Annotated in this window: 116 protein-coding genes, 1 tRNA gene and 1 pseudogene (2 of these 118 cut by a window edge); 33 read left to right on the forward strand and 85 right to left on the reverse strand. The window is 33.7% G+C overall.

All coding sequences use genetic code 11. The features are described 5' to 3' along the window. Positions 1–20 carry the 3' end of a lipoprotein N-acyltransferase Lnb domain-containing protein gene (locus tag ACZ098_RS01775; protein WP_487310013.1) on the forward strand. Its footprint begins 1,102 nt before the window's first position, so the window shows 20 of its 1,122 coding nt (coding positions 1,103–1,122); its start codon lies beyond the left edge, outside the window; it ends in the stop codon at positions 18–20. A 36-nt stretch (positions 21–56) separates the two neighbouring features. On the opposite strand, the gene ACZ098_RS01780 is transcribed toward ACZ098_RS01775, so the two are convergent. The 34 genes from ACZ098_RS01780 to ACZ098_RS01945 all read right to left on the reverse strand — a co-directional run bounded on the left by ACZ098_RS01780 (position 57) and on the right by ACZ098_RS01945 (position 35,652). Further along, entirely contained in the window at positions 57–1,451 is a 1,395-nt protein-coding gene (locus ACZ098_RS01780; RefSeq protein ID WP_487310014.1) for an exopolysaccharide biosynthesis polyprenyl glycosylphosphotransferase, read from the reverse strand. A 56-nt stretch (positions 1,452–1,507) separates the two neighbouring features. Continuing rightward, positions 1,508–2,518: a glycosyltransferase family 4 protein gene (locus tag ACZ098_RS01785; protein WP_487310015.1), complete on the reverse strand. Its 1,011-nt coding sequence runs from the start codon at positions 2,516–2,518 to the stop codon at positions 1,508–1,510. Next, on the reverse strand, positions 2,490–3,839 hold the full coding sequence (locus tag ACZ098_RS01790) for an O-antigen ligase family protein (RefSeq protein ID WP_487310016.1): 1,350 nt from the start codon (positions 3,837–3,839) through the stop codon (positions 2,490–2,492). Before ACZ098_RS01790 ends, ACZ098_RS01785 begins: the two co-directional genes overlap by 29 nt. Positions 3,840–3,841: 2 nt before the next feature. Next, a complete protein-coding gene (locus tag ACZ098_RS01795; RefSeq protein ID WP_487310017.1) occupies positions 3,842–4,915 on the reverse strand; it encodes a glycosyltransferase in 1,074 nt (357 codons plus the stop codon). After that, the gene (locus ACZ098_RS01800) at positions 4,912–6,030 is read right to left on the reverse strand and encodes a glycosyltransferase (protein ID WP_487310018.1); all 1,119 of its coding nucleotides are present in this window, start codon (positions 6,028–6,030) and stop codon (positions 4,912–4,914) included. Before ACZ098_RS01800 ends, ACZ098_RS01795 begins: the two co-directional genes overlap by 4 nt. Further along, positions 6,030–7,043, reverse strand: coding sequence for a glycosyltransferase family 2 protein (locus ACZ098_RS01805; RefSeq protein ID WP_487310019.1), 1,014 nt, complete (start codon positions 7,041–7,043; stop codon positions 6,030–6,032). The genes ACZ098_RS01800 and ACZ098_RS01805 overlap by 1 nt, the downstream gene beginning before the upstream one ends. Before the next feature lie 6 nt (positions 7,044–7,049). Further along, the gene (locus tag ACZ098_RS01810; RefSeq protein WP_487310020.1) at positions 7,050–7,787 is read right to left on the reverse strand and encodes a class I SAM-dependent methyltransferase; all 738 of its coding nucleotides are present in this window, start codon (positions 7,785–7,787) and stop codon (positions 7,050–7,052) included. Positions 7,788–7,798: 11 nt separating this feature from the next. Beyond that, the gene (locus tag ACZ098_RS01815; RefSeq protein ID WP_487310021.1) at positions 7,799–8,605 is read right to left on the reverse strand and encodes a class I SAM-dependent methyltransferase; all 807 of its coding nucleotides are present in this window, start codon (positions 8,603–8,605) and stop codon (positions 7,799–7,801) included. Positions 8,606–8,663: 58 nt separating this feature from the next. After that, a complete protein-coding gene (locus ACZ098_RS01820; RefSeq protein WP_487310022.1) occupies positions 8,664–9,743 on the reverse strand; it encodes a lipid II:glycine glycyltransferase FemX in 1,080 nt (359 codons plus the stop codon). Further along, entirely contained in the window at positions 9,744–11,363 is a 1,620-nt protein-coding gene (locus ACZ098_RS01825) for a hypothetical protein (RefSeq protein ID WP_487310023.1), read from the reverse strand. Next, the gene (locus ACZ098_RS01830) at positions 11,356–12,648 is read right to left on the reverse strand and encodes a hypothetical protein (RefSeq protein ID WP_487310024.1); all 1,293 of its coding nucleotides are present in this window, start codon (positions 12,646–12,648) and stop codon (positions 11,356–11,358) included. Before ACZ098_RS01830 ends, ACZ098_RS01825 begins: the two co-directional genes overlap by 8 nt. Before the next feature lie 49 nt (positions 12,649–12,697). Then, positions 12,698–13,420: a glycosyltransferase family 2 protein gene (locus ACZ098_RS01835; protein WP_487310025.1), complete on the reverse strand. Its 723-nt coding sequence runs from the start codon at positions 13,418–13,420 to the stop codon at positions 12,698–12,700. A 16-nt stretch (positions 13,421–13,436) separates the two neighbouring features. Next, positions 13,437–14,981 carry a glycosyltransferase family 2 protein gene (locus tag ACZ098_RS01840; protein ID WP_487310026.1) on the reverse strand — a complete coding sequence of 515 codons (1,545 nt, stop codon included), beginning with the start codon at positions 14,979–14,981 and terminating at the stop codon, positions 13,437–13,439. A gap of 1 nt (position 14,982) precedes the next feature. Beyond that, positions 14,983–16,119 carry a glycosyltransferase family 4 protein gene (locus ACZ098_RS01845; protein WP_487310027.1) on the reverse strand — a complete coding sequence of 379 codons (1,137 nt, stop codon included), beginning with the start codon at positions 16,117–16,119 and terminating at the stop codon, positions 14,983–14,985. After that, positions 16,116–17,204, reverse strand: coding sequence for a glycosyltransferase (locus tag ACZ098_RS01850; RefSeq protein ID WP_487310028.1), 1,089 nt, complete (start codon positions 17,202–17,204; stop codon positions 16,116–16,118). The genes ACZ098_RS01845 and ACZ098_RS01850 overlap by 4 nt, the downstream gene beginning before the upstream one ends. Further along, positions 17,195–18,586, reverse strand: coding sequence for a hypothetical protein (locus ACZ098_RS01855; RefSeq protein ID WP_487310029.1), 1,392 nt, complete (start codon positions 18,584–18,586; stop codon positions 17,195–17,197). Before ACZ098_RS01855 ends, ACZ098_RS01850 begins: the two co-directional genes overlap by 10 nt. After that, on the reverse strand, positions 18,583–19,710 hold the full coding sequence (gene neuC, locus ACZ098_RS01860) for a UDP-N-acetylglucosamine 2-epimerase (protein ID WP_487310030.1): 1,128 nt from the start codon (positions 19,708–19,710) through the stop codon (positions 18,583–18,585). Before neuC ends, ACZ098_RS01855 begins: the two co-directional genes overlap by 4 nt. Then, positions 19,711–20,700: a glycosyltransferase family protein gene (locus ACZ098_RS01865; RefSeq protein ID WP_487310031.1), complete on the reverse strand. Its 990-nt coding sequence runs from the start codon at positions 20,698–20,700 to the stop codon at positions 19,711–19,713. Between the two features lie 18 nt (positions 20,701–20,718). Then, on the reverse strand, positions 20,719–21,759 hold the full coding sequence (locus ACZ098_RS01870) for an N-acetylneuraminate synthase family protein (RefSeq protein ID WP_487310032.1): 1,041 nt from the start codon (positions 21,757–21,759) through the stop codon (positions 20,719–20,721). 15 nt (positions 21,760–21,774) lie between these two features. After that, positions 21,775–22,449 carry an acylneuraminate cytidylyltransferase family protein gene (locus ACZ098_RS01875; RefSeq protein ID WP_487310033.1) on the reverse strand — a complete coding sequence of 225 codons (675 nt, stop codon included), beginning with the start codon at positions 22,447–22,449 and terminating at the stop codon, positions 21,775–21,777. After that, positions 22,439–23,353, reverse strand: coding sequence for a glycosyltransferase family 2 protein (locus tag ACZ098_RS01880; RefSeq protein WP_487310034.1), 915 nt, complete (start codon positions 23,351–23,353; stop codon positions 22,439–22,441). The genes ACZ098_RS01875 and ACZ098_RS01880 overlap by 11 nt, the downstream gene beginning before the upstream one ends. 74 nt (positions 23,354–23,427) lie before the next feature. Then, complete coding sequence (locus ACZ098_RS01885) at positions 23,428–24,564, reverse strand: glycosyltransferase family 4 protein (protein WP_487310035.1); 1,137 nt, start codon at positions 24,562–24,564, stop codon at positions 23,428–23,430. Between the two features lie 49 nt (positions 24,565–24,613). Beyond that, positions 24,614–25,561 carry a beta-1,6-N-acetylglucosaminyltransferase gene (locus ACZ098_RS01890; RefSeq protein ID WP_487310036.1) on the reverse strand — a complete coding sequence of 316 codons (948 nt, stop codon included), beginning with the start codon at positions 25,559–25,561 and terminating at the stop codon, positions 24,614–24,616. An 11-nt stretch (positions 25,562–25,572) separates the two neighbouring features. After that, complete coding sequence (locus tag ACZ098_RS01895) at positions 25,573–26,781, reverse strand: glycosyltransferase family protein (protein ID WP_487310037.1); 1,209 nt, start codon at positions 26,779–26,781, stop codon at positions 25,573–25,575. Beyond that, positions 26,778–27,722 carry a glycosyltransferase family 2 protein gene (locus ACZ098_RS01900; protein WP_487310038.1) on the reverse strand — a complete coding sequence of 315 codons (945 nt, stop codon included), beginning with the start codon at positions 27,720–27,722 and terminating at the stop codon, positions 26,778–26,780. Before ACZ098_RS01900 ends, ACZ098_RS01895 begins: the two co-directional genes overlap by 4 nt. Next, positions 27,719–28,555 (reverse strand): glycosyltransferase family 2 protein, encoded by an 837-nt coding sequence (locus tag ACZ098_RS01905; protein ID WP_487310039.1) that lies wholly within the window; start codon positions 28,553–28,555, stop codon positions 27,719–27,721. The genes ACZ098_RS01900 and ACZ098_RS01905 overlap by 4 nt, the downstream gene beginning before the upstream one ends. Positions 28,556–28,562: 7 nt before the next feature. Further along, complete coding sequence (locus ACZ098_RS01910; RefSeq protein ID WP_487310040.1) at positions 28,563–29,462, reverse strand: glycosyltransferase family 2 protein; 900 nt, start codon at positions 29,460–29,462, stop codon at positions 28,563–28,565. Continuing rightward, positions 29,463–30,419: a beta-1,6-N-acetylglucosaminyltransferase gene (locus ACZ098_RS01915; protein WP_487310041.1), complete on the reverse strand. Its 957-nt coding sequence runs from the start codon at positions 30,417–30,419 to the stop codon at positions 29,463–29,465. Between the two features lie 41 nt (positions 30,420–30,460). Then, complete coding sequence (locus ACZ098_RS01920; protein WP_487310042.1) at positions 30,461–31,276, reverse strand: FkbM family methyltransferase; 816 nt, start codon at positions 31,274–31,276, stop codon at positions 30,461–30,463. Between the two features lie 20 nt (positions 31,277–31,296). Beyond that, the gene (locus ACZ098_RS01925; RefSeq protein WP_487310043.1) at positions 31,297–32,145 is read right to left on the reverse strand and encodes a glycosyltransferase; all 849 of its coding nucleotides are present in this window, start codon (positions 32,143–32,145) and stop codon (positions 31,297–31,299) included. Between the two features lie 6 nt (positions 32,146–32,151). Continuing rightward, a complete protein-coding gene (locus tag ACZ098_RS01930) occupies positions 32,152–32,943 on the reverse strand; it encodes an FkbM family methyltransferase (protein ID WP_487310044.1) in 792 nt (263 codons plus the stop codon). Next, positions 32,940–33,572 (reverse strand): CatB-related O-acetyltransferase, encoded by a 633-nt coding sequence (locus tag ACZ098_RS01935; protein WP_487310045.1) that lies wholly within the window; start codon positions 33,570–33,572, stop codon positions 32,940–32,942. The genes ACZ098_RS01930 and ACZ098_RS01935 overlap by 4 nt, the downstream gene beginning before the upstream one ends. Further along, positions 33,563–34,786, reverse strand: a complete 1,224-nt coding sequence (locus ACZ098_RS01940) for an ABC transporter ATP-binding protein (protein WP_487310046.1) — start codon at positions 34,784–34,786, stop codon at positions 33,563–33,565. The genes ACZ098_RS01935 and ACZ098_RS01940 overlap by 10 nt, the downstream gene beginning before the upstream one ends. Positions 34,787–34,797: 11 nt before the next feature. Beyond that, entirely contained in the window at positions 34,798–35,652 is an 855-nt protein-coding gene (locus ACZ098_RS01945; protein ID WP_487310047.1) for an ABC transporter permease, read from the reverse strand. 251 nt (positions 35,653–35,903) lie between these two features. Here ACZ098_RS01945 and ACZ098_RS01950 point away from each other — a divergent pair, with 251 nt between their 5' ends. Then, positions 35,904–36,641 (forward strand): tyrosine-protein phosphatase, encoded by a 738-nt coding sequence (locus ACZ098_RS01950; protein WP_487310048.1) that lies wholly within the window; start codon positions 35,904–35,906, stop codon positions 36,639–36,641. A gap of 408 nt (positions 36,642–37,049) precedes the next feature. Here ACZ098_RS01950 and ACZ098_RS01955 read toward each other — a convergent pair whose 3' ends face one another. From ACZ098_RS01955 to ACZ098_RS02075, 25 genes are all read right to left on the reverse strand, one after another. Continuing rightward, a complete protein-coding gene (locus tag ACZ098_RS01955; RefSeq protein ID WP_487310049.1) occupies positions 37,050–39,425 on the reverse strand; it encodes a GumC family protein in 2,376 nt (791 codons plus the stop codon). After that, positions 39,426–40,199: a polysaccharide biosynthesis/export family protein gene (locus ACZ098_RS01960; protein WP_487310050.1), complete on the reverse strand. Its 774-nt coding sequence runs from the start codon at positions 40,197–40,199 to the stop codon at positions 39,426–39,428. Between the two features lie 77 nt (positions 40,200–40,276). Beyond that, on the reverse strand, positions 40,277–42,241 hold the full coding sequence (locus ACZ098_RS01965) for a polysaccharide biosynthesis protein (protein WP_487310051.1): 1,965 nt from the start codon (positions 42,239–42,241) through the stop codon (positions 40,277–40,279). 16 nt (positions 42,242–42,257) lie between these two features. Continuing rightward, positions 42,258–43,403: a DegT/DnrJ/EryC1/StrS family aminotransferase gene (locus ACZ098_RS01970; protein ID WP_487310052.1), complete on the reverse strand. Its 1,146-nt coding sequence runs from the start codon at positions 43,401–43,403 to the stop codon at positions 42,258–42,260. 137 nt (positions 43,404–43,540) lie between these two features. Beyond that, positions 43,541–44,185 carry a hypothetical protein gene (locus tag ACZ098_RS01975; protein ID WP_487310053.1) on the reverse strand — a complete coding sequence of 215 codons (645 nt, stop codon included), beginning with the start codon at positions 44,183–44,185 and terminating at the stop codon, positions 43,541–43,543. A gap of 209 nt (positions 44,186–44,394) precedes the next feature. Further along, positions 44,395–45,033, reverse strand: coding sequence for a DUF481 domain-containing protein (locus ACZ098_RS01980; RefSeq protein ID WP_487310054.1), 639 nt, complete (start codon positions 45,031–45,033; stop codon positions 44,395–44,397). Between the two features lie 230 nt (positions 45,034–45,263). Next, positions 45,264–45,830, reverse strand: a complete 567-nt coding sequence (locus ACZ098_RS01985; RefSeq protein ID WP_487310055.1) for a sugar transferase — start codon at positions 45,828–45,830, stop codon at positions 45,264–45,266. An 85-nt stretch (positions 45,831–45,915) separates the two neighbouring features. Continuing rightward, positions 45,916–46,560 carry an acetyltransferase gene (locus tag ACZ098_RS01990; protein ID WP_487310056.1) on the reverse strand — a complete coding sequence of 215 codons (645 nt, stop codon included), beginning with the start codon at positions 46,558–46,560 and terminating at the stop codon, positions 45,916–45,918. Between the two features lie 6 nt (positions 46,561–46,566). Next, positions 46,567–47,175, reverse strand: coding sequence for a sugar transferase (locus tag ACZ098_RS01995; RefSeq protein WP_487310057.1), 609 nt, complete (start codon positions 47,173–47,175; stop codon positions 46,567–46,569). Then, positions 47,168–48,334: a glycosyltransferase family 4 protein gene (locus ACZ098_RS02000; RefSeq protein WP_487310058.1), complete on the reverse strand. Its 1,167-nt coding sequence runs from the start codon at positions 48,332–48,334 to the stop codon at positions 47,168–47,170. Before ACZ098_RS02000 ends, ACZ098_RS01995 begins: the two co-directional genes overlap by 8 nt. Then, entirely contained in the window at positions 48,318–49,406 is a 1,089-nt protein-coding gene (locus ACZ098_RS02005; RefSeq protein ID WP_487310059.1) for a glycosyltransferase, read from the reverse strand. The genes ACZ098_RS02000 and ACZ098_RS02005 overlap by 17 nt, the downstream gene beginning before the upstream one ends. Further along, a complete protein-coding gene (locus ACZ098_RS02010) occupies positions 49,403–50,275 on the reverse strand; it encodes a glycosyltransferase family 2 protein (RefSeq protein ID WP_487310060.1) in 873 nt (290 codons plus the stop codon). The genes ACZ098_RS02005 and ACZ098_RS02010 overlap by 4 nt, the downstream gene beginning before the upstream one ends. Beyond that, a complete protein-coding gene (locus ACZ098_RS02015) occupies positions 50,275–51,285 on the reverse strand; it encodes an EpsG family protein (RefSeq protein ID WP_487310526.1) in 1,011 nt (336 codons plus the stop codon). Before ACZ098_RS02015 ends, ACZ098_RS02010 begins: the two co-directional genes overlap by 1 nt. 217 nt (positions 51,286–51,502) lie before the next feature. After that, positions 51,503–52,660: a glycosyltransferase gene (locus ACZ098_RS02020; protein ID WP_487310061.1), complete on the reverse strand. Its 1,158-nt coding sequence runs from the start codon at positions 52,658–52,660 to the stop codon at positions 51,503–51,505. Positions 52,661–52,662: 2 nt separating this feature from the next. Next, complete coding sequence (locus ACZ098_RS02025; protein WP_487310062.1) at positions 52,663–53,790, reverse strand: glycosyltransferase; 1,128 nt, start codon at positions 53,788–53,790, stop codon at positions 52,663–52,665. Continuing rightward, a complete protein-coding gene (locus tag ACZ098_RS02030; protein ID WP_487310063.1) occupies positions 53,791–54,339 on the reverse strand; it encodes a serine acetyltransferase in 549 nt (182 codons plus the stop codon). Further along, positions 54,329–55,327, reverse strand: a complete 999-nt coding sequence (locus ACZ098_RS02035; protein ID WP_487310064.1) for a glycosyltransferase family 2 protein — start codon at positions 55,325–55,327, stop codon at positions 54,329–54,331. The genes ACZ098_RS02030 and ACZ098_RS02035 overlap by 11 nt, the downstream gene beginning before the upstream one ends. Before the next feature lie 2 nt (positions 55,328–55,329). Next, a complete protein-coding gene (locus ACZ098_RS02040) occupies positions 55,330–57,174 on the reverse strand; it encodes a DUF6020 family protein (protein ID WP_487310065.1) in 1,845 nt (614 codons plus the stop codon). Continuing rightward, the gene (locus ACZ098_RS02045) at positions 57,167–58,117 is read right to left on the reverse strand and encodes a glycosyltransferase family 2 protein (RefSeq protein WP_487310066.1); all 951 of its coding nucleotides are present in this window, start codon (positions 58,115–58,117) and stop codon (positions 57,167–57,169) included. The genes ACZ098_RS02040 and ACZ098_RS02045 overlap by 8 nt, the downstream gene beginning before the upstream one ends. Positions 58,118–58,120: 3 nt before the next feature. Continuing rightward, the gene (locus ACZ098_RS02050) at positions 58,121–58,855 is read right to left on the reverse strand and encodes a ChbG/HpnK family deacetylase (protein WP_487310067.1); all 735 of its coding nucleotides are present in this window, start codon (positions 58,853–58,855) and stop codon (positions 58,121–58,123) included. Continuing rightward, entirely contained in the window at positions 58,855–59,406 is a 552-nt protein-coding gene (locus tag ACZ098_RS02055; RefSeq protein ID WP_487310068.1) for a hypothetical protein, read from the reverse strand. Before ACZ098_RS02055 ends, ACZ098_RS02050 begins: the two co-directional genes overlap by 1 nt. Next, positions 59,403–60,440 (reverse strand): GNAT family N-acetyltransferase, encoded by a 1,038-nt coding sequence (locus ACZ098_RS02060; RefSeq protein ID WP_487310069.1) that lies wholly within the window; start codon positions 60,438–60,440, stop codon positions 59,403–59,405. Before ACZ098_RS02060 ends, ACZ098_RS02055 begins: the two co-directional genes overlap by 4 nt. 24 nt (positions 60,441–60,464) lie before the next feature. Beyond that, positions 60,465–61,997: an MATE family efflux transporter gene (locus tag ACZ098_RS02065; RefSeq protein WP_487310070.1), complete on the reverse strand. Its 1,533-nt coding sequence runs from the start codon at positions 61,995–61,997 to the stop codon at positions 60,465–60,467. A 33-nt stretch (positions 61,998–62,030) separates the two neighbouring features. Continuing rightward, complete coding sequence (locus tag ACZ098_RS02070) at positions 62,031–62,537, reverse strand: ArsR family transcriptional regulator (RefSeq protein WP_487310071.1); 507 nt, start codon at positions 62,535–62,537, stop codon at positions 62,031–62,033. 283 nt (positions 62,538–62,820) lie between these two features. Further along, complete coding sequence (locus tag ACZ098_RS02075) at positions 62,821–63,543, reverse strand: hypothetical protein (RefSeq protein ID WP_487310072.1); 723 nt, start codon at positions 63,541–63,543, stop codon at positions 62,821–62,823. A gap of 379 nt (positions 63,544–63,922) precedes the next feature. On the opposite strand from ACZ098_RS02075, the gene ACZ098_RS02080 reads away from it, so the two are divergent. The 13 genes from ACZ098_RS02080 (at position 63,923) to ACZ098_RS02140 (ending at position 74,924) form a co-directional block, all read left to right on the forward strand. Next, positions 63,923–64,351, forward strand: coding sequence for a leucine-rich repeat domain-containing protein (locus ACZ098_RS02080; RefSeq protein WP_487310073.1), 429 nt, complete (start codon positions 63,923–63,925; stop codon positions 64,349–64,351). An 82-nt stretch (positions 64,352–64,433) separates the two neighbouring features. Beyond that, complete coding sequence (locus ACZ098_RS02085) at positions 64,434–64,940, forward strand: hypothetical protein (RefSeq protein ID WP_487310074.1); 507 nt, start codon at positions 64,434–64,436, stop codon at positions 64,938–64,940. A 216-nt stretch (positions 64,941–65,156) separates the two neighbouring features. Beyond that, positions 65,157–65,870, forward strand: coding sequence for a hypothetical protein (locus tag ACZ098_RS02090; RefSeq protein WP_487310075.1), 714 nt, complete (start codon positions 65,157–65,159; stop codon positions 65,868–65,870). A gap of 55 nt (positions 65,871–65,925) precedes the next feature. Beyond that, entirely contained in the window at positions 65,926–66,894 is a 969-nt protein-coding gene (locus tag ACZ098_RS02095; protein WP_487310076.1) for a hypothetical protein, read from the forward strand. A 13-nt stretch (positions 66,895–66,907) separates the two neighbouring features. Next, a complete protein-coding gene (locus tag ACZ098_RS02100) occupies positions 66,908–67,663 on the forward strand; it encodes a hypothetical protein (protein WP_487310077.1) in 756 nt (251 codons plus the stop codon). A gap of 109 nt (positions 67,664–67,772) precedes the next feature. Further along, complete coding sequence (locus tag ACZ098_RS02105; protein WP_487310078.1) at positions 67,773–68,567, forward strand: hypothetical protein; 795 nt, start codon at positions 67,773–67,775, stop codon at positions 68,565–68,567. A gap of 136 nt (positions 68,568–68,703) precedes the next feature. Next, the gene (locus tag ACZ098_RS02110; protein WP_487310079.1) at positions 68,704–69,018 is read left to right on the forward strand and encodes a hypothetical protein; all 315 of its coding nucleotides are present in this window, start codon (positions 68,704–68,706) and stop codon (positions 69,016–69,018) included. An 84-nt stretch (positions 69,019–69,102) separates the two neighbouring features. Beyond that, positions 69,103–70,785 (forward strand): hypothetical protein, encoded by a 1,683-nt coding sequence (locus ACZ098_RS02115; protein WP_487310080.1) that lies wholly within the window; start codon positions 69,103–69,105, stop codon positions 70,783–70,785. Between the two features lie 135 nt (positions 70,786–70,920). Further along, on the forward strand, positions 70,921–71,760 hold the full coding sequence (locus tag ACZ098_RS02120) for a DUF6929 family protein (RefSeq protein WP_487310081.1): 840 nt from the start codon (positions 70,921–70,923) through the stop codon (positions 71,758–71,760). Positions 71,761–71,917: 157 nt separating this feature from the next. Further along, positions 71,918–72,922, forward strand: a complete 1,005-nt coding sequence (locus ACZ098_RS02125) for a LamG-like jellyroll fold domain-containing protein (RefSeq protein ID WP_487310082.1) — start codon at positions 71,918–71,920, stop codon at positions 72,920–72,922. A gap of 153 nt (positions 72,923–73,075) precedes the next feature. Beyond that, on the forward strand, positions 73,076–73,576 hold the full coding sequence (locus tag ACZ098_RS02130) for an RNA polymerase sigma factor (protein WP_487310083.1): 501 nt from the start codon (positions 73,076–73,078) through the stop codon (positions 73,574–73,576). 4 nt (positions 73,577–73,580) lie between these two features. Continuing rightward, positions 73,581–74,486 carry a hypothetical protein gene (locus tag ACZ098_RS02135; RefSeq protein ID WP_487310084.1) on the forward strand — a complete coding sequence of 302 codons (906 nt, stop codon included), beginning with the start codon at positions 73,581–73,583 and terminating at the stop codon, positions 74,484–74,486. A 27-nt stretch (positions 74,487–74,513) separates the two neighbouring features. Then, entirely contained in the window at positions 74,514–74,924 is a 411-nt protein-coding gene (locus ACZ098_RS02140; RefSeq protein ID WP_487310085.1) for a hypothetical protein, read from the forward strand. Positions 74,925–75,017: 93 nt separating this feature from the next. On the opposite strand, the gene ACZ098_RS02145 is transcribed toward ACZ098_RS02140, so the two are convergent. From ACZ098_RS02145 to ACZ098_RS02225, 17 genes are all read right to left on the reverse strand, one after another. Next, positions 75,018–76,106, reverse strand: coding sequence for a sensor histidine kinase (locus ACZ098_RS02145; RefSeq protein ID WP_487310086.1), 1,089 nt, complete (start codon positions 76,104–76,106; stop codon positions 75,018–75,020). 59 nt (positions 76,107–76,165) lie between these two features. Then, on the reverse strand, positions 76,166–77,800 hold the full coding sequence (locus ACZ098_RS02150; RefSeq protein ID WP_487310087.1) for an ABC-F family ATP-binding cassette domain-containing protein: 1,635 nt from the start codon (positions 77,798–77,800) through the stop codon (positions 76,166–76,168). 76 nt (positions 77,801–77,876) lie between these two features. Further along, positions 77,877–78,398 (reverse strand): hypothetical protein, encoded by a 522-nt coding sequence (locus tag ACZ098_RS02155; RefSeq protein ID WP_487310088.1) that lies wholly within the window; start codon positions 78,396–78,398, stop codon positions 77,877–77,879. A 6-nt stretch (positions 78,399–78,404) separates the two neighbouring features. Then, positions 78,405–79,220, reverse strand: a complete 816-nt coding sequence (locus tag ACZ098_RS02160; protein WP_487310089.1) for an alpha/beta hydrolase — start codon at positions 79,218–79,220, stop codon at positions 78,405–78,407. 29 nt (positions 79,221–79,249) lie between these two features. Then, positions 79,250–79,603, reverse strand: coding sequence for a cupin domain-containing protein (locus ACZ098_RS02165; protein ID WP_487310090.1), 354 nt, complete (start codon positions 79,601–79,603; stop codon positions 79,250–79,252). Positions 79,604–79,613: 10 nt separating this feature from the next. Next, on the reverse strand, positions 79,614–79,832 hold the full coding sequence (locus tag ACZ098_RS02170; RefSeq protein ID WP_487310091.1) for a putative signal transducing protein: 219 nt from the start codon (positions 79,830–79,832) through the stop codon (positions 79,614–79,616). Between the two features lie 100 nt (positions 79,833–79,932). After that, positions 79,933–80,553: a DEAD/DEAH box helicase gene (locus ACZ098_RS02175; RefSeq protein WP_487310092.1), complete on the reverse strand. Its 621-nt coding sequence runs from the start codon at positions 80,551–80,553 to the stop codon at positions 79,933–79,935. A gap of 73 nt (positions 80,554–80,626) precedes the next feature. Further along, the gene (locus ACZ098_RS02180; protein ID WP_487310093.1) at positions 80,627–81,790 is read right to left on the reverse strand and encodes a sigma-54-dependent transcriptional regulator; all 1,164 of its coding nucleotides are present in this window, start codon (positions 81,788–81,790) and stop codon (positions 80,627–80,629) included. A 301-nt stretch (positions 81,791–82,091) separates the two neighbouring features. Then, positions 82,092–83,396: an ABC transporter permease gene (locus tag ACZ098_RS02185; RefSeq protein WP_487310094.1), complete on the reverse strand. Its 1,305-nt coding sequence runs from the start codon at positions 83,394–83,396 to the stop codon at positions 82,092–82,094. A gap of 102 nt (positions 83,397–83,498) precedes the next feature. Then, positions 83,499–84,419: an ABC transporter ATP-binding protein gene (locus ACZ098_RS02190; protein ID WP_487310095.1), complete on the reverse strand. Its 921-nt coding sequence runs from the start codon at positions 84,417–84,419 to the stop codon at positions 83,499–83,501. A gap of 164 nt (positions 84,420–84,583) precedes the next feature. Further along, positions 84,584–85,696 (reverse strand): molecular chaperone DnaJ, encoded by a 1,113-nt coding sequence (dnaJ, locus tag ACZ098_RS02195; RefSeq protein ID WP_487310096.1) that lies wholly within the window; start codon positions 85,694–85,696, stop codon positions 84,584–84,586. Between the two features lie 28 nt (positions 85,697–85,724). Beyond that, on the reverse strand, positions 85,725–86,309 hold the full coding sequence (locus tag ACZ098_RS02200; protein ID WP_487310527.1) for a nucleotide exchange factor GrpE: 585 nt from the start codon (positions 86,307–86,309) through the stop codon (positions 85,725–85,727). A gap of 373 nt (positions 86,310–86,682) precedes the next feature. Next, the gene (locus ACZ098_RS02205) at positions 86,683–87,588 is read right to left on the reverse strand and encodes a TIGR01777 family oxidoreductase (protein WP_487310097.1); all 906 of its coding nucleotides are present in this window, start codon (positions 87,586–87,588) and stop codon (positions 86,683–86,685) included. A 157-nt stretch (positions 87,589–87,745) separates the two neighbouring features. Continuing rightward, the gene (locus ACZ098_RS02210) at positions 87,746–88,480 is read right to left on the reverse strand and encodes a head GIN domain-containing protein (protein WP_487310098.1); all 735 of its coding nucleotides are present in this window, start codon (positions 88,478–88,480) and stop codon (positions 87,746–87,748) included. A 2-nt stretch (positions 88,481–88,482) separates the two neighbouring features. Then, positions 88,483–90,240 carry a PspC domain-containing protein gene (locus ACZ098_RS02215; RefSeq protein WP_487310099.1) on the reverse strand — a complete coding sequence of 586 codons (1,758 nt, stop codon included), beginning with the start codon at positions 90,238–90,240 and terminating at the stop codon, positions 88,483–88,485. Positions 90,241–90,245: 5 nt separating this feature from the next. Further along, complete coding sequence (locus tag ACZ098_RS02220) at positions 90,246–90,575, reverse strand: PadR family transcriptional regulator (protein WP_487310100.1); 330 nt, start codon at positions 90,573–90,575, stop codon at positions 90,246–90,248. A gap of 96 nt (positions 90,576–90,671) precedes the next feature. Then, the gene (locus ACZ098_RS02225; protein WP_487310101.1) at positions 90,672–91,121 is read right to left on the reverse strand and encodes a DUF4870 domain-containing protein; all 450 of its coding nucleotides are present in this window, start codon (positions 91,119–91,121) and stop codon (positions 90,672–90,674) included. 211 nt (positions 91,122–91,332) lie between these two features. On the opposite strand from ACZ098_RS02225, the gene ACZ098_RS02230 reads away from it, so the two are divergent. Together ACZ098_RS02230 and ACZ098_RS02235 are read left to right on the forward strand one after the other, a co-directional pair. Next, positions 91,333–91,785: a DUF4442 domain-containing protein gene (locus tag ACZ098_RS02230; RefSeq protein ID WP_487310102.1), complete on the forward strand. Its 453-nt coding sequence runs from the start codon at positions 91,333–91,335 to the stop codon at positions 91,783–91,785. A gap of 51 nt (positions 91,786–91,836) precedes the next feature. Beyond that, the gene (locus tag ACZ098_RS02235) at positions 91,837–92,673 is read left to right on the forward strand and encodes a GIN domain-containing protein (RefSeq protein WP_487310103.1); all 837 of its coding nucleotides are present in this window, start codon (positions 91,837–91,839) and stop codon (positions 92,671–92,673) included. 52 nt (positions 92,674–92,725) lie between these two features. Here the strand turns inward: ACZ098_RS02235 and trxB are convergent, their stop codons facing one another. Then, a complete protein-coding gene (trxB, locus tag ACZ098_RS02240) occupies positions 92,726–93,673 on the reverse strand; it encodes a thioredoxin-disulfide reductase (protein WP_487310104.1) in 948 nt (315 codons plus the stop codon). 151 nt (positions 93,674–93,824) lie between these two features. Here trxB and ACZ098_RS02245 point away from each other — a divergent pair. Continuing rightward, positions 93,825–93,899, forward strand: a tRNA-Pro gene (locus ACZ098_RS02245). A gap of 243 nt (positions 93,900–94,142) precedes the next feature. Here ACZ098_RS02245 and rho read toward each other — a convergent pair. Beyond that, positions 94,143–95,939, reverse strand: a complete 1,797-nt coding sequence (gene rho, locus ACZ098_RS02250; RefSeq protein WP_487310105.1) for a transcription termination factor Rho — start codon at positions 95,937–95,939, stop codon at positions 94,143–94,145. A gap of 193 nt (positions 95,940–96,132) precedes the next feature. On the opposite strand from rho, the gene ACZ098_RS02255 reads away from it, so the two are divergent. Beyond that, positions 96,133–96,546, forward strand: a complete 414-nt coding sequence (locus ACZ098_RS02255; protein ID WP_487310106.1) for a DUF4293 domain-containing protein — start codon at positions 96,133–96,135, stop codon at positions 96,544–96,546. Positions 96,547–96,846: 300 nt separating this feature from the next. Here ACZ098_RS02255 and ACZ098_RS02260 read toward each other — a convergent pair whose 3' ends face one another. After that, entirely contained in the window at positions 96,847–97,341 is a 495-nt protein-coding gene (locus tag ACZ098_RS02260; protein WP_487310107.1) for a metallophosphoesterase family protein, read from the reverse strand. Positions 97,342–97,632: 291 nt separating this feature from the next. Between ACZ098_RS02260 and truA the strand changes: the two genes are divergently transcribed. The 6 genes from truA to ACZ098_RS02290 all read left to right on the forward strand — a co-directional run bounded on the left by truA (position 97,633) and on the right by ACZ098_RS02290 (position 103,398). Continuing rightward, entirely contained in the window at positions 97,633–98,367 is a 735-nt protein-coding gene (truA, locus tag ACZ098_RS02265; protein ID WP_487310108.1) for a tRNA pseudouridine(38-40) synthase TruA, read from the forward strand. A 63-nt stretch (positions 98,368–98,430) separates the two neighbouring features. Next, positions 98,431–100,185, forward strand: a complete 1,755-nt coding sequence (locus ACZ098_RS02270; RefSeq protein WP_487310109.1) for an ABC transporter ATP-binding protein — start codon at positions 98,431–98,433, stop codon at positions 100,183–100,185. An 11-nt stretch (positions 100,186–100,196) separates the two neighbouring features. After that, positions 100,197–100,706 carry a hypothetical protein gene (locus ACZ098_RS02275; RefSeq protein ID WP_487310110.1) on the forward strand — a complete coding sequence of 170 codons (510 nt, stop codon included), beginning with the start codon at positions 100,197–100,199 and terminating at the stop codon, positions 100,704–100,706. A 135-nt stretch (positions 100,707–100,841) separates the two neighbouring features. After that, positions 100,842–102,230, forward strand: a complete 1,389-nt coding sequence (gene lpdA, locus ACZ098_RS02280) for a dihydrolipoyl dehydrogenase (RefSeq protein ID WP_487310111.1) — start codon at positions 100,842–100,844, stop codon at positions 102,228–102,230. 200 nt (positions 102,231–102,430) lie between these two features. Then, on the forward strand, positions 102,431–102,934 hold the full coding sequence (locus tag ACZ098_RS02285) for a pyridoxamine 5'-phosphate oxidase family protein (protein ID WP_487310112.1): 504 nt from the start codon (positions 102,431–102,433) through the stop codon (positions 102,932–102,934). 11 nt (positions 102,935–102,945) lie between these two features. Next, positions 102,946–103,398, forward strand: coding sequence for a ferritin-like domain-containing protein (locus tag ACZ098_RS02290; protein ID WP_487310113.1), 453 nt, complete (start codon positions 102,946–102,948; stop codon positions 103,396–103,398). A gap of 69 nt (positions 103,399–103,467) precedes the next feature. Here the strand turns inward: ACZ098_RS02290 and ACZ098_RS02295 are convergent, their stop codons facing one another. Further along, a complete protein-coding gene (locus ACZ098_RS02295) occupies positions 103,468–104,100 on the reverse strand; it encodes a porin family protein (RefSeq protein WP_487310114.1) in 633 nt (210 codons plus the stop codon). 70 nt (positions 104,101–104,170) lie between these two features. After that, complete coding sequence (locus ACZ098_RS02300; RefSeq protein ID WP_487310115.1) at positions 104,171–105,292, reverse strand: cysteine desulfurase family protein; 1,122 nt, start codon at positions 105,290–105,292, stop codon at positions 104,171–104,173. Between the two features lie 107 nt (positions 105,293–105,399). On the opposite strand from ACZ098_RS02300, the gene ACZ098_RS02305 reads away from it, so the two are divergent. Continuing rightward, positions 105,400–106,386, forward strand: coding sequence for a hypothetical protein (locus tag ACZ098_RS02305; RefSeq protein ID WP_487310116.1), 987 nt, complete (start codon positions 105,400–105,402; stop codon positions 106,384–106,386). A 51-nt stretch (positions 106,387–106,437) separates the two neighbouring features. Here the strand turns inward: ACZ098_RS02305 and ACZ098_RS02310 are convergent, their stop codons facing one another. Next, complete coding sequence (locus tag ACZ098_RS02310; protein ID WP_487310117.1) at positions 106,438–106,995, reverse strand: Smr/MutS family protein; 558 nt, start codon at positions 106,993–106,995, stop codon at positions 106,438–106,440. Beyond that, on the reverse strand, positions 106,982–107,164 hold the full coding sequence (locus tag ACZ098_RS02315) for a hypothetical protein (RefSeq protein ID WP_487310118.1): 183 nt from the start codon (positions 107,162–107,164) through the stop codon (positions 106,982–106,984). The genes ACZ098_RS02310 and ACZ098_RS02315 overlap by 14 nt, the downstream gene beginning before the upstream one ends. Before the next feature lie 158 nt (positions 107,165–107,322). On the opposite strand from ACZ098_RS02315, the gene ACZ098_RS02320 reads away from it, so the two are divergent. Both ACZ098_RS02320 and ACZ098_RS02325 read left to right on the forward strand, forming a co-directional pair. After that, a complete protein-coding gene (locus tag ACZ098_RS02320; RefSeq protein WP_487310528.1) occupies positions 107,323–107,538 on the forward strand; it encodes a DUF2752 domain-containing protein in 216 nt (71 codons plus the stop codon). Positions 107,539–107,561: 23 nt separating this feature from the next. After that, the gene (locus tag ACZ098_RS02325; protein ID WP_487310119.1) at positions 107,562–107,894 is read left to right on the forward strand and encodes a CCC motif membrane protein; all 333 of its coding nucleotides are present in this window, start codon (positions 107,562–107,564) and stop codon (positions 107,892–107,894) included. Positions 107,895–107,971: 77 nt separating this feature from the next. On the opposite strand, the gene ACZ098_RS02330 is transcribed toward ACZ098_RS02325, so the two are convergent. Together ACZ098_RS02330 and rocD are read right to left on the reverse strand one after the other, a co-directional pair. Continuing rightward, positions 107,972–108,412 (reverse strand): hypothetical protein, encoded by a 441-nt coding sequence (locus ACZ098_RS02330; protein WP_487310120.1) that lies wholly within the window; start codon positions 108,410–108,412, stop codon positions 107,972–107,974. A gap of 12 nt (positions 108,413–108,424) precedes the next feature. Beyond that, on the reverse strand, positions 108,425–109,705 hold the full coding sequence (gene rocD / locus ACZ098_RS02335; protein WP_487310121.1) for an ornithine--oxo-acid transaminase: 1,281 nt from the start codon (positions 109,703–109,705) through the stop codon (positions 108,425–108,427). A 205-nt stretch (positions 109,706–109,910) separates the two neighbouring features. On the opposite strand from rocD, the gene ACZ098_RS02340 reads away from it, so the two are divergent. From ACZ098_RS02340 to ACZ098_RS02360, 5 genes and pseudogenes are all read left to right on the forward strand, one after another. Continuing rightward, positions 109,911–110,576, forward strand: coding sequence for a hypothetical protein (locus ACZ098_RS02340; protein WP_487310122.1), 666 nt, complete (start codon positions 109,911–109,913; stop codon positions 110,574–110,576). After that, complete coding sequence (locus ACZ098_RS02345; protein ID WP_487310123.1) at positions 110,576–111,259, forward strand: TIGR02117 family protein; 684 nt, start codon at positions 110,576–110,578, stop codon at positions 111,257–111,259. Before ACZ098_RS02340 ends, ACZ098_RS02345 begins: the two co-directional genes overlap by 1 nt. A gap of 139 nt (positions 111,260–111,398) precedes the next feature. Then, positions 111,399–113,258, forward strand: coding sequence for a DNA topoisomerase IV subunit B (locus ACZ098_RS02350; protein ID WP_487310124.1), 1,860 nt, complete (start codon positions 111,399–111,401; stop codon positions 113,256–113,258). Between the two features lie 156 nt (positions 113,259–113,414). Then, a pseudogene (locus ACZ098_RS02355) lies at positions 113,415–113,789 on the forward strand (GxxExxY protein). Positions 113,790–113,847: 58 nt separating this feature from the next. Beyond that, a protein-coding gene (locus tag ACZ098_RS02360; protein WP_487310125.1) for a DNA gyrase/topoisomerase IV subunit A crosses the window boundary here: on the forward strand, positions 113,848–115,343 show its 5' portion. Its footprint extends 1,243 nt past the window's final position; 1,496 of the gene's 2,739 nt are visible here — the first part of the coding sequence; the start codon lies at positions 113,848–113,850; its stop codon lies beyond the right edge, outside the window.

Consider the following 115,343-nt stretch of genomic DNA (forward strand, 5'->3'; position numbering starts at 1 on the left):
AAATTGAAGCTACTAAATAAACTTTAGTAATTCGGTAAATCATAACCAGATTTTTTTTATTGACCTCGATAAAAAACAACTGTACTGATAGTTTTTACAATGATATTGATGTCTAAAAACAAACTACGATGTTTGATATAATACAAATCATATTGTAGTTTAACCAAACTGTCTTCTATAGAATCGCCATACGGATAATTTACTTGTGCCCAACCAGTCAATCCAGGCTTTATTACATGCCTAGTTTCATAAAAAGGCATTACATCGGCTATTTCCTTAACAAATATTGGCCGTTCAGGTCGCGGACCAATAATAGACATGTCGCCTTTCAGAATATTTAAAAACTGAGGAAACTCATCCAAACGTGTTTTTCGTAAAAATTTACCAAACTTGGTTATTCTACTATCACCTGTTTTACTAAAAACAGCTCCATTGGATTCGGCATTTCGAATCATGGTACGGTATTTATAAATCTGAAATAACTTGCCATTTTTACCAACTCGTTCTTGTACATAAAAAAGTGGACCACGGTTACCAACAGCATTTCCAAGCAATAAAAATGGTAAAAAAAACAAACCTACAAACAATCCAAATAATGATAATACTATTTCTAAAATTCTAGTAAACAATAAATACAAATGGTTTTGATTACTTCGGTTGAACGGAAAAAACCTATAAAAATCTCTAGACACATATTGTACTGGAATGCGTTGCGTTATCTCTTCATAAAGTTGCGTATATTCTCTAATGATAAAACCATTTTCGAGCAGATGAATGAGTTGGTTGTACAATATAACGGTTATACCTTCTGTTTTTTGTGTTGCAACAACAATTTCTGAAATAGATCTTTTACTTACAAATTGGGTCAATTGTTCAATTTTAATTTGTTCAATTGGAGCAAAGTTGAATCCAAAACTACTATCACCATCTGAATTAACAAATCCAATAAATCGATAATGAGGATCATGTTTTTGAATATCGTTAACAAGTTCTTCAAGTTGTTCTTTGTCACATACAATAATAGCGTTTTTCACAAAACGATGTGAAGCCAAAAAAGCGACATAAAACAACCGCCAGATGAGTAATGAAAATAAAACAGTTAAGAAGAAGATAATAATCTGGAGTCTGTTTGAGGGTAAAAAAGGAGTAAAATAGGGCGTCAATAGATACACTAAAACCGTCGTAGAAGAAGTTAAAATGGTACTTTTAATAATTTGAAACTTATTACTAGCGACTTGGAGGTTGTACATTTCAAAAACAGATCCAAAAATACTGATGTATAACGCCAAGACAAGAACCCAATAATAATTGGATGTATTGAAAATAAAGTAGTTGAAATCTAAAAAATCACTAACCGACAACAAACTAACTAGAACTAAGAGAATATCAAAACTCCGCAATAGTATTTTTCGTTCCGAAATTTCAAAGTGAATCTTTTTATTACTGTTCATGGGGAATTACTGTAAAAACCGCAATTTAACGAATATTACTGTTGATTTCAAAATTATTATTTTAATAAATCAAACCACTTCAATTTTACCACATTCCAATCGTAAAAAGAAACTTGCGCTCTAGCTGACTTAACGATGGATGAACGTAATTTAGAATTCAAATGTAGTTCTTTGATAGCATTAACCATTCCCAAAGCATCATTATTTTTAACTAAAATTCCTGTTTTATGATTTTCAATTAAATACGGTATTCCTCCTACGTTGGTTGTAACTACTGGCAATCCTAAAGCCATAGCTTCAATTAAACTTACAGGTGTATTGTCAAAATCAGTAGTATTGATAAAGACATTGAAATTCTCGGAAAGCGCAATCCACTCTTTTTTAGACAACTTACCTTTAAAAGTTACCGAAACATTCATATCCAATGCCAATTGCTTAACTGATTCCATAAGATGCTCTTTATCTGGTCCAACCATACATAGAGTAGCGTTAGGAAACTCTTTTTTCAAATAGGACAAGACCGTAACAGCCATTTTGGGATTGTAAATTTTGGCAAACGATCGAACCCAAAGTAGTTTTGGTTCGTCAATATCGCGTTCTTGATAAGGATAATTTTTTATATCAATGGAATTGGGAATATGAAGCAAATTTTGATTAGTATAGCGACTAAATTGTTCCATTAAATAATGAGAAGGCACCGTAATTGCGTGCGCATTTTTGAATAAAATATCACAAAAAAACAAGCTTCTTTGTAATCTGTAAGGCAAATTTCCACCGTGGAGTTTAGCAACATATTTAATGTTAAAAAACCGACACAATTGACTAATTATTACGGCGTACCAAAAATTTAAAGTACTGTAAACATCAATCAAAACATAATCCACTTTTTTCCTATAATGCCATGTAGTATAAATCATATCGAGTAATCTCAATAGTTTATTTTTCTTAGAAGAAGCATAGAAAACTTCAAATCCCTCAGCTTCTAAAAAAGTACCCAAAGTTTCAATAGAGGTTGCTGTAGCACCATGTTTAGACAACTTATTCCCTATGTACAACAGTTTTTTCATCAGAAAATTTTACCTTTAAAAGTGATAAAGCATATACAAAAGAAGGTGCCGCGGTTCGCATAGCAGCATGATTGATAGTCAACAACCAAAAAAAGAGAAAACAAAACATATAAATGTGTTGCTTATTGTCTAAATAAAGTATCATGGGCGTAAAAAATAGTATTAAAAGCATGGCAATTCCTAAAGAACCATGCTCACCTAACATGCGCGTCAACTCATTATGAGAGGCAAATAAAAATCCATATTGAGTAGATCGAATCTCAGTACCTTTAGCAACTCCAACTCCGAAAAAAGGATTTGATAAAAACATTTCAAGTTCACCTTTAGCAATCTCTTCACGACCCGTCAATTGACTTTTCTTAACCCTACCCAACGCATCCTGATTAGCATATCTTTTTCCTATCAAACCGTCAGTAGTAAACTGAGTATAACCCCAAACGGAAATGCCTGCAAAAGAAACGATTCCAACCAGAACAAGTAATTTATGCTTGCCTTTAGTTTTTGAATTAACATAAATGCTAAATACTAGTAACAACAGCATCAAAAATCCTGTAATGATGCCACCACGAGAAAAAGTTAGCAAACCTCTATATGTGATGTTTAAAACGATAAACAAATTTAATAATAAAAAAAACTTGGTACGTGAAACCAACATGATTCTAGAAAAAAATATAAACATACCCAAACCTAAAGCAGTGGCTACTTGATTTGGACCGAAACCTCCAGAAGTAGCTCCATTTGAACCTGTACCTGTTAACACATCCCTTAAAACTGGTGTAAATAGTATCAAATAAATGGTAGTACTTATTATTGGCAAACCCATAACTAAAAGAAGGTTATTTAACTCTTGAATGCTAATTCGTCGATTATAACAATACAATGATGCAAAACCTAAACACAAAGGTCCCGAAACATTAAACAAGATAGTTTTTCTAATATCTAACGTTGAAGGATTTAGCGTTTGCGTACCAATAATTACTCCCGGAATTAACAATAACAAGAAAATCCAATACGGCAATGCATTTTTAGAAAAACCGCTATAATACATACCCATTCCTAGAAAAAGCATGACACCATATTTAGAAAATTCGTGATTGGGATTTCCATCCGTCATCCTCAAAAATACTTCGCTTCCAACAATATACGCGGCAGCGTAAAGAACTTCATTGTTTCTGTTTTGGGTTTTTACTACGAAATAGATACCTAAAAAAAGAATTAAATACCCATACACTTTCGACAAGCTTGGTGCTATATAAATCAAAATGCCCAAAACCACATGAACACCTATTAAAAAAAGATAGTTTTTTTCTTTTGTTTGCATACTTATAGCTGCTTCAACCAAGTTAAATAATTTGCAAGTACTGCACGCTCTGAGTGATGTTGCTGTATCGTTTCATATAAATTTTGACCAACAGAAGTACGCAAAGTAGTGTCATCAATTAACTTGGTTAAAGATAAATAAAAAGCTGTACTATCGTGCTTTGGAACAATAAAACCATTTACACCATTTTTAATAATGAGCGGAATTTCACCAACTTCAGTTACAACAACAGGTTTCTGTTTTAATCCGTACTCCAATAAAGCAACTGGTAATCCTTCTGATTGTGAAGTTAATATACAAACAGATGCTTGATCCATACAATGCTGTGTATCTTCGCAAGAACCATAAATAAAAACCGTTTCAGATAGTTCTAAATCTAAAATTGTTTTTTTAATATTTCCAGAATAAGCGTCTTCAAAATCTTTACCAACCAAATGAAAAGTCCAATCTGGATGTGACGATTTCAAAAGTCTCGCAACCTCTAAAAGTAGCAAATGATTTTTTTGAAAACGCAAGTTAGCCAAACACAAAATGCGCTTTCCAGCAACACCTTTTAAAATTGTTGTAGGCTTTTCAAATTGCGAAAAGGTGGTGAAATTCGGCAGATACAATACATCTTTACAATTCAAAGTCTTGATTGCCCAAACCTGCAATTGATAATTTACAACTACAATTCCCTTAAAAAAATAAGAAGCAATTTTTAAAACAATTGATTTTCTTGTGCTTAAAAACTCACTCAATCCGTTATGATCGTGCCAAATTATAGCGATTTTAGGGAAAACTAATTTTAATAAAAATGCTGTAAAATAGGAACTACTATGGGCTTGAATATGCGAAACACGATTAGTTTTACAATAGTTTCGCAAGCGCAAAACTGCTTTAATATCTAAAATGGATTTCTTATTCAAAAACAAATACGATACCGATGGATGCAATTGTGATTGCAACTGTCCTTCTTTTCTAGTAGCTACCAAACCTGAAAATTCAATTGCTGAGGCCAACGCATTGGCATAATTGACTGCCATTTTCTCAGCGCCACCTATAGCTAAAGAATCAATTAGTTGAAGAATTCTCATGAAAGTACTAGTTGCTTTATTTCAGAATCAAAGGTATCAATTGTAAAGCTACGAGACCAAATAACGGCGGCATTTATTTTAGAATTATACACTGATTGATTTTGTAATACTACTTCAATATTTTTTATGGTTGCTTCAAAATCATCTGATATCAAAATTCCTCTTGCACCCTTATCAAGCATATTCGGAACACAAGAAATCGGAGTTACTACAGGTAAGCATCCCCAAAACATAGCTTCAGCAACCACCTTTGGCCAACCTTCACTTTTGGAAGGTAACAATACAAAATGGCTTTCTTGATACCTTAATTTCATAGTTTCTCGATTGGAAACGCCTTTCAAATAAATAAAATCCGTCAATTTATTTATTTGAATGTAATTTAGTACAGCTTCATATTCCGCACCACTTCCATATACCGAAAGCTGAACGTTATGATTTCGAGAATGCAAAGCTTCTACAATTTTTACCGCCAACAAAGGATTCTTTCCTGATGTTAAGGAACCTACAAACAAAAACTGAATTGTTCCAGTTAGCAATTTTTCAACAACAGGTACCTTTTCATGCTCGAAATAAGTTGCTGTAAAAAAAGATTTAATATTTTTAGATTGATTTGCCCAACTTCCGTAAACTAAAACCGACATGTTCCTAGTAAGAAAAGTATTTGAAATTATTTTTTGTTGCAGTCGATACGAATACGGTTGTTTGGAATTAGGATCCCAATTTCCAGCATATTTGGCAGTCTTCTGTTTTTTGGGAAATAAAATTTGCACTATACAACCCAGCAAACCCATATTTCCAGGACAGCGCAAATGTATATGATCACTCTGCTTCATTACTTTGAAAATGGTAAAAAATAATTGAGGCAAATGAAATAAAGTTTTTAAAACAGCTTTAAAACTGGTCAATGAAAAAGCTGGAGCATTTATAAACTCTATAGAATCATGAATATAATTAGTATGAATAGCCTGTTTTTCAAAATTGCTTAACGGCGCAACAACGATAATTTTATCGACATGTTGCAGCCAAATGTTCATTTCATTAACATAAGGTGCATAAGCAAAATAGCTTCCTTTGGAAATAGCGTGCGGAACATGTGTGATGATACAAAACGTCATTACCGCTGGATTTTTGGTTTGTTAAAAATTAGGCTAAACCAACCCACAGTTCTTCCCAAACTTTCAGTAAAAGCTTCGGTGCGTTTGGTACTAGTAAAGGCATTTGAAAAACGGATTAAAGTCAATAAAAAAGAAATAGCATTCCATTTTAATCGAGACTTTAAGTTGGGATTTGGATATTTTACACGCCAAACATACCAACCATTTCGCACCACCATTTTTCCATATTGATATTGATTAGGTCGTCCAGAACTGTCATGAAAATGCTGTAATTGAGCCGAAGTAGTACAATAAAGTGACCCGATTGTAGACAATCTTAATGAAAAATCGGCATCTTCATACAGTCCATATCCTTCAAAATAAGTTGAAAAAGAATGTGAAGTAAACACACTTTTTCGAAATGAAGAAACGCCGCCCATAAGTTGTTCCACCCGATAAATAGAAGTACTTGGTGGTAAAAAACTCAAACTACGACCGTGTGAAAAACTAGGCATAAAACCCGGCGGCTGGTTGCTATCTAATCCTAATTGCTTTCGGATAATAAAACGGCTTCCATCACTGCGCTTCCAAGCATCAAAATAAAATTCGTTTTTCGAAGCTACATAATTGGTTCCAACAAACTCCCACGAGCAATCATTGGTTATGTAACCACCAACACCAAGCGCTTCAGGATGAATTGTATAGGTCGAAAGCAAATTTTCAAAATAATTGGGTTCCAAAAGTACATCATCATCCAAAAAACATACAATTTCGATTGAAGACGAAACTTTTTGGATTCCAAAATTACGCTGACGTGTCAATCCGCGATTCGACGAATCAACTTTAAAATACTGCAAATTTTGAAAAGAATTCGAATCTAAAGACGATTCGGTTGTGCTATCTGTAGAACCATCTACAATTAAAATCTCATCTGGGTACACCGTTTGTTTTTTAACCGAATCGAGTAAATTCAGTAACGGCTTGGCACGCATATACGTGCACACTATCAAACAAAATTTTGGTAATTTTTCCACTCAAACTTATTTGGTTGCAATAAAAATTAAATTATTATAGCCTTTTTTTCGGTCATACGTTTCGCCGCGCAATTTAAAATAATCTTCCAACGAATAAATTTCAATCGAAGAAAATCCGGCAAATTTCAAATCTTGTTCTAAGGTTTTTCGATCGTAATAATAACCAGGAACTTTAAAACCATTAAAGCCAGTCATACGATTGCCTACCTTATCACCTAATACAAAAGAAAATAAATTGCGTAATTTAAAATAAACCGTTTTTGGAAAAACTCCAACTTGATTGTGAACTGTGCCAATTAGGGTTCCGTATGGTTTCAAAATTTGATAGGAGTTTTTAAAAATAGCAATACGATCAGATTTCAATGGAACGTAAGTCAACATGCTATTAAGAATTGTAACCAGTTCGAAGGCGTTTTCAACTTTATTGTAATCTACTGCATTAATCACAACTGTTTCAGTTATCGAATCAATTTCCCATAATTTCAAATTATCCTTGCAGTGCGAAATCATATTTTCTGAAATATCAGATGCTACGATTTTTGTCGGTACAAAATATCTAGCAACAGCTTCCACTTCTCTACCCGATCCACATCCGAAAATTTTAACTTGCTGAACTTTACCATGCTCAACATAGCGTTTTTGGGCTTGCTCAAACATGAAAAGCTCAAACGATGAAGCTTTCTTCAAACGCTGAGTTGCAATAACGTCACCTTTTTCCCAAAAATCTTTATTTTCTATTTTCATAAATGTAGTACTTATTTTTTACGCATCAGCATGGTTAAATGCATACAACTAAACATTCTGGATAAGGAAGTTGCCGATTGTTCCCAATCGTCTTTATGCCATTTTTTTCCAATTGCTATGCGCTTTTCGTCAGACATTGGTACAAATCCCAACAAGAAAAACCATTTCGATTTGCCTAACAAACCATGACGTGCTTCAATGTTAAAAGCTTTCTGAAATTTATAGAAAGTAGTTCGCGTAAACGGCCATTCCCAAGCAGCATCCGATTGAAATGGTCGGTATAACATACGAATAAACTTAATTGGCAAACTGGTTTCTAATGGATCGTAACTGATAATGATGCCGTTGGGTGCTAATTTTTCGTTCAACTTCTGAATCAAAACGTCCAAATTGGGAAAATGATGCAAGACACCGTAAGCATAAATCACATCAAAATCGATATCAGTAAAACCATCAGATAAAAAATCAACCGATACGGCTTTAGCTGTCGGAATGTCTTTCAATCGCTCGTTCAATTTGGCAATGGCAACATCACTCAAATCCAAACCAACATATTCCTTAGCATTCTCGGCAAGATACATTGACAATGTATTACCTGCATAACAACCCAAATCCATTACTTTTTTATCGGATAAATCACCAAGCCAAACTTTATGCAAATCATAAGTTTCGTCTAGACTACCAATACTTTTTCGTAACTTTTTTAAAGTTTTTTCTCGTAAAGAAGACCACATTTTAGTAGCAAAATTCTTTTTCTTAGTATTGTAAAATTCCTTTTGCTTAAGGTTATTTTCTAATATTTGCTCTTTTGTTTTCATAATCGGCGCTACAATTTAGCGAAATTCAAAGATAATTTTTATTACAAACTTTATACAATTATCTGCCACTCTTTTTTAATTTTAATAAAAGTTGGGCAACTTGAGTTTTTCGTTTTTTCAATTTCTGTTCAACCAAAGTATACAGTTGAAAAATAAAAGGTCGTAAAACCCAATGGCGTGTGGTTACAAATTCGTACAGTTCGGTTCCAAACCCTTCTTTAAATTGAACTACACCAGCGCTTCCTCCAACAGAAATATCATAACTTTTATAACCTTGTGCAATCGAATAGTCAATAAGATAATCGTGCATAAAATGGGATACTGGTAATTTTTGATAGGCTTTTAGAACACCGCCATTAATATAAGTCAACCGATTTCCTGTTTGCATGACGTAAAGCGCACCAACCAAAGCACCATCCAAATAACAACATCCCATTTTAGCCAAATTTTTGTTGATGTATTTGGATAAAGTAGTTTGCATCGACGTGTAGCTGCGCAGTGGATAGCCTTTTTCCTTGGCATTTTGTTCAAAACACGAATAGGCTGCACGAATTTCAGCTTCTGTGGAAACAAAACGAAATGTAAAACCTTCTTTTTTGGCTTTGGCGATATTGCGTTTGGTGTTTTTACTAAAATTACTGTAAACCAATTCATAAGTTAAGCCTTCAAGCAATACCAATCGATAACCGTGTAACGGAATCACAAACTTAAACTTAGTTCCTTCATTACCTGAAAAATAGATACTATCGTCAGAAATATGAGAAAGTGAATAGTCATAAACCATCTGCTCGTTTTGAAGTAAAGGAATGCTAATTTGAAAGTAACAACAACCCATTTCTGTCGCATCTTCTTTCAATTGTTGAATAATAAAATCGGTTTGGTTTTCGAATGCTTTCTCTAAAACTGGACCACTCGGAATAATATAAAATTTAAAAAATGACAGTTTAGCAATCACAATGCCGCAACCGCCAACAATCGTATCATTTTCTATCAACAAAAATACTTTATAGTCAAATCCATATACTTCATACGATTGAATCCAATCGGACAATTGGTTGTACAAACCGCGATTAGAACGACTAAGAAATTCATCCCATCGGTCTAACCATTGCTGCTCTTTGGTAAATAGATATTTCATTTATAGTACGTTTCGATGGGCAATTGGGTTTGTGTTTTTTATGTAAATTAATCCGTCTTCTGAAACATCAAAAACCGTTTGTTGGTAGTTTTGTAAATGATGTTGCAATTCGGAAAGTGTTGGATTCCAAATTTTTTGGCTTTGAATGCCATCAGATAAATAGTCAAAAACTGGGATTACTTCAGGCCTGATTTCATTTTTTTCATTCATCATAGTTCCGGTGTGATACGGAATAGAATCAGAAAAATAAGTATGTGCGATAAAAATACCACATTCTTTAATAAGTAAATCTAGATTTTCTTTACACAGCGCTTTCTCAAAATCAATTACCTCAACGGTTTGAAACACTACAAACTCCTCATTTTCAATTGTATGTTTGAAAAATAATGGAGTGTACCGAGCTAATTTAAAAGGAAAGCTTTTATTTTTTTTCCATGAAACAAATACCTTGGCAATCGTAAAAAATAATAGTAATAGATTTTTACAAAATTGTAAGGCACTTTTAAATTGCTTTTGATAAACGATTTTTTTGAACAACAATGCAGTCGACTTGTATTTAGAAATCGTGTCATCGTCATTCAAAAAATGAAAAACAATTGTTTTGAGTAGTGCTTGAAATCGTTTCAAAACACCCAAATGTCTTGTTCCTTGAAGAAAAGCATCTAAAGTAAAATGAGTCGGGTTTAACTGATTGATAACACCTCGTGTTGCTGTTCCAGAATCAATATAATTCCACAAAATCGAAATTCCTTTGGATTGTAATAGTTGTTCATAATCGTTGGATTTCCAATTACTATTTTGAAACAAAGAAAAATTATAAGGTTGATAACCGTGATCGATCCAAACAGGAATATCAGAAAATGGAGGAACAAAATTTGTGAAATCTGCCCGACTTTCATCATCCGATTTTATGGATTGCGACAGCGAATGATAACACAATTCATGACCATCTTGTTTCCATAAATCCAACTCAAAGGATTGCCGCTCAAAAGAGGCATTGGCGTCACGTTTCGAAAAATGATTCAGAAAAAAACCTTTAGTAGTTCGGATGTTTCGTTCTTTAAAGAAAGTGCGTTGTACAGTTAAATTTGTTGCTGTATCAAAATCACAGTGATCGGTAAAACAAGCCACAGCCGAAAACGGAATTGTAGAGCGACTAAGTTCCAATCCTCCAGATTTTGCGAACAAAAGTGCTGGAAGTTCTTCAAAAGTAACATTTGAACTGGCTTGAATTACGACTTTAGCGTTGTTCACCCCAGTATATTTTGTAATAGGTTTAGAAAATTGCGGATTGAAATGCCAAAGTAATTGCTTCGGATTTCTTGAATTGACTTCCCAAATCCCTAAATTTAAATTGGCTTGCACATAAAATCCGTTGGAAAGCTTAAGTATTTTGGGAGCAAATTCATTTACCAGTTGGTTTTGATTAATATCAACCCATTGGTAATCGTGGTCGCGGATGAGTTTGATGTCGTGATCAAATGTAATTTCGAAAGAAAAAAAAGTGTCCTGAGATACTGATGAACTTGTAGCAAAGCAGAACTTAGTTCCATTTGAAATAATTGGTAAAGTTAAACTCGTAGTACGAATGCCATCAATAAAACTTAAACTTTTAATCATTCAGAAAACGATTTTTAAAAACATTAACAAACAATGCTACTTTTATAAAAGTTACATTGAAATATACAAATACAAAAAACAAAGTTAAACCATAAACTGCATTAAACCTAAGACCTGTATAGATGTACATCGACATAAAAAGTTGTCCAAAAAAAATTGCGGCAACAACCAAACTTACTTTAAACTGTGTTGTATTTTGGATTCTTTTAAATCGCAAAAATCGATAACAGACTTGAATAAAAACTAAAAGATACAAACATCTAAAAAATATGGCGGTGCGATCAATAAAAGTCTCTTTGGGCTTTTCTGGAAAAGGATTAAAATTTGAACTGATTTTCGCAGATAATATAGCCAATTTCTCTTTGAAAGTTAACTTTTCAATATAGCGTTGGGTTGCTTTTTTATACAAAGCGCTAGTCTCTAAAACATTTGGATTTTTAGACACTTCTGACGCGGCAATATATTTTAAATTCATCGATTCATCGGCCAAATCACCATCAACATTGGTGAAATTAGTACTCACTTTTTCATTCCAACCTTTAGAAAAAGTAGCACCTTGCGAGGCTGTAAGATAAAATCCTTGATTAAAAGTAAGATAATTTCGAACAGGCCAAAGCGAAACCAGACTAACAAATAGTAAAAACTGAAACATGCAAGTTTTCAAACTATTTCTGAAATTCAACAGTAAATAAGAACCAAACAATAGTACAATAAAAAAAGCTGCTACAGGATGACATAGCAATAAAACAGCAAGTAAAACTGGTATTAAATAACTTATATTTTTTGAAACATCTGTACTTATAAAAAGAACAGAAACCAGGAGTAAAAGAACTGCTGATAAACTTTCTGAAAGAAAAGTGACTGAATATTTTAAATACTGTGGTTCTAATAGCAACAGTAAAAAAAATAACAGCGTAAAAGTGGAAACCTTATTTTTTTTCTGAAATAAATAGATTGCCAATACTATAATTGCTATTTCTAATACACTCTTCAGTAGAAGTAAAACTATTGGCGACGGAGTAAGAAACATGAAAACAGAAAGTACAAATGGCCAAAACGGTGGACGCCATGTTGCCGATTGTGATGCAACAGTGGAGTTGTTATCGCTGTAAGTAGCATATTTTTCAAGATTTTCGGCGATTATATAGTAATGCGTTGCATCGCCATTATGATAAACGTTCTGAAGTGAATAGGCATCATTTCGACTTGATAAATACAAATAAAAAAACTTGATTGCTACAATTACTATGAACGCAACGTAAAAAAAATATCTAACAGACTTCATAAGATTATAGTAACTAATTAATTGTTATCACGTTAAAAAGTAAACCCTGTTACTTAATATTATACTTTAAAATGCAATACAACGCTCGAAACCCATCTTTCCAACCAATCTTTTTTCCTTCTTCAAAGGTTCTTCCATAATAGCTAATTCCAACTTCATAAATTCTTATCCTCGGAATCTTTGCTATTTTAGCAGTAACTTCTGGTTCAAAACCAAATCGTTTTTCTTTTAAGTCTATTGATTGAATTACCTCTGTTCTAAACATTTTATAACAAGTTTCCATGTCGGTAAGATTCAGATTAGTCAACATGTTACTGACAAAAGTCAAAAATTTGTTACCTATTCTATGCCAGAAAAATAAAATACGATGCGGTTTACCACCCATAAAACGACTTCCATAAACTACATCGGCAACACCATCTAGAATAGGTTTTAATAAAATATTATACTCAGTAGGATCGTATTCCAAATCAGCATCTTGTACAATCAAATAATCGCCAGTTGCTTTTTCAATTCCTGTGTGTAAAGCTGCTCCTTTACCTTTGTTAACTTCATGAGAGTAACATAATATCGTTTCGTCTTGATGCAAAGCAATATAGTCTTCTACTGTACTTAAAGTCGAATCTGTACTGCAATCATTTACAATAATAATTTCTTTTGAAATTTCGTTCAACAAAGAAACCGTACGAATTTTATCTAAGATTTTATAAATAGTAGGTCCTTCGTTATAGGCAGGAATAACAATGGATAATTTTTGCTTTTTTTCAGTCATATATTTAGTAATAATTCTAGTGTACTCTTTTCCCCAAAAGTATCAATTTTCGAGCATAAAAAACTGATTTCTTAAATTGTAAATAACGATAAGGCAATTGCACTAATCGTAAAGGCAATTGCCATCGAACACCGCGCAGTACATACATAACGAAATACTTGTGTTGGTATTCTTTAAATTGAGGCAACTCAAATTGTTTCAATAATTGGTACATGATAGTCGGACTTGGAACCGGACGAATAAACGTTACTGGCGTGTCCAATTCCCAAGGTTGAGCCTTGCGTTTTTTACCGGTAACTTTAGCTTGTAATCCCCAAAAACGATAACCACCAACCGCCGGTTTTAAATGTAAATTTGCCGAAAAAGGATTGTGTAAAACGGTGACTCCTATTTTGATTAACGACTGACCAAAATCGCTGTCTTCGCCATAACCACCGTCATAATTGATATCATTACCCACAAGCTGTCGCACATACTTGGATTGAACACACGAATTAGCATTACTAAAACTATTGGTAGCGCCAACACGCCAACGAGTGTCTTCGATGCCAGCCAATTTTTCTTGCAAATCAACCAAATCCTGCTGTTGATGATCGGCTCTTATATCTAAACCATTGCAAGCACCAGCCTTGTAGGTTTGTAATAATCGCACATGATTTTCGATAAAATCATTCGGAATTCGGACATCATCGTCACCAAAAACAATGTAATCACCGGTACATAAGTCAATAGCTTCGTTTCTGGCACGACAACTTCCTTTCGATTGTTGCCAAACAAAATGTACATTAAACGGGTAATTATTAGCGTCGTACAATACCAGATTACGATGCGATTCTGGCGTTGCATCCACAACAATTACTTGTGATACAGCATAGGTTTGAGAAACCAAATCGCGAAGCAAATTCAAAGTAAATTCCTGTCGTAACATTGTTGGAATAATATAACTTACTGTGGGTTGGCCTTCAATGGTGTTCAAGTTTCTTGGCGGAAACAAAGGCTCTTTTTCTTTGTGTTTGATAGTTCTTTTGGCAGAAAAATACGCTTTTAAAATACGTGGCTTCATAAATCCCAAGCGATACAAAACATAGTTAGCATGCGATTTTTTAAAATTTTTAAAGTAAAATGCAAACACGTCATAAACCGGAATTTTAAGATCTAATAAAGCAGTATGTTCAGGAAACAATCCTCTAACATACATCGGTACAATACCACGATAACAAAGTGAATTATAGCCATAGTCCAACGCTTTCATGACCTCGCTTTGATAACACTGATCAAATCCGCCACAAAATTCCCAAACCTTTTTACGAACTACAAAGGCCGACGGATTGAAACGCCAACTGATACATTCCGAAACACCTTCAATATCATTAATATACCAAAAAGTGGCAGACTGGTATATAATTTCAGGAAAAATATTTTTAAACCCTTGATCTAACGCACTGTGCCACAAATCACCAGCCCCAAGAGACAAAACCTCAAGCTGATCAAAATTTGGCGCGCCTACATAAAGTAAAACTTCGCCATTTAGTGTCGTATATTCTTTAAAATCTAAGGTCATATTACAAGTAATTTTTATAAAATGCTATGCTTTTGGCCGCAACCACATCAATATTAAAATGCGAAAGGATTTTTTTTCGAGCTTCGATTCCAAATTGCTTTTGCAAGCCAACATCATCCAACAAAATATTAATTTTGGATGCAAAGTTGACATGCGCGTTGGGTAACTCCAAAAATCCGTTTACGCCGTCATCAACGATTTCTGACGCCCAACCTATACTTGAGGCAACTATAGGTTTTTGCATCGCCATAGCTTCCAACCACGAAACAGGCAACGCTTCAGCAAATGTAGGAAAAACGCAGACTGTTGCTTGTTGAATCATTTTTTTTATTTCGGTATATGGTAAACTTCCAATGTAAGAAACATTCTGAAAAGCTTGTTTGTCAAATAACGGAACCATAAGATCCCAAGTAGAGTTCGATTGAGTAGCAATATCAGAAGCATCTTTTCCTACCAAAAGTAATTGCGCATGGGGATTTTTTTTAACGACTTCATTAAAAATTAAAGGCAATTCGAACAATCCTTTTTTTCTTATCAACGTGCCAAAATATAGAATAGTGGCCTTTGAAGAACCTATAGAATCGGCACAAAATTGAGTAGCATCTATAGCATTCGGAATCACCGTGAAATCCGATTGTAATTGAAAAAGTTTTTTAGTTAAAGTACCAGTATAGTTGCTAACCGCAATAAGACCATCGCATTGTTGCAGTGCTCGTTTTTCTAAAAATGTATTAGTCCATTTAACTTTACGTTGATCCAAATGGCAAAAATAGGTATCGCTACCATTCTCTCTTATAACTAACGGACAATTTGGCTTAATAAAAGAAGTAATTCCAGTCCAATCAGGTGCTTCCACCAACTCAACCAATCCTTTTGATACCAACGAATTGATTAATTTTAAAATTTTGCGTTGCGTAAAAAATAACGATAACCCTTTGACTTTAACGTTTTTTATTTGATAAAAAGCAATGTCATCTTCTTCAAAGTAAGCATCGACCGTTTGACCATAAACCAGAATAGAAACTTCGTGTCCAAGTTGCTTCAATCCTTTCGATAGATTTAAGATACTCGTACCAATACCACCTGAGATTCCAGTCTTACTATGCGGATATTCGGGAGTTAAAAAGGCAATTTTCATGACGGTAAATGTACTAATTGAAAGTGATTTTGAACCATTTTTTCTAAGGAGAATGTTGCAACTAATGAGGTATGTTGCAATCCGTTTTCAATAGTTGAAACGCCGGAAATTACTTGCGACAAAATCATTTTTAACTGTTGTAAATCATGATCTTGATAGAGAAATCCATTGACATGGTCTTGAACTAAACCCAGAACATTACCTTGATTGTTGGTAATAACAGGTAAATTAGACAATAGGCTTTCCACCACTGTGTAACAGAACGTTTCGCCGTGCGAAGTATGCAATAAATAATCGTAAGAACAATACAAATCATGCAAATTAGACACACTTCCTTTAAATTCGAAGTACGACTGCAAATCAAAATCAGCAACAGCATCTTTTAAATGCTGCTCATAATATCCTGAACCATAAATTGTAATATTAAAAGGAATAGAAAGTTCGGCTTTTAGCTGACGAACCACTTCTATAACATCTTGAACACCTTTGTCTTTTCGTAAATGACAGGCAATTACAAATTGGGTACACGAAGAAAAATCAGTTTTCTGTTTGTATTTTGCAACCTCAAGTCCGTTAAAAACAACGATAGATTTAGAGGTAATTTGCGAACCAAATTCTTGAATAAGTTGCTGTTTAGAATACTCCGAAACACCTACAAAAGTGCTGATATGTTTAGAGTACAATAAACCTTTTAAGCGCTTTAACATTCTCTTTTTAAAAGAATACCCATTAGTTGGTCGCGGATTATGGTCGACACCAATTATAATAGCGCCGCTTAACGACTTTACTTTTTTATGAAAAGGAGTGCACAGTTCTAAAAAGTGAGTTATAATATGGCTATAGTTTACAGTATTTTGTTTTAAATAAGTCAAAAAATAAGATTCCAATGAATCAGAATCAGTGGCTAAGATAGACATAGTTGCGTACCCACCATGCGAACAAGTGTTTGGAAAAAACCAATCAACAAAAATGGATTGTTCTTTGCACAAAACATCAAATTGCCAAAAAAAATAATCCATTCCACCGACACGCGAAGGCAACAACTCGTAATCACATAGAACCGCTATTCGTTGTGTTATGTCCATTGCAATAAGGTTTCAGCGATTCGTTTTCCAGTAGTTGCTAATGGTTTACTTACTTGTAATTGCAATAATTGGGTTCTGTGTTCCGAATCTAAATTGGAATTTTCTAAATATAAATTGATGGCTGAAATTAATTCACCTTCATTTCGTACAATTTTGGTGGCCTTACTATCTACAACATGTACAATATGAGCATACTTTAAAAAACGTTGATCATCGTACAATCCGTTGGCAGCATTTCCAAAAACAGTATTGATTACGGGTTTATCAAATTGAATGAAATCCAAACTCATCGTAGACAACATATTGATATTCAAATCTGAAAAAGTCAAAAGACCTCGTAAATCTTGTACATCTTCAACCGATGGAATGCGTTGCGACCAAACCTCTTGATGGTCTTGACGGGACAAATTCCACTTTGGATAATTCCATTTTATAAAGGGAAATCCTGCCACAATAGAGGCAAAACGGATAGGATCTTCAGCAGGTGAAGTTCGAACGATTAAATTTACTTTGGGTACTTTTTTATTTAAAATAGCGTCAGCGATAGTTTCAATATAAAGTTCGTCGTTTTTGCTAGTAGAAATGTCGCCACAACTAAAACAAATAGTTTTCAAATGGGTATCCAAATCAAACTTTTTAACAAAGGTTTCTTTAGTAACTTGATAACGATCTAAAACATACGGCTCAAACTGCGGCGTTCCAACAACTTCCACGGTTTCGTTCTGAACTTGAGAATAAAAATGTGTCAATTCTAACTTCATCAAATCACTCCACACCAAATAATAATCAAAGTCCGCAGCCATTCTACCTTTGGAAGCTAAATTATCCCAAGAAAAAATAAACGAAGCGGTTTTAATTTGCAATTGTTGGGCCACATAAGCCAACGGTGCAATAAAAGGCGGACGCTGGTGGGTAAAAAACAATAAATCAAATTGCTCTTCAGCCAACATATTTCGATATCCAACAGTGACAGCATTATTCTTGAAAGTAATTTGTTGCCAAGAAGTATAACGCTGAATCCACTTTTCAGAGCAAAGTACAGAAGTGATTTTGAAAATAAAACGTGTAGCATAACCTCTAGCAGTTCGAGACGTAGTCGTATTGGTGCGCAAATTGTCCTGAATACCAAAATTGCCTTTTTTGTGCAATTGTAGGTGTGCTACTTCTTTAGCTTTTCGGAAAAACCAAGTCGAAAAACGTTCTTCAAAAACGGTTAATTCCAAAACTTTAGATTGTGCAACATACCCTTCATAAACTGATGCGGGTAAACAAGACAGAATCACAACCTCATCAAAAGCTTTCTCGGCTTCTACCAAAAAATCGCTCATAATAAAGTTTCTAAACCCTACGCCATCGGTTATGACAATTCCTAGTTTTTTCATGAATTATCTTTGAATTGTTTTTGATGATTGATACTCCAAAGAGTATTATTTTCTATTACTTCTAAAAATAACGAAGAACTATTTCCTGCACCAAAATCAGTTTCAGTTTGCAGTACTTGGTGTGAATCTACGGTTTGCAACGCTTCAAAAATTGCTACTTTATCATAGCTAACATTTACGATGGCATCATGTACTGCACGATTTTGCTGTCGGGTTCCAATATTGATAACTGGAATTCCATAATAAGGTGCTTCGCGAATACCAGCACTACTATTTCCAAGGATAAACTGAGCATTTTTAAGTAAAGTTAGAAAATACTCGAAACGCAAAGACGGAAAAATTCTAAACCGCTTATTATCTTTTAATTTTGAATATTCATCAATAATAAACTGACTTCCTAAATCATTGTTGGGATATATTATAACATAATTATGACTGTCGTTTTGAAGAGCGGTAACAAAATTTTCAGCATACTTTTTCATCTCATGAGCTTCAGTGGTAACGGGATGAAAAAGTACCAGTGCAAAATCTTGGAATTCGATTTCATAATAACGTTTTGCTATTTCGATACTGGGTAAATCATTCGAAAACATAATATCAATATCAGGTGAACCTATAGTAAATATAGACGATTCTAATTCGCCCATTTGGATCAAACGGTTTGCAGCTTCTTCATTAGAAACAAAATGTACATGTGATAATTTAGAAACGCTATGACGAATCAATTCATCTACTGTTCCACTCAATTCTCCGCCTTCAATATGTGCTACCAAAATATTATTTAACGAACCTACAATAGCGCCTGCAAGCGTTTCAACGCGATCACCATGAACAAGTATCAAATCTGGATTTATGGTTTTACAAAAACTTGATAAGCCTTCTATAGTTTTGGCTAGTGTCAAATCCATTGTAGTTTCGTGGGTATGATTTTCGAAAGTATGAACGTTTTTAAAATTACAACGCTCAATTTCAATCAAAGTATAACCGTACTCTTTTTGTAAATGCATGCCAGTGACAAAAACATACACTTCAAAATCAGCATGCGCATCGGTACAAGAAATCAACGACTTTATTTTACCAAAGTCAGCGCGTGTACCAGTTAAAAAAAGTATTTTCTTACTCATCTAAGTATATAAAGTTTTGAATATTTTTTTGATGGCAATTTTCTTTATTTTAAACCAATTTACTTTAAACCGAGATTGATTTAAACTAGATATCAAATTTGAGAGCGCTACAATAGGCAAATCTACTTTACCTTCTTTATTGTGTTCTTGCAATTCATACATCCAATCTTCTGCTTTATTTCCCATATGATAGGCAAAATTATGGTAAGTTGACAAACGCATTTTACCAGACAAGTCGATTGGAGTATCAATGTAATCGTGTTCTGAATTATTCCCAACCAATGTTAGCGAAGGCGCATATGGAACATCCGAAAAAAAGATGTCTCTATCAATGGTAAGTACTTGATGCGCACTGCCAACTATAGCTTTTACACCTTTTACCGTAACAACTGGCCAAGGTAAATCGTCGGAATCTTCTAAATCCCAACCAATACTGGCACGAAATTTATTATAAGGTGCAAAATTCTCTCGAATCGTTTCATATCCAAAAGATACTTTTTGAAAAATAATTTTTTGTAAAGTCGACATAGTCCCCGAAGTCAAACCAACGCGTATCGGTAATGGCGATACCGAACCAACACCAGTAAAATTGTGAAACACTTGCTCGGCATGTTCTTGCCAACCCTTAACAAACAAAATATCGGCATCAGTTGTGGTAATCAGTCGTTCGCGAGTTCCTCGAGCAGCACCAACCAAAGCATCAATTTTACCAATATTCTGCTTATGATGCACCAAACTATCAATCTTTCCATCCAAATAGAGTTGATTTAAATACTGGACAACTAAGTCACAACACCCATTATTGACTACGGTAATGGCACAAAATTTATTTTTAGTTACCAAAACCGACTCTAAACTTAATTTAAAAACGGCAAACATATCTTGATAATAACCTTCTAAATTAGGAATAAAAACAACAGTAATCACTCGATGATGCTCTTGCAACTCAATTTTTTTATGCTGTTTTTGCGGATTCATTCCAACTCTCATAAACCTTTTATTTTTAGATTATTCAAAATCTGTAAAATCCAATTGTTCGTCGTTTTCAATGGTTCTTGTTGCTACCTTTCCCAATACATCATTGTAATGTTCTGCAAGTATTTTTCCAGTTCCTGGTCGCTTTACCCAAATATTTTCTGGAGTCAATCTTGCGCCTTTTTCTATTTTTGTAATACTGCAAACGGTGGCAAATGCAAAATCTATAGTTACTTGTTCTTCTTGAGCTGGTGCTTTAGTTCCGCCACGCATTTGCCAAATTTCAGTAGACGACACAATTAATTCTCCTGCAGCTTTTTCGTCCATACTGCATACGATATCTGGTCCTGTACGTTGCATATGATCGGTAAAATGACGCTCTAAAATACTGGCTCCAAGAGCAACAGCACCAAGACAAGCGTTATTATTTAAAGTATGATCGGACAATCCAAAAACCTTATCAGGAAAAGCTTCATGCAATTCCTTCATAGCGCCAAATCGCACCAAATGAATGGGCGTTGGATATAAATTAGTTGTATGCAATAACGCAACTGGAATATTGTGTTTATCAAAAATGGCAACCGCTTTCGCTACACTTTCAATGGTGTTCATTCCGGTACTTAAAATGACTGGCTTTCCAAACGAACAAATGTGTTCTAAAAGCGGATAATTATTACATTCGCCTGAACCAATTTTATATGCTGGTATATCAAATTTTTTCAATCTTTCGGCTGCAGCACGAGAAAAAGGCGTGGATATAAAAATCATACCATTGCTTTCTACATAGTTTTTCAATTCCAATTCTTCAGCTTCATTCAAAGAACATCGCTCCATAATTTCATAAATAGAAACATCGGCATTACCTGGAATTACTTTTTTCGCCGCACCACTCATTTCGTCTGCAACAATATGCGTTTGATGTTTTACAACCTCTACACCAGCGCGTTTTGCAGCGTCAACCATTTGCTTGGCAACAGCCAACGAACCTTCGTGATTAATACCTATTTCAGCTATAACTAATGGTGGAAAATCAGCCCCAATTTTTCTTCCTGCGATTTCTATGTATGGATTCATAAATTAAACAATGAGTTATGAATTATTAGTTTTTTGGTAGAGATATTTTGCAAAATCAAAGTCGGCTTGTGTATCAATATCAATGTTAGCAAAAATATGATTTACTAGGTAAGGAATTGCATTTTCTGTAATTATTTTATCTTTAAGTACAGCTGTAGCTTTAGTAATATACAATAATCCATTTTCAAAATACAATGGTTCCAAATCTTGACTACGTTGTCCAATTTCATAATTGAAAGGAACGAATTTATTGTTGTTAATCTTCCCTAATTTGTGATGATTTTGCGAAACGGTAAATAAACTATCAGAATTAGTTTCTATAAATTTATCAAAACAATGTTGCAATAGATTTTGTGGTCGCAACGGATTGGTTGGTTGTAACAAAACTACATTCTCAACCTCTTCTATTACAGAACGTAAAACGTGTTGCAATGCTATGACAGTTGGTTCTAAATCGCCCGAAATCGATTCCGGTCTATTGATAACCTTAGCGCCAAATTGTAAGGCAATTTCTTTAATTTTTTCATCATCGGTAGAAACATAAATTTCGTCAATAATGTCGCTATTGGCTTGCGCATATAAAATACTGTGCACCAACAATGGATAATTCCCTAATAAAAGAATATTTTTATTAGGCAATCGTTTTGAGCCGCCTCTTGCTGGAATTATGGCTATTGTTTTAGTTTTCATTTTCGGGTTTCCAATAAATTTTAGTATCGGATAGTTTCAGGTAGGCGAGATACTCTTCATTACCCAACCGGTTGCTTAGCTTGAGCAATTTAGGAAAATTCCAAACAACATCAAACAAGGCTTGTACAATTCCGAATGTAGCTTTTACATCTCCTTTTAAGGTTTTAGTTTTCAGCTGAATCCAAAGAGTATAAACCAACTTTTTAGGAATAACCGAAAACGGATAAAATAGAAAATACAAGTACCAACCCGATCGAAAACTTCTTCTAAGTCGCAACTGATAATCTTGATTGGTTTTTCTTGTTTGAACATCTACGCGATGCTGTACCAAAACCGAAGGTAAATAATGAACCTCTATATTTTTTTTAAACAACTGATAGGCTGCAAAATCTTCTTCGCCATAAAAAATAAACCAATCGGGATAATTGGGAATGGAGTTCCAAGCACTCATGTTCCCGGCATGACCACAACCTACAAATCCTTTAACACGCTGCGGCTGATCTACTGTATTGGTAGAAACAGGTGAAGTTGTACCCCAAAAAATCCTGAAACTGACTACACCACAATCGGAATGTGCTAAAAAATAGCGTTCTATTGCTTTTAATGGATTATGGGATAAAAAATGTGCATCATCATCTAAAGAAATAGCATATTTTGCAGTAGTTTTTTCTAAAAGAACATTTCTACTGAATATCAAACCTTTGGAAGTTTCGTTTCTGAAAATAATAATATTAGGAAAATGCTTTTGGACATAATCAAAAGTGCCATCGGAAGAACCATCGTCGCAAACCAGAATTTCAACCTCAGGATTTGTTAGTAATGAAGTTAACTTTCCCAACGTGAAAATCAAATCCGGCAACCTGTTCTTGGTGGTTATTAAGATGGAGAAAGTAATTTTATTCAAATTAATGACATTATTTATTAAAAAAAGATGTTTGCACTTAATTTTAAACCAGTTTTAAAATAAAAATTTAAACTTTACTTATTATTAATTACGCTTAAGTATTTATTCAAAATTACAGTTGAAGAATACGAATTTAGATATCTTTCTCTTAGATTATATGAAATTTGCTCTTGATCATTTGAGCTAAGATTTTTAAATTTATTAAACTGTTCTCTAAATGAATACGGTTCATGTAACTCAAACCAAAAATCATTTAATGTACCATCTAAACGTTCTTCCATGGCACCAACTTTCGTTGAAATCATTATTTTGCCCGCAGCCATTGCTTCAATTCCGGTTAAAGGCCCAGATTCACAATATGATGTAATCAAAACACAATCAGACATTTCATAATACGTATGAATGTTTTCGTGATTAACATGACCACAGAACTTTATAAATCTACTATTACCATATTTACTAATCAACTCTTCCTTGAGTTCACCATCACCAACAATACGTAAAATATCATTTTCTAATTTAAATTTCAAAAACAACTCAATACCTTCTTGAATACCTTTTTCTGGTGATAACCTACCCACAATTAAAAAATTGCAATTGTCAAAACTAGGTGAAATCTTTAATAAATTCACTTCATCAAAGGCGCATTGATCTATGATTGAAAACTGATGTGAACTTAAGCTTAAAGAATTTTTAATAGAGCTATGAACAAATAAATCAATATCCTTTAGATAATTATAATCCACGTAATCAATCTGTCCAGTAGTTCTAAAGATAACTTTAATATTTTTAGATTTAGCAGTGTTTAATATTTGTTCTAAATGAAATGATGAAAAAGTGGCACAAATAAATAGAATGTCAAAATCATTCAAAAAATGGTCTAAAACAACATCAATTTTTTTATAGTAATCAAAATATTTTTTTGAAAATTTATTTGAAATGTAATTACTACTTGAACCTTTAAAAGAATTCTTTATAAAACTAATCCAGGCAATGATCCTTATAAAAATATCTGAGTTATAAATTAACTTATTTAATTCAAACAACTTTATTTTATTGTCATAGTAATAAATTTGGGAAGACTTTGAACTTATGCTTGTCGTTAAAACGCTCACATCATGCTCTTTTGATAAACACATTGCAATAAAAGATGCCTCTAGCTCTCTCCCACCAATATCTGCGAAAGGTCCAACTATTAAAACTTTTTTCATTTTCAAATATAATTAAAGAATATGTTTATAATCCAAAATTCTAAATACATTATAACTGTTTATCCAACATATTCAATACAGACACATCAAAATCAGCATCAAATTTTCGAGCAAACAAATAGTTCTCGTGAGAACGTTGCTGCAAATCAGAAAAATCTGAGACTGAAAACACTACTGGGTATTTACCTTGATGCCGTTCCCAGTTTACGTACGTCAATGATTTTCTTATTTGAATGGTTTGATCTTTATCAGCCAAATTTCCGATAATAGTGTGAAAGAACATTTCATCAGGTAATAAACAATATCTAAATGAATTTATAAATCCAGGGTTTGACTTAATATAGTTGTCTACTTTTTGTAAAGTTCCATAACTCAACCCAAACCATTGTGAACCTCCATAATGTTGATCAACTAGAAATTTCTTTGGAAAAATAGTCCTAAAATAGTCTCTTAAAATAGTGGAGTTCTTTCTTTGAAAGGATAACTTTAATACACGTTTTAAATTTTTCAAATTGCAAAACAAGCTAGTTTGTAATACAGGAGGTAATAAAATAAAATCTTCTTTTGCTCTACTCAAATTTATTTTATAGTGATAAATGCGATTGCTATAATTGTGCCAGTTATTTGCCGCAGTATCCAACATAATATGATCGTACTGAGATGCATGTTCCAAGTAAGAATTTATAGAACTGCAACTTACTAGCGGGTAACATTGTCCGCTTAAAAGAATGGTGTAGGCATTTCTATCATCACTAATAATTTGATTCATACAAAGTAGCGTTGCTTCCACTATTGAAATATCACCCCAAGTACCAGGCATTCGATTTTTTATAATGTGAACTGATGGCAGCTCCGATATTTCAGTAAAAGGGCTTAAATCAGAATGTACATCAATATGAATATAAAATCGTGAATAACCGTCATCCAATCGATGAATCAACCGCAACAACTGCTTCGGTTTGCTATGAGCTAAAATGATGTAATTTTTATCAACCATAAAACATCGAACTAATTATAATTCAAAATTGAATCTAACATAATTTTAAAATTTGCTTCACTAAAATAATCCCCAAAAGGTGCTTGTTTCATATTACCGCGCAAGCAATCTTCTATCAAGTTGCGCATTTTAAGTTCAATTTCGTCTTGATTGGTAAAGGTAGCAACATATTTTTCATCTACTACTAGATTCCGTACTTCACTTCGCAACGGCGAAATACTTAAAATTGGCTTTTGTAACGAGGCTAAAAATGGAGCCTTACCCACCAAAATATTACTATGTGTAAAGCAATCTTCTAAAATAATTAATATAGAATGCTGTAAATCTTGTTCTTGCGAAGACGGCACAAAGTGTAAAGAATCTAAAATTTTGATATTGGGAACCGAAGCATACTTAGTTTTTAAACGAACATTATGACTGCCGCGCAAACGAAAAACCATTTCTGTCTGCTTTTGCAATAGCGGCTCTTTTTCAAGTAAAGCCACATAAGCATCCAATAAAACATCGGGATTGCGTCCAAACTGAATAGCTCCATGATAAGAAAGCACCACTTTATCAACTGTTTGGACTGTTGTCAAGCAAGTTGAAAAATCAAAAACCGTCGAGTCATACTGATGCGGTAACACATAAAATGGTTGGGACGAACCATATAGAAAATGTAAATCCAGTGAAAGCAAATGCGAAGGACTGATGCACAGTTTACAATTCGAAACTACAGGCAACATTTGCTTTAACTTAAAAAGTTCAAGATTAGTAAGTACCTTTTTAGAACCTGAATTCCAAAATACTGGATAAGGATCATGAAAATTAATAATTGCCTTCTTCAAAATCGGCAGACCATCTAAAGCCAAAATGGTTTCGAATTCCAATCCAGAACTTCGTACAAAAATATGATCGTAATCGTCAGGATTTTTTTGACTAATGTATTTAGAAAATTGCTTTACATAATAAGTACCGGTTAGCGAAACGTGAAACAAACGCCAATAAAGTTTATTCCACCATTCAATATAAAACGGAACTTGATAAGGAATAACATGTGTTTCGATAGCATTTACAGGCAATAATTCAAGCTGATCATCGCTAGATTGAATTTTTAAATATAAAACTTCAATAACAGCTTCGGGATAGGCACGGCGTAATTTACCAAGAAATGACCTAGAAACAATTCCTTCGCTAGTACCTGAAATTCTTAAATCCTGAACAATCACTAAAAACTTCATACCAATTTTTGTTTTTTTCTTTTTATAATCCAACTGTAAATTGCAATTCTTAAAGGTAAGACAAAATAAAACAACCTCCACTTAACACGTTCTAAAGCAGCTAACTGAAATAATTGTAAGGTTTTTTCAAACAAGTCAAAATCTTTATAATAATAAGAAAAAATTATAAAATACTTTTTCAAAGACAACGTAATTAGATTTTTATTATGCAAATGCGCAACAGCTAATAGTGTTGCTTGGGCAAATGACGCACGACGTATTGGATCATTTTTAAAAAAACGACCCGTACTAGAATTAAGGTGCTTGCGTCCGTAAAATAAAGTTTTATTGATGGATATTCCCGAATAGCCAGAAGCTACAATTCGCGCGGCCAATTCCCAATCTTCGGCATACATCAATCCAGAAGCAAAACGTATCGTGGCGAAACACTCTTTTTTCCAGAGTACTGCACAACAATTAAACTGCAAACTATCAGTAATCAATCCTTCAATATCGGCAACTGTAATCGGAAATTGTGTATAGGTAGTGGAATAATCAAACTGATAAGAAAATGTTTCGGTATGAAAAACCTCTCGGACATAACGACAGAAAAAATGCGGACTATCGTCTAACTCTTTTACACAAAGTTCTAAATTTTGAGGATGTGGAATATCGTCATCATCAAAAAAAATGATGTAATCGCCTTGAGCCAAATCCAATCCATAATTTCTACAGCTCGGTCCTTTGGCATAACTTGACGGACGTTTATGATAGGAAAATCGTACATCTAAATCCAAAATTTCCCGAACGACTTCTTGGGTAGCATCGGTACTTCCATCGTCAATAATCAGACATTCCCAAGAGGTAAAGATTTGATTTTGAATAGCACGCAACGATTCAACTATGAAATCGGCACGATTGAAAGTAGCCATGATTATAGTAACTTTAGGCTTTGCGATCATCGAAATAAAGATTTTATTTTTCGTAGAGGATACAAGAGCATACGTCCAACTCTAAAATCAACTTTATTTTGAGTCTTGATTACATTATACTTCTCAGCGGCAACACGATCCAAAAAAAACGAAACTAAAGATTCATAATGAGTTAAATATAGTGCTTTATGCTTGGTAAACAAATACATCTTATTGCTCTTATCGTGATGTTCGTAAGCATCCAAACGCATCGAAGTTTCATGTTGACGGTAGAAAAATAACGGTTCGGGAATACTATAAATTTCCCAGCCCAAACTGCAAACACTGATATAAAAATCCCAATCTTCGTAACCAGTTTTCATCTGTTCGTCATAACCACCAACGTCAAGCCAACATTGCTTTCTAAAAAAGGAAGTGCCGTTGCAAGCATTTTGAAATAAAAAATCAGACAGTATTCTTCCATTTGGTTTTATAGTAACCAATTCTTCGCTTTTATTAAAACGAACAACCCAACTGCTAACAACGCCAATTTTAGGATTAGACTTGATTACGTGCAATGCTTTTTCGATAAAAGTAGCCTCATATTTATCGTCGGCATCCAAAGTGACAATATAAATACTTGTCGCGTGTTGGATTCCGAAATTGCGAGCACTTGCCAATCCTCCATTCTCTTTATATAAATAATGAATGCGAGAATCGGCAGCACACCATTGGTTCGCTACTTCTTTTGTAGTATCAGGACTGCCATCGTCAACAATAAAACATTCCCAATCACTATGGGTTTGAGCAACAATCGAAGCCAAAGCCTCATGTAAAAAATGAGCTTGTTTGTAACACGGTATTACAACAGATACTTTTTCCAATTTATTATCACATTTTTAATTTAGTACGCAACATAGTCATTGCTTTGCGAATCATGCCTACATCCATAAATCGAACACAATAATACAATATAAACAGCCATTCTGAAAATTTTAAATTCCGATTTCTTCGTATTTCTTTACCATACTTCTTCAGCAATTCCAATCGCTGATTAGTGCTGTAAACGCCTAACCATTTAGAAATTAAATGACGATAAAATGAAATTTCAGACTTGTTTTTTAAAATCAAATTGTCTCTTTTTCCTGAGATATTTAAATCTGAAACACGAATACAAATAGTACTTTCATTGATTGTGTAAAGTGGTTTGTTGTCAGAAAAATCAAGCCAAGCTCGATCATCACTATTCCAAGCCAAAGGATAGGCTGTAAAACCATATTTTTGGTAAACTTTTCTAGAAAATACATGCTCCGACAACGAACTGCGTGAGACTTTCAAAAATTTTCTATAAAACGATTCCGATGCCGATTCCCATTCAGGATGGTAAAAAATATCCGAAACCGTTTGTCGTGATTCATATATTATTTTACTAGCAAATCGAACCAATTCAGACCGACCATAAAAAGTATCATAATGAGCGTAAAAGCTCGCGACAACGTTGGTTTCTAAATAATCATCATCGCCTAAAATCATAAGCCATTCCTCTTTATTGGATAATGCAATACACCGTTCCCATTGTTTGGTAAGCGATTGACCACCAAGATTGGAATCAAATTTGAAATAGTTAAAAGGAAACGCACCTTGGTATTTTGCTAATAACAAAGTAGGATCTTCAGGACTATTGTCATCACCAATATATACGGTAAAACGTGAGTCGGTTTGAGCAGCCAAAGACTGCAAGGTAGCTTCAAAATAGGTTAACTTATAGTAAGGAATTATTATGGCTAACACTTAATTATTTTTAGAAGTAGTTAAAGATTGTAACAAAGATAACATTTTTAGCGATGTTGTTATATTAACTTTCCGCACAAACAATTTATTTTGAGGTACTGTCATGATTTCGTCCCAATCGGCTTCTTCAAATGTAACCGGTAATGGAACCCCTTTTTTATTCCAACTTACATAAGTCAAACTATCTTTAAACTGAACGCTGCGATCCTTTTCTGAAAGCTCCTTTAAAATGGAATGAAAAAACAATTCATCAGCACAATGTGTATGCTTATGGAATTTTAAAAACTCTGGATGAATTGCAATCCACTGCATCATTTTACGAAATGTAGCATCATTCAAAGCAAACCATTGCGAGCCTCCAAAATGAGGAATCGAAGAGGTTCGCAACTTAAACAAATGCCTTATGGTGCCAAGAATACGAAAGTTATGGTGCACCAAAAGTTGCTTTCCGTAAAACTTGACAATTAATTTCAACTCAAACAGACTAGCTTGCTTAAAGGAGTTGAGTCGTACAAAGGAACCTTTCGTGTCGGCATACGTAAAACAATAAAACTGAACTCGTTTTTTACATTCTTCTGCATTCCAATACGAAGTGATGGGAAACAGCTCAATAAAATTAAAATTGGAATAGTTTGTTAAAAAGGTATTTATCGTTGCTGCACTCCGTAAAGGAAAACATTGGCCGCTTAACAAAATTACAAAACCACCGTTTGTATGATTTTGAACATATTGCAAACAATTAAGTGTGGCTTGAACCACTGAAAAATCGCCCCAACGAACAGTCACACGGTCTGAAATAAAATGAACGCAACTACTTTTTAAGTACAAAAAAGGTCCTTGATCAGTCTTTAAATCCAAGTGAATAACAAATACCGACAAACCATCGTCCAACTGCTGAATTAACAGTTCCAACTGTTTGGGGTTTTGATGCGCTAATAGTACATAATTTTTTTTCAAAAAAACGCTATTTAATAAGGGCAAAAAGACAACACATCACACTACATTAGTTTCGATTTTTGAATACCAATAGTAAGCTCACCACTTTCAATAATAAAAAAATTATGCTCTTTTAAAATAGAATATATAGTTGATCGAATGTTGTATTCATCATGTATTTCAATCGCAACAATCTCAGTGATTTTTAAGAAACTAAGGTCGTTTTCGGGCTGAAAAATAAACCGTTCTGCGCCTTCAATGTCAATTTTAAGTACCGATATATGCGACAAATTGTTCTCGGCAATAAGTTCGTTCACAGTGATACCTCTAACTTTTCCAGTTGCAGAGGCTTTAGTAGTTAAAGCCCAATCTTTTTTATCTCTAAAATCATTTTCTACATCAAACTGCATATTGGACTCATGGGCAAGGGCGTTGCAATACAATTTTACAGTTCCTTCCGATTGAATATGAGTAGCATTTTGACTATAAACTGCAAAATTATCAACGCTTGGTTCAATTCCATAAATACTACAATTCGGTAAATAATGCGCAAAATACAAGGAGGTAAAACCAACATTGGCACCAGCATCAATCAGTACATGATTTTTAGAAAAGCCTTCATTCAAAAGTAGCGTTCTGATGATGCCATGGTATTCATGATATCTAAAAATTTGATTGAAAACCATAAAGTCACTATGGTCTTTGCCGCGCATCGATAGGGTAATCCCATCTATGGTAGTCACTTCATAAAAAACATCCTTTTTCTCAAATTGTTGTATTAAAAAATGCTCATGCAAACGATTTTCAAACTCTTGTCCATCATAAAGATTAAGCGGAAAAAGGATACGATAAATTTTGCGTAGTTTTTTAAATTTCATTGAGGTGTTTGTATAGTGGCTTAGTAATCAAATGTAACTATTTTTTTAAATAATTTTAAATTTTTTATAGAAAATGGTGCTTTCAAAAACAAAGTAAACCATAAACGCAAAGCAATAAATTTGCAACGATGCTGTAAACATTTATTGATGAACCTATGAGTGTTTAACAATTCTAAATCGGCAGTTACTTCAGAATTACCAACAGCAATAGGCAAAAGTTTAGAATAGATTCGATGCAATTGATATGAATTTTGAACCCAACTTTTATTTAAAACACCCGAAGAAAAATGCTCTATTACAATTGCCTGTGTCACTACAACCGAGAAGCCGAGTTTTTTTATCTCTAAAGACAAATTGAGATCGTAGCAATGAAAACCTTGCAATTGTTTTGAGAACGATAGGCGTTTATCATTGCGTACTGCCATAAAAACACCATCAATTACAGCAACTTCAACGGTAGGGTTTTCGTCAAAACCATAGTGATGTATTTCCGCTTCTTTGTCTTGATAATGCTGAATGATGTTAGTAATTCGATCTTCTTCCTCACAATCCCACCAAGCACTCGGACTTTTAGTTTTTACTTTTGCACCAGCAACACCAATTAATCCAACAAAAGGTTGTTGCCTAAAAATGGTATCAAGAACCAAACCCCATTGAGAACTATGAAATAAAACATCATCATGAACAAAACATAAAACAGTACCTTGACTTTTTTGAATACCCAAATTATACGCTTCAAAAATTGAATAACGACTTTCTGAATTGTCAATTACTATAAGTTCATACTCGCAACCAACAGTTTGTGTAAGATTCTCTTGAAATGCAACGGACAGCGTAGGTTTTTTGGAACAAATAATTATCGAGATCATTAGAATTTAATTACGATAAGCAAACACATTAATTGCCATATCATATTTTTCACAAACTAATCGTCTATCAACAAAAGGCTTACGTCTTGAAAAAGATTCTTTTAGATGATAACGGAACCCTTGCCTTTTTAAAAGTGATAAAATTGATTCTAAATGCTGTTCATCATCATAAAAACTATGATATTCAACAAACAAATGCTCGACAAAATGCAAGGAAGTTTCACAGTCCTTAAGAACTTCATATTCAGCACCTTCAATGTCAATTTTCAAGAAAGCAATTGGAGTTGTCAAAAAGTCTTTTAGTCTAACAGTTTCAATTTTTACGGGTTCTTGATTCAAATATTCTGTGCCGATTCGACCGCCTAATCCTTCATCGGTATAAAAAGACAAAGTGGTTGCTTCCGTCCAAACTCCTTTTTCATAAATGGTCACATCTTGAATTTTTTGGTGCACCACGTTTTTTTTTAAATAAGGTAGTACAGTTACATCCGGCTCAAAAGCTAAAATTTTACTATTAGGATATAAAGTGGAAAAATATAGGACACTTAAACCCATATTAGCACCACAATCAATAATTAAAGGCGTGGTGTGTTGAGTAGAAAACTTGTAAATCTTACGTTCAAAGAGTTCGGTATACGTTTCGTAAAAAGCCAATCCGTAGTGATATTCAAACGTACGATCAAACAAAACTATCGAACCATTTTGCTTATTTTTAGTTTGCAATAATGCTCTTGTAAAAGCGGAATACCAAAAAGTATGTTTTAACCACTTAAATAGACTAACTATTGATTTTTTCATCTATAAGAATGTTTTTTTTCTTGCAGCACTTCCACATTGTTAGAACACAATATGCCTACATTTTCTTTAATTAGTTCTAAATCCCAATCCCACCATTGAAGTGCATTTAATGCTATTATGGTCTCCTCACTAAAGCGCTTTTTAATCAATTTCGCTGGATTTCCGCCCCAAATTTCGTAGGCACCTACAGCCTTCGTCACTACACTTCCCGCCGCCAAAACCGCTCCATTTCCAATGGTGACGCCCGACATTATTACAACACCACGACCAATCCAAACATCATGTCCAATTACTACAGCTCCATTCGTTGACGGATGTCCAGTAATGCCAGCCGCTTTTGGAAAATACTGAGGTAAGACATTAAACGGATATGTCGAAATCCAATCCAATCGATGATTGCCACCTAAAAAAATTGTAACATTATCAGCAATAGAACAAAACTTGCCAATTATCAAAGTAGACTGATTGTTTTCAAACAAAACTGTAGGATTACCGTAAGTATAGTCGCCTATTTGAAACTTTGAATTTATAAAAATGTCTTTTGTAAAAAAAGGCAATACTGCTTTTGGTTTAGCAAATAAACCTTTTAATTTTCGAACTTTACGCTTTAGCAAATGTACTATTTCCATTGGTGTGGGATGTATAATTTACCGATATCAAAAGATTCAAGGTGTCCAAATTCTTCGATAGTATCTAGTATTGCAAAATTACAACAAAAATCAACAACGTCGTATTGAGCGATTGCAGGATGATAAATAATGGCATTTAATTTATAATAACCTTTAGTCAGTGTACGTTTAGGTATAACCAATTCATAGTCTTTTTTTCCAAAAATCAAAGGAGTTTCACAACTAAATAATGCTTGATCTAAATTATCTAAAACACGAACTATAATAAATTTATTAGCACTAAAAGTAATGGTAGTTTCAACTTCAAAGCGAACTGAAATAGACTCCTCACAATAAAAATTACTCGTATGTGATGTAAAATAGATACGATTAAAATAAAGCTCTTTCACAACAGATCCCGATTCATAACCAGCCTCATTGAAGCTCGAATTTTGATAACGCGCTAAAACCGAGTCGACATTCCCATTAGCAACGATATTACCATGCTCCAGCAAGATTCCCTTGTTACACAAACTTTTAACTGCAGCCATATTATGACTTACAAACAAAACTGTACGTCCTTCACCTTTACTTACATCACCCATTTTGCCTAAACATTTCTTTTGAAAGTCAGCATCACCAACAGCCAATACCTCATCGACAATCAAAATTTCACTTTCTAAATGTGCTGCGACAGCAAAAGCTAAACGCACATACATTCCAGAGGAATATCGTTTAACAGGAGTATCAATATAACGCTCTACACCAGAAAAAGCAACAATTTCATCAAATTTACGTTTGATTTCATGCTTGCGCATACCCAAAATAGCACCATTCAAATAAATATTTTCTCTTCCTGTCATTTCTGGATGAAAACCTGTTCCAACTTCCAGCAAGGATGCAATACGACCTTTGGTTAAGATTCTACCGGTAGTAGGATGTGTAACTTGGCTAAGTAATTTTAATAAAGTACTTTTTCCTGCACCATTTCTTCCAATAATGCCAACCGAATCACCTCGTTGTATCTCAAAATCAATATCGCGCAAACTCCAAACATAATCACTTATACCTTTACTTGAGCGATCATTGGACTCGCCAATTTTCAAAAAAGGATCTTCCTTACCTCTTACACGATACAACCACCTCTTAAAATCATCTTTTACGGTATTGGATCCAACCATACCTAATCGGTACTGCTTCGAAACTGCTTCTGCTTTTATTACTATCTCAGACATAAACTTACCTATTAAACAGTATCCATAAAAGTGCGTTGGACCTTATTAAACACCATAATACCAAACAACATTACTACAAAAGCAAAAAAAGCAGGGTACCACAAACTCAAAAAATTAAAAGATCCAATTCCCAAAAAAGAATAACGCATGTATTCAAATAAAGGCGTTAAAGGATTAATTTGCAACAGCCATAAATATGAACTAGGAACTGTAGATAAGGGATAAATTACAGGTGTGGCATACATGAACAATTGTACTCCAAAGCCTATAAGCATCGTTAAATCTTTATATTTTGTAGTCATTGAAGAAAGTACTAAACCAAGACCTAAACCAATCAATGCCATTAAAATAATTATTATTGGAAATAACAAAACAGTTACATTCGGCGTAACCAAATTTTGTACGTAATAATACATAACAAATAAAAAAAACAAAAGTAGTTGAACGCCAAACTTCATCAAATTGGAAATTACAATTGTCAATGGCATAATTAATCGAGGAAAATAAACCTTACCAAATAAAGAAGCATTAGCATTAAAGACACTACTAACTCCAGTAAGGCAACTTGAAAAATAATTCCAAACAGTAATGCCGGCCATGTAAAAAACTAACTTTGGCGCACCGTCTGTTGACAACTGAGCGATAGTTCCAAAAATAATTGTAAAAGTAATCGTCGTTAGCAATGGTTGTAAAAAAAACCATATCGGCCCTAAAATAGTTTGCTTATAAACCGTAACAAAATCGCGTCGCACAAATAACAGTAAAAGGTCGCGGTAACGCCATACCTCTTTCAATTTAAAATCAAACCAAGAACTTTGAGGTTGAATAACCAAATCCCAATCAGAATGCTCTTCTGTAATTTTCATGTAAACAACAATAATTAATTTCTAAACTCACAACTCTTTTCCTAAACCTCTATCTCTTCATCAACCTTATATCTTTCTCTCAACCTCTTCCTCAACCTTAACCTTAACCTCAACCTTAACCTTAACCTCTTCCTCAACCTCTTCCTCCATCTCTTCCTCCATCTCTTCCTCAACAAATATACTACTTTACAATAATTTCTATAAGATTTCTTCGTTATAATTATAAATTGTTACTTTGTAAAAAAAAAGCTGTGTTCTTCTTCAAAAAAAATAAACCCGAACTTTCAAGTCTGATTCCGTCCAATTACGTTGACATTCATTCGCATCTGCTACCAGGTATTGATGACGGAGCCAAAACAATTCAAGATACAATTTATTTATTCGAAAGAATGAAGAAAATGGGATTCAGTGAAATCATTACAACTCCTCATGTGTTGGATCAAGTATGGAACAATTCTCGAGAAAAAATAGAAGATACAGCTGCCGAAACACACAAAAAGCTGCAAGAAATAGAAACCAACTTGCATTTTAAAGCCGCAGCAGAATATATGATGGACTCTAGTTTTACAACTTTGTTTGAAAACGAAAAGCTCTTGACACTTAAAGACAATTATGTGTTGGTGGAAATGTCGTATCTCAATCCTCCTATCAATTTGTACGCAATACTATTCGATTTGCAAATTAACGGATACCAGCCTGTGTTAGCACATCCAGAACGCTATGCCTTTTACCACAACGAGTTAGAAAACTACAAAAAACTCAAAAATGCTGGCTGTCTGTTTCAATTAAATTTACTAGCAACTGTTGGCTATTACGGTAAAGAAGTGGTGAAAACTACCGAATTCCTGCTGAAAAACAACTTGTATGATTTTACAGGATCCGACATACACCATAACAAACATCTAGAAAGTTTCAGTTCTAAAGTGCAAATCAACGAACCAAATCAAGTCGAGCAATTATTAGAAAAAAATCACTTCTTCAAATCATAACAACTAAAAATCACAATTTTTAATTCGTAATTTTTAATTTTAAAAGCGTTCAGCTGTTTTTTAAAAATTTTATCGAGAACTAAGATGTACAAAACAATTCGAAAAGAGAAGTAGCAAAAAACGCTTACTTGAAATCAACTAAAATTCGCAATTTTTAATTCGTAATTCGTAATTCTTAATTTTTAATTCGTAATTCTTAATTTTTAATTTTTAATTCGTAATTTTTAAACTGCGTCCAGCTGTTTTTTAAAAATTTTATTGATAACTAAAATGTACAATAGGAATCGAAAAGAGAAGTAGTAAAAAACGCTTACTTGAAATCATAACAACTAAAAATCACAATTTTTAATTTTTAATTCTTAATTCGTAATTCTTAATTCTTAATTCTTAATTCTTAATACTTAATTCTTAATTCCTCTTAAAAATCCGCTTGTACCATGGCTCAACAACAACCTGAGCGCCATAACCATAGCCGTAACCATAGCCGTAACCATAACCTTTACTACTAGAAATAGTATCGTTCAGGATCACAGACATATTAGGCAACTTCTTGTCATTATAGAACATTTCAGGAACGCGCAGCATTGCTTTTTCTAAATGGTTCGCACGCACTACATACACAAAAACATCCGCATTTTGTGCAATCAATAACGTATCGGTAACCAAACTCACTGGTGCAGTATCTACAATAATGTAATCGTAAAGACTTTTCAGTTCTACAAACATTTCACTAGTACGCTGATTCATCAAAAGCTCTACCGGATTTGGCGGAATAATTCCTGAAGCCAACAAATCCAAGTTAGGATGGGAAGCTACTGTATCAATGTAAGAAGTAATTTTTGTTCCTGGTTTAGCCAAATAATCGGTAACACCTTTCGGACTCACTGTAAAATACTCCGACAATTTCGGATTTCTAACATCCATACCAATTATCAATACTTTTTTTCCTGATAGCGCAATAGTTGCTGCCAAATTCACCGAAACAAAGGTTTTTCCTTCTCCAGGAATAGTCGACGTTACAAATATAGTTTTCGCTCGACCTTTCGGAACATGACCAAGCATAAATTCTAAATTGGTTCGAATAATTCGTACCGCCTCGGCTGAACTCGATCGGCTATTCGTACTCATCACCTCTTCATGCGATTCCGATTTAGGAATATCACCTAAAAAAGGTATCGTCAAACGTTTCTCAACATCCATGCGCGATTTTACCTTAGTGTTAAGCAATTGATTCAAGTAAATAACCGCAAACGGTAGGATTAACCCAATCAAAAATGCAGCCATCAAGATCACAGAACGCTTCGGAGAAACAGGAACCATCGAAACCAAGGCTGGATCAACTACTTTGGCATTCAATTCCGTAGCAGCTGAGGATAAAGCAGTTTCTTCACGTTTTTGCAACAAATAAAGATACAATGCCTCCTTTACTTTTTGTTGACGATCAATTATTCTAAATTCACGTTCCAATCCAGGAACTGAAGCCTTTTTACCACTGATTATTGAACCTTGTGTTTCTAAATTACGTCTTGTAATAGACAAATTGGATTGCAAACGAGTCAAACTCTGACGAATGGTTCCTTTTAATGATTGTATACGTTGGTCAAAATTAACCACTACTGGATTATCATTTGTAGCACCTTTACTAATACGGTTGCGCTCTAAAATCAACTGATTGTACTCGCCTATTAATCCAGCGGCATCCGAACTTCCGGCGATCAAATTCGCAGGGACTAAATCGCTAACCGTACTGTTCTTTAAAAAGTCCAAAACAGAGTTGACAACATTCTGCTGAATTTGAGTATCAATAATACTTTTTTCATAAGAAGAACCTGTTTCTAAAAACAATTCTACTTCGGTAGGAATATCGGTAAGCTGGTTGCTCTTTTTAAATCCTTCAACATCTTTTTCAACGGTAGTCAATTCATCAGTAATCAAAGCCAAACGCTTAGAAATAAAAGCTGAGGTGTTTTGAGAAACCAAATTTTTATCAGCAATCGCATCGTTATTGTAAATACGAACTAAGGCATTCAAAAAATCTTCTGCACGCTCAGGCACAATATCTTGATAAGACAGTTCAATGATACTGGTGTTTTTTGATAACGAATTAACTACCAAACCGCCTTTGTAACCTTGTGCAACAGATTCAACTGGATAAATAGAGCAATCTATCGAAAAATCACTAAATGCCTTTTGGTTAAGAATAGGATTTTTTAATACCAATAAAGTTCCGTTAGAAAACGGAATCGAAGAGCCATACGCATAAGTTCCTTTCAAATTATCCTTGCTTTCGTAAAGCTTGAATGTGTTTGGTGAAACCGCTACAACTTGAAAACTTAGGGTTACGGATGCAGTACTATCGTTTGGTCTAAAATCTGCTATAATGGGCGCATTTTTATATACTTCTACTGATTTAACACGACCTTTATTGATATAAATAACATTCAGACGTAAATCACGCACGGTCTTTTCAACCAAGGTTCTCGATTTCAAAATTTCAATCTCGTTATCGATATTGTTTTTGCCTTTTCCCATGACTCCCAAATCAGAAAAAGTAGCAAAATCAGAAGACAATCCTCCTTTTTTATCGTCTTTAACTAAAATAGAAGTAGTTGCTTTATAAACCGGTGTAGCATAGCGCAAATAGACATAAGCAACAGCAAGGGCTAAGAAAATAGTCAAAACAAACCATTTCCAATGACTCAAATAACGATCAATTTCTTCTCTAATATTAAAATCAAATGTTTTGCTTTCTGATTTTTCTGGTGTGTCAAAATAATTTTGCATCTATTGAACGGTTACAACAACAATGGTTACTAGTAAAGAAATGGCAGAAAAAATAATTCCAATATTCGGACCTACAGCAGATCCATTAATTTTGGTTTTATTAGGCTCTACATACAATACGTCATTCTGAGCCAAATAGTAATAAGGTGAGTTAATAAAATCAGCTTTGGTAATGTCCAATCGTACAGCTTGCTTCACCCCATTTTGTTCGCGCAACAACAAGATATTGTTCCGTTTTCCAAAAATAGTCAAATCGCCTGCCAACGATAAAGCTTCAATCAAAGTGACGCGTTCTGTTGCAATAGGATAAGTGCCTGGAGCAGTTACTTCACCTTGCACTGATATTTTAAAATTTAATATTCGTAAGGTAACGGTTGGATTCTTAACATATTTTGAAATCTTTTGTACCAATAAAGTTTCCGCTTCCGCTTTGGTCAATCCTGCTAAACTAACCAAACCAATTACTGGAAACTGTATCGTTCCTTTACTATCCAACAAATAAGAAGCAGTGGCAGCAGAAGAACTTGTGGCAGAACCAGCAGCAGAAGTACTCGCCGTGCTCAACGGAGCATTGAAAGGAGCTACAACTTCTGAATTTTCTCCCATTACTACAACACTAATCAAATCATCGGCTTGCAATTTAGTTACATAACTTGCAGCGTTAGCATTCTTTTCAAGTGCATCAATATTGGTATAATAGGCCATGCTTGTTCTAGAAACACAAGAGGAGAACAACACGGCTACAAACAGTACAAAGGAGATTTTTTTCAACATGTAATCTTTTTTTTAAAGCGCAAAGGTACTCAATACAAATCAACCTTCCTAGGCTTTACTATTAGAATTGTTTAATTTTAATGCACATCCAAATGCTCGTAATTGGAATTCATACTTTTAAATTCAGGAACAATCTTTTTCATTTTCGAAACAATATCAGCACTTGAATACGAAGTGGTAACGGCTAGTAAATCATCCACTTCTTCCAATAACGTAGCAATATCACACGACTCTTCATTAGCAATCATGATCTTATCGTGATGCGTTGGCAACGTTTTGCTTGAGTCATTCAACAATTCCTCATACAACTTTTCACCTGGACGCAATCCTACAATTTCAATCTTTATTTCTTTGCCAGGCGTATAACCAGCCAACTTAATCATTTTGGTAGCCAAGTCCAATATTTTAACTGGTTTACCCATATCAAATATAAACAACTCACCGCCATTTCCCATAGCGCCAGCTTCTAAAACCAACTGACACGCTTCCGGAATAGTCATAAAGTAACGAATGATTTCGGGATGCGTAATGGTAACTGGTCCGCCTTTAGCAATTTGATTCGTAAACAACGGAACAACCGAACCATTCGAACCCAAAACATTTCCAAAGCGCGTGGTTATAAATCGTGTCTTTATCTTTTGATGTAATTTCAAATTTTTGTAATGTAAACACTGAATGTATTTTTCAGCAATACGCTTACTAGCACCCATCACATTACTCGGATTGACCGCCTTATCGGTAGAAACCATGACAAAACTTTCTACTTCATATTGTACCGACAAATCGGATGTATTTTTAGTACCTAAAACATTCACATAAATGGCTTGTGCCGGATTCTCTTCCATCAAAGGCACATGCTTGTATGCTGCAGCATGAAAGACCACGTTCGGTTTATATTCCATAAACACACGCTCCAACGAATCTTTATTGCGAATGTCGGTAATCACACTGGATATTTTAGAACCCGGTAAAAAAGCACCCAACTCTAAAGTCAAATGATGCAAAGGTGTTTCCGCTTGATCCAGTAAAACAATACGTTTAGGATTGAACGCAACAACTTGTTTCGCTATTTCACTACCTATCGATCCTGCCGCTCCAGTAATTAAAATTGTTTTATTATTCAATTTACCAGAGATCATGTTGTTGTCTAAAACAATCGGTTTTCGCTCCAATAAATCTTGAATCTGAAAATTTTTAATTTTAGCAGATATTTCATTACTGTCTTCCCAATCGGAAATAATTGGCAACGTATACACCTTGTAATTGTATTCTAAACATTCGTCAACCAACGTGATTTTTTCGTCTTTAGACAAACTACGATCGGCCAAAATTAATGCAGTAGCATTCATAGAACGCAACAAAACAGGTACCCGCTTGTTGAATTTTAATATCGGTAAATTCAAAATACGCTTGGTCGAACTCTGATTCTGCTTATCAATAAAACCAACAATCTTAAATCGGGTTGGCGTTTCAGTTCGCAAGGCATTGGCAACCGATATCGCATTGGCATCAGAACCAAGTATAATGGCATTAATCAAATTAGTCGCATCGGTTTTCTTAAAAAACGTTTCAAATACTTGCTTAACAAATACTCGAAAAACAAACAAAAAAACAAACGACAAGACAAAACTTAAAATCAAACCCGGATATAAAAACACCTTTTGGGTAAATACAAACTGTGAAAAAAAGTTAAGCACTACTAAAACCACTAACGATGAAAAAGTAGACAATAACAGTTTGATGGCATCGATAAAGGTAGAATGCCTAATAATTCCAGAATACGTTTTAAAAATCACAAAAAACAACAAGTACACCAAAATCACAAAAGTATACCGTTCGAAAAAGCTAAACGTGGCGTAGTACTTCAAGTTCAGACTATTCAACATCAAGTAATTGGTGAAATTCGCCAAAATCAATAAAAAAAAGTCAATCAGAAAGATAATCCACCTTGGCAGATAATTCATATTACCAAAATCCAATCGCTCATTCAAGTCGGAATACAGATCCGTTAATAATGTTTTATTTTTTGTAGTATTTTTCAAATTTAGGGCATTTTTATTATATAGAAACAAAAAAATCTTCCAAGGCAGAAGCAATACGAGTGCGCTCTGCATCTGTTAAATTAGAACCCGAAGGCAAACACAAACCTCTTTCAAATAAATCTTCTGAAACAGTTCCTCCAAAATAAGGATAACTACTAAAAATGGGTTGCAAATGCATCGGTTTCCATAACGGACGACTTTCAATACCCACAGCTTCTAAGGCCAAACGCAAATCTTCTCTAGTCTTACCTTGTAATTGAGTAGGGTCTAAAACTACAGCAGTAAGCCAATGGTTGGAAAAATAGTCATCACTAGGTTCGGTGAAGACCGTTACTCCTTCAATAGACGCGAAAAAAGCAACATAAAAATCATGCATCGCACGACGCAAACCAACATGCGCATCAAGAACTTCCATTTGTCCTCGACCAATTCCAGCGCAAATATTACTCATTCGGTAATTATAACCCACTTCAGAATGTTGATAGTGTGGCGCTGCATCACGCGCTTGAGTAGCAAAAAATACTGCTTTTTCTTGAACCGATTTCGATTGGGTAACTAAGGCGCCACCGCCCGAAGTCGTAATAATTTTATTGCCATTAAACGAAAGCACACCAATGGTTCCAAAAGTTCCACACTTTTGACCTTTGTACGTACTTCCTAAGGCTTCTGCACTATCTTCTAAAATTGGAATAGCATACGCATTAGCAACTTGAACCAGCGCAGCTACATCAAAAGGCATACCATACAAATGCACAGCAATAATGGCTTTCGGCTTTTTACCTTTAGCAATACAATCTACAATGGCGCTTTCCAACGCTTTCGGACACATATTCCAAGTATTCGGTTCACTATCCACAAAAACAGGAACAGCTGCTTGATACAAAATCGGATTAGCCGAAGCAGAAAAGGTCATACTCTGACAAATCACATAATCATCAGTCTTGACGTCCAAAAGCACCAAGCCCAAGTGCAATGCAGCAGTTCCAGAACTCAAAGCTGCAACATGCGGACTACCGCCTAAATAACTAGAAAGATCTTGTTCAAATCCAGTAACATTGGGTCCTAGCGGAGCTATCCAATTACTGTCAAAAGCACTTTTGATATAGTCTTGCTCTGTGCCTCCCATATGAGGCGAAGAAAGCCAGATTTTTGTATTTGTCATTATAGTAAAATTGTACGGTACAAAAGTAACTAATTTTTAAGTTACTTTAACGTATTCTTACAAATTCTATAGCTAAAAAAAATACTACAAAATGTAACCTTGACAATTTAAAAAAAGAGCACTACTAATAAGATAATTTAGTACCAATCGGCATGCATACTTTCTTTACCTAAAGAGAATATCAAACCTAAAGATACCGTAACGTGCGCACCCGATTGCGAACCGTCTTTAGACGATATTAAAGAACCATCATAACGATAATATTGTTTAAAATTGGTATTCAAAGACACATCAGTAAACAAGGCAATTGTATTAGACAACTTTACTTCTGGAGTAATACCTACAACTAAAGAACCAAATTGTTTATAATCAGTGGAATAAAAAGGCTTAATTACAGTCAATCCCAATCCTGCATGAGTAAGTACGGTAACCGTATTTCTTGAGTTAAAATCCAAATTCAAATAAGATCCGATGTTATAAACAAAATCCAACCCTACCCGGTTAAAATCAGTTCCAACAACGCCATTTTGATCATTCTCAAAGCGGTCGTTGGCATAATTCAATCGCAAACCTTTTTTTTCATCAAACATATACCGCAACCCAAATTCTAAATGCTTAAATCCTGAAAAATTCGAATTATACTCCGGTAAATAAGGATTCAACGCCGCATTATACCCAGCTCCAACGTCAAAGGAAAAGCGATTAAAATTGGTTTGTGAAAATAAGGCAGTGCTTTGAAATACCAAGGCAAGCAGCATTGAAATAGTAAAGTTGGTTTTCATAATTGGTTTTAAAAAAAATAAATTAGGTTAGTTAGTTTTGCATTGGGTTGCAAAACTAACAATTCCCTTGAAAAATCAAACCAATTGTAAAAATTACTTTTAGATAAAATACTTAAATAGAAACAACACCTCTTACGCGTGCTCTTTTCTACTAGTGGCACTCATAAAAATCCATATGAAAATGTAAAATTATACAGAATCCAATACATCTAGTACCAATCAGAATGGTAACGTTCAGCACCTAAATAAAACATCAAACCAACAGAAGCCGTAACATGCGAACCAACAGTAGGTTTATAATCGGTTGAAATCAACGACCCATCATAACGATAGTGTTGTTTAAAGTTAGCATTATAGCTAACATCTGCAAAAAAGGCAATGCGTTCCGATATTTTAACTTGTGGTGTAATTCCTAAAACTAAAGCTCCAATTTGTTCCGCATCCCTATTTATAGGTTTCAATCGCGTATAACCAACACCTGCATGCGCAAGCAATCCTATACTATTACGTGTACTCGTATCCAATCCAAATGATTTACCGATATTGTAAACACCCGAAACACCCACTCTACTAAAATTGCTTCCAAAATAACCGTTCGGATAATTCTTAAAACGATCATTGGCATAGTTCAAGCGAACGCCAAATTTTTCGGTAATCATATAACGCGCTCCAAATTCCAAATGCTTGAAACTAGAAAAATCAGAATTTAGATTCTTTTGATACGTATTGAGCGGTTTGGCATAACCTGTTGAGAATTCAAACGACAGTCGGTTGAATTGAGACTGCGAACATACCGAGTTGCTACTGAACAAACTTAGTGTCAGTAACGAAAAAAGAAATTGTTTCATAAGTAGGTTTAAATTATTTGGGGAAATAATTAAAATTAAGTTTTGTTTACAGTGCAAAACTAACAATTCCTAGGAAAAATCAAACCAATTGCAAGTAAGTTTTCGGAAACAAGAAAGAAAAAAAGACCAATAAAGAGAAAAAGTAAAGCAATCAAAAAAACAACCTGCTAAACAACAGCGTTTTGAAGCCAAACCGCACCAGATTATCTTTACATTAATTTTTAATTAAATTAAAAAGTACCACGCCGAAAAAGCGTTTTAAAAACCAATACTAGGTCCAAACGCAAACTCTGATTGTAGTAATAATCCAAATTAATGCGAACTTTATCCGGAAAAAGTATGGTATCATTGTAGGTTAACGGATCGGAAACAGCAGCCAACAAGGCTTCTTCATTGAAGTATTTTAAAGAAGCTGGTCCAGTCAAACCTGGTTTCAATTCCAACAGCAACCGTGCTTCGCCTTCCAATCGATCGTAATAGCCGGGCAAATCGGGTCGCGGACCAACCACACTCATACTGCCAAACAAAACATTAAGCAATTGCGGGAATTCGTCGATTTTGGTACGTCGAAAAAAAGCACCGATTTTTGAAATAGTAGTCGCACCATCGGATCCAACAGACATAGTCCGAATTTTGATAATCGTAAACGGCACACCATACCGCCCAATACGCTTTTGCATAAAAAAGCCCGAATTTCGGGTATCGAATGCGGCAACAAAATAACTTAACAAAATAACCCACCCAAATAACACTAAGGCAGAACAGGAAAAAATCAAATCAAAAAGACGTTTAACCATTGTTATTTTTAAAAAGCTAAATTCATGTAAATCTTATGCATTACTAGTGTGAGACACTTGTTCAACCAAAACAAAAAGAATACTATTATTCGTGAAACTTTATTGGCTTAGCTGGAATCCCAACTGCAGTACAATTTTCGGGAAGTGTTTTAGAAACTACTGCTCCAGCTCCAACAATAGTATTGACACCTATTTCCAATTGGTTGATAATTTTAACTCCTGTACCAACATATACTTTTTCACCAATTAGCACCTCGCCTGATATATTTACAGAAGGCATAAAAGAAGAATAAGAAGAAAGCGTTGTATCATGTCCTACGGTACACATCAGGTTAAGAATAACAAAATCCTGAATGACAATATTACAAGTGATAATACATCCTGCACAAATGATGCAGCCCGAACCAATTGTAACAAAATCATCTGAAATCAATACATTGGGATGAATTAAGGTCGGAAAGGAAATGTGCTCGTTTTTTATTTTTGAAAATAAAACAAACTTAGTTTTTGGATCACCAATAGCAATGGCAATAGCTAGAGCATCGGTTACATCATTAACCTCAGCAACACCTCCTAAAACGGGATAACCGTTAACTAAACTCCCTTTTTCAAAACCATCATCATAAAATCCTACAAATTGATACGTTGGATTTATTTTGTTAATACTATCAATAAGTGTTTTAACCTCTCGACCAAAACCTCCTGCTCCAATTATGGCAATTTTTTTCATGTCTTGTTATTTTGATGTTCCTGTAAATGCCTTCATAGTGACTTCTCCTACTTGGGAAATCCCTTCTCGAACAAATACTTTTTTTACTGTTAATAAAATAATTCTAATATCCAATGGCAAGCTGCAATGCGTTACATACCAAACATCATATTCGAACTTCTGTTCCCAACTGATGGCATTACGCCCATTTACCTGCGCCCAACCCGTAATCCCAGGCTTAACTTCATGGCGGCGCTGCTGAAAACTGTTGTACAAAGGTAAATATTCTGGCAATAACGGACGCGGACCTACAATACTCATATCGCCTTTCAAAACATTCAACAATTGTGGCAATTCATCCATCGAGGTCTTGCGTACAAAACTACCAATCTTAGTCAATCGCTCGGCATCAGGTAACAAACTACCATCGGCAGCCTTCCGATCATTCATAGTTTTGAACTTTATAATCTTAAACAGTCTTCCATTCAAACCCGGACGAACCTGCACAAAAAAAGGCTTTCCAGAATTCGCAAAAAACAACCCGATCAGTGCTAATAAAAACAACGGACTCAACAACAATAGTAATAGTAATGCAGTTAAAAAATCTAATACGGGTTTTACTATTTTTTTATACATACGATTCATTTTTTTTATAAGCCTCAAGCACAGCATTCCAAACCATTTGCTGCGGGTACTTGCGTACAATATTTTCTCGAGCAGCTTGTGCTAAATTAAATGTTAAAGTGGCATCCTGCAACAATTCCTTCATTTGCTCCAACAAGCTTGCTGCATCTTGAACTGGAATTATGATCCCATTTACACCCTGTTGAATAATCTCATTACTACCGCTAATATCAGTCACAATACAAGGCAATCCCATTGCACCAGCTTGCAAAACCACATTCGGAAATCCTTCGCGGTAACTTGGAAATACAAACACATTCGAAATACACAAATACGGTCGAATATCCGATTGAAATCCAACCGAAATAATAGCTCGATTAGTAGAAATAGCCTGTAACGTCACTGCAGTCAACGGATCCAATTCCGATTCTAATGGTCCAACCAAGAGCAATTTGCAATGCGTAGTAGTGCGAGACAATTCCGAAAAAGCAGCAACCAACTCATTCACGCCTTTATCAGCCACCAATCGACCTACAAAAACAAACACAAAATCACCAGCGGTCAACTGAAGTTCTTGCCTCAATGCAATTTGTTCTGTTTCCGAAACCTGACTGATATCAAAATAGGCAGTATCAATACCATTCACATTCCCATTAGCAAGAATTTGCAACGGCTTAGTGGTAACCTTGTACCGCTGTAAATCGTTCTTTACGCCTTCACCTTCTGGGAAAATGTGCGTGGCAAAACGACACAAAACTTGATCCATAAAGAGTAACAACGTTTGCATAAATCCTTTTTTATACGGAAAAATCAAACCAGTAAACGTATGCATGCGAACTGGAACTCCAGCAAAATAAGCCGCAATCATACTCAACAAACCTGCTTTTGGTGTAATCGAATGAACAATGTGAGGTTGTTCTTTTTTGAATAAAGAATACAAGCGAACCAAGGAAACCAAATCTTTAATAGGAGCAATACTCCGACTCATTGGTACTGAAACAGTACGTACGCCTTCTCTTGCAGCAACAGTTTCCAAATGCGCATCGGCACCAGAAACTGCTACAACTTCATACTGGTCATTCAAAAAAGAAAGCTGACCTTTCAAAAGAATATCCAATGAAATAGCAACCGTAGCGGTGCGAATGAGTTTAGGTTTAACGAAGTCCTTCATACAAAGCAATATGTTTGGCAACCATTATTTTTACATCATACTGCAACGCACGTTGCATACACAAGTCGGCAACAGCTTTAGAATAAACACTATCGTTCAAAAGGGTCACTACCAGTTCAGCCAATTGTGCTGCATTGCCTTGCTCAAACAAAAGACCAGCACCACCTACAACTTCAGACAAACCGGGAACATTTGAGGCGATGAAAGGCTTTCCTGCTGCCATACCTTCAATGCTCGACAAAGACAACCCTTCGTAGTGGGAAGATAAAACCACCACATCAACCGTTTTCAACAACGCGGCGACATCCATACGCAAACCTAAAAAATGAACCCGGTTAGTAAGCTGCAAGGAGTCAACAAGTGCTTCACAAGAGGCTTTTGTAATCCCATCACCTACAAGTAGCAAATGTACATCAGAAGGTAAAAGAGCCAGAGCTCGAAGTAATGTAGGCTGGTCTTTCTGTTCGCGAAAACCAGCAACTTGCAACAACAATTTGGCACCTACAGTATTCCACGTTTCCGAAAAATCAGAACCATACGGCGGCGTTGCAATTATAGAATCCAAGTCAACTCCATTATGAATGACGGTAAATTTTGAGGCTTTCGAATCAAGATGCTGTTGCAATACCGTTTGAACTTCTTCGGTAATACAAACAACTCTGGTATAAAAAGAGTAAACAAAGCGATCAATAAGACGAAAGAATTTAGACTCCATACGTCGATTATGCGTATTGTGCTCAGTAAAAAGCAAGGTAACTTTTGAAAAAGAAAGTAACTTAGCAAACACCGTCCAGTATTGCGCAGGAAACAAATGTACATGAACCAGATCATACTGTCGCAAATACGGTATCATTTTAAAAATAAGCAACGGATTGTATACCGAACCAGTTCCTAACGAAAAAATCCGACAACACGACTGCGCTTTTAATTTCTTCAGAAAAGGCGTTTCGCTACCATTTAAAACCAACAAATCTACCGAAATCCCTTTTTGATGGTACAGCGGAAGCGTGTCCAATAACAGTTTTTCGGCACCACCTGTGGCTAAGGAGTTTATAACGTGTAGGATTTTCATTTATTTTTAATTTTATCGTTTAAGTAGAAACCATAGCCTAAAGGGAAGCAAAACAAACTCAAGACAAAAGATACTTTAACTATTTTTTGGGATATACTTAAATCAGAATTAAAGGAAAACCTCCAAAAATTCAATACGGCTTTAATTTTTTGCGCTATCGGAATAGACTGATGTGATAACTCCGAATAGCAAAGCATCGAGCTCATCGGAGATTGCATCCGAATACGAACTATATTCGACGTTAATCCACCTTCCAGATATTCAGTAATATAAATGCCCTCATTAAAGAACAACAAGGTATATTTTTGTGAAATGCGATTCCAAACCAACGCTTCCGGACAAAACTTTTCATTAGGAAATTCAGGAAAGGGAAATTCGCGTAATACCGCAGTACGAAACACTTCTACCAAATCACCAGTTACACCGTGTTTGTAACGAATGCCAATAGAATTGGTAAGCAACTCCGTAAATGTAGTGTTACCAACGATAGCACCAGTATCATACATCCGTCTTCCTGCAACTCCAGCCACAGTAGCATCATTCGAAACCGTTGCATAATGTTGTAATACGTTTTCTAAAGCATTCTTAGGCAGAAAATCATCGCTGTCAACAATAAAAAACAAGTCGCCTTTTGCCATGCGAACGCCTTGATTGATGGCACGATGCTTACCGCCATTAAGTTGTTTGTAATAATGAATATTCAGAATACCAGCGGCAATCCATTCTTTTAGGATTACTTCAGTTCCATCCACACTACCATCATCGACAACGACCCATTCGAAATCCTGCCAAGATTGAGCGCACAGACTTTCGTACAATCTAGGCAATAAAGCAGCTCTATTATAAGTGGGTGTAAAAACAGTAATCATTAGCGTAACAAATAAAACGTAAATAAAGCGTTCAAAATTAAAATCAAAGCAATAATCCGTGACTGAAAAGCAAAAATAGGCTTATTCAATAGCGGATACAACAAAACAACCATATAGAGAAACCAAGACAAATAGGCAAAACGATCAGAAAAATTAGCACGAATAACCAAAATCCAAAAGGCATTACACAAAACATAAGTATTATACACAATAGCATAAAAACGGTCCCTATATTGCTTTTTATAAATGTAGTAATACCCAACGGCAATAGGTATGAAACTGTAAATTAAAAAATCAATTCGAAAACCTACATTATAATCGGTTTCTTCGGCTGCTAAATAATCTATCAAACGTTTCTCTTCAACAAAAGTGGACATAAACAACTGGATTTGACTACCCAAAACCAAACTAACAGGCACACACAACAACCAAAAATAATAATAATAGCGCGTAGCATTAAACTGCTTGGAAACAAGAATGGCTATTACTGGAAGTAACATCGAATTGTGAAAACCAATCGAAGCAACTAACAGAACATAAAAAAGAGTCCGATTTTCAATTCTAGATAAGGCCATTAACAATATAGAACATGCCAAGCCCGCTCGTATGGTATTGGTACCATAACTGAAATAAATGAAATTAGTTAACATAGCCAAAAACAATAGAAAATAATTAGCCGTAACTTTTTTGCAAAAAAAATAGTAATTGAACGTATAGATAAAGGCTGTGAGTACAAACCATAGTTTGTAATCCATAAACAACGAACAAAACTTATAATATATAAAGAAAAAGCGTTCTTGAACCACCGACTCTAAGGTGACATTTCGTGCTTCAAGAAAACTATTCATGTAACTGTAGCGGTCTCCGTAGTCATCAAAAGTGGGTAAAGTACCCATTAATACAGCAATAAATACAACGATAAAAATGGTCAGACCATTCAAATGTTTGAATACAAGTTTATTTTGAGTATTGGGAAGAATATGTAAGGCAATCAGTAAGCTAAAGCCCACTAACAACAAGTACAAATTTTTATAAAGCGTAACGTCTTCCAATCGAGGTAAATTATTTTAGTTTATTATATGTATGCTACTATTCCATTTAATCCAATATGTTTCAAGCCTGCGAAGTTAAAACAATCTTTGCAATACTTTGTAAATTCACAGCTGAATTCGATTTATTCCATATTCAAATTGAATTATATAATTACACACTTTTAAAGTCAACATATTAGACAAGCAATTGGTATAATTTTTCCAATTCAGTATGATTACTTTTTCGATCCTGTACTAAATGTTTACTGTATTTATTTCGCAATTCTGAATTGGTTAACAACTCGGTTACGTCTTTTGCTATAGTAGAAGCATCAAAACTAGTAATGGTAGCATTGCAATCGTGCTCAAATTGATCGTTTACTGTAGAAAAATTAGTAACTACTATTGGCTTTGCCAACAATTTGGCTTCGTCCAACGCAATCGACTTACCTTCAAAAGAAGCTAAATGCACCATAATCGTCGCATTTTTGATATACGGATACGGATTGGGCGTAACTCCAATAAAATGAATGTATTCGGTCAATCCTTTCGACTTTACAATTTGTGGATAGTCAAAGTCCTTGCTGTCTTGTCCCACAAAGTACCATTGAAACTCAAATCCGTTATTCTTTAAAATTTCAGCAACTTCTAAGGCCAAGCGTGTACCTTTACGTTCAGTCAAATGCCCAACAGTAACAATCGAGTGTACTCCCATTTCTTCAATAGGAAATAGGGCTAGTTCATTTATTAGCTCTAAAGAAGATATGTTTTCAAATAATCCAATTTTAGATGATTGTGTGGGGAAATATTGTTTTAAGGCAGCAACACAAGTATCGGAAACTGTAAAAATTTTATCTACTTTAGGATAGTATTTTCGATCCATAGCATAATAATAATCCCATTTGGAATAGTCGTTATGAAAAAAGCTAACTTTTACTTTAGCTTGAACACGGTCAACCAAATAATACAATTGCTGTTGCCCATTAAAATCTACTGCTAAATCATAAGTCTGGGGCAAAGAAACGATACCTTTAGACAACAATCTAGCGCCAATTCCTTTGTTGAAAATCATAACAAGTCCAGCAACAATCCGCAACACCGCACTAAACAAATAACCTTTAGAAATCAAGCTAAATAAATTAGTAGGAAATTTAGAAAAAAACAAAGCCGTTTTGGCATCTTGCAGTACGGTGATGTCTGAGGGCAACAAACTCATAAAAACCCCTTTTGGATTCACAATCAATACCGACACATCATACTTAGTTTTGTCAATAACTGTAAGTAAGGTCGACATACTTTTAGAAACGCCACCACTTTCCAAGTTACTTATGATAAATAGAATTTTCTTTTTCATTTTTAATTTTTTTCTATTAAAGCATCAAATTGTTTTACTGTATTTTCAACACTAAAATCTAACGCGCGATTACGTCCTACTGTTTTATAATGAGTACGCAGTGTCTCGTCATCTATCATTTTCTTGACAGCTTCGTATATAGATTGATCATCGTGATCGCACAACAATCCGTACCGATTTTCATCAATTATTTCTATTGGGCCAGCGGTTTTAGTGGATACTACCGGCACACCCAAAAGCATCGCCTCACAGACAACCAAACCAAAACCTTCAAAACCAGAACTTAGCAAAAGTAAATCTGCATTTTTAATGTAGGGAAACGGATTAGCAACATACCCTAACAATGAAACGCAATCCGACACACCTAAAGCGGTTATTTGTGCTGATAAATCGTTCTTCAATTCACCTTCTCCAATAATTTGAAAATGAACTTGAACATGTTCTTCTTTCAATCGAGCTGCTAGGCGAACCACACGATCCAATTTTTTAGGTAGTGTCAATCGACCAACACAAACAATCGTGAAAAAGGTATTTGTATCGACAGGTTCTTGTGCCATCAATTCAATTTTTTTACGATCAATAGGATTGTAAATTACAGTAGTTGGAGTCGTACAAGTAGGGAAACGCTTTTTGAATGCTCCTTGTGCATCATTAGAAACGCAAACTATACGATCCATTTTATTATAAGCAACCAGCTCTTCGTTATTTCTGAATTGCTCCTTAGTGTAATGAAAATCAAATAAATCGCAATGTACCCAACTTATTTTTTGAGCTGTGGTTTCCATTAAGGCATGTAATTTTAAAGGCATACCTTCTAAAAAACTTACTTCTACATCATACGTTTCAGTTATTTTTTTCTTTAGTATGCGTTTGAACATAAAATGATTCGAAAACCAAGTCGACATGCGATACGCCACTTTATAATACATAGAATAGTTTTCCCACAAGGAAAGTAAAGTAACCTCTTCAGGAACTTCAGGCAGCAAAACGCCTTGACGCACCATCAAACAAAGCGTTACATCATAGCGATTGTAATCTAAATTTCTTAATAAATCAATTAACACGCGTTCCGCACCACCACTATTTAATGGACCATACAAGAATAAAATCTTTTTCTTTAACATTTCCATTTATAAGTAAGGATTTTTTATAAACCTAGCTGGCTCATTGTACGATATTAGTTTTGCCGGAACCCCAGCAACTGTAGCATCGCTTGGAATATCTTTTACAACTACAGAACCGGCACCAATGGTAACATTGTTACCGATGCTAACATTTTCAATTATGCAACAGTTCGGACCAATATAAACATTATCACCAATTCTAGCAGCATTATTATAATTAGAACCAACGGTACAAAAGTGACTCAAATTACAGTTATTTCCAATGACTGCAGAATCGCTTACCACAATATTAATACCGTGACCTAAATACAATCCATAACCGATTTGAGCCGTATAAGGTATTTGTAAGCCATATTTATCGGTATAATAGGAATACATCAATCTAGAAAGTAAAAAGAAAACATTCTTCTTTTTACACATACGCATCCAAAAAGTAAATTTAAAGGAATGATTACCGAAAACTAATTCTTTAAAAATGTTAAAGTAACTAGGTTCTTTGCCATAACGCATCAAATCACTCTTTATATATTCTAAAGCGCTATAATTAGTTTGCATAATTCATACGATTTAAATTATAATACAAGTGAAACAACAAGGGTGATTGTATTTTAAATAAAAACTTTAAAATACAATTTAAAAATGATTGAGGATAATAATCCAATCCATACTTAAAGTACTCCGTTTCAAACATTTCTCGCAACTCGGTACTTTTTGCTGAATACTTTTTGGGCGAATTGGGATGATAGATATTAGCTATTTTTCTCAAAATGGTATTTAGAAGAAAATTTTGAACAATTAATTTATCTTCAACACGTACCACCAATCTCGATAAATTTAGAAACAAAAATTGCAATTGGTCGAAGTTTTTATGCCATTTGTTCGTTGAAGAATTTTGATGATGAATGTAATAATATCCATGATAATCAAGTAAAACCACTTGCTCTACATAGGTAAGGTAATCCAAGTTAAAAACTAAATCCTCCTGATAACTTAGTTCTTCACGAAAAAACAATCCATTAGCTTTAATTACTTCTTTTTCATAAATTCTAGCACAAGGAGAACTCAATGAATAATATTCTAAAATTTTAAGAAAGTCTTTTGGCTCCAATATTTTATTGGGAAATAATTTTAAAAGTTGACTGTAATAAGCATTTTCTGTGTTTTGCCCTGAATTGACATTTGTAAAACCGCAAAGCACCCATTTTTTAGCCCCTATTTTATGATAAAATTGGTCCAAATAATCGGGTTTTATTTTATCATCGCCATCAATAAACATAAGGTAATCACCTTGAGCCAATTCAATTCCTCTATTTCTGGTATAACTAACACCGCTATTAGCATGAGTATAAACGGCTACCCTAGCATCTTTGGCAGCATATTCCGCACAAATTTGTAATGTAGTGTCCGTTGACCCATCATCTAATAAAACCAATTCGAAATCAACAAAGGTTTGTGCTAAAACACTTTCAATACATTGTGCTACATGCTGCTCAATGTTGTAACAAGGGATTATAATTGAAATTTTATTTTTAGTTTGCTCCATCACTACTCGATTGTTTTTTCAATTGTTTCAGAAATAGATTCGATGTTTTTCTTAGAATCTAATAATACCACACAAACTAGTATAGGTATGGAAATAATGATTCCGTACACATAACGATATTCTGCATACACAGGAGAAGCCAAAACGGTTAAATACAAACAAGCCAAAAAGTAAAAAGGTAATAATAAGCGCTTGTTCCCAGTCATTTTAAGCCGTATAAAGGCTAACAAACCAATCCAAATCATAAGACCAATACTTGTCAAAAATGCAAGTATCGGGATATGCAAAACAATATATTTTGGTAACAGTAAAAATACATTTTGCTTTGCAACTTGTTCACTTTTAGGATATGGAGAATTGAAGTAGTAGCCTTGATAATCATAATCATAAATTGTACTAAAAGAATAAGATCCTCCATAGTTTACACTAGGATCAATATAACCGTAACAACCTTCAATAAATGACTCTATGTAGGTTTTAGGATATTTCGTGAATAGCTTAAACCATAAGTTAATATATATCTTAGGGTTCTTTTTAAATGTAGCGTCATTAAAAGTACTTTTTACTAAATCAGAAATATGAGGTTGGTAAAGCAACGCCAAGGAGTCGGTTTCTAAAACTTGTCGAATTGTTTTCTTATCCTCAAGCTCTATTTCATGACCATGATATTTTACCGTTCTAGCTATTTGCTGCAGCGGTATAGAAAGTGCCTCACGCATTGAACCTTTTTTTACACCCAATGCTGGTAATAAAACCGAAGAATAGCTCTGTACCAATGCGACTACTAGAAATACCAACAAGAAATAGGATTTAAAAAATCTTCTATTTATAAATAATAAGATAGGGGTAAATAACAGTACCGCATAAAAACCATTATGACGAAATGTACAAAAAAGCACTAGTAATAATGCCAAAGAAATAAAGAATTTTTTGCTTTGGATAAGCTTTGGTTCGTAACAAATTTTGATAAATTGAATTACTAACAAAAGGCAAATCCCTGAAAACAAGATATCTTTCCAAAGTGTTACACTATAAATTGCATTAACAGGCAATAGTGCATAATACCCAAATAAAAACACCAGTATATATTTATGAACTCTCTTCTGCAATAAAAATGAAATTGAATAAGCAAATATTCCAGACATAATGAACATTTGTAGAAAAGCATATATAGCCATTCCAGTAACTAAAGAACCACCTAAAAGCTTACTCAATTCCAACATAGTGGAGAGAAGTATAACATGCACAAACGGATGATGATTTGTATACTCACCAGTCAAACATTGATTGATTTCAATAATCGTATCATAACCAATAACCCCAGGAAATAGAAGTAAAAAGTATATAAAGTAACAACCAAAAATTGCGAGCCAAATTTTATAAAAGACTTTTTTAGGATTGCTGTAAATGGTAGGCGCTTGCTCACTTTGAATAGCGTGATTATCAAGAAAATCAAATAGCAATAGAATAATAGAGGTAAAAACAACGGTAAATCCAATAATCGACAACAGGAATAAGGCCAGTCCAAGAGTAGACAAATACATGTCTAAATTACCATTAAGCGTAAACGAATGACCTACAAGTGTTACTATTGCAAAAAATAAACTTACTAACCAAATAGAACCTTTAAAAAAAGTGCCTTGTAATAGTAATGCTTTTTTTAAAATACTCCAAATTCCAAAACCTATAAACAACCAAATGATATCGGAACCAATAGTATTTTTTAACCAAGCAGAAATGGAGCCGGTATAAAAAAAGTAACAATATACAGAAAGCAAAGAAATAAAAGTACAGCATATAGCACTCCAATTAGCATTACTTTTTACAAAAGATTCGAACTTATTCATTCAACTTACTTTTTTTATCTACAAAACGATGCTGTACGTTATGCAATTCCATTTCAAAATCATTTAGATTTTTGAACTTGATTACGTCAAGTAATAGCCCTACAAAAAATAATAAGACTGCAAGTAAGGCTAAAAAACTACAAACTATTAAGGTTGGTATTCTTGGTACTAAATGGGTTTCAAAATAGGTAATTGCAATAGGAATAAATAAGGCAATACTAATAACTAAAAGTGCAGCAGCTAGCCAACTAAAAAATTCAAAAGGTTTGTAATTTTTAAACAATCTAGCAATTGTTTTCATAACCTTAAATCCATCAGTATAGGTATTCAACTTGGATTCACTACCTTCTGGTCGGTCCTGGTAGTTAATTACAACATTAGAAATATGCATGTTTTTATCCAATGCATGAACCGTCATTTCTGTTTCAATTTCAAATCCTTTAGAAAGAATTGGAAAACTTTTAACAAACAAAAAACTAAATGCTCGATACCCTGTCATGATATCCTTAATATCACTACCAAACAAAAAGTTAATCATGTTTCGAACCAGCGAATTTCCAAAATTATGAAATGGTCTCTTATTTTCTTGGAAATAAGTAGAAGACAATCGATCTCCTACAATCATATCGCGACCGTTTTCTAAAATCAGATTAGCCATTTCTCGAGCATGCTCTGCTGGATAAGTATCATCACCATCCACCATAATATAACAAAGGGCATCAACTTCTCGAAACATTCTTCGTATTACATTACCTTTTCCTTGCTTGTACTCTTTACGTACAATCGCACCAGCCGCAGCTGCAATTTCGGATGTACCATCAGAAGAATTGTTATCGTATACGTAAATGGTAGCTTCAGGCAATGCAATTTTAAAGTCTTCTACAACTTTTTTAATGGTAATACTCTCATTATATGCGGGTATGAGTACGGCTATTTTATCCATAAATTATTTTTTTAACGTTCTTAATTTTAGTAAATTGATTATGTTTTCTGATGTCAAAACATCTATTTCAAGTTGCCGTTGCACATCGTAAATTCCATTTTCAGCATCTACATAACCCGGATGACACATGATTTCGATACTGCCTTTCGCATTTTGTATGAGGTGCTCTAAAACTGCTTCTGAAACGGCTCCATCGTAAAATTCAGCAGAAAACGAATCCGTATAAAATTGATGGTTCTTGAACAACAAATCATGCTTCAGCCATTTTATGGGATTGCGATACCCATTAGCTACTTTTCGTAAGGGCATTCCATACTTAGTAGCTATTTTTAAAAATACTTCCTTCAACAATTCACTCATGTGTACATGATGGTGACTGTCAAAATGAGTAATGACTACTCCTGCCGCAAGTGCACGTTGGTATTGCGCCTCCAATTCGGCTTCAACTTCTTTTAAATCGACCTGTTTTCTATCACAAATAGATCTAAAAAAAACACCCTGTTCATCAACAATAGTTTTATGAGTAGGCAATAATGGAGCAAATTCAGTCAAATTAAAATGCAAACCAATATTGTCCAATCGATGCTCTTGAATTAATGAAACAGCCTCTTCAAAATAAGGTGTGGTGGTCATCAACGAAGCACTATTCACTACCCCATTTTTATAGCATTCCACAATTCCAAGATTAACGCCATGCGTCAACCCCAAATCATCTGCGTTAAAGTATATTGTACCCATTATCGTGTTATCATTTTACTATACATTTTCTTATTCATTCCAGACAAGTTTCCTACGACTTTAAAATTAGCCTTCAGAATCCCTTTACAACTCGATTGATTATCAGGAAATGCATAAATAATCTTCTTGGTAGCATCGCGCTTACAAATTTTGTGCAATAAATACGGATAAAGTCCTTTGCCTCGGTAGCGCTCATAAGTCTGAAAATCATATAAAACACTAAATTCTTGTGGCAAATTCATCGTTAAATCCAACTCACCTAAATAATGCGTTCCCGAATGATTGTACCAACCGTAACTCGCCACTACGCCTTGAGAATCTTGTAAAACACACAAAATATGGTGTTGTAAAAATCGTTCCTCAAGTACTACTTTATTATATTGAAAAGTGATCGATGCCAAACTAGCAATACTATCAAACTCCGAATACTGCAAGTCGGTAGCAGAACTTGGAGCAAAAGTATCCAAACTGAGCGCATCACATACAAACAAGGTGAGCTTTCGGTTTAGATAAGCAATCTTTCCTTTTATTTTTTGAATTAGTGCAATCACAACGTACCGTATATATTAAAAATTTTATGGGTTGTTCCTCCCAAATCGTATTTGTATTTTTCGTCGCCAACAGTCAAATCAATAGTTTGAATACCAGTTTCGTAGGCCAATTTAACAAAAGCATCCAACAAGACCATGCCCGGAGAGTAAAATTTTAAATTATGATTTAACGCTACTCGATTTATCTCTACAACACTTCCGTTTTTAAGTCCAAAAAAATATGCCCCAATCTCATCGTCTAATTTTAAAATACCTACAACAAAGTCGGTGTCTTTTACTTCTTTCAAATCAAACATGTCCAACTTTTTTCTAAACGGATCGTCTAGCAAATTATACAATTGCGACTTCCAGTGAACCGCTTGATTTTTGGAGGCACTCCGCTCTTTGTAAATGGCTTTTAGCAATTTAAAATCAATAGTATCGGCATCTTGTTGGTTTAAAAATAAAAGTTCGCTGCGTACACCATTTTTGGATATCCGGTTATGTGCAGTTCGCAAATTCTGTCGGGCGTTCTTACTGAGCGACTGATAATGAGCATCATAATTAGTAGAAAGGTCAAGCGCAACACAATCTAAAGATTCCGATTGAAGTGTTCCGAAGAGCTGTAACGCTTCAAACAAGGCAGAACTTTCTTTGATATGCGAAAATGAAAAAGTAGTACAATCTTGATCAGAAACAATTTTCGCAATACAATCTTTTAAAAATGAAGCGGAAACAGCTTTTGCATAAACAAAATCATAATAATCCGACGGACCAAGTAATTGAGCAAATTGTATCGATTTAGTTCCTTTAGTACTTTTAATAAAGAAAAAACCAAGGAGTACTATTGCAGCATCTGAACTGGATTCGCGAACCGTAAAATAAACTATTCGATTCGTTTTCTTAGTTAAAAAAGTAGCGTTTAAAAAACGTCTCACAATTTTATGCCATGCAAGGGTACAAAAATACGAAGGCGGTACAACTTGATCCAATTGCTTCCAAACAGGAGCTATTTGAGTAAAGGAGTGGTAATATTGAATCTCGATTTCTTTCATTTTACAATCAAATAATACAGCTAATTACGTGGCTTTATTTTTAAATTGGGCTATTTTTCCTTTCACAAAATTAGTGAGCATATTGCGTTCTGAAAATTCAATTCCCAACAGAAAAATAAAGACAATACTACTAAAAAAAACAATGCTGCTTTGTGTGATGAATGCAAAAATAGTACTCGACTTACCCATATTGATTCTTACAAAATAAACCACAGCAAAGACTAGCGCCGAAACTACAAAAACTCTGAATAGTGTAACTACAAAAAACTGTTTCACGTCAATGACTTTTCTAACCAAGGCAATTCTAGCAAATAAAGCAATGCAATTAAGTACCATCGAAACATAAAATACAGTTAGCGGATTGGCATTGAATTTCAAAAGCACATACGATATCGGAACATTTAGGATAATCAAGGTACCTTCAATAATTTGAAACCATTTTACATTTCCTGTAGCTTGATTGGCAATAATTAACGGCTCGGAAACCGAATCTATCAAAAGACTAATCAACGATAAGGTTACAAAAAGCACCACATAATCGGGCACGATTGTAAGCCACAATTTCAAGACAAATTCTAAGTTTAAAAGAAGAGGACAAATAATAACAAGCATTAAAAAATACGAAAACTTAGAACTTTTATAGACAATATTATGGAAGTTTGGAATATTACCATTGGCATAATTCATGATAATTTGCGGACGAAAAGCAACTTGTAAATTAATCAAAAAGATACTAACTGCTCCCAAAACCTGCATGGTAATTCCGTAAGCCGCATTAAGTACTGTACCAAAAAAAAGATTCAATAAAATATTAATGCCTTGATTTTTAGCAATAACCGACATACTTCCAAACATAGTCCATCCTGAAAAGGATAATAACTTCTTGAACAACGGTTTATCGTAATAAAAAACATACCTACTCTCTTCAAAGTTCCGATTGCAATACAATTTATAGGCAATACGAATGATTACGGAAACGAGCAAATACAAACCAGCGTAAACAATCAAATGATCATAAACTATAATTGGCAAAAGAAAAACTATGACTAATTTTAAAAATACTTCAAAAATACTCATGTAGGCAAACACGTCCATTTTCTCTTTAGCAATCAATAAAGCATTGTAGGGTACCTGAATAATTCCGACTACAAAAGTAAGAACCGAAAAATGAAATACGACATTGGCAGCGAACAAACGATCCTCTTGGATTACTAATTTCGTATTGAGAAACCACAATCCCAACGTTTCTGCTAAAATCACGAAAAACACAGCCATAAAAAGATGCAATGTCAAACTGGCACTAAACGTGTTTTTTAATTTACCAAAATTATTTTCCCCAATTGCAAACGATAAAAAACGCTGTGTGGCATTGGCCATAGAGGCATTTATAAAACCAAAAGAAGAAACAATACCACCAACAATACTATATACTCCAAAATCAGATACACCCAAAGTTGTTAATACAACTCGTGAAGTGTACAAAGAAACTGCCATAGTAAAAAACATCCTAATGTAGAGGATTAGCGTGTTTTTAGCAATAGTTTTGGAACTTGACATAAATAGGTTTATCTGTTAGAAAAAGTAGTTACATTATTTCGCATCATAAATCACCAAACCATCACCTGAAAAAGCAGTAGAGAGCATAAACTGCACCTTTCTACCAATTACTTCTTCTATTTTGGGAGCAAGCTGAATGATGTATTCCGTATTCAAATCGGCACCAGTAAGTACTACTTCAATTGTGCCACTGTCAATACCTTTTGCATAATCACCTACCAATACAATCTGACGCACACCACCCATACGTTCCAAAATCATATCCACAACAGCATCCAAACCAATGTGTTGGAACACAATTTTTTGCAGCATAGCAAACAACGGATGTTTCTTGTTGGCTTTGTAGTTAATGCGATTTTGCACCGTTTCCTTCTCCAAATACCCAGCTTCCGAAAGATTGTTCAGCTCCTTCCGAATCGCATTAGTCGATTCGTGCATTTCATCTGCTAAACCACGCAAATGCCCATTATTAGCCGCATTGATAAAGAACTTCACCAACAACCGAACACGAGTCTTAGACGTAATTAAAGTTTCAAGCATGAGTAAATTTGATTTCGAGCAACAAAAGTACTCATTATCGTGTAACCTACAATGCTTTATCAAAACTTTTTTTTAACACAGCGTTTCAATTTCAAAAATCAATTGCAAAAATCAATTGCAAAATTCAATTGCAAAATTCAATTGCAAAATTCAATTGCAAAATTCAATTGCAAAATTCAATTTCAATTAATTCGTAATTTATAATTTTTTAATTCTTAATTTTTAATTCTTAATTTTTAATTCTTAATTTTTAATTCTTAATTTTTAATTCTTAATTCACGATTCACGATTCACAATTTACAAGTAAAACCACTTTACTGCGATCATCCGCTACAGGAATATAACTACTATCCTCAAGATTATAAAACTCGACCACCAAAACGGTCAGCAATACACCAGTTGCACGTTCTATAAACGGTACGATTAAATCCAGTTGCGGCGGCACGGTGGCACAACTAAAAAAACATTTGTCACCTTCACCAACAGCATGCGTTTTCAAATTAAAATCAAACTCCAACGAAACGACCGTAAAACTTACAGCATTCGCATCATTAGGAAAGCACAACGAAGAGGTAGGAACATGTAAGCTTGCTCCCGAAACAGTATATTCAATCGCAACAGCAGCATCCGGATTAAAATGATATCCAACCAAGGCAGCCAAACCTTCTGGATTGCTAAAAGCATTGAACAAGGTGCGTTCGCCTCGAAGCGAAACACGATCAAAAGCCAAAAGCTGACGCATTCTTTTAGTCAAAGAATTCACCACCAAAAGATTATTTTTTTTAGGTAAATTAGCACACAAAGCAATTCGTAACGCCTTACATGTGGAGGAAACCCTTCCAAACTCTGAGGCATTTTGCCGACTCAAAGCATACTTAGGCGATTTCTTTAGAGCCTTTGAAGTAAAGCCACTCTTGGTTCTAATGATAATTTGATCGCCTAACTTATACAAAATATAATCATCTATACGTTTAGGAAATGCGCCTTCAACAGTAACTTTTGCCATTGTCAATTATTTTATATAGTACTTTATGTTCAGTTCGTACTTTCTTCGGGTTTGGTTCATATTTGGTTCGTAGTTGTGGTACCCTAAATTAGTACTTATTTCTGTAGAATTTGCAAAAAACACACCTTTTTACGAACAAGTTACGAACCAAATACGAACCAAACCCGAACCAAACCCGAAGAATAGTTGCAAAAAGCAATGGCAAAAGTCAATTGCAAAAGTCAATTTCAAATTTCAAAATTTTTAATTTTTAATTCTTAATTCGTAATTCTTAATTCGTAATTTTTAATTCATAATTCATAATTCCTAATTCATAAGTAAATCAATTAATAAAATAAGTACATTTGTTTTTATATAACCAACCAAAACCAACACAAAAATGAAAAAATTAGTAACATTTTGCCTTGCCTTATTTTCAATCTCTTCTTTTGCACAATGTGTAAAATGCAAATCTTTAGAAGAAGCTCAGAAAAATGTAGCAATAGTAAAATCAATTCAAATCAATCCATACACAGGAGGTGAACTAGCCGAAATTCCGAGTTCCATAGGTGATTTTGTGAATCTAGAAGAATTGTACCTAACCGATTTAGAATTGAGTACGGTTCCAAAAGAAATTGGGAAATTAAAAAACCTGAAAAGTTTGAGTTTAGCAGGAAACAGTTTAAAAGAACTACCTCAAGAACTATTTGAATTGCAGAATTTAGAGGAATTAATTTTGTTTTCAAACGAGTTTTCAAAATCATACAAAGCGACATTAAAAAACGAATTAAAATTAAAACTACCTAAAACCAAATTGATGATTGATTAATCGATGCTTCCTGTAGGAATACTGTTAATCAAATACATCAATAAACGACTTACTATAGAATTCAATCCAAAAAAACAATCGTATGAAATGGTATGCAACCGTAGTTATAATACTGGCTTTTTGTACTACCAATGCTACATTCGGTCAGAAAAAATCAAGTTATGATTATTTAATCGATTGTTTTAAAGAAGCAACTTCCGAAAAGGGAGAACGAACGATTGATGGAATTGGCGAGGTAGAAGAGGTTGCCATAAGTTCGACTAAACTTGAAGAAACAGGATTACTCTACTTTACAATTCCGACCAATAAAAGAAACAAGTCGTTTTCCAAAACAGTACAATCAGTAGCAAATGATTACATAAAGACTTGGAAAAACAATTCCAAAATCATTCGCAATACAAAATTCGAAAACGCAAATGCTACCGTAATCGAATTACGATTACACATTCTGATCGAAGATATTTACATGAACATCATCATTGTAAATGATGGCGAGAAAATCTATCAAATCATGTGCATACGAGATACTGAAGACAATCAAGATTTCAAATCATTACTTGATAAAATACAAGACCAGAGTTGTTTGTAAATCTTGTAATTAGCTTTCGTAGTTGCAATTTCTTATTCGAATTTTGCTTTTCTAACTGATACTTACAAGCCAGTTAATAGTAGATACATGATACCTTATAAAAATAAATTCCTGAAATTACGCGATGCAAGTCGAGCTAACTTAGGATAGCTTTGATTGTACAAGTTTAGGATAAAAATAAGTAAACCAATTTTGAAACATTAAAAACAGTACATTATGAAAGTAAACCAAATTCCTAGAAAGGAGTTTCAGCACAATCTAATTATTTATGGTTCCTTTTTGCTAATTGCTATCATAGGAATATTTTACGGAAATGCAATTAAAGAACATCATGCGTTCTTACGCATTTGGAATTATGAAAACATTCTAGTACTACTTGTAGGAATTCCTTTTTTATTTTTACAATCCAAGGCTCAAATTCCCAATTTTTTAGAACCAAGCATCGCTATCAAACAGCGATTTTTAAAACCCATTTTGATAGGAGCCGTATTTGGCATTTTGGATATCATCGTCATTAAAGTACTCATGCATCCAGAACCTTATACTGAGTTACCACCTTTTCTACAACCCTTTCCCTACTCTATTTTTTTGTTTTTTTCAGGTGCTTTAGAAATAGAGGTATTCTACCGTCTTATTCCTTTAACCCTACTCTTGTTTTTGGGTAAATGGATTGCTAAAGGCAAATATTTCAACCAGTTATCATGGACAGCCATTGTGTTAACTTCACTAAGAGAACCTCTAGAGCAACTTCCTGACGGAGCACTATTGTTTGTAATTTATTCAGTACTCACCGGCTTTTTGATGAACTTTTTACAAGCAATCTATTTCAAAAACGCAGGATTTTTAGCCTCGCTATCGGTGCGGTTAGGGCACTATTTATTTTGGCACATCTTATTAGGCATTTATGTTCAATTCGTCGAGTTATCGTAACCTATTAAATCGCTTACTACAAAATAACCAACTAACTCTTTTATCCTGAAATACGATGATTCAAAGTACTTCGATAAATAAAATTAAGACTACGCTATTTGCAGTATTTCTTGTATTGCAATGTACCGTTGTCGCGTCGCAAAACAACATTGTAAATAAAATGACAAGCAATCATTTAAATGTATCTGGATCTAAAGTAAGTTTAATTCCACCCAAGGGCTTTACTAAAGCACAAAACTTTGGCGGTTTTCAGCAAGAAGAAAATGCTTCCTCCATAATGGTCATAGAATTTCCTAGCCCATTTTCAGAAATTTCGTTAGGAATGAATAAAGAGGGTTTGTTATCTAAAGGTATCGTTCTAAAAAGTTCAGAAGAATATATTTTAAACGGAAAAAAAGCAGTCCTTTTAACAGCCGAACAAAGTGCATATGGACAAACGTTTTCCAAAATAGTGTTTATGTTTGGAACGGAGCAAGAAACGATTATGATAAATGGAGCATTTCCAAAGGACTTAGTAGAACTTGGAAGCGAAATAAAAACAGCCATTTTGACTACTGTCTACGAAGAAAATAAAGAAACTAATCCACTAGAAGCAGTAGATTTTGTAGTAAATACAGAAGGTACAAGTTTGATTTTCGCAAAAAGCATGTCTAAAACTTTACTTTACAATACCGATGGAATGCTTCCTTCAAAATCTAAAAATACTACTAATTTGATAATTGGGAAGGCACTATCCAACGTTGAAGTTAAAGACACCAAACTTTATGCAATAAACCGTTTAAAAAAAATGCCCTTGAATGTTGTAAAAATTGAAAGCACTAATGCCATAAGTATTGATGCTATTTCAGGATATGAAATAACTGCAGTTGCGAAAGACAAGGATACAGGATTAGAAGAAAAAGTATATCAGGTAATGCTTTTTAGTGCTAATTCCTACTACCTATTTATAGGCTCAACAAACAATAACTACGAAAAAAATCTAAACGAAATAAAGAAAATCGTACGAACATTCAAACGTAAATAAAAGAATCAACCCAATGAAACAACTATTTTATATACTGCTGTTTCTAACCTTCCTTTCTTGCGAAAAGAAAACGCAAAACGCGTCGTCTTCAAGCGCAAAAGTGTTCGATACAGTACAAGCTGAAAAAGATGAAAACCAACCCAATTCTGAGAAGAAAATTCCGATTGATTTTAAAAAGAACAGCGACTTACTCGACATTATATTGCTTTTACCTGATAGTGCTTTTACCAGTTGGGATTGGAACTTAAAAGATCGAAAGAAGTGGTATAACGAAATCAAACAATACAATTACTACACCGATGACAACCCTCAGTACTTTAATCAACTCTATTTAGAACGCCATAAAGCAGCGTTTAGAATTGTAGACGGCTATTGGTCTATAAACCTCTATAAAACAACTGATAATTCCTATATTGTAATCACAAATGATAAAGTTGGTGACGGTAATTCGCTGCATTTTTACCAAGTCAATTCTGCTACTCTAAAACAATTTGGTGATGAAAAAACAGTCTTTTCCGACTTCAAAGAACAACTAAAACGAAAAGAAAATACCTCCACTTGCGAAGCGCAATTTGAAGAACTCAACGATCCTATCTTTGAATTTGACTTCACAAAGGATACCAAAGTAGAAATTGAAAGCTCGTGGTATATTCAAAAAGAAAGTTACGAAAACTGCTTCATCGGAAATGCAATTGTGTATAACTTCAACCCAATAACAAAAAAGTTTGACATCGAAAAAACCTACTGGAAACCAAAGAATGAAAACTAAAAACATCATAATCTCTAGTTTTCCATAATAAAACTTTTAATTTACAGAGACAAAATAGCAACCTGAATTTAAAATAAGTAGTATAAATAACTTACTCGTATACTAAATAATGAATAAAATAATCCTCATTACCATAGGCTTACTTAGTCAATTACTTTGGGCTCAAGCTCCTACTCCATTTGATAAAATCATAATGGAATACAACTATGAATTGGAATCAGGAAGACGTAAAGGTGTTTTTTATAAAGCTGAAATTGTAGCAATTGTAGTAGCTCAAGATGGCAAATATTACTTAGAAAAAAACAGTCAAACCACAAGAAAATTCGATGGCAGCAATCGAAAAACCAGAACAATTGAACTCCAAAAGCGGCGCATCATAAACAATGAAATTTGCACTGCATTATTTGTTGAAATGAATACCAATAAGGATAATTTTACTTCTGAATACCTCAAACCAAGACTTGAAAGACCCAAAAAAAAGGTAATTAAAAAATGTTTAAAAGATAAACTGGCATTTCTAAAATTTGAGAAGAAAAGAATCAATAAAAAACTACAACGTGAAATAAAAAAAGAGGTGCTCCAACTTACAAACTTTGATGAGTTCATAGCAGATGAAAAACCAAAACCCAACGAATTGTATGGCATGGCCGACGGACGAGTATCCTTAACTATTAAGTTTATCCAAAAGAAGGATACGTTGCACTACACTGCAGCAACCTTTCATCAATGCGGTCAACCAATACACAATCTAAAAAGTACCTCTGAAAAATTAAAAATTGTAAATTTAGATGTGAACAAAATTATCCAAAAAATAGTACCAAAAAAATCGTACATCAATAAAGAATTTGAACTAAATACTATCACTGAAAAATACATTCGTTGGTATATAGATGCTAAACTTTAAAACGCTAAAAAAATCATTTAATTATATAAAATGAAAAGACATTATATATAAACCAACACTACTTTCGTTTTAGTATATTTGTACTACAAAGTCGAAAATTAGCAAGTACTATTAAGCAAGTCAATATTTTTTTAGGATGAAAAAACTACCCGTACTTTTATCATTTATTCTAATAGCAATCAACGGCTATTCACAACAAAAATCAAGTGCATCTTCGTCAGAACTACTGACTTTAAAAGAATTTGTAGAACGAACTAAGACCAAAAACGAAAACATCAAAAATGCAACGGATGTCAACGTAATGGTCAACGACGTCTTGATAGAAAACTTAAACGAATTCACCATAGATCCTAAAAATATTGCCCGAATGGAAATATTAATTCTTCCGAAAAAAGCCGAAGATGCGGAAGAACTAAAACCATCCATCATCATCACAACTAGAGTAAAATAATTACTTTAATTCCATAAAATAAAATCGTGCACCCATTGAAAGTGGCTTTTACTGCTGCTTTTAAATAGGAAATACCCCTTTCACATGAAAAAAATAGGTTTTCTAATAACGCTTTTACATTCGTTCATTGCACTAGCGCAACAAGAAATTACAGCAGACATTACCATCGACCAGTATTTGAATATTCAAGTCAATCAATATTTTGGTAACAAAACCAACGATACCTATTTATTTCCAAAAAACGTGTCGCTCAATCCGTTACAAGCCACTTATATTAAAGACAAATCGTCGCTTAAGGAATGTCAAATTCAAAATGTAAATGCAATTCAATTTGAAGTCATTACCAATAAAGAACAAGTATTTAAGGACTTTTTCATTATCGATTCAAAGTATGTAGGCATTAAAAGCAACGAGTTCTATAACCTTAAAAAATTCAATTTAAACATCACGTCGAATACGTTTCGATTAATTTTCCCAACCCAAGAAGACTTACAAGAAAAATATACCACAGCACCCAAAATAGTTGCCGGAGAATTCAACTCCTTTGAAAGTAATGGTTTTACTATATTTTACCTCGAATCGGAGAAGGAATATCTAGAAGAAATGAAAAAAGCGGCTATCGGAATGAGTCGTTCTTTCGATTACTATGCCACTTTTTTTGGAGTTAAAAGAAAACCCAAAATTGTATTTGCTCCAACCAATCAACCCAGCGAAACTACCGAAAACATCATTGTTTACAATTCTGATGTCGTAAAAGGAAAAAACAAAGAAAATACGATAGCACATGAAATAGCCCATATCTGGTTTGGTCAAGACGGCTTAATCATTAAAGAACGTCCTGTTATCGAAGGCATTACAGAGTTTCTTTCAATGCAATACAACATCACACAAAACGGTGAAAAGCAATTAGACAGGTCGATAAGCGAACGATTTTTCATGCTAGAAGGCAAAAGCAGTTTGAATGAAATAAACAAAAAGAACCTTACTTTTTCAGAAAACAATTTGCTGTCTTACAATTTAATTCCCATGTACCTCCATGCGCGAATGAATTCCAATCCTAATCTAATTAATGAAATCGTTGCAGTCTACCAACAGAAAATCGACAAAAGAAAAACCACTTTGGATGAAATAAATGCACTATTTCAGTCCAATGGAGTGCAAACAATAAATGCCACTGAGGCTTTTCCCGATGTTTATTTCGAAGAATTGCCTAATAATGAAGTTGCTATTTCCACAACTTCAGATGAACCGTTAGAAGTAGAAATTGGCATACTAACTCTAGATAATCTAAAAACTAAAAAAACACTAACTTTTTCTAAGGACCTAAATAAGCAAACAATCACAACCGAAAATACGAGTAGAATTACCATTGATCCCAATTATAAACTAATGCAAGTATCGCGATTGAACGATGTTTGGAATGCTAAAGACAAGATCCTCTTCAACCGAAACCGATACTTTTCAATTACTAGTAATCCACAAATGGCGGCGTTTGCTACAGCATTAACCGACTATTTAATAGGAACTACTACCAGTATTACTACTTATAATTTAACAACCCAGCTACAAAAAAATCTGGAGCAAATAAAAAAACAATTCGCAAAACATAAACTTTCGGGCGGTTCCGTTTCATTTTCAGCCAAAAGTAATATACTATATACATCCCTTGCCTTTATCGAAGAAGGTAAACGAGAAACAACCGTTATACGAATTAATTGCCAATTTGATACCAATCTAACTACAATCAATTCAATTAAGTTCAATTAAAATAAATCTGTACGCAATAAAGTTTCCATTCGCATCAAATTTATAGAAGTCCAACTATAACTTTAAACATAATGGTCTAAAAATAAAGATTATTGTAGTATTTTTGATTGCTAATTTTACGCATAACTCATAACTATGGAAACCTTTCAGCTGCAATTACTTCTTAAAATTATTGGCCTTGGATCAGCATCGGGCTTATTATTCAATAACGATATACTTCTTGCCATTGGCGACAACAGTTCTTTTCTGTACGAATACCATATGAATACTAAAGAACTACAAAAACATCCGCTGGTAGAAAATGCTTCAGATGCGGTTGCGAAAAAAGACAAACTAGACTTTGAAGCGGTAACACAATTCGATAATAAAATCTACCTTTTTGGATCGGGTTCCACCGAAAAACGAATGCAAATGATTACTGTTGATGCAACTTCTAAAAAAGTACTTGCAACAACCGATTTGAGTAATTTGTACGCATCCATGCAAAGTTTTGCAGAAATAAAACCTGAAGATTTTAATATTGAAGGTGTTGCCTACAACGGTGAAAACTGGTTTCTATTCAACCGCGGAAATGGAACCAACGGACAAAATGTAGTTTTTACAATTGGTGGCGCTAATTTAACCGACGATTTTTCAGTGGTATTCAACAAAATCAAATTGCCTAAAATTAAAGGCGTTCGATCAACCTTTACCGATGCATTATTGATTGATGATAAAATATATTTTCTAGCAACAGCAGAAGATACCGCAAACACCTATGACGACGGCGAGGTTTTAGGTAGCCTAATCGGACGAATAGATGCCACTACCATGAAACTGGATTTTACAAAAAAAATAACCGATTCGCATAAATTAGAAGGCATCGCATTAGCCAAAAAATCAGAAAAAGAATTGGAATTTATATTGTGCGAAGACAACGACACCGAATTACTAGAATCAAATATCTTCAAATTAACCATTACGCTCAAACCCTAATGCAAAAAAGTAGTAATTTTTAAAACAAAATTTTTAATTTTTTAATACAAATAATAAGAATTTTGTACATAAAAACAAATACCCCTGTTTTTTATTCAATAAGTTGTGAAATTCAGTTTGAATTATGTAAATTTGAACAAATCAAAACAACTTAACTATGAAACAAAAATTACTTATTTTTATTTTTTTATTAGCTTACAGCTATACTGGTTTTTCACAAAACAATTACCTGGATTTTGATGGCGTAAACGACAACGTAAACGTTACTGGATCAGAAAATGTGCTTGCCAATGCAACAGCAATAACATTGTCTTGTAAAGTTTACCCAAAAAGTACCTCTACAGGATTTCCCAACTTTGATGGTTTTGCTGGCTACAGAAATGAAACCAATTTCGATTTTTATATCGTACAATTAAATGCAACCGAAATTGAAGCGCGTTTTAGAAATTCAAGCGGCGTTGCCTATAGTATTAGTTATACTGGTTTGGTACCAAATCAATGGAATCACTTCTTTCTGGTTTACGATGGTGCTTTACTCAAACTGTATTCGGGTACAACAATGGTAGGAAGCATTGCAGCATCTGGTTCTGCGCCAACCTCTAACAGTTTGACTTTCAAGATTGGTTTAGTTCAGTTCCAAGCCTTTAGTTGGTATCACAATGGTTATATAGACGAAGTTAGCCTATGGAATAAAGGTTTAACTGCAACAGAAATTGCAACTATCATTGCTAATAATGGTGATATTGCCAATCCACTAAGCGAAAATAATTTAAAACTGTATTACAAGTTCAATCAAGGAATTCCATATGGCACCAATACTGGTTTAACTTCACTAACAGATGAAAAAGCCACCGCTAACGGAACTTTAGCCAATTTTGCACTTACAGGAACTACTTCCAATTGGGGAAGTGCCACTTTAGCCAACACTACTTTCACTACTTCTAAAATTGAAGTATATCCTAATCCATCCTCTGAAATCATCAACTTTTCAGCAAGTACCGATATTAATTCTATTACAATCATGGATCTTTTTGGAAGAGTAGTTTTAGAAAAAAACGATGCTATTTCAAATCACCAATCAATCAACGTTAGCTCATTACAATCAGGCACTTACATTGCCATTATAAATAATGAAGTAAAACTGAAAATTCTAAAAAAATAAAATATCTTTACACATAGTACTTAAAGCTTATCGTTATGGTAAGCTTTTTTTGTTTTTTTTAAATTGTGTCCCAACCTTTTTATAAAAAAAGTACTCTTTATACAAAACACCTAGATTGTGATAAACGAAAACCTAATAAGTAAATGCAAAAAAATGCAACGCGAAGCGCAGCATGAAGTGTACAAGCTGCTTTCGCCTAAGTTGTACTACACTTGCAAACGGTATTTAAAAAAAGAAGAGGAAATAGAAGAAGTTCTTGCCGATGCCTTTTACACCATTTTTACCAAAATTGATCAACTTAAAGAAGTTAAAGCCTTTGAAGGTTGGGCAAGAAAAATAACAGTTAACTTGTGTTTGCTGCAATTGAAACGTAATGTGAATTTCAATTTGTATTTAGAAGACTCTAAGTTGTCCTTACAACCCGAGAGTGTAGCTGATACACATTTGGAAGAAGAAGATTTATTAAATCTGTTGAATTTTATTCCTGAAGGTTGCAAAACCATCTTCAATTTGTTTGCAATAGAAGGTTACAGCCACAAAGAAATCGCAACAATGTTGTCAATTTCAGAAGGTACATCAAAATCGCAATTGAATGCCGCAAAAACTAAATTACAGGTTCTGGTAAATAACTTGTATTATAAAAAAGCTAAATAAAGAAATGGAAAATCAAGATAAATTATTCTCACAATTTAAAAATGCAGCCGAAAAATCGGATGCCAAAGACTTTACAAATAGTGACAAAATTTGGAGTCGCATAGAAGACAAACTCGACCAAAAAGTTTGGAAAAAACAAACAAAAGTTTGGAAAAAAATTGCAATTGCTGCTTCTATTTTATTGGTTGGAACCTTAGTGTTCATTACATTACAACCAACCGAAATAAATAGTACACCTAGCAATTCAATTGTAAATACAGACACTTTGAAAAGCAAGAGCGTTATAGAAGATTCTAAAAGCAACAGTCTGGTTTTTACAGATACGGTATCGAAAAATGAAGCCGAAAAACAATTGCAAGAGCAAATAAAAAACCAACCACAAGTTGCAGTTGCAGATGAAGTAGTTCAAGAAGCAACGCTTTCTAGAAAAGATACACTATTAGAAAGTAAAACCTATTTGAATGCCGTTGAGAAAGCTGATAATAATTGGTTTAAACAAAATAACTTTGAATCTCGAAGTGTGACGCAAGTTGCTGTAGAACCAGAAGATTTAAAACCCAAACAAGCTAGCGCAAAATCAGCTAAAAAGGCTAAAAAAGAAGATCCACTTATGATTCTTGATGGAAATGTTACGGATAGAGATTTATATAAAATGTCCGACGACGAAGTCGAATCTATAGTAGAATTACCCGAACCTTTATACATTATAAACAGTATTTATTATACCGAAAAGGAATTATTTGGACCTAATCCAACTAGTCCGTATGCACCTTTGAACAAACAAAAAATTGAAACCATTTCGATTTTGCAACCCGAAAAAGCCATCACAATATATGGTAAAAAAGGAGAAAAAGGAATTGTAATTATCACTACCAAAGACGGTAAACCATTGCCGAAAAAGAAAGAGTAAAAAATATAACATCGTAAAATCAATAGTATGAAAAAGATTCTAGCACTTCTGTTTTTAATTACTTTTACTGCTTATTCACAAGAAATTATGGATGAAGCAGAATTAACTGCATTCTTGAATACCAATAATGATGGCAAGGAAATAAATATGGACAAGGAATTCATGAATGTTAACTATAAAACATATTTATTATCTGATTTATTTTCTAATAAAGTCAATGAAAGTGAACAAATACATGCCTTTGATTTGAGTAAAATAATCAACTATAGAACTAAAGAAAACGGCGATACTATTTCTTTAGAATTCATTTTTAGAAATAAAGAATCCATTCAAAAGACTGGTTTTAAACTGTTCACACTAAGTTTTAAAAAAGAAGAGAAAATCAAAATAGAAAAAACAATTACTACTTTAAAAACATATCAAAAAAAGTTTAGATAAATTTAATGGATACTTAAAACCCGATATTTCACAACCGAAATATCGGGTTTTAATATACTAGTTTAAAACATAGTTGAACAAATAAATACTTGATTAATTGGGTTGATTAAACGCCAAACTTATTGCTGTGCCTTGATCCACTTTACTCGTAATAGTCAACTTACAGTCTATTTTTTTTACAAGTTGCAATACCAATTGCAAACCCATTCCAATGCCTTTCTCATTATTGGTTCCGCGACTGGAAATGTATTTATGATTCCAAATATTCTGAATCATTTCGTCTGACATTCCTATTCCTGTATCGGATATTAATAAAATATTTTTCTCTAATTTGATCGAAATAGTTCCGTTAACTGGTGTGAATTTTATAGCATTCGAAACGATATTCCTAACAATAATAGTTACTATTTCTTGATTCGAAACGATTGTTTCTACCGACTTTAAAGAAAGTTGCACAGTAATATTTTTAGCATTACAGACATTTTTATGAATTTCTAAAACACCACAAATTAAGGATTCAAAATGTATTTCAGTCTCATTTTGTGCAATAACATTAAAATTTAATTTTGCCCAATTGAGCGTTGTTTCTAACATTTCTAACACCTGATTGGATTGTTCGTTAATCAATAAAATGAATTCAGAAAAATCAGATTGAGAAATTTCACTGTTGGACGCCATTTCCGAAATCGAAGTTAAATTGGCAATTGGTCCTCGCAAATCGTGTCCTAATACCGACAACATGCGTTCGTTGTTTTCATTGGTACGCTTCAAATTTTCTTGCAGTACAATTTCTTTATCAACATCTATAAATGCTACAACATGAAGCGTATTGATTACTGAAGCTTTAATTTCATACCACCGTTTAACGCCATTTTTACAAGTTACAAGCGATTGCATTTTAACAAATACTGTTCCTTCTTGCTGTGATTCAATTTCTTTTTTATCCCAAGACTCGATAACTTTTTTTCTATACGCATCATCAGGATAAGCGTGCTCGTACCATGTATCAATTGTAGGAATTTCATCATAAGAATATCCAATCTCTTCCAAAAACTTTTCGTTGAGAAAGGTATTCCAATGCACGTTATCTATAACTTCGGCAATGATAAATGGGTAAGGTAAGAAGTCTGCTACCTTTTGTAATTCAAATCTAGAAACTTGTAACTCATTACGGTCTTTCATGACAATGAAATCTTGTTTAAAATTACAAAGTAGTCTTTATTTTTGGGATACTTAGATAATTACTTCTCTATTTCACGAAGCGATTCCATTTTCTTGTGCGCCAAGAAACCTTTGATGTCTTCAAAATGTTCTTTGACACGTTTATTACCAAACTCAAAGACTTTGGTTGCCAAACCGTCAAGAAAATCTCTATCGTGCGAAACCAAGATTAAAGTCCCGTCAAAATCGCGCAACGCATCTTTAATAATGTCTTTGGTTTTCATATCCAAGTGATTGGATGGCTCATCCAGAATCAATAAATTTACTGGTTCTAGCAATAATTTAATCATTGCCAATCGTGTTTTTTCGCCTCCAGAAAGTACTTTTACTTTTTTAGTCACATCGTCTCCATGAAACATAAAAGCTCCAAGAATATTTTTTATTTGTGTCCTAACATCGCCAACTGCAATATTATCTATAGTTTCAAATATGGTGGCATTTTCATCTAATAATGATGCTTGATTTTGAGCAAAATAACCTATCATTGAATTGTGCCCTACTTCTACCGAACCACTATTGATTTCAATTTCCTTCATAATGGCTTTAATCATGGTGGACTTTCCTTCACCATTTTTACCAACAAAAGCAACTTTATCACCACGCTCAATAACAATATTGGCATCCTTAAAAATCAATTTATCGCCGTACGATTTTTCTAAATCTTTCACAATCACAGGATACTGACCTGAACGAATTGCTGGTGGAAATTTTAATTTTAAAGCTGATGTATCTACTTCATCAACTTGCACTAAAACTAGTTTTTCGAGCATTTTAACTCTCGATTGCACCGCGTCGGTTTTAGAGAAAGTTCCTTTAAAACGATCAATAAAAGTTTGATTGTCAGCAATCATTCTTTGTTGTTCGTCGTATGCTTTTTGCTGGTGAATACGTCGGTCTTTTCTAAGTTCTAAGTAGTGTGTATATTTGGCTTTGTAATCGTAAATTCTTCCCATAGTAACTTCAATAGTTCTATTGGTAATATTGTCTACAAAGGCTCTATCGTGTGAAATTACAACCACAGCTTTTGCCGAATTGATTAAGAAATCCTCCAACCACTGAATACTTTCAATATCCATGTGATTGGTTGGCTCATCTAATAAAATAAGATCAGGTTTACGCAATAATATTTTTGCTAATTCAATTCGCATTCTCCAACCACCTGAAAACTCCGATGTTTGACGGTTAAAATCTTCTCTGTCAAACCCTAAACCAACTAAAATTTTCTCAACTTCGGCTTCATAATTAATCTCTTCGATGGCATAAAATTTTTCGCTTAAGTCAGAAACGCGTTCGATCAACTTCATGTATTCATCACTTTCATAATCCGTTCTGATAGTCAATTGTTCGTTGATTTCGTCAATTTCCGCTTTCATTTTGAAGATTTCACCAAATGCTTTTGATGCTTCTTCCATTACAGTTGCACCGTCATGCGTTAACAAATGCTGAGGCAAATAGGCCACAACAGCGTCTTTTGGTGTTGAAACATTTCCGGTTGAAGGTTTACTTTCGCCAGCAATTATCTTTAAAAGTGTTGATTTTCCAGCACCATTTTTACCCATTAAGGCAATTTTATCATTTTCATTGATAGCAAAAGAAACATCGCTAAATAAAGTAGTTCCTCCGAAATTTACGGAAATATCGTTAACTGTAATCATCTTAGATTTTTAGATTGTATGATAATTTAATTATCAAATTTTTTTTTGAAGGTGCAAAGATAGATTTTTTGAAGGATTATTTTATATCCGAACTTTCAATTATCTTTATTAATTCTGCTTGTTTTGGTGAAACCGCTTTAAACCCGCAATAAACAGGCAATTTTGACAGATGCATTTCATAATTTTCAAATTGAATTTTATATAATTTGAACTTTAAATAAAAATATAAAGTTTCATTATCTAAAACTTGTAACTTTTCCAAATCCATTTTCTCTATTTTGTATTCGGAGTTTAGATTATTAATGTCTGTAATGTATTTTTTGAACGATTCAATTTTTTCTTCCTTATTTGTAACTTTTAAATTTATAAATAGTTTATCAAACTTTTTTGCTAAACTATTCAGAGTATCAAAATTTTCCGACTTACGACCGTAATCATAATACCTAGAAGCTATTGTAGCGGCAATTTTTTTATTCTCGTTTTCATAAAAAGTTGAAGTTTCTTTTAAGTTTTCGAGAAAGATACTTTCAACTGTAAACTTTTCTTTTTTGCATGAAAAGCTTATTAGAAGTATAAAAATTATGACTATTTTTTTCATTTGAGTTTAATTTTCTAAAATCATTTTCAACTTCTCTTTAAAATATTCATTATTGTTTATTCCCAAATGACCTTGATTTTCCAGCACAAAAAAAGCATCAGTTGGTTTTAATAATTTTTGCAGTCTTGTGGAATTTTCGATAGAAATTAACTGATCTTGATTGCCATGAAAGATAACTATTGGCACTTTTACTTTTGTAATATATTTATCAGTTTCAAACTGAAATTTCTTTAAAAAATCAGGAAAATATGGTGCTCGTGAAGTAGAAAATTCTAAAAAATTATAATAGGGCGCTTGAAGAATTAGTTTGTTTGGATTTTTTATAGAGGCTAAATAGGTTGCCAATCCAGTTCCGATAGAATATCCAATAATGATTGTTTCTTTATATTTATATTTATATTTCAATTTTACTTTGTCGTATACGATAGAAATATCTTTAAAAACCTGTTCTTGATTTTCAATTTGTCCTTCGCTTTTTCCAAAACCACGATAATCTAATATAAAAATATCGTACCCCAAATTGGTATAAACCTCAGCACAATTTCCCCAAGAATCTAGCGCACCAGCATTTCCGTGAAGATAAAAAATTAGTCCTTTTGGGTTTGAACTCTTAAATAATAATCCGTTAATCTTTTTATTATCGAATGAAGGAATATTTAATTCTTCAAATTTCTGATTGAATTCAAACTTATAGTTTTCAGGAAGCTTGTTGGCAATAAAAACCATTCCGGCTTGGTTGAAATAAATGTAACTCACGTAGAGCAAGTAAATTACACCAAAGAAAGTAAAAAGTGAAAAAAATACAAATCGGATGGCTTTCATCGAAATTTATTTAAAATATTTCAATACAATCAATCTAAAACAAAATGATCGAAATCGTTTTGCATTGGAACAATATAAATTCGTTCCCAAATTTCACCTTCGATAATTTTCCACGAGTGTCCTTCGCCTTCGGTATCTTTGGCTACTAAAATAATTCCAGGTTCAATAATGAACGTTGCTCCTTCTGAAGTAGTAAATTCTAATTTACCCTTCAATGTAACCACAAACTGATATCGTGGTGCAGTATGTTGCCTTTGTTGGTAGGGCTCAATTTTAGTTTGAATATTGAAATATTCAACTTCAATTTTATGATATTCGGGTAACGTTCCTTTTTGAAAATAGGAGTTTCCAAGATCATCATGAAGTAATCGAATAGCTTTCATAAAAAATCTACTAGATGTTCAATCTAAACTCCTCAATTATCGGATTGGCTTTACCAAAAACGGTTTCTTGTATAAACAATTCGACGGCTAAATCCGAAGTCCCAAATCCAGCTAATCTTCCAGATTGTATGTTGTCTTTTTGCAAAACGTCAATGCCTTTTTCTTCTAATTTTTCTTTTAGTCCTAATGCTAAAATTTCGCTTCCTGAAAATATTTTTATTAAACCCATTTTGTCTATAATGTATTGTTGTATAATGTAGTATTGTAAATTAAAGAATAAGATTTCAATGGAACGACAAGTCGCAATCAAAAAATCTGAAATCTAAAATCTATTCCTCGTCTTCCATTTCGAAAAAGAGTGGTTCGATCATGATTTTATCGGCTAAAACCGCTACTCGTTCTGTGATTTCTGAACAAAAAAAGATGCGTTGCGTTTTTTCAATACTTGCCGAAAGACGCAATATTGTAGCATCCAAACGGTTTCTAAATAAAACATCGGCATCGTCAACAATAAACATTTTAATGGTATTGATGTTAAAACCAGCTGATGAAAATAAAGCGTTAATACGATTGGGTGTTCCTATAAGAATGTCTAATCCCATCGAAATGATGTTTTTGTCATAATCAATGTCGCCTTTATCGTGCGAACCAAAAATACTCAAATCGGTGTACGTTCCATATTTTAAGAAAAGTTCCTCCATTTCTAGCACTTTTTCTTTATTCTCTACAATAATAAGCGCTCGAGTACTTTCACCCATGGTTTTTTCCATGCGTTGAATGACATTTAAAACTATTGTAGTACTTTTTCCTGTTCCTTTTGTCGATTGAATTACGGCATCAGCACCACTTTTTATCGTTGAAAAAGTTTCTTGCTGCATTTCGTTGGCTTCGACCAAATCGTTTTCAATTAGTGCTTTTTGCAGGTTTGAGTTAATTTTTTTTAATTGCATTTTGTTTTGTTGTAAGTTATAAGTTCTATGTTTTAAGTTTGAGAAAACCTATAACTTAGAACATATAACGTTTTTATTTACTTGCGAACAATTTTACATCGTTTTCAGAAATTTCGGTTCCGCCTAGAATAATCAATCGTTCTACAACATTTCTTAATTCACGAATATTACCTGTCCAATCGTATTCTTGCAGTAATTTTATGGCTTCCGCTGAAAATGTTTTTTGCGCATTTCCTTGCTCTTCGGCTATTTTTACAGCAAAATGTTCAAGCAACAAAGGTATGTCATCGCGACGGTCATTCAATGCAGGAACCTTAATTAATATTACGGCCAACCTGTGGTATAAATCTTCACGGAAACGTCCTTCTTCGATTTCTTTTTTCAAATCTTTGTTGGTTGCGGCAACAACACGAACGTTGACTTTGATGTCTTTGTCGGCACCAACACGCTGAATTAAACTTTCTTGCAAAGCACGTAAAACCTTGGCTTGAGCTGCCAAACTCATATCACCAATTTCGTCAAGAAAAATGGTTCCGCCATCGGCAGCTTCAAATTTCCCTGCGCGATCTTTTACAGCTGATGTAAAGGCGCCTTTTACGTGGCCAAATAATTCACTTTCGATTAATTCGGAAGGAATTGCGGCACAATTTACTTCGATAATTGGAAAATTTGCACGTTCGCTTTTTTCATGTAATTGATGTGCAACAAGTTCTTTTCCAGTTCCGTTTGGTCCTGTAATTAAAACGCGCGCATCGGTGGTGGCAACTTTTTCTATTATTGCTTTTATGTGATTGATTGGTTCTGAATTCCCAATCATTTCGTAGTTTTTACTGACTTTTTTCTTCAGAATTTTGTTTTCTACTACGAGTTGTTTTTTATCTAATGCGTTGCGAACGGTGTTTAAAAGTCGGTTCAAATCGGGTGGTTTTGATATGTAATCAAAAGCTCCAAGACGCATGGTGTTGATTGCAGTTTCCATATCGCCATGCCCGGAAATCATTACCATTGGAATTTCTGGTTTGATTTTTTTAACGGCTTCCAGCAGTTCTTCTCCGTCCATTTTTGGCATTTTGATGTCGCACAAAACCAAATCGTAATCGGTATTTTTTATTTTTTCGTAGCCTTGAACACCGTCTTCGGCTTCTTCTACTTGATAGGTATCACTTTCTTCAGAAAGTATTTTGGTTAAGACTCTTCGAATTGATGCTTCGTCTTCTATGATTAGTATTTTCGGCATTTTTTTTGTTGTAAGTTATGCGTTGTGGGTTGTATCTTTTTACAAAGTTAATGAAAATATTTTCTTTTGTCTAGCAAAGACACAAAGTCGCAAAAAGGCACTATTCTTTACTTTTTATAATTTGATTAAACACAAAAATGGAATTTCATTTAGCCCTGATTACTTCACGTTGCTTTTATTTTCATTTGTGTTCAGTGAACTACGTTTGGAGCAAATATCTTTTTTCTTTTTTCTTTAAAAAGGAAAAGATAGTGCGGAAAGCAGGAATTACCATTGTAGATAAAGACCGAACCATTTGCTTCTAATATTTAAGCCATTTATATAATTCTTTCCAAGTTGGTTTCTTGCCGTACATTAAAATTCCGACGCGGTAAATTTTGGATGCAAACCAAACAACGAGGAAAAATGTGGCGAAAAGTAAGGTGATGGAAAGTGCGATTTGCCAAAGCGGTACGCCAAACGGAATTCGCATCATCATGACGATTGGCGAGGTTAACGGTATCATTGAAAATACCGTTGCAACGGTACCGTGCGGATCGTTTATGACGGTGAAGAAACCAATATAAACTCCTAATATTAAAGGCATTATAATTGGAAGCAGAAATTGTTGTGAATCGGTTTCGTTATCAACAGCTGCGCCAATTGACGCGTAAAATGAACTGTAGAGAAAATAGCCACCAATGAAATAAATGATGAAGGAAATTAGAATTGTAGCAATTGGAAGGTTCCAAATTTCTTTAAGATACATTTGAACATCACCGCCCATTTCTTGCTGTGCGGCTTGCATGGCTTGGGCTTGCGCTGCAGTATTGGAACCCAATTGTACTCCGAAAACTGCTGATAAAATGAACATTGCGGTTAAACCTAGAAGTGCCCAAATTAAAAATTGCAAAATTCCGGCAAGCGATGTACCAATGATTTTACCCATCATGAGTTGAAATGGCTTTACAGATGAAATAATGATTTCTATAATTCTAGAGGTTTTTTCTTCGATTACGCTTCGCATGACCATGTTTCCGTAAAGAATTATGAACATCATGATAAGGTAACCGAATGCGCCACCGATAATGATTTTGATTTCGTTCAATCCCTTTAATGTTTCTTCACCAGAGGCTTTGGTAAGATTGATATCAATTTTGGCTTCGGCATTTTTAATTACTAAAGTGTCTAAACCCGATTTTTGATAGTTTTCTTGTGTTAGTTTTTGCGCAATAACATTTTGTAATTCTTCAATAAAAAATGCACTCGGACTTTCGTTGGAAATGTATTGAATTTCTTTTTCCAGTGCTTTATAATTACTTGTTTTTGGTATGATTAACAAGCCTTCGTAGGATTCTTTAACGATGCTGTCTTTTACAATTTGAACTGGAAGTGGCGTTACATCAAGGTATTTATATTCTTCATCGCTTTTGAATTGGTTTACAAATAAACCCGATTCGTCGTGAATTGCAATGGTTTTAAGATCGGATTTCATTGTGCTTAAATAGCCAACAAATACGCCGATTGCAACGAATAATAGCGGACTTAAAAATGTCATTACCATGAACGATTTATTGCGGACTTTAGCCACAAATTCTCTTTTTATTATTAAGGATAGTATACTCATTTTGTTATAGATTAATGGATTGTTGGAAAGTTGGATTTTTAGACTTTAGTTGGATTTTTGGACTTTTAAAATTTTAGTCCAAAAATGTAAAAATCTCACAATCTAATCAGTTACTGTTTTAATAAAAATATCGTTGACACTTGGAATTTTTTCCATGAAATGGGTTACTTGACCACGCTGAATTAAGCTATTGAGCAATTCATTTGGCGTTGCGTTTCCTAAATTGATTTCGAGTTTCAACTCGTCGTTAAGTGACTTGAAATTGGTTTGTGAAAGTGTAAATTTCTGCGTTAAATCGTACATCAAACCCTCTACATTATCGGTTAGAATTCCTACTTCGAAACTGTTGGTTCGAAATTGTTTTTTCACGTCGGTAAGCTTTCCTTCTATTAATTTATTGGATTTGTGAATTAACGCTATATGATCGCAAAGTTCTTCAACGCTTTCCATACGGTGCGTTGAGAAAATTATTGAGGTTCCTTGCTTGTTTAACTCTATTAATTCGTCCTTTATTAAATTTGCATTTACTGGATCAAATCCTGAGAAAGGTTCGTCTAGAATTAACAATTTGGGTTTGTGAAGTACGGTTACTACAAACTGTATTTTCTGAGCCATTCCTTTAGAAAGTTCCTGAATTTTTTTGTTCCACCAGCCTTGAATTTCTAATTTATTAAACCAATAATCCAGTTGCGTTTTCGCTTCTTTTTTAGACAATCCTTTTAGTTGCGCTAGATATAGACATTGCTCTCCAACTTTCATCGTTTTGTATAAGCCACGTTCTTCTGGCATGTAACCAATGTACTGAACGTGTTTTGGATCTAGTTTTTCTCCATCCAATATAATTTCGCCAGAATCGGGTAAGGTAATTTGGTTGATAATTCTTATTAAAGATGTTTTTCCTGCGCCATTTGGACCAAGTAAACCGTAAATACTTCCTTTGGGAATGGACAATGAAACCTCGTTTAAAGCAGTATAATCGCCATAGGTTTTGACTACTTTATTAACTTCAAGAATTGAACTCATGAGAACTGTTTATTTGTGTAAAAGTACGGTATTAGTAGTTAATTTAAAATTAATGTTACAAAAAAAAACCCACCCAAGTTTTGACACAAGGATGGGAAAAATTGCTATGAAAAAGAAATTACTAGTTTCCTAGTAATACTCCAAATGTATAATTAATTTTTAGATTATGAAAACATATCTTTCACTTTTTCAAAAAAAGATTTATCGGTCTTTTCTGGATGTGGTTTAAAATTGTCGTCATCTATTGATTTTTCAAAGAATTGGCGTTGTTCTTTACTTAAAGTTTTTGGTGTCCAAACGTTTACGTGAACAAGCAAATCACCGCTTCCGTAACCATTTAGGCTCGGAATTCCTTTGCCTTTAAGACGTAAAATCTTACCCGATTGAATTCCTTCCTCTAATTTTATTCTCACTTTTCCATTTACCGCTTCAATATCTTTAGAAACACCTAAAGCTGCTTCTGGAAAGCTTACATATAAATCATAATGAAGATTTTCGCCTTCACGTTTTAAAAATTCATGTTCAATTTCTTCGATTGCAACAATTAAATCTCCTGCAATTCCGTTTCCTGGAGCGTCATTTCCTTTGCCAGACACTTTAAGTTGCATACCGTCAACTACTCCAGCTGGAATTTTGATTGAAACAGTTTCGTCTTCAAGAGTCATTCCTTGTGAATCTGCATTGGCTGGTTTGCTTTCTATAGTTTGGCCCGAACCACCACAAGTAGGACAAGTCGTTGCCGATTGCATTCTACCCAAAATAGTGTTGGTTACACGCAAAACCTGACCTTGCCCATTACAAGCAGAACACGTTTTATATTTTACTCCTGCTGCCTGAATTTTACGTTTTACTTTAACTTTTTTCTCGACACCATTAGCTATTTCTTCTAAGGTAAGTTTTACTTTTATACGAAGGTTGCTTCCTTTAACGCGGCGTTGACCTCCAGAGTTTCCTCCAAAACCTCCAAAACCACCAGCGCCACCAAAAATATCACCGAACTGGCTGAAAATATCATCCATATTCATGTGTCCGCCGCCACCAAAACCACCATTTCCATCAAAAGCTTGATGTCCGTATTGGTCGTATTTGGCTTTCTTTTGCGGATCGCCTAGAATTTCGTAAGCTTCGGCGGCTTGTTTAAAACTTTCTTCTGCCGCTGCATTACCTGGATTTTTATCTGGGTGAAATTCGATAGCTTTTTTTCGGTAGGCTTTTTTAATTTCGGCTTCGGTAGCTGATTTAGTTATACCTAGTATTTCGTAATAATCTTTTTTCATTTTTAAGTATTGATTTAATGCAGAAAAATTAATTTCCGATTACAACTTTTGGATAACGAATAATTTTATCTCCAAGTTTGTATCCTTTTTCTAGAACGTCTACGATTTTACCTTTTAGTTTATCGCTAGGTGCTGGAATTTGTGTGATGGCTTCGGCATAATCTGCATTGAAAGCATCACCGGCGCGAACTTCTATTTGTTCTAATCCTTTAGAAACTAAAGTTGATTTTAGTTTTTCGTGAATTAATTCTACTCCTTTTAAAAGCAATTCGTCTTCAGTTTTTGCAATTTCTATCATGGCTCTGTCAAAATCGTCAAGAACTGGCAATAATGCTTGTAAAACTTCTTGATTGGCAGTTTTAAAAAGATCGATTCTTTCTTTGGTTGTGCGTTTTTTATAGTTTTCAAATTCAGCAAAAAGACGAATGAATTTGTCTTTTTCGGCTGCTAAATCTTGTGATAATTGTTCTTCAACGGAAAGCTCTACGGCTTGTTCTTGTTGATCTACAGTGTTTTCTAAAACGGTTTCTTCAGTAACTTGTTCGTTTTGTGAGTTTTCTGTATTCATTGTGTTTTTATTTTTTTTATTTGGAAAAATATTCTTGAATTTCATCATTTTGTTTTGAATTGCAAAAGTACTGCCATTTGTCTAAAAATGTCAAATTGTCAGAAATTATTTTTTAGACAGATTGTTTTGTAGGTAAGATTTTAAAACCTAAAGATTGTTGAATAGCCCTGATTGCAACGGTAGCTCGCGGTTTTTTTACCGCCACTACAAGTGGAAAGCAGGAATACGGTTGGTTGAAAAAGCCCGAACCATTTGCTCCAAAAAAAAATAAAACTTTAATATAATTTTATGACTATTACGTTTTCGGAATGTGTATATTTGGAATATAAAAGGTTTATGATTTGGCCGAAAGGCTATAAAATAGTATTAATTCACATTATTATTTGAAAAAAGTTCCAGCGTAAAACTGGAACTTTTTTTATTTTATGATTTCGTCTAGCGCTTGTTCGACTGTGGGATATTGATATTGGAATGCGAGTTCTTGTGCGCGTTTTGGAATTATATTTTTATCATTAAATAATAAAATGTGCATGTCGCCAAGAATTAGTTTCATGACAAATTGCGGAATGTTGGGCAACCAAAGCGGCTTGTGTAATTTTTTGGCCAGTAATTTTGTAAGATTTTGATTGGTAATTGTTTGTGGTGCTACTGCGTTTATAATTCCTTCTATTTCATTTTTGATTATAAAATGGTATAAATTGGCAATATCGGTTAGGTGAATCCAGGTTTGCACTTGTTTACCTGAACCAAATCCTGAACCAACGCCCATTTTTATAGGTTTGATCATCTCTAATAATGCGCCACCTTTATCGGAATACACTACGCCTGTCCGAAGTTTTGCAACTTTTAGATTTAGCAATTTAAATTGGTCGATACTTTCTTCCCAACGTACTACGACATTGGCGAGAAAACTATTTTCTACTTCTTTAGACGATTCATCGTAAACTGCTGTTGGACTATCTGGATAAATAGCTGTTCCTGAAGCGGAAACTATATGCTTTACTTGATGTTGCGTTTTCTTTAACAAACCAAATAAAAGGTGTGCCGATAAAACGCGACTTTCTATAAGTTCTTGTTTATAGGAATTTGTCCATCGTTTCGAGATTGATGATCCTGCAAGATGTACAATAACGTCTACCTCTTGAATGCAGTTTTCATCTATTTTACCTTCTTGAGGATTCCAATAAAAGCCTTTATAATTGGGTTTGTCTTCAATTTTATTTCTGTCGGTGGTTAAATAATGTACAGTATTGTTATGCTGTAAAAGTACTTTTACCAACTCTGAACCTATTAATCCTGTTGCACCTGTTATTAAAATTTTCATTTTTGGAATTTTTGTAATAAGCCAAAGTTACGAGTAACTTATTAAAATTTTACGTTAATTGGTATTGGTTTAACTTTTGTTCATAATTGTCGATATTGATAAAAAAGAAAAAATCCCAATTTTCATTGAGATCTTTTTTATAAAAAGCTATTATTTTTTATTGTCCAGAAACACTTCCGCCTGATGTTTCCTCTTTTACAATTTTTTTAGGTCTGCCTTTGTAATCAATAGAACTTCCGCTCGATGCTTTGGCGTCTAACAAAACTATGGCATTTACATCAGACGAACTTCCGCTTGTGGATTGTGCATAAACTTCGTTTGCTTCCAAATTTTGAGCATCTAATTCACTACCGCTGCTCGATCTTGACGAAAATTTAAGTGCTTTTCCAGACAGTTTTGTAGTGCTTCCGCTGGTGGTTTCGGCGTCTACTTCGTCAAATTCTATGGTTGCGTCTACTTCACTTCCGCTACTTGATTTTAATTTGATTGAAGTTCCTCTGAGAACATTATTGGTATGTATATTAGAACCGCTTGTTGATGATAATCCTTCTACAATTGGCATTTTTACACGTACAAGTTCGGCTTCGGCAGAATCTATACTTTCATTTACTGATATTTCTAAGGTTCCATTTACAACGTTGGTGGTGATGTATTGTAGCAAATTAGAATCGGCTTCAACCTCAACCGAAGTGGTTTCAGATTGCTCTACAATTACTTCGATACCGCTACTTGCTTCAATTTTGGTAAACTTCTCGGTGATGTTTCTGGTTTCAGTTTTCACATCACCGTTTCCGTCAATTCCATCATTGAAATTAAAATTACAAGAGGTAAATAAAATTGCTGCAATTGCAATTACAAGTATTTTAGTGCAAAGGATTATAAATTTTATCATGACTATTTAGTTTTAATTATTATTCCGTTTTCGTCTTTTACTAATCTTCCAGGTGTTCCAACTTTATTGGTAGTTACTTCTACTCCATTTATTTTTACAGAAACAGTGTTGGTAGAATCGTTTTCTTTAGAAATATTAATTTCCTCAGCGGTAGTATCCTCATCATTTTCCACATCGTTGTACTCGTTTTCATAGTCAGGACAATTTAAACATTTTACCTGAGAACTTCCTACTTTATAAATGTAATCTTCTGAACTGTAGTGCAAATTAAAGAATTGGTCGTCTGAACGGTCAAAGTTTTCAATAGAATTATCAGGTTTCAAAATTGTACCTTTTGGTAAGTAAAGAAAAAGTTCCACATTTTGATTTCTAAATTTATTTTTAATATCGGTAATCAAATAATTATCCAATACCAGTTGATTTCCTTGAATTTTATAACCATACTTAATTTTTTCAGCTCTATTTTTAGCTTCTAACGATGTTTTTCCAACTGATAATTTTTCAATTTGAAGGTAAGGTAACTTTTCATCAGTAGGCATAATTTCGATTGTAACCTCGTTAGAGTAAATAATTTCTTGATTATTTTCGTCTTGAGTTAATCGAAAATCGTCTCTATCGTTTACATTTTTAGAATAGAAATCGTTGTTTTTAAACTTAACGTATAAGGTATCGTTAGGATTGATGTTAATTATCTCTTTCTGAACTACTTTTCCATCATAAGCAATTTGAGTAGCTTCGTTTATTCCTAATGAAATTAGTATTCCAACAGCAATAATCCAAATGGCAAGTAAGCTGTATTTCGCTAAATTTCCTATCGATTTTAAATTGGTTACTAATAATTTTAATCCTAAAATAAGTAAGAAAAAGAACGGTATTCCGAAAGCTAGTAAGAACAAAATTCCTTGAACCCAAAGTGGTGTTTCTAAACCAATTGGTGTATTAAAGTGGTTTAAAATAGTATTTTCTGGCAATGATGATGAAAACATCAATATTATTGAGGCAATACAGATTCCGAATAATGAAATGGATGAAAAAACCACCATTAAAGCGCCTAATACTTTAGCAAATGCCCCAAAAACTTTTACAAGAGCATCTCCTATTTTGCTTCCAGCGTTTTCAGTATTTGCTCTAATTTGGTTTCCCATTTTATCGTAATCTACACTTTTAAATTTATTGGTTACGTTATCAAATTCTTCTCTAACTTTTCTTTCAATATTAGAAATTGTTACTGGTTCGCCAGTCATTTCAAGCTTTTCAGATGTTGTAATTGCTTTTGGAGTAGCTATCCACAGTACGAAGTAGGCAACAATTCCGGTTCCAAAACCTGCAAAAACGAATATTAAAAACAATATCTTAATCCATACGGCATCAACTCCAAAATAATGTCCAAGTCCTGTACAAACTCCACCAATTAAACCTCTGTCTTTATCGCGGTATAATTTTTTTCTTTTTAGATTTGAAAAGTTTTCAGAAGCATTGGTATCGTTAGAATCATCGTCAATTCGATAATCTTCGGGTTGTCCCATAACCGCAACAACTTCATCAACATCTTTATTATTAATTACGTGTTTGTCGCTTTTTTGCTTTTCTGTAAGCAATTCGGCAACACGCATTTCGATGTCTTTCATGATTTCATCTTTACCAGAAGAATTTGAAAGTGAACGTTTTATAGCATCAAAATATCTTGATAATTTTTGGTATGCATCTTCATCTATGTGAAAAAATAAACCACCTATATTAATATTTACTGTTTTGTTCATGATTGTTAGTTTTGATTTGTGATTATGTTTACGGCATCAGATAATTCTTTCCAAGTACCATTTAATTCGGTTAAAAATGTTTTTCCTAATTCGGTTAGTCCATAATACTTTCTTGGCGGACCCGAAGTTGATTCTTCCCAACGGTAGTTTAACAAACCGTCATTTTTTAATCTTGTCAATAGCGGATAAACGGTTCCTTCTACTACAAGCAATTTAGCGTTTTTTAAGGTATCTAAAATCTCTGAAGTGTAGGCATCTTTTTCTTTTAGTACAGAAAGTATGCAGAACTCAAGAACTCCTTTACGCATTTGCGCTTTTGTGTTTTCGATATTCATAATTTTTTTCTAATTTTTTGTATCTGATGATTGGTCAGATGTGATTAAACTTTTCATTTTTTGATGTGATTTATTGATGATTGAAACTCGGTAATTTTATTTGAAAAATGGTATTGATAATGGATACTTATAATTTTCTCCGTTGGATGTTTTAACAGCGGCATATATAATAAGGAAGAACTCCATAATTTTCATGAAAAAGAAAACCAATACTGCAACAATTGCGATTACAACTATACCAGTTAAATTTCCGGTGGATAAATCGTGAAAATTAAAATTATGATCGTCTAATTTATAAAAATCAATGTTTTTAAAAACAGAATAAAGTAATGTTGGAACAGAAATTAATAATAATAACAAACTGTAAAGCAACATACTTAACTGAAAATTCAGCGTTTGCTTTCCGTTGTAATCAATAAATTCAGAATCGTTTTTCTTAGAACTCCATATTATAATTGGAAAAATATAATTTCCAAAAGGAATAAAATACTGAGTCAACGTACTCAGGTGCATTAATGTAGCGATGTTTTTTTCGTTAGTTGTCATGATGATTGATTTTTACTATTTGATTTATTTGATGATTACAATTTAGATTCTCAACAATACTATAGATAGACCATTAATTTCTTATACAAAGATACAACCTTAAAAAGGTATTATGCAATGCAAAGTACTTAATATTAACATATTTTTAACATTTAAGATTTTATATGAGTGCATAGTATTTTTTGTATATTTACATCTAAATCAATAAACAATGGCATTCACACCTTCAAAATTAAATACTTTTCTATTTTTCAAATTGCCTTCTGCTTTTATAAGTGGTGTTAGAGTACAATCTATTTCGGCAGAAAAATGTGTAGTCACTGTAAAACATCGTTGGATGAATCAAAATCCGTTTAAATCGATGTATTTTGCTGTACAAGCTATGGCTGCAGAACTTACAACTGGAGCATTAGTAATGTATCAGATCAAGGAAAGTGGCAAGAATATATCGATGTTGGTTGCCAACAACAAAGGAAATTTTACTAAGAAAGCCACAGGACGAATTACATTTACCTGTAACGACGGACATTTAATTAAAGAAGCAATCGAAAGAACAATTGCTTCCAGAGAAGGACAGACTTTCTGGATGAAATCTATTGGTGTGAACGAAAAAGGCGAGCAAGTTTCGGAGATGGATTTCGAATGGAGTGTTAGAATTAAGTAAAAATTCAAGGATAATTAGTATCTTTTGCTAAATTTGACAAAAAAAATTACAATGAAAAAGTTAGCTTGTCTTATCCTACTTCTTTTTGCGACTTCCATAACGTTTGCGCAAAAAAAAGAAAAAATAAAAGGATCCAAAATTGTAACTGTTGAAACAAAAAGTGTAGAAAGTTTCGACGCGATAGAAGTTGCAGATGATATAGAAGTTTTCTTAATTAAAGGAACCGAATGTGGTTTAGAAATAGAAGCTGACGACAATCTGCACGAGGCAATTCAAATCCAGATAAGTGGAAACATACTAAAGTTATCTGCTACTAAGAGTATCATTTCTGCTAAAAAATTTAGTGTGAAAGTTACGTATACTGATGCGTTCAAATCGGTAACTGCCAGAAACGATAGTAAAGTAAATGCTTTGACAGATTTAGAATTAGAAACTATTGAATTCAAAACATTCGATGCAGCTAAACTATTTTTGAATGTTAAATCGACCAATTTTGGATTGGTAATGGATGATAAATCGAAAGCTGAATTGAATTTAAAATCTGAAAACAGCAAAATTACCTTAAGTAAAAACGCTACCATAAAATCATTAATTAGATCAACCGACCTTACCTTTGACATGTATCAAAAATCGGATGCAATAATTGAAGGTGATTGTTCTACCATAAAACTAAGGCTAGATAATAATTCCAATTTTGTTGGCAAAAAACTTGTCGTGAAAACTGCCGATCTTACTACAGAAGGCTATACAAATGCAAGTTTACAAGTGGACAATTCAATTGTTATAGATGCGGTAGGAAAATCGGAAATTGAATTGTATGGCAATCAAAAAATCGAAATAAAACAGTTAAACGATAGCGCAGTGTTGCGAAAAAAGCCTGCGAAATAAAAAATAAAAATCCCGAACAAATCGGGATTTTTTTATGTTTAAAAACTAATGATTACTCTTTAGCAGCCAAATATCGTTCTGCATCCAACGCAGCCATACAACCTGTTCCAGCAGCTGTAATTGCTTGTCTGTAAACATGATCGGCAGCATCACCACCAACAAAAACTCCGGCAACATTGGTCTTAGAAGTTCCGGGAATATTGATAATATATCCTGTTTCATCAAGATTTAAGAAATCTTTAAAAATATCGGTGTTTGGTTTATGACCAATAGCTACGAAAAATCCAGTTGCAGGAATTTCGCTTACTTCACCGGTAGTTCTATTTTTAACTTTTACAGCGGTTACTACTTGTCCGTCACCAACTACTTCTTCAGTTTCGGTGTTTAATAGAATTTCGATGTTTTCTGTTTTGCGAACTCTTGCTTCCATAATTTTTGACGCTCTAAATTGCTCGCTACGAACTAACATGGTAACTTTTTTACACAATTTAGATAAATAATGTGCTTCTTCACAAGCAGAATCTCCTGCTCCAACTATTACAACTTCTTGATTTCTGTAGAAAAATCCGTCGCAAACTGCACATGCAGAAACGCCACCACCCATTTGTAAATAATGTTGCTCTGAAGGAATACCAAGATACTTAGCCGATGCTCCAGTAGAAATAATTATGGTTTCGGCATGAATTTCTTTATCATCTTGGATCCAAGCTTTATGAATTGGCCCAGAGAAATCAACTTTGGTAACCCAACCATCGCGCACATCGGTTCCGAAACGTTGAGCTTGCTCTTGCAGGTTAATCATCATTTCTGGTCCGGTAATTCCTTCTGGATTTCCTGGCCAATTTTCAACTTCATTAGTTGTAGTTAATTGTCCACCAGGTTGTGTTCCTTGGTATAAAACTGGAAACATATTGGCTCTAGATGCATAAATTGCCGCTGTATAACCAGCTGGACCAGAACCTATAATTAGGCATTTTACTTTTTCTATTGTATCTGACATAATTTTATATTTTTATCAAGTACAAAGGTAAGTTTTTATTAAAATAATTTTATGTAAAGTACACGACAAAAAACTATTTTATTATAAATTTTAATTATTACAATAAAAGATTTTGTGGAGTCATTTTTAGTATTATCTTTGCACTCGCTTTCGGGGTGTAGCGTAGCCCGGTTATCGCGCCTGCTTTGGGAGCAGGAGGCCGCAGGTTCGAATCCTGCCACCCCGACGAAAGAGTCTTTTCAATTATTTTGAAAAGACTTTTTTTATTTTACTATATTTTCGAAAACCATTTTCTAATAGCCCAGATGTAGTGGAAATCTTTTTTATTCATTTTTTTAATGAATAAAAAAATTGGGAACGAAAGCTGGAATTGCATATCTAAAAATGCCCAAGCCATTCGCTTCTAAAAATAAAAAAAACCGTTTAGCTGTTAATACTAAACGGTTTTGAATTTATTTATTATGAGAACTTAATCGTTCATTGAGATTAAAAATTCGCTGTTATCACGTGTTTTCTTAATCTTATCGTTTATGGTATCCATGGCTTCTACTGGATTCATATCGGCCAAGAATTTACGTAAAACCCACATTCTTTTTAGTGTATTTTCATCCAATAATAAGTCGTCGCGACGTGTACTTGATGATGTTAAATCGATTGCTGGGAAGATTCTTCGGTTCGCAATTTTTCGGTCTAATTGCAATTCCATATTTCCGGTTCCTTTAAATTCTTCAAAGATTACTTCGTCCATTTTAGAACCAGTTTCGGTTAATGCCGTTGCGATTATACTTAAAGATCCGCCGTTTTCTACGTTACGTGCTGCTCCGAAAAAACGTTTTGGTTTCTGCAATGCGTTGGCATCTACTCCACCAGAAAGTACTTTTCCTGACGCCGGCTGAACCGTATTGTACGCACGTGCTAAACGTGTGATTGAGTCTAATAAAATTACTACATCGTGACCACATTCTACCAATCTTTTTGCTTTTTCTAGAACAATATTGGCAATTTTAACGTGTTCTTGTGGTTCGCGATCGAAGGTTGAAGCGATTACTTCGCCACGTACGCTTCGTTGCATATCGGTAACCTCTTCTGGACGTTCGTCTATTAGTAAAACTATTAAATATACTTCTGGATGATTGGCTGCAATGGCATTGGCAATGTCTTTAAGCAACATTGTTTTACCAGTTTTAGGTTGCGCCACAATCATACCACGTTGACCTTTTCCTATTGGAGAAAACAAATCGATAATTCGTGTTGAAGTGCTGGCTTGCTTACCGGCTATGTTGAATTTTTCTTTGGGAAATATTGGTGTTAAATGCTCAAATGAAACTCGGTCACGAACAACTTGCGGATCGTGTCCGTTGATTTTTAGAACGCGCACTAACGGAAAAAATTTCTCACCTTCTTTTGGAGGTCGAACTACACCTTTGACAGTATCTCCAGTTTTTAATCCGAACAAACGTATTTGTGATGTTGATAAATAAATATCATCTGGCGATGCTAAATAGTTATAATCTGACGAACGAAGAAAACCGTAACCGTCGGGCATCATTTCTAAAACGCCTTCACTTTCAATAATTCCGTCAAATTCATAATCTGAATCCCTAAAATTATTGGTTTTCTTGTTTTTGAAATTTGGGTTTTGGTTTGGGTTTTGGTTGGGATTCTGGTTAGGGTTTGCGTTACCATTTCCGTTTTGGTTTGGATTCTGGTTAGAATTTTTATTCTTTTGGTTGGGATTTTGGTTTACTTCGTCAGTTCGCTTACGCTCGTGTGTATTTTTATTCTGATTTGGATTTACTGGTTTTGCAACTGCATTTTCAGAATTTTCATCAACTGCAACTGGAGCTTCTTCATTTGTTTCGTTTTCTAAAACTTGTGGAATTTCCGTTTTTGCTGCTTTTATAAATTTTGGCTTTTTTTGAAATTTTGCTGGTTTCTCAGCTTTTTCAATTGATACCGAAGGTTCTTCAATAATTTGCGGTGTATTTTCTACTGTAGTTTCAACAGCATTAGTATCTGAAAACAAATTAGTAGAAGGTGTAATTGCAACTTTTTCTTCAGATTTTATTCTTGCTCTTTTTGGCTTTTCGTCAGCAGAATTTGGAACAGAAGCAACTTCCTTTTCGGCAGTTTTGGCTTGATGGCTAAGAATTTCTTGAATCAAAACTTCCTTCTTAACTCCGTTAAATTTTATGGTTTTGGCCAACTTGGCAATTTCTTGAAGCTCAGTTAGCTTCATAGATTTTAATGCAGATATATCAAACATAAATGTTTACTATGATTTTATTATTTTGAATAATTTGAATTTTAATACAAAATGAGTAGTGATTTTTTTCTCTAGAAAAATCCGTGTTTTTGAGGTACTTACGGATTTGTTATGCAATAATACGAATAATTTTCGTTCAACCAATAGTTTTTTAAAAAAAGAAAATATATTTTTGCTTCACAATTATAACAAAATGCTACAAAGAATCCAGACTGTTTATTTAATTATTGCATTCCTAGTTATGGGGATTCTACCATTTGTATTTCCGTTATGGAAATTGGCCGATGGAAAAGAATTCTATTTCATGAGTAAAATGCCGTATCAAATACTTTTTGGAGCCAGCACAACCCTAATTGTGTTGAGTATTATATCGTTTAAAAAAAGACAACAACAATTTGTTTACAACAGATTGAATATGATATTAAATTTAATTTTATTAGGATTATTTGTTTATCGTTCACTAAATTTATCTGGAGAAACTCCTGCAGTTTCTGAGAAAGGTATTGGGATGTTTCTTCCTATCATTTCTATCGTAATGTTAGTTTTGGCCAACAAAGCTATCAAGAAGGATGAAGATCTTGTAAAATCTGTGGATCGATTGAGATAAACCTATAAACTTAGTTTATTAGTGCGAAGAAAATCCTGAACGAAAGTTTGGGATTTTTTTGTTTAATCAAGGTGCGTTCGGCATAAGCTTTGTATAAATTTAAACACGAATTGCACGAATTTTCACGAATCATATTTAATAATTATATTGCACGAATTAAAATCTGATAAATCAGATACTATTGGTGTAATTTTCTATCTTCAATTCGTGTAAATTTGTGCAATTCGTGTAAAAGATGAATATTTTTTTTATCGAACTCACGTTAACCACCATTGACAACTCAAAACCCAAAGTCGACAACTACTTCTTCCCTATTTCAACAATCTCTAAACTCTGAATTTTATCGCCATCAATTTCAAATCGAAGCATGGTTCGTATTTGGTGAAAACCATAAATGCCGCATGCACCAGGATTCATGTGAAGCAAATTCAGACTCTTATCAAATTGTACCTTTAATATATGTGAATGTCCGCAGATGAATAATTTTGGTGGATTCAATCTTAATTCCTCACGAATTGCCTGATTGTATTTCCCAGGATAACCGCCAATATGAGTGATCCAAACATCAACGTCTTCACACATAAATCTATTGTTCAACGGAAATTCCATTCGGGCTTTGTCATCGTCAATATTGCCATAAACAGCGCGAAGTGGTTTTAGTCTTTTTATGGTATCGGTTACAACCAAATCCCCAATATCACCAGCATGCCAAACTTCGTCTGCTTGGTTTACATATTTTAAAATGGTATCATCAATATGACTGTGCGTATCGGAAAGTAATAGGATTTTTTTCATTTATGCTGAACTTGTTTCAGTATCTATTTGTACGGTTTTCAAAACGAATTGCACGAATTTTCACGAATTCATTGTCAATAAAATTTACTTCGTCTGTTCGACCTATGATCTCGGGTCACGAATAATAGAACTTCGTTTTATTTATCATGATGAAATCACAACGCAGCAAAGTTAATTATTTAGCAAAACTTTAAACATTCAATCTATTAAAATCTTCGTAAATTTGCAATCAATTAGATTTTGAGCATTTTTCATATCTAATATTTAAAATTTAAAATCTAATATTTAAAGTTGAGGTATTTTCTAGAATTTGCTTACAAAGGAACCAAGTATCACGGATGGCAATATCAGCCAAACGCAACTTCTGTACAAGAAACTTTAACCAAAGCACTTTCAACTATTCTAAAAACACCGATAGAACTTGTTGGCGCTGGTCGAACGGATACTGGAGTTCATGCCAAACAGATGTTTGCTCACTTTGATTACGATTCTGAAATTGACTCTAATTTAGTACTTCATAAACTCAATTCGTTTATCCCAAAAGATATTGCTGTTTTAGCGTTTCACAAAGTTCATGACGATGCGCATGCGAGATTTGATGCTAACAAACGTACGTACGAATACCATATTCACACTCAAAAAGATGTTTTTGAAAGTGATGATTCGTGGTATTATCACAATTATTTGAACCTAGATTTAATGAACGAGGCTTGTCAAATTTTGTTCAATCACACCGATTTTGAATGTTTTTCTAAAGTCAATACCGATGTAAATACATTTAATTGTAAAATTTATGAAGCCAATTGGACGCGAATTAATGACAGAATAGTATTTACAATTGCTGCCGATCGATTTTTGAGAAATATGGTTCGTGCAATTGTAGGAACTATGATATATATAGGATTAGAAAAAGTATCTTTACAAGAATTTGAAGAAATTATAAACAGTAAAGACCGAAAAAAAGCAGGATTTTCTGTTCCAGCACACGGATTATATTTGACGAAAGTGGAATATCCTTTTTTATAAAAATAGAATATTAGAAATCATTTTAAATTTAAAATCTGATATCTAAAATCTAATATTAAATTAATGAAAGCAAAAGCATTTGATACTCGTTTATTCAAACGAATTTTAAGATATACCAAACCTTACCAAACGCGATTTAATGGTGTGATTGTTTTTGCAATAACCTTATCCATTTTTGCTGCTTTACGACCGTATTTGCTAAAACTTACCGTAGACAATTATATAAAACCACAAGACCAACACGGACTTCTATTGTATGTTTCCATGATGGGAATTGTACTTATATTGGAAGGATTATCACAATTTTACTTTGTTTATTGGGCTAACTGGCTTGGTCAAGATATCGTAAAAGATATTAGGACTAAATTGTTCAAACACATGTTGAGTTTTAGAATGAAATACTACGATAACGCTCCAGTTGGACAATTAGTTACACGATCAGTATCTGATATTGAGCAAATTGCTAGAATTTTTAGTCAAGGACTTTTTATGATTATCAGTGATATATTAAAAATGCTGGTAGTTCTAATTTTTATGTTTTACATGAACTGGAAACTCAGTTGGATCGTTGTTGCCGCGATGCCAATACTAGTTTTTATAACCCGAATTTTTCAAAGAAAAATGCAAGTAGCATTTGAAGAAGTGCGCAATCAAGTTTCAAATTTGAATACCTTTGTTCAAGAACGCGTGACAGGAATGAAGATTGTACAACTCTTTAACAGAGAGGAAATAGAATATGAAAAGTTTAAAGAAATCAATCAGAAACACAATGTTGCTTGGATAAAAACAATATTATACAACTCCATTTTCTTTCCAATTGCTGATATAATTTCATCCTTAACATTAGGATTTGTAGTGCTTTATGGCGGTTTTCATATTTTAGATGGAGATAATTTTACCACTTTTGGCGACTTGTTTTCGTACACCATGTTCATCACAATGTTGTTCAACCCACTGCGTCAAATAGCCGATAAATTCAATGAAATGCAAATGGGAATGATTGCTGCCAATCGCGTTTTTGATATTATTGATACGCAAATTGAGGTTCAAAAAGATGGTGAAGTTGAAGCTGAACATTTTGATGGTAACATAAAATTTGACAAGGTTAGATTCAGTTACATCGAAAATGAAGAGGTTCTAAAAGGCATTTCGCTCGAAGTAAAAGCGGGAGAAACAATTGCTATTGTTGGTGCAACTGGCGCAGGAAAATCGACCATCATCAATTTACTAAATCGTTTTTACGAAATTAATTCGGGTGAAATTTATATTGATAATCAAAACATTAATCAGTTTACGTTAGAAAGTCTGCGAAAGCAAATAGCCATTGTACTTCAAGATGTATTTCTTTTTGCCGATACTATTTTTAATAATATCACACTCAATAATCCTGAAATTTCTCGAGAAACTGTGTTGAATGCTTCCAAAAAAATTGGCGTACACGAATTTATTATGAGTTTGCCCGACGGTTATGATTACAATGTTAAAGAACGAGGCGTAATGCTGTCATCAGGTCAACGGCAATTAATTGCTTTTTTGCGAGCCTATGTTAGCAATCCAAGTATTTTAATTCTAGACGAAGCAACCTCATCGATCGATACTTATTCAGAAGAACTAATTCAAAAAGCTACCGAAACCATTACTAAAGACCGAACATCAATTGTAATTGCACATCGATTGGCAACAATCATGAATGCTGATAAAATCATTGTTATGGATCAAGGTACTATTGTTGAATCTGGAACGCACCAGCAATTGGTAACTAAAACTGACGGCTATTATAAAAACTTATACGATTCACAGTTTTCTGTAGAAGTTTAAATTAAAAAGATATGACTTGGGATGACATCAAAAGCAAAGTGGCTTCTTTTCATAAAAATGGACAAACCATCAATGCCTTGTATTGGATTCTCAAAAAATACAAACTCCGGCATCGCAATGTTAAAGCATTCGTTTTCAGTGAAATTGCAAAACCCGATTTTATCTTGATGACTACACATGGCGACTTTGGTAAACCTCAAATTATTAAAATTCCAGAAAACACGTTTGAATTTTCTCTAGAATTAATGCTAACCTTGTTGGCTCACGAAATGGTTCATGTAAATCAAAGAACTGTAAAACCTTATGTTTTGGACAAAAACGAACGTGAATGGCAAGCCTACTATGAAATGAATTTTCATGTACAATATCCCCAATTACCCGAAGTTTCTGACTATCACAAGAAATTTTTTGCTACTAAAGGTTTGGAATATTATAATAGAATGGGCGAAGGATCAGCATTACAATTAAAATACGCACATCAAAAAAAAGAAGTGGAAGAATTAATCGCTTTGTTGGATTAGAAGATGGAAGACGACGAACGAAAATCGCGTCTAATAAACTTTTAGATGCACAAACTTTTAACCCAATAAACTCATAAACATTTAAACTTTTTTACTAATTTTGCAATCGCATTTAATCAAGAAATCACATACATAATGAAATACGATATTATAGTTTTAGGAAGTGGTCCAGGTGGATATGTAACCGCAATTCGTGCCTCACAATTGGGTTTTAAAGTAGCCGTTATCGAGAAAGAAAGTCTTGGTGGCGTTTGCTTAAATTGGGGTTGTATTCCAACAAAAGCGTTGTTGAAATCAGCACAAGTTTTTGATTACCTTAAACACGCTTCCGATTATGGTTTAACTGTAAAAGAATTTGACAAAGATTTTAATGCAGTAGTAAACCGTTCAAGAAATGTAGCTGGAGACATGAGCAAAGGTGTTCAATTCTTGATGAAAAAAAATAAAATTGACGTTATTGATGGTTTTGGAAAATTAAAGCCAGGTAAAAAAGTTGACGTTACTGATAAAGATAAAAAAGTTACCGAATACAGCGCTGACCATATCATTATTGCAACTGGAGCACGCTCTCGCGAATTACCAAATCTTCCTCAAGATGGTGTAAAAGTTATCGGTTACCGACAAGCAATGACACTTCCAAAACAACCAAAATCTATGATTATTGTTGGTTCTGGAGCAATTGGAGTGGAGTTTGCACATTTTTATAACGCAATGGGAACTGACGTAACTATTGTAGAATTTATGCCCAATATTGTTCCGGTTGAAGACGAAGATATTTCGAAACAAATGGAACGTTCTATGAAAAAAGCTGGTGTTAAAATCATGACATCATCCTCTGTAGAAAAAATTGATACTTCTGGAAACGGCGTTAAAGCATTTGTGAAAACGGCCAAAGGTGAAGAAGTTTTGGAAGCAGATATTTTACTTTCAGCAGTTGGAATTAAAACAAACATTGAAAATATTGGATTAGAAGAAGTAGGAATTGCTGTCGACAAAGATAAAATTCTTGTAAATGCTTTTTCTCAAACTAATATTCCAGGATATTATGCTATTGGCGACGTAACTCCAGGTCAAGCTTTGGCTCACGTTGCTTCGGCTGAAGGAATAAATTGTGTTGAAAAAATTGCTGGATTACACGTAGATCCAATCGATTACGGAAACGTACCAGGTTGTACTTATGCAACTCCAGAAATTGCTTCGGTAGGATTAACCGAAAAACAAGCTAAGGAAAAAGGTTACGAAATAAAAGTAGGTAAATTTCCATTTTCAGCATCTGGAAAAGCTAAAGCTGCTGGAACTCCAGACGGTTTTGTAAAAGTAATTTTTGATGCTAAATATGGCGAATGGTTAGGTTGCCACATGATTGGTGCTGGAGTTACTGATATGATTGCAGAAGCAGTTGTAGCTAGAAAACTAGAAACTACAGGACACGAAATTTTAAAAGCAATCCACCCACATCCAACGATGAGTGAAGCTGTTATGGAAGCTGTAGCCGATGCTTATGGAGAAGTAATTCACTTATAATAAGTAAATAAAAGCATTTCTAAAAAAATACTTTTTTTATCATTTCAAATCCGTTTTGTGAGAGCAAAACGGATTTTTTTTTTGCATCTCTTTCAATAAAAATAGCAAGGTGGTAATAATGCAAGTATAATTCTGGATTGTATAATTTTTTCGATAATATAAATAGCAATTTTACATAATCAAACTTAATTAAAACTGCTATGGAAAAGAATTTAGAAAATCATGAAGGAATTTATAAAATTAAAGAATTGGCAACCGAAATCGACATTTGTCTTTTTTGCACCAATATCAATGTTGATCAAGGAGATTCAACAAGACCAATGAGTACACAAGGAGTAGATGAAGATGGAACTCTTTGGTTTTTTAGCGATAAAAATAGTATCAAAAATAAAGAAATTGCAAACGATAAAAATGTAAGACTTTATTATTCGCATCCATCAAAAAGCAGTTATATGGTTTTAAACGGTGAAGCAGAAATTGTTGTTGACAAAGTAAAAGTCGAGGAATTATGGTCGCCGCTTGTTAAAACTTGGTTTAAAGAAGGTAAAGACGATCCAAACATTACGCTATTAAAAGTAACTCCAACTAACGCTTACTATTGGGATGTTGAAGGAAACCAAATGATTAATTTTTTCAAAATGATTGCTTCTGTAGTTACAGGAACAACGCTTGTTGATGCAAAACAAGGAAATATAAATATCTAAACAAAAAAACTATGGAAATTGAAAGAACAATCTCAGCACTAAACAGCCTGATTCAAATTAACAATGATCGAATTGAAGGTTACAAAACAGCATCAGAAGAAACAAACGAAGCCGACTTAAAGTCGCATTTTTCTGAATTTCAATCAACCAGTTTACTTATAAATTCAGAGTTAAGAAGAGAAATCACAAGGCTTGGCGGAGTTCCTACTGAGGAGACAAGAATTACAGGGAAATTTTTCAGAGTTTGGATGGATGTAAAAGCAGCACTAACAGGAAATGATAGAAAAGTAATTTTAGAATCGTGTGAATACGGCGAAGATGTTGCCAAGAAAACATACGAAGACGTGCTTTCTGAAGAAATTGAAAATCTTTCTTACGAGCAACAAACTATGTTGAAAGACCAGCACATTTCTTTGGTTGCTGACCATGATAAAGTAAAATCTATGATTGAGTCAATTGCATAAAGTTATTGTGATAAAACTAAAAAGCCGTTTCTTTTAAGTAAGAAACGGCTTTTAAAATTGTATTTTTATTTATTTAAGGATGAAATTCAGTCCTACATTGAAACTACCTCTTGTGTTAAGAACTGCATCATTTGGATTTTCTCTAAATACGTCAACTACACCACCTTGACCGTCGTATTCAAGGCTTAGTTTTAACTTGTCCGAAACTGGAATTTTAACTCCAATTCCAAAAGCTAAACCAGCATCGGTAGCATTAAAAGCCTCTTTTAAATCAGTATCAAATCTTGAATCATTAGCACTAACTAGAAATCCTACATAAGGTCCGAAATTCAAGTACCAATTTTTATTTCTTCCAAAATGCCAATTGGCCATTACCGGAATTGTGATATAATTCAAATTAAAATTAGTTTGTACAAAAGCAGGTTCTGCGGGATCAAATGTATTGTTGTCAATAAAACCATTATTCCAACCTTTTTGATCATAGATTAGTTTGGTTTTTAAACTCCAAGAAGAAGAGAAATAATAATCTGCTGCAACTCCAAAGTTCAATCCCGAACCAGTATCAGCACTTAAATTATTATTAGAAACCGTTGAACTGTTGTAACCCAAGTTAACTCCAAATTCAACATCTCCTTTTCCTTGAGCTTGAAGTACGAATTGGGAACTAATAAAAAACGCGATAATAAAAAGATTTTTTTTCATGTTTATATTTTTTTCAAAACTACTTTAAATATTTAAGTAATTGAAATTTCTTACATTAAATAATTTAAAATTATAAACCTTTTAATCCTGTTACTAAAGCATCAATATCTTCTTTAGAATTATAATGACTAAAAGAAATACGTAGACTTGGTTTTTTTAAATCTTCTTCAGAAAGCATTTGTGACAATACATGTGAGGGTTTCACGCTTCCAGATTGGCACGCACTTCCTCTAGAAACTGCAATACCTTTCATATCTAAATTGAATAAAATCATTGCCGTTTTTTCAGGTGAAAAAGGAAGCAAAACATTCAAAATATTATAAAAAGTTGTGCATCCGTTAATTTTAAGTTCAGGAAAATTTGATTGTAATCGCTCTGAACAGTACTTCTTCAAATTGGAAATATAAATACGTTCGTCATTTAATAATTCCATCCCAATTTCCAATGCTTTAGCCATTCCAACAACTTGATGAACAGCTTCGGTTCCTGCTCGAAGTCCTTTTTCTTGTTCACCGCCAAAAAGCATTGGTTGCAAAATTATTCCTTTTTTTACATAGGCAAATCCTGCGCCTTTTGGACCATGGAATTTATGCGCACTAGCAACAATAAAATCAACTGGTAATTCATGCAAATTAAATTCTGTTTTACCAACAGATTGCACCGTGTCACAATGAAATAAAGCTTTATGCTGTTCGCAAATTCTACCCACTTTAGCAATGTCCAATTCGCAACCTGTTTCGTTATTTACATGCATTAATGATACTAAAGTTGCAGTATCTTTTGAAAGCAGTACAACAAGGTCGGAAATATCAACTTCGCCCGATGGAAGAATTTTTACATAATCAACTTCAATTCCAAATGTTCTTTCCAAATATTGCACGGTGTATAACGTGGCATGATGTTCAATCCTGCTGGTAATAATTCGTTGAATACCTAAATCGGTTACCGAATTTCTTAGTATCCAATTGGAAGCTTCTGTAGCATTTGCAGTAAAAATAATTTCTTGCGCTGCGCAACCCATTAGTTTTGCAATAGACTTTCTTGAAGTTTCCAAAGCACTTTTGGCACTTCTTCCAAAACTGTGCGTTGATGATGGATTTCCGAAATCGGCTTGCATAACAGCAACCATTTCTTGAATAACTTCTGCTCTTAATGGTGTGGTTGCTGCGTTGTCTAGATAAATATTTTTCATACAAATAATTAAATGTTGCAAATATAAATTACTTTGCCAATATGTTATGTTAAATCGTTGGCATATATTGTTTAAAAACTTACTTTTGAAAAAAAATTAAAACAGTCATGAAAAAACTACTTTTTTCAATCACTTTTCTACTTATTTTGTCAAGTTGTGATGATGGTGATGTTACCGTGCAGAACATAAATTTTGAAGATATTCAACCTGAAAAGTGTCAAGAAACAAATTTATTATATAAAATTAATAGTACCGATGCATTACTATTCAATGTTGAAGATGTAACAACATTTAATACTTTATTTTTAAACGATATTACCCCAGAAAACACTCCAAGAACAGTTATTATATCTCCAACCATCAATAAAGTTATTTACAGATCATTTAATGGAACTGTTGCTTCTTCTAAATTCTGCGGAACCATTACCGATGCTAATCCTGCAGTAACAGAAGAATGGAATGCAATTTCTGGAATAGCAGAAGTTATAACCAACGCAAATAAAACTATCAACACAGCTAATGGAGTTGAAAGAATAAATTCCTACAACCATCTTATCACATTCAAAAATATAGTTTTTCAAAAGCCAAATGGAGAGCAAACTTATGAAACTTTAACGTATGGTAATTTTCAAACCACGCCAGTTACTTTACCGTTCGCTTTTGTAGAAGATGACTTAGCAAAAAGTACCTGTACTGCAGAAGATACGCGACTTTTTAACATTCAAGGAGCTGAAGTTCTACAATTAAACCTGGATACAACTACTTACAATGCACTTATACAATCTAGTGTTTCAACGACTCCTAGAACAGCAATTTTAAATAGCACCAACACACTTTTTTACAAGCTTTATGATGCTGCCGTAGATAATTCTTTCTTTTGTCCAACAACGCCGCCAAATACTCCAATTTTAGTTCAAGAATGGATAGCTCAAAATGGAGTTACAAACACTAGCGGATTAATCGAAGTTACTACAACAACTTCTGGAGTTCAATTTAAGCACACAGTTCATCTTAAAAACGTTACTTTTTCTAGAGGAAATAGTACATTTAAATTAGGCGACGATTATATACTAGGAAGCTTTTTTACAAACTAAAAATTTGTTACAAATACTAAAAAGACACCAAATTAAATTTGGTGTTTTTTTTTACTTTACATTCTGTTTAAAATAAACTTCGGTTGCACCAAGTCCGTATTTTTGATAATTAGCATCCTGAAAACTTACATTATCATATCTTCCAAGAATAAAATCCAGCTCGGCTTTCAACACTCCTTCACCAACTCCGTGAATAAAAACGATTTTCGGAATTCTATTTTTTATAGCAAATTCAATATGCCTTACAGCCGTTTCAGATTGTAAAGTAAGTATATCGTAATTGGTCATATTGCCTTTTGATTTTACTAATTTTTCTATGTGCAAATCAAATTCTGGAATTGGCCTTTCATGATTATCCGACTTAAATTTTGGCGCATTAGTGTTTTTCTTAGGAAAAATATCGACATTCTTCTTATATAAAGTATCACTTTTTATCATGCTTCCTAAGTTACTGAATTCGTTTATTTTAATCAACTCGTTGACAAAAAAAGTCATCAGAAAACCATCAGTAGTTTCGATAGTAATCTCACTATTTTTGACACCTACCACTACTCCATCGATTGCTTCATCTAAAACTGAAACTCGATCATTTACTTTAAAGGATTCCATCTTTGTCTTCGGGTTTTTTACTTGGTACTTTACTCATTAACTTGACCATTCCAAACATAAAAACCACCATCGAAATTATCGTGATATAAATATTTGGAACCTCTTTAGACTGCTCGTAAAAGGCAAAAAAAATTGCAATCGCCATAATCGGAATTAATAACTTTTTCATTGATTTTATTTTAGTATTCAAAAATAGAAAACTTTACGTAGTAAAAAGTATTTAAATTTTTATTTGTAAAATTGTAGCCAAAATAAAGTATCATGGAACAATATATGTTGCCTTGCCTATTCAAAAAATTGTTTGGTTTTGATTGCATCGGATGCGGCATGCAACGCGCAACTGTTTTACTATTTCAAGGTAATTTTCGAGAAGCCTTTTATATGTTTCCTGCCATTTATAGTACGATGCTTTTTTTCATTTTTTTAAGCCTTCATGTCCTGGATAAGAAACATGCTTATCACAAATATGTCATTTTATTTGCAATTCTTAACGCTGTAATAATGATAATTTCTTATGTTTACAAAATGAGATTTTTATATTAACAACCCATCAAAACAATCAAAAAATGGAAAATCAAAAATTACCCAATGCCACGGCGGTTTTAGTTTTAGGAATACTATCGATATTAACGTGCTGGTGTTACGGAATTATAGGTGTTATTCTAGGAATTATAGCACTATTTTTATCTAGCAGTGATTTAAAATTATACCGTTTAAATCCGCAGGACTACATCAATTACCAAAATTTAAATATTGGAAGAATTTTAGCTATTATTGGCTTAGTACTATCGATTTTAACAATGGTATTCTTTATTTGGGTATTTAGCTACATCGGGCTTGAAGCATTGCAAAATCCAGAATTACTGCAGGAACGCATGAACGAATTACAAGGAAGATAATTAAGCTCTATTTTTAAAATAAAATGCTCCAAAAGATTGAAACTTTTGGAGCATTATTTTTTTATTAAATCTATTTTTTAAAATCTTGGACCGGACGAAGCAAAGAAAATAACCATTCCGAAAATCCCAATTATATATAAAGATAAAAATACAATTATTGATATACCTAAATACTTATGGTGCGACTTCAAAGCCACTAAGGCGTCAGAAACCATATCTGATTTTTGATACATCAAAGCGTTTTTCATGTCTGAAGCATATTTAAATAAATAATAGGTTGGCGGAAAATACAGCGCAGCAAATAATATATAAATTATTGAGATAAATCCTTTCATTGCGCCAAAAGGCGAATCATCGCTAGGAACCATCGACATAATTGTTCCCATAAAAATTGCTGCTACGACCATAAATCCGATACCTATAAAGCCTAAAATTGCTAAAAACATCGACCATTTGGCGCTACTACGTAATGCATCCACAGCAATACTGTTTAATTCTAAATTTGTTTGGTTTTCCATATAATAAATTGGTTAGTTTTCAAATTCTTTAAGCGTTTTAATAATAATTGCTACGCAATCTAATAGTTGTTCTTCGTTCATAACCAATGGTGGAGCAAATCGAATTATATTTCCATGAGTTGGCTTTGCTAACAATCCGTTGTCGCGCAAGGCAAGGCAAATATTCCAAGCAGTATCGCTTTCTTCGGTATCGTTTATAACAATTGCATTCAACAACCCACGACCGCGAACTAACGTAGCAATTGAAGAAGTTTTGATAAAATCGCCTATTTTCTCTCTAAAAATTTTCCCCAATCGTCTTGCATTTTGAGCCAAATTTTCTTCGTTTACAACCTCCAAAGCTGCAATTGCTACCGCTGCTGCAATTGGGTTTCCTCCAAAAGTTGAACCATGCTGACCAGGTTTTATGACATTCATAATACCGTCATTAGCCAAAACTGCCGATACTGGATAAGCACCACCTGAAAGCGCTTTACCTAATATCAAAATATCTGGAGTAGCATAAGTTTCTTGTCGCTCACATGCATTTTCACAAGTACAATTTCCGCAAACTGATAATAACGAACCCGTTCTTGCAATTCCAGTTTGAATTTCGTCGGCAATAAACAATACATTGTACTTATTACACAGTTCCTTTGCCTTCATCATGTAATCCTCAGCCGGAGTGTAAACTCCTGCTTCACCTTGAATTGGTTCGACTAAAAAACCGGCAATATTAGTTGTTGATTTTAATACATCTTCAAGCGCTTCTGTGTCATCATAGGGTATTTTGATAAATCCAGCGGTGTACGGACCAAAATTTTTCCTAGCATTTTCATCATTAGAAAAAGAAATGATTGTAGTTGTTCTTCCATGAAAATTGCCATCACAAACGATTATTTGCGCTTCTTGTTCTGGAATTCCTTTTTTCTCATATGCCCATTTTCGACATATTTTAATAGCAGTTTCGACAGCTTCTGCGCCAGTATTCATAGGCAAGACTTTGTCAAAACCAAAATAATTGGTAACAAATTTTTCATAAACACCTAGCTTATCATTGTAGAACGCTCGAGATGTTAAAGTTAAAGTTTGAGCTTGTTCAACCATCGCATTCACAATTTTTGGATGACAATGCCCTTGATTTACTGCTGAATAAGCAGAAAGAAAATCATAATATTTTTTACCCTCTACATCCCAAACATATACACCTTCACCTCTATTTAAAACAACGGGCAACGGATGATAATTGTGTGCTCCATGTTTGTCTTCCAAACCAATAAGTTCTGATGCGCTAATTTTTTCTAAAACTGACATATAAATTCTTTTTTTAATCTGACCTCGTTACAGATTTTAATACACTATTATTCCTTCTTAAAGGAGAGAAATCATCCATTAGTGAAACAAAAGTAATTAAATATTATCATATTCATTAATTTCCAAATAATCTATTTGAAATATAAAATTGAAAGGTGAAAAATCTACTGGCACAAAATTTGTATTTCTGTAAAAAACCAATCCTATGAAAAATAATCTTTTCCTATTTATCTTACCAATAGTGTTAATTTCTTGTAAACAAGCAGAAGCCGTTCCATATGGTACTAATTATTATTTTGAAAATCCTCAACCCGTAAACGATTCTGAATTGAATTCCTTTCCAAATAAATTTACAGGAGTTTATATGTCCGAGGATTCACTTTTTTTGAATATCACCAATAACATGATCTTTTCGGAAAGAGCATATAAATTCAGGTTTCACAAAAATCAATTAGATTCTTTAAAGGAATATTTTGATGTAGTTGATGGTAAGTATATTTCAAAAGATCAAAAAGAGATTTTCAATTTTAAAAAAGTAGGAGATTCAGTAGATTTTGTGTCAAAAAATAGGGATACACTTTTCTTCTTTTCTGAAACTCAAAAAGCAAAAAGAATAAATGGCGATTTAATTTTAAACGAAAAAGATTCAATTTACTGGAAAGTGAAATTATTGAGTTTAAATAAAAACATACTAAATATCAAAGTATTATATTCAGACGACGATTTAAAAAAAATGGATTCCATCACTAAAATTCATTCCAAAAAGATTGATTCATTATCCTATATCATTTCGCCATCTCGCTCAGAATTTAAGAGATTTAGTAAAGTTGAAAATTTTGGTTTTGATTCTAAATTTGTAAAAGTTAAATAATGAAAACTAGTAAAAGAATCTTAAAAATTATCAAAAAACTGTTTTTGGCGGTATTTATATTTCTAATAATTTATAGTGTATCTGCTTTTTTATTTTCAAAAATCACAATCAATTCCGATGCGGATAATCAATCTAAAGACGTTTCAATTTATATAAAAACCAATGGTGTTCATACCGATATTATCGTTCCTGTAAAAAACGAAATCAAAAACTGGAGTTCGCAAATCAAGTTTGAAAATACGAAATCCAAAGATTCAACGGCAACTTATTTAGCTTTTGGTTGGGGAAATAAAGAATTTTATCTAAACACGCCCGAATGGTCTGATTTAAAAGCTTCAACCGCATTCAATGCTGCTTTCGGATTGAGTAATTCTGCTGTACATACAACATTTTATAAAGCAATTAAAGAAAATAAAGATTGTGTTAAAATCACAATTTCTGAAGAAAATTATAAAAAATTAGTTGCGAATATTGAAGAAACATTCCAATTTGATTCAAGCCAAAATCCGCTATTTATTGAAGCTACAACTTATGGAAATAACGATAGTTTCTATGAGGCAAAAGGAAACTATAGTATGTTTCACACTTGCAATTCTTGGGCAAATGAAACGCTAAAAAATGCCAATCAAAAAGCAGCTTTTTGGACCGTAACCGATTCAGGAATTTTTCATCATTATCAATAAGTTTTATTGTCTTTTTTCTATTCTCTTTGTTCTGTTTTCTTTTAAAAATTGTCAAAAACATTCTTAATAACTTTGATAAATATCATTTCAAAAATGATTCGAAATACACTATATTAGCGGAAAATCGATACATTTTAAAATGGCTCAAGAAACACAATATAACGAAGACAATATACGCTCACTCGATTGGAAAGAACACATCCGAATGCGTCCCGGAATGTACATCGGGAAACTTGGTGACGGTTCGTCTCCGGATGACGGAATTTATATTTTGCTTAAAGAAGTAATCGACAACTGCATCGACGAATTCGTTATGGGTGCAGGAAAAGTTATCGAAGTAACCATCAAAGATAAATTGGTAACCGTTCGCGATTATGGTCGTGGAATTCCATTAGGAAAAGTCGTTGACGTAGTTTCCAAAATGAATACTGGTGGAAAATATGATTCGAAAGCGTTTAAAAAATCGGTTGGTTTGAATGGAGTTGGTACCAAAGCCGTGAATGCTTTATCCAATTATTTCCGTGTAGAATCAGTTCGTGATAACCAACAAAAAGCAGCCGAATTCTCAGAAGGAAATCTTCAGTTAGAAGAAGAAATTACTGAATCGACAAAGCGAAAAGGAACAAAAGTTGCCTTCATTGCTGACGAAGCTATTTTCAAGAACTATAAATACCGAAACGAGTACATTATCAAAATGCTCAAAAATTATTGTTATCTAAATCGCGGATTAACAATATATTACAACGGAGAAAAATACCTATCTGAATTTGGATTAAAAGATTTACTAGAAGAAACAATTACTGAAGAAGACATGCAATATCCAATCATTCACTTAGAAGGTGATGATATCGAAATTGCGTTAACTCACAGTAAATCACAATATTCAGAAGAATACCATTCGTTTGTAAACGGACAAAATACTACACAAGGTGGAACGCACTTAAACGCTTTTCGTGAAGCGATAGTAAAAACCATTCGTGAATATTACAATAAAGGTTTTGAAGCTTCGGATATTCGAAAATCCATCGTTTCTGCGGTTTCTATAAAGGTTGAAGAACCGGTTTTCGAATCGCAAACTAAAACCAAATTGGGTTCTAATGATGTTGGTCCGAATGGTCCGACGGTTCGTACGTTTATTCACGATTTTATTACAACCAAATTAGATAATTTTTTACATAAAAATCCAGAAGTTGCCGATTTGCTTTTGCGTAAGATTTTACAAGCCGAACGAGAACGAAAAGAACTTTCTGGAATTAGAAAACTAGCTAAAGACAGAGCGAAAAAAGCAAGTTTACACAATAAAAAACTGCGCGATTGTCGTGTGCATTTAACCGATGCTAAAAATCCGAGAAGTTTAGAAAGCACACTTTTTATTACCGAAGGTGATTCGGCTTCGGGTTCGATTACGAAAAGCCGAGATGTGAATACACAAGCGGTTTTCAGTTTGCGTGGTAAACCTTTGAATTCTTATGGAATGTCGAAGAAAATTGTGTACGAAAACGAAGAGTTCAATTTGCTTCAAGCCGCTTTAGATATTGAAGAAAGCATCGAAGATTTGCGTTACAACAACATCGTAATTGCTACCGATGCCGATGTCGATGGAATGCACATTCGATTATTATTAATTACATTTTTCCTTCAATTTTTCCCTGAAATGATTAAGGAAGGACATTTGTATATTTTGCAAACGCCGTTATTCCGTGTTCGAAATAAAAAAGAAACCATCTATTGCTATTCAGACGAAGAACGTCGCGATGCCATAGAAAAACTAAAACCAAAACCAGAAATAACTCGATTTAAAGGATTGGGAGAAATTTCACCAGATGAGTTCAAGCATTTCATTGGTGAAAGCATTCGATTGGATCCAGTTATGTTAGATAAAGCAACTTCAATCGAAACTTTGTTAGAATTCTATATGGGTAAAAACACACCAGACCGACAGATTTTTATTATCAATAATCTGAAAGTGGAATTGGATAAAGAATTGGTGGAAAAGTAATTGATGGAGCACAAAGTTGCACAAAGTTTATCACAAAGTCACACAAAGAATTTTTGGAAAAAGTAAAAAAAAATAGATATTAAACTAAGAAACTTTTAAAAAAAAATATTGAGAAACTTGGTGATAACTTAGTGATACATTGTGATACTAAAAAATATGGTTGAAGAAAATGAAATAAGTCGAATCATTTTAGATTGTGCTTTTAAAGTTCATACCAAACTTGGTTCAGGTTTATTAGAAAAAGTTTACAGAGAATGTTTGGCTTATGAACTTGCAAATTGTGGATTGGATGTTGAGCAAGAAAAGGCATTTCCAGTAATTTATGATGACATAAAATTTGATTGCGGTTACAGAGTTGATATTATTGTAAATAAAAAAGTTATAATTGAATTAAAAGTAGTTGAAGATTTTACAATTGAACACACAGCTTAATGTTTAACTTATATGCGACTTTCAGATTGTAAATTAGGTTTTCTATTAAATTTTTATAAAAGATCATTGAAAGACGGAATTAAAAGATTGATTATATAAACATTGTGATACTTTGTGTAAAAACTTAGTGAAACTTTGTGTTACAAAAAAGGCATAAATGAAAGACGAAGAAGAAGATAACATTAACGAAGAAGAAACTAACGACGAGTTAGACTCGAGCGATAGCGAACAGGCGGAGCAATCAACCAACGACGAAATTGCTGATGAAGGCTTTGAAGACATAGTTTCAAAAGGCGGAAATCACTTTTACGAAAACGACGAAAATCCAGAAGACACCATTACCAAAGTTACAGGAATGTACAAAGATTGGTTTTTGGATTACGCTTCTTATGTAATTTTGGAGCGTGCCGTACCTGCAATTGAAGACGGATTTAAACCTGTGCAACGTCGTATTATGCATTCGCTGAAAGAGTTGGATGATGGTCGTTACAATAAAGTGGCGAATGTCGTTGGGCATACGATGCAGTATCATCCACACGGTGATGCGAGTATTGGTGATGCTATGGTGCAAATTGGTCAAAAAGAATTACTAATTGACTGTCAAGGAAACTGGGGAAATATTCTAACCGGCGATAGCGCTGCGGCTTCGAGATATATTGAGGCACGTTTGTCAAAATTCGCTTTAGAAGTATTGTATTCACCAAAAATCACCGATTGGGGTGTTTCGTATGATGGTCGTCGTGCCGAGCCGAACAATCTTCCAGTAAAATTTCCGTTGCTTTTGGCACAAGGTGCTGAAGGAATCGCCGTTGGACTTTCAACTAAAGTTTTGCCTCACAATTTCAACGAATTGATCGATGCTTCGATAAAAATTTTAAAAGGAAAACCGTTTACATTATATCCAGATTTTCAAACTGCCGGAATTGCCGATGTTTCCAATTATAATGATGGTTTGCGTGGCGGACGTGTTCGTGTTCGTGCCAAAATCTCGCAATTGGACAAGCAAACCTTGGTGATTACTCAAATTCCGTTTTCGACGAATACATCGACTTTGATTGATAGTATTTTGAAAGCCAACGAGAAAGGAAAAATCAAAATTAAGAAAATTGAAGACAATACCGCTGCCGAAGTTGAGATTCTAATTCATTTATTTCCTGGGGTTTCTCCAGATAAAACAATTGATGCTTTGTATGCTTTTACAGGTTGCGAAACCTCTGTGGCACCTTTGGGTTGTGTAATTGAAGATAACAAACCATTGTTTATTGGTGTTTCTGATATGTTGAAAATTTCGACCGAACGAACAGTTGATTTATTGAAGAAAGAACTCGAAATCCAATTAGAAGAACTTAAAAACAAATGGCATTTCTCGACTTTAGAAAAGATTTTCATTCGCGAAGAAATGTACATTGATTTCAAATTGTATTCTGATAGAGAATCGCTTTACGAATACATGTACAAACGATTTGAACCATTTGCAAAATCATTTGTACGTAAAATTGAAGATGAAGATTTGCAAAAATTAACGCAAATTCCGATGATTCGTATTACGCGTTTCGACTCGGATAAAGCGGATGATTTTATTGCCAAATTGGAAGACGAAATGAAAGAAGTGCAACATCATTTAGACAACCTAATTGATTTTGCTATTGATTA

This window comes from Flavobacterium sp. SP2 (assembly GCF_057626655.1).

What these genes read in the sequence shown, in the direction of transcription:
- ACZ098_RS01780 (WP_487310014.1), bottom strand. Translation starts at nt 1,451, where the DNA reads ATGAACAGTAATAAAAAGATTCACTTTGAAATTTCGGAACGAAAAATA.
- ACZ098_RS01785 (WP_487310015.1), bottom strand. Translation starts at nt 2,518, where the DNA reads ATGAAAAAACTGTTGTACATAGGGAATAAGTTGTCTAAACATGGTGCT.
- ACZ098_RS01790 (WP_487310016.1), bottom strand. Translation starts at nt 3,839, where the DNA reads ATGCAAACAAAAGAAAAAAACTATCTTTTTTTAATAGGTGTTCATGTG.
- ACZ098_RS01795 (WP_487310017.1), bottom strand. Translation starts at nt 4,915, where the DNA reads ATGAGAATTCTTCAACTAATTGATTCTTTAGCTATAGGTGGCGCTGAG.
- ACZ098_RS01800 (WP_487310018.1), bottom strand. Translation starts at nt 6,030, where the DNA reads ATGACGTTTTGTATCATCACACATGTTCCGCACGCTATTTCCAAAGGA.
- ACZ098_RS01810 (WP_487310020.1), bottom strand. Translation starts at nt 7,787, where the DNA reads ATGAAAATAGAAAATAAAGATTTTTGGGAAAAAGGTGACGTTATTGCA.
- ACZ098_RS01815 (WP_487310021.1), bottom strand. Translation starts at nt 8,605, where the DNA reads ATGAAAACAAAAGAGCAAATATTAGAAAATAACCTTAAGCAAAAGGAA.
- ACZ098_RS01820 (WP_487310022.1), bottom strand. Translation starts at nt 9,743, where the DNA reads ATGAAATATCTATTTACCAAAGAGCAGCAATGGTTAGACCGATGGGAT.
- ACZ098_RS01825 (WP_487310023.1), bottom strand. Translation starts at nt 11,363, where the DNA reads ATGATTAAAAGTTTAAGTTTTATTGATGGCATTCGTACTACGAGTTTA.
- ACZ098_RS01830 (WP_487310024.1), bottom strand. Translation starts at nt 12,648, where the DNA reads ATGAAGTCTGTTAGATATTTTTTTTACGTTGCGTTCATAGTAATTGTA.
- ACZ098_RS01835 (WP_487310025.1), bottom strand. Translation starts at nt 13,420, where the DNA reads ATGACTGAAAAAAAGCAAAAATTATCCATTGTTATTCCTGCCTATAAC.
- ACZ098_RS01840 (WP_487310026.1), bottom strand. Translation starts at nt 14,981, where the DNA reads ATGACCTTAGATTTTAAAGAATATACGACACTAAATGGCGAAGTTTTA.
- ACZ098_RS01845 (WP_487310027.1), bottom strand. Translation starts at nt 16,119, where the DNA reads ATGAAAATTGCCTTTTTAACTCCCGAATATCCGCATAGTAAGACTGGA.
- ACZ098_RS01850 (WP_487310028.1), bottom strand. Translation starts at nt 17,204, where the DNA reads ATGGACATAACACAACGAATAGCGGTTCTATGTGATTACGAGTTGTTG.
- ACZ098_RS01855 (WP_487310029.1), bottom strand. Translation starts at nt 18,586, where the DNA reads ATGAAAAAACTAGGAATTGTCATAACCGATGGCGTAGGGTTTAGAAAC.
- neuC (WP_487310030.1), bottom strand. Translation starts at nt 19,710, where the DNA reads ATGAGTAAGAAAATACTTTTTTTAACTGGTACACGCGCTGACTTTGGT.
- ACZ098_RS01865 (WP_487310031.1), bottom strand. Translation starts at nt 20,700, where the DNA reads ATGAGAGTTGGAATGAATCCGCAAAAACAGCATAAAAAAATTGAGTTG.
- ACZ098_RS01870 (WP_487310032.1), bottom strand. Translation starts at nt 21,759, where the DNA reads ATGAATCCATACATAGAAATCGCAGGAAGAAAAATTGGGGCTGATTTT.
- ACZ098_RS01875 (WP_487310033.1), bottom strand. Translation starts at nt 22,449, where the DNA reads ATGAAAACTAAAACAATAGCCATAATTCCAGCAAGAGGCGGCTCAAAA.
- ACZ098_RS01885 (WP_487310035.1), bottom strand. Translation starts at nt 24,564, where the DNA reads ATGAAAAAAGTTTTAATAGTTGGACCTTTCGCAGATATTGGTGGGAGA.
- ACZ098_RS01890 (WP_487310036.1), bottom strand. Translation starts at nt 25,561, where the DNA reads ATGGTTGATAAAAATTACATCATTTTAGCTCATAGCAAACCGAAGCAG.
- ACZ098_RS01895 (WP_487310037.1), bottom strand. Translation starts at nt 26,781, where the DNA reads ATGAAGTTTTTAGTGATTGTTCAGGATTTAAGAATTTCAGGTACTAGC.
- ACZ098_RS01900 (WP_487310038.1), bottom strand. Translation starts at nt 27,722, where the DNA reads ATGATCGCAAAGCCTAAAGTTACTATAATCATGGCTACTTTCAATCGT.
- ACZ098_RS01920 (WP_487310042.1), bottom strand. Translation starts at nt 31,276, where the DNA reads ATGAAATTTAAAAAACTACGCAAAATTTATCGTATCCTTTTTCCGCTT.
- ACZ098_RS01925 (WP_487310043.1), bottom strand. Translation starts at nt 32,145, where the DNA reads ATGATCTCGATAATTATTTGTTCCAAAAAACCTACGCTGTCCGTTGCA.
- ACZ098_RS01930 (WP_487310044.1), bottom strand. Translation starts at nt 32,943, where the DNA reads ATGAAAAAATCAATAGTTAGTCTATTTAAGTGGTTAAAACATACTTTT.
- ACZ098_RS01935 (WP_487310045.1), bottom strand. Translation starts at nt 33,572, where the DNA reads ATGGAAATAGTACATTTGCTAAAGCGTAAAGTTCGAAAATTAAAAGGT.
- ACZ098_RS01940 (WP_487310046.1), bottom strand. Translation starts at nt 34,786, where the DNA reads ATGTCTGAGATAGTAATAAAAGCAGAAGCAGTTTCGAAGCAGTACCGA.
- ACZ098_RS01945 (WP_487310047.1), bottom strand. Translation starts at nt 35,652, where the DNA reads ATGAAAATTACAGAAGAGCATTCTGATTGGGATTTGGTTATTCAACCT.
- ACZ098_RS01955 (WP_487310049.1), bottom strand. Translation starts at nt 39,425, where the DNA reads ATGCAAAATTATTTTGACACACCAGAAAAATCAGAAAGCAAAACATTT.
- ACZ098_RS01960 (WP_487310050.1), bottom strand. Translation starts at nt 40,199, where the DNA reads ATGTTGAAAAAAATCTCCTTTGTACTGTTTGTAGCCGTGTTGTTCTCC.
- ACZ098_RS01970 (WP_487310052.1), bottom strand. Translation starts at nt 43,403, where the DNA reads ATGACAAATACAAAAATCTGGCTTTCTTCGCCTCATATGGGAGGCACA.
- ACZ098_RS01975 (WP_487310053.1), bottom strand. Translation starts at nt 44,185, where the DNA reads ATGAAAACCAACTTTACTATTTCAATGCTGCTTGCCTTGGTATTTCAA.
- ACZ098_RS01980 (WP_487310054.1), bottom strand. Translation starts at nt 45,033, where the DNA reads ATGAAACAATTTCTTTTTTCGTTACTGACACTAAGTTTGTTCAGTAGC.
- ACZ098_RS01985 (WP_487310055.1), bottom strand. Translation starts at nt 45,830, where the DNA reads ATGGTTAAACGTCTTTTTGATTTGATTTTTTCCTGTTCTGCCTTAGTG.
- ACZ098_RS01990 (WP_487310056.1), bottom strand. Translation starts at nt 46,560, where the DNA reads ATGAAAAAAATTGCCATAATTGGAGCAGGAGGTTTTGGTCGAGAGGTT.
- ACZ098_RS01995 (WP_487310057.1), bottom strand. Translation starts at nt 47,175, where the DNA reads ATGTATAAAAAAATAGTAAAACCCGTATTAGATTTTTTAACTGCATTA.
- ACZ098_RS02000 (WP_487310058.1), bottom strand. Translation starts at nt 48,334, where the DNA reads ATGAAGGACTTCGTTAAACCTAAACTCATTCGCACCGCTACGGTTGCT.
- ACZ098_RS02005 (WP_487310059.1), bottom strand. Translation starts at nt 49,406, where the DNA reads ATGAAAATCCTACACGTTATAAACTCCTTAGCCACAGGTGGTGCCGAA.
- ACZ098_RS02010 (WP_487310060.1), bottom strand. Translation starts at nt 50,275, where the DNA reads ATGATTACTGTTTTTACACCCACTTATAATAGAGCTGCTTTATTGCCT.
- ACZ098_RS02020 (WP_487310061.1), bottom strand. Translation starts at nt 52,660, where the DNA reads ATGAAAAAGAAAATTCTATTTATCATAAGTAACTTGGAAAGTGGTGGC.
- ACZ098_RS02025 (WP_487310062.1), bottom strand. Translation starts at nt 53,790, where the DNA reads ATGGAAATGTTAAAGAAAAAGATTTTATTCTTGTATGGTCCATTAAAT.
- ACZ098_RS02030 (WP_487310063.1), bottom strand. Translation starts at nt 54,339, where the DNA reads ATGCAAACTAATTATAGCGCTTTAGAATATATAAAGAGTGATTTGATG.
- ACZ098_RS02035 (WP_487310064.1), bottom strand. Translation starts at nt 55,327, where the DNA reads ATGGAGCAAACTAAAAATAAAATTTCAATTATAATCCCTTGTTACAAC.
- ACZ098_RS02040 (WP_487310065.1), bottom strand. Translation starts at nt 57,174, where the DNA reads ATGAATAAGTTCGAATCTTTTGTAAAAAGTAATGCTAATTGGAGTGCT.
- ACZ098_RS02045 (WP_487310066.1), bottom strand. Translation starts at nt 58,117, where the DNA reads ATGGATAAAATAGCCGTACTCATACCCGCATATAATGAGAGTATTACC.
- ACZ098_RS02050 (WP_487310067.1), bottom strand. Translation starts at nt 58,855, where the DNA reads ATGGGTACAATATACTTTAACGCAGATGATTTGGGGTTGACGCATGGC.
- ACZ098_RS02060 (WP_487310069.1), bottom strand. Translation starts at nt 60,440, where the DNA reads ATGAAAGAAATCGAGATTCAATATTACCACTCCTTTACTCAAATAGCT.
- ACZ098_RS02065 (WP_487310070.1), bottom strand. Translation starts at nt 61,997, where the DNA reads ATGTCAAGTTCCAAAACTATTGCTAAAAACACGCTAATCCTCTACATT.
- ACZ098_RS02070 (WP_487310071.1), bottom strand. Translation starts at nt 62,537, where the DNA reads ATGCTTGAAACTTTAATTACGTCTAAGACTCGTGTTCGGTTGTTGGTG.
- ACZ098_RS02075 (WP_487310072.1), bottom strand. Translation starts at nt 63,543, where the DNA reads ATGGCAAAAGTTACTGTTGAAGGCGCATTTCCTAAACGTATAGATGAT.
- ACZ098_RS02080 (WP_487310073.1), top strand. Translation starts at nt 63,923, where the DNA reads ATGAAAAAATTAGTAACATTTTGCCTTGCCTTATTTTCAATCTCTTCT.
- ACZ098_RS02085 (WP_487310074.1), top strand. Translation starts at nt 64,434, where the DNA reads ATGAAATGGTATGCAACCGTAGTTATAATACTGGCTTTTTGTACTACC.
- ACZ098_RS02090 (WP_487310075.1), top strand. Translation starts at nt 65,157, where the DNA reads ATGAAAGTAAACCAAATTCCTAGAAAGGAGTTTCAGCACAATCTAATT.
- ACZ098_RS02095 (WP_487310076.1), top strand. Translation starts at nt 65,926, where the DNA reads ATGATTCAAAGTACTTCGATAAATAAAATTAAGACTACGCTATTTGCA.
- ACZ098_RS02100 (WP_487310077.1), top strand. Translation starts at nt 66,908, where the DNA reads ATGAAACAACTATTTTATATACTGCTGTTTCTAACCTTCCTTTCTTGC.
- ACZ098_RS02105 (WP_487310078.1), top strand. Translation starts at nt 67,773, where the DNA reads ATGAATAAAATAATCCTCATTACCATAGGCTTACTTAGTCAATTACTT.
- ACZ098_RS02110 (WP_487310079.1), top strand. Translation starts at nt 68,704, where the DNA reads ATGAAAAAACTACCCGTACTTTTATCATTTATTCTAATAGCAATCAAC.
- ACZ098_RS02115 (WP_487310080.1), top strand. Translation starts at nt 69,103, where the DNA reads ATGAAAAAAATAGGTTTTCTAATAACGCTTTTACATTCGTTCATTGCA.
- ACZ098_RS02120 (WP_487310081.1), top strand. Translation starts at nt 70,921, where the DNA reads ATGGAAACCTTTCAGCTGCAATTACTTCTTAAAATTATTGGCCTTGGA.
- ACZ098_RS02125 (WP_487310082.1), top strand. Translation starts at nt 71,918, where the DNA reads ATGAAACAAAAATTACTTATTTTTATTTTTTTATTAGCTTACAGCTAT.
- ACZ098_RS02130 (WP_487310083.1), top strand. Translation starts at nt 73,076, where the DNA reads ATGCAACGCGAAGCGCAGCATGAAGTGTACAAGCTGCTTTCGCCTAAG.
- ACZ098_RS02135 (WP_487310084.1), top strand. Translation starts at nt 73,581, where the DNA reads ATGGAAAATCAAGATAAATTATTCTCACAATTTAAAAATGCAGCCGAA.
- ACZ098_RS02140 (WP_487310085.1), top strand. Translation starts at nt 74,514, where the DNA reads ATGAAAAAGATTCTAGCACTTCTGTTTTTAATTACTTTTACTGCTTAT.
- ACZ098_RS02145 (WP_487310086.1), bottom strand. Translation starts at nt 76,106, where the DNA reads ATGAAAGACCGTAATGAGTTACAAGTTTCTAGATTTGAATTACAAAAG.
- ACZ098_RS02150 (WP_487310087.1), bottom strand. Translation starts at nt 77,800, where the DNA reads ATGATTACAGTTAACGATATTTCCGTAAATTTCGGAGGAACTACTTTA.
- ACZ098_RS02155 (WP_487310088.1), bottom strand. Translation starts at nt 78,398, where the DNA reads ATGAAAAAAATAGTCATAATTTTTATACTTCTAATAAGCTTTTCATGC.
- ACZ098_RS02160 (WP_487310089.1), bottom strand. Translation starts at nt 79,220, where the DNA reads ATGAAAGCCATCCGATTTGTATTTTTTTCACTTTTTACTTTCTTTGGT.
- ACZ098_RS02165 (WP_487310090.1), bottom strand. Translation starts at nt 79,603, where the DNA reads ATGAAAGCTATTCGATTACTTCATGATGATCTTGGAAACTCCTATTTT.
- ACZ098_RS02170 (WP_487310091.1), bottom strand. Translation starts at nt 79,832, where the DNA reads ATGGGTTTAATAAAAATATTTTCAGGAAGCGAAATTTTAGCATTAGGA.
- ACZ098_RS02175 (WP_487310092.1), bottom strand. Translation starts at nt 80,553, where the DNA reads ATGCAATTAAAAAAAATTAACTCAAACCTGCAAAAAGCACTAATTGAA.
- ACZ098_RS02180 (WP_487310093.1), bottom strand. Translation starts at nt 81,790, where the DNA reads ATGCCGAAAATACTAATCATAGAAGACGAAGCATCAATTCGAAGAGTC.
- ACZ098_RS02185 (WP_487310094.1), bottom strand. Translation starts at nt 83,396, where the DNA reads ATGAGTATACTATCCTTAATAATAAAAAGAGAATTTGTGGCTAAAGTC.
- ACZ098_RS02190 (WP_487310095.1), bottom strand. Translation starts at nt 84,419, where the DNA reads ATGAGTTCAATTCTTGAAGTTAATAAAGTAGTCAAAACCTATGGCGAT.
- dnaJ (WP_487310096.1), bottom strand. Translation starts at nt 85,696, where the DNA reads ATGAAAAAAGATTATTACGAAATACTAGGTATAACTAAATCAGCTACC.
- ACZ098_RS02200 (WP_487310527.1), bottom strand. Translation starts at nt 86,309, where the DNA reads ATGAAATTCAAGAATATTTTTCCAAATAAAAAAAATAAAAACACAATG.
- ACZ098_RS02205 (WP_487310097.1), bottom strand. Translation starts at nt 87,588, where the DNA reads ATGAAAATTTTAATAACAGGTGCAACAGGATTAATAGGTTCAGAGTTG.
- ACZ098_RS02210 (WP_487310098.1), bottom strand. Translation starts at nt 88,480, where the DNA reads ATGATAAAATTTATAATCCTTTGCACTAAAATACTTGTAATTGCAATT.
- ACZ098_RS02215 (WP_487310099.1), bottom strand. Translation starts at nt 90,240, where the DNA reads ATGAACAAAACAGTAAATATTAATATAGGTGGTTTATTTTTTCACATA.
- ACZ098_RS02220 (WP_487310100.1), bottom strand. Translation starts at nt 90,575, where the DNA reads ATGAATATCGAAAACACAAAAGCGCAAATGCGTAAAGGAGTTCTTGAG.
- ACZ098_RS02225 (WP_487310101.1), bottom strand. Translation starts at nt 91,121, where the DNA reads ATGACAACTAACGAAAAAAACATCGCTACATTAATGCACCTGAGTACG.
- ACZ098_RS02230 (WP_487310102.1), top strand. Translation starts at nt 91,333, where the DNA reads ATGGCATTCACACCTTCAAAATTAAATACTTTTCTATTTTTCAAATTG.
- ACZ098_RS02235 (WP_487310103.1), top strand. Translation starts at nt 91,837, where the DNA reads ATGAAAAAGTTAGCTTGTCTTATCCTACTTCTTTTTGCGACTTCCATA.
- trxB (WP_487310104.1), bottom strand. Translation starts at nt 93,673, where the DNA reads ATGTCAGATACAATAGAAAAAGTAAAATGCCTAATTATAGGTTCTGGT.
- rho (WP_487310105.1), bottom strand. Translation starts at nt 95,939, where the DNA reads ATGTTTGATATATCTGCATTAAAATCTATGAAGCTAACTGAGCTTCAA.
- ACZ098_RS02255 (WP_487310106.1), top strand. Translation starts at nt 96,133, where the DNA reads ATGCTACAAAGAATCCAGACTGTTTATTTAATTATTGCATTCCTAGTT.
- ACZ098_RS02260 (WP_487310107.1), bottom strand. Translation starts at nt 97,341, where the DNA reads ATGAAAAAAATCCTATTACTTTCCGATACGCACAGTCATATTGATGAT.
- ACZ098_RS02270 (WP_487310109.1), top strand. Translation starts at nt 98,431, where the DNA reads ATGAAAGCAAAAGCATTTGATACTCGTTTATTCAAACGAATTTTAAGA.
- ACZ098_RS02275 (WP_487310110.1), top strand. Translation starts at nt 100,197, where the DNA reads ATGACTTGGGATGACATCAAAAGCAAAGTGGCTTCTTTTCATAAAAAT.
- lpdA (WP_487310111.1), top strand. Translation starts at nt 100,842, where the DNA reads ATGAAATACGATATTATAGTTTTAGGAAGTGGTCCAGGTGGATATGTA.
- ACZ098_RS02285 (WP_487310112.1), top strand. Translation starts at nt 102,431, where the DNA reads ATGGAAAAGAATTTAGAAAATCATGAAGGAATTTATAAAATTAAAGAA.
- ACZ098_RS02290 (WP_487310113.1), top strand. Translation starts at nt 102,946, where the DNA reads ATGGAAATTGAAAGAACAATCTCAGCACTAAACAGCCTGATTCAAATT.
- ACZ098_RS02295 (WP_487310114.1), bottom strand. Translation starts at nt 104,100, where the DNA reads ATGAAAAAAAATCTTTTTATTATCGCGTTTTTTATTAGTTCCCAATTC.
- ACZ098_RS02300 (WP_487310115.1), bottom strand. Translation starts at nt 105,292, where the DNA reads ATGAAAAATATTTATCTAGACAACGCAGCAACCACACCATTAAGAGCA.
- ACZ098_RS02305 (WP_487310116.1), top strand. Translation starts at nt 105,400, where the DNA reads ATGAAAAAACTACTTTTTTCAATCACTTTTCTACTTATTTTGTCAAGT.
- ACZ098_RS02310 (WP_487310117.1), bottom strand. Translation starts at nt 106,995, where the DNA reads ATGGAATCCTTTAAAGTAAATGATCGAGTTTCAGTTTTAGATGAAGCA.
- ACZ098_RS02315 (WP_487310118.1), bottom strand. Translation starts at nt 107,164, where the DNA reads ATGAAAAAGTTATTAATTCCGATTATGGCGATTGCAATTTTTTTTGCC.
- ACZ098_RS02320 (WP_487310528.1), top strand. Translation starts at nt 107,323, where the DNA reads ATGCAACGCGCAACTGTTTTACTATTTCAAGGTAATTTTCGAGAAGCC.
- ACZ098_RS02325 (WP_487310119.1), top strand. Translation starts at nt 107,562, where the DNA reads ATGGAAAATCAAAAATTACCCAATGCCACGGCGGTTTTAGTTTTAGGA.
- ACZ098_RS02330 (WP_487310120.1), bottom strand. Translation starts at nt 108,412, where the DNA reads ATGGAAAACCAAACAAATTTAGAATTAAACAGTATTGCTGTGGATGCA.
- rocD (WP_487310121.1), bottom strand. Translation starts at nt 109,705, where the DNA reads ATGTCAGTTTTAGAAAAAATTAGCGCATCAGAACTTATTGGTTTGGAA.
- ACZ098_RS02340 (WP_487310122.1), top strand. Translation starts at nt 109,911, where the DNA reads ATGAAAAATAATCTTTTCCTATTTATCTTACCAATAGTGTTAATTTCT.
- ACZ098_RS02345 (WP_487310123.1), top strand. Translation starts at nt 110,576, where the DNA reads ATGAAAACTAGTAAAAGAATCTTAAAAATTATCAAAAAACTGTTTTTG.
- ACZ098_RS02350 (WP_487310124.1), top strand. Translation starts at nt 111,399, where the DNA reads ATGGCTCAAGAAACACAATATAACGAAGACAATATACGCTCACTCGAT.